We start from the raw sequence: 115,343 nt of genomic DNA, 5'->3' as shown, positions 1-115,343 counted from the left end.
GAGCACCTCCGGTAGCACGGAGGCGTGCGGGGCGGGGGTGTAGCCGAACATTTCGCGCTCGCAGGCATCCAGAATCGCCTGCTTCACCGGCGGGGCGGTGGGGAAGTCGCTCTCCGCGACGAACATGGGGATGACGTCACGGTCGAACTGGGTCCACTTCCGCGTGCCGCGGGCCTGAAGGGTCTGAAGATCTGGGAACTGCATGGGGCCCAAGGGTACTTAGCTGTCCTCGCTGCCGTCATGAAAACCAAAAGCCTTCAGGCGCTCACGGTCCGCGGCGGAGGAGGAGGCGGTGAGTTGCAGTAGCTCGGAATAAATGCCGCCGGAGGTTGCCAGCTGGGCGGGGGAGCCGATCTCGTCGATCTCGCCGTCGCGCAGGGTGATGATGGTGTCCACGTCCGCGATGGTGGACAGCCGGTGCGCGATCATGATCGTGGTCCTCTCCTTCATCAGCTCATCCAGCCCGGCCTGCACCGCGCGCTCCGCCTTGGTATCCAGGGCGGAGGTGGCCTCGTCCAGCACCAAAATCGGGGCATCCTTCAGCATTGCCCGCGCAACTGCAACGCGTTGGCGCTGGCCACCGGACAGCTTCAGGCCGCGCTCGCCGATCACCGTCTGGTACCCATCCGCGAACTGGGAGATGAACCCGTGGGCGTTTGCCCGCTTGGCCACGTCCACCACCTCCTCCAATGAGGCATCCGGCTTACCGTAGGCGATGTTCTCCGCGATAGTTCCGGAGAACAACGCTGGCTCCTGGAACACCACGCCAATCGACGCTCGAAGCTCTTCAACCCCAAGGTCAGCCACATCACGGCCGCATACGATAAGGCGCCCCTGGCTCAGCGGGTAGAGGCCAAGCAAGAGGTTCACGATGGTGGATTTGCCGCCGCCGGATTCGCCCACCAGCGCGACCTTCTCTCCCTTGGTGGCGGTAAAGGAGACGTCGTGAAGCACGGGCTCCCCGGGGACGTAAGCGAAGCTCACGTCGTCGAATGCGATGGCCGGCTCCGCTACCGGCAGCGGTATGGGGTTGCTTGCGGTGAGTGCTAGCTCCCCGTTCGTGCGAGTCGCGGCCACAAGCTGCGCGTTCGCGGTCGGCTCCACCGGCTCATCCATCACCTTGAAGTAGGACTTGGAACCGGCAACGGCTCGCTGGGCGGAGTCGACGATCCAGCTCATCATGGTCACCGGCTGGCGCACCATGGTCACCATCTGCAGCAGCATGACCATCTCGCCGATGGTGAAGTGCCCGCCGAGCGTGTGCAGAAAAAGAATGAGGTAAATGCCCAGGAAAAGCAGGTTCATCACCAGCCCGCGCAGCGTGTCCATGCTGTGCCACCAGCGCGACTGCGGGCGGGTGATGTTCACGGTGGATTGGTAGTGGCCGCCAAATTTGTCTAGCTCGCGCACCTCCGCGACGTAGGACTTGGTCACCTTGACCTGCCCCACCACCTCGGCGAAGCGGCCGTTGCCTTCGTCGATGTGCCGGTTCTTCTCTGTCTCAAACTTCTGCCAACGCTTGGATGTCAGCGCCGTGAGCCAGGTGTAGAGGGGGAAGAGCAGCGCCAGCAGGATGGACAGCGGCCAGTAGTACGTTGCGGTGATGACCAGGATCGCGCCCACCTGCAGCAGCATGGGCAGGAAGCTGTTCGCCATGGATTGGATGAACTGGGTGACGTTGGCGATGGAGCGGTCCAGCCGGGCGATGATCGTGCCGGTCACCTGGTCATCAAAGTAGCGCTGGGGCAGCGCGAGCAACTTGGCAAAGTAGCGGGTGGACAGGATCTGCCTGATCCGCGCCACCATCACGTCGCCCAAGTACCCGGAGACGTTGCGCAGCATCGACGCGGCGGCCTCCGCAGCGAACAGCGCCACCGCCAGCCAGGCGACGGTGCGCGCCGCGTTCCCGCCGCCGTCCGGTAGCGCCGCCACAATGGTGTCGGTGGCGTGGCGCACGATGAAGGGGGAGACAAGGCTCAGCCCCGCGACTAGCGACGAGACCGCAACTACTCCGAGGTAGTACGGCCAGAGGGAGGAGGCGCTGCGCAGGACACGGATCATCGGCTGCATGCCGGCTCACTCTACGCGGGCTGTAGGATGACCAGGTACTGCACAATCGTCGATGTTGGGGGTTCACCTTATGTCTAACCGCCTCAAACTTGCCGCCCTCGCGCTGATCTTCCCGCTCGCGGCGTGCTCGGGGCCGGTTGACGGCGATAACCCCGAGGGCATGCCCGCAACCCCAACCGAGGACGCGGAGGTCTCTCCCACCAGCACGATCGGCCGACCGGAGCAGACGTTCGCCGCCGAAGAGGTTGAACCGAGCGTGACCAACGAGATCAAGGGCGAGCGCGTGGAGGACCCAGCGATGGAGCTGACCTACAAGTGGCAGGGCACGTCCTACGCGCCGGGCGGCGGCACGGTGGTGGTGGTTGCCATCACTAACGAGTCGGACGCGCCAATGCCTGCCGATACCCTGCGCACCGAGCTGAAGTGGAACGCCGGCAACAAGGAGTACCGCACGGCGGACCCGATGACGGCGGAGGCCGCTGGCGTGGACATCGTCGGCCTGGACCTGCCGCTCGGCCCCGGCGCGACCGTGAACGCGAAATTCCCCTTCGACGTAGCCGCCGGCAATCTGTGGGACGCCAAATTCACCATCGGCAACGTCACGTTTGAGGGGAACCTGAACAACTAATGGAGCAGGTTGTGCTGCTTGACGCAGTTGCCAACCCCATCGGCACCGCCCCCAAGCTGGACATCCACACGGCGAACACCCCGCTCCACCTGGCCTTTTCCTGCTGGGTGCTGGACGCGCACGGCCAGCTTTTGCTCACCCGCCGCGCATTGAGCAAGCTCACGTGGCCCGGTGTGTGGACCAACTCTTTCTGCGGCCACCCCGCGCCGGGCGAGGCCGTGGAGGACGCGGTGTACCGCCGCGCCCAGACTGAGCTGGGTTTGGGCAGGGACTGCTTTTCGACGGTTGATTGCATCCTCCCCACCTTCCAGTACCGCGCCGTTGATTCTTCGGGCGTGGTGGAAAACGAGGTTTGCCCGGTCTTCGTCGCCCGCCTTGCACCTGGCGCGCAGCTGGACCCCAACCCGGATGAGGTGGACAGCGTCGCGTGGGCGGAGCCGGGCGAGCTTATCGCCGCCGCGGATGCCACCCCGTTCGCGTTCTCCCCGTGGCTGGTGGAGGAGCTGTCGGACCAGCGCCTCCGCGCCGCGATTACTCTCCCGAGCTAGCAGTAGTAAACGCCCCGCGCAGGTAGCCGAAGGGATCTTCGGCCAGCTCTACCTCGTTGAGCGTTCCGGCCACACCACCTGGGATCTCGCGCCGGGCGACCACCCTGCCTTCGCGGTACTCCGGCCACCCCACCTCGCCGGTGCGCACGAAGTCATCCAGCCACAGCGAGTGGAACATGGGAACAAGGTCCTCCGAGTGGCGCGCGCCAAGGTGCTCCGCAACCCACACCGGGCCCGGCGCGTGCTCCGCAACGTGGTCCACAAAGCGGCGGCACATCGAGTCGCTGAGCAGCTGCCCGCCAAGGTGGCCTGGCGCAATCTCTTTCACTGCCGCGAAGTAGCCCGCGGCAGCGTCGCGGCGCAGGTCGAAATGGCGGGCGGCCAGGCGGTACAACCCGGCGCGGTCCAAAGGTGCGCCGCTGTCGAAGAATTCGCGGTCCGTCGCCGTCACCACCACGGGCACCTCCGCCATTTCGGTGGCGTCGAGTGGGTGCGGCCCCAGCGCCATGTCGGTGGCGTATTGGGTGCGGAATCGCTGGTAGGCGCGTTCCAGCTTCGCCGGGTCACGCTGGAAGAGCTCGTTCATGCTCTCCCGCGTCAAAGGCTTGCCCACCGCACCGCGCGCGGCCCACTTGCGGGACTCGAAGCCGCGGCGCGGAAATGCCGGCGACATGGCCAGCGCACGGCGGAACTCGCCGCGGTAGTGGTCGCGCCGGCACAGCCACAACGCAATCGCGGCACCGGCGGATTGGCCCATCACGGTCACATTTGTCGGGTCGCCGCCGAAGGGCTTCGATGTTGCGCTGGGTCCAGGTCAGCGCCGCCGCGCAGTCCGCCACGGCGCGGAAATGCCCGGGTGGATCGGTGGGGAAGGGCAGTAACCCCGGGAACTTCAGCCGGTAGCCCACCTGCACCACAAGCATTCCGCGCCGCGCCACGGCATCGGGGTTGAAGAAGGTCTCTGTGTGGTCTCCCTCCTCGAAGCGGCCGCCGTGGATCCACACCAGCACCGGCAAATCGGTCAGCGTTTTCGCATCTGCCGGGGTGGTGATGGTCAGGGCTGGGATGCCGGGGCGCTTCGAAGTGGCGTCGATAAGCAAGCCCTGCTCAGCCCGCAGCGGGTCGTCGAAAGCGCGCGGAATGCGGGCGTACTCGATGGAGTGGAAGCGGCGCACGCCGCCATCGGCGGTGCCAACGATGGTGCCAGCGGGGCAGGTGACTTCGGTGTGCGGCATGGGGCGGATTCTATACAGTGTCCATATGTCTAACCCCTTGTTGAAGCCGTCCACCCTGCCGTACCAGCTGCCGGAGTTCGCAGAGATCCGCCTTGAGCACGTGGAGCCCGCGTTTGAGCAGGCGCTGCAGACTCACGCTGCGGAGATCTCCGGGATTCTCACGGAAGAGGCGCCGACGTGGGAGAACACCGTGGAGGCGTTTGAGCTGGCGGGCCAGGACCTGGATCGCGTGCTGTCCTGGTTCTTCAACCTGCAGGGCACGGACGCGACGGATGAGTTCGATGAGGTGGCGGACCGCATTGTGCCGAAGCTTTCCGCGCACGTGGACTCGATTTACCAGAATGAGGAGCTCTACCGGCGCCTGACCGAGGTCACGGCCCCGGAGGATGAGGAGTCCCGCCGCTTGCACGACCTGCTGCTGCGCCGCTTCACCCGCCGCGGCGCGCAGCTGGATGCGGCCGGCAAGACCCGCCTGCAGGAGATCAACCAGCGCCTGAGCGAGCTGTCGGAGCGTTTCGGCCGCAACCTGCTGGCGGACACGAAGGCGCAGGCGGTGACGTTCACGCGCGAAGAGATGGAGGGCCTGACCGACGCGCAGCTTGCCGCCTACGAGCAGGATGGCGCCTACGTGGTGCCCATTGAGCTGCCCACCACGCAGTCCCTCCAGTCCCAGCTTGCGCGGCATGAGTCGCGCCAGAAGCTTTTCGACGCTTCCCGCAAGCGCGGCCTGGAATCCAACCGGGACGTGATCCTGGAGTCGGTGAAGCTGCGCCAGGAGCGCGCCCGCCTGCTTGGCTTCAAAACGCACGCGGACTACGTGATCGCGGAGGAGACCGCCGGCACCGCCGAGGCCGCCCGCGCGCTGGTGGCGGACCTCGCCCCGGCAGCCGCCGCGAACGCTGAGGCGGAGCGCAAGCTTGCGGCCGAGATCGCCGGCCACGACATCGACGGCGCGGACTGGCCCTACTTCGAGGCCCGCCGCCGCGAGCGCGAGCTCAGCTTCAACGAGAACGAGCTGCGCAAGTACTTCCCGCTGGAGCAGGTGCTTGTGGACGGTGTTTTTCACGCCGCCAAGCTCCTCTACGGCATCGACATCATCCGCCGCGACGACCTTCAGGGCTACCGCGAGGACGTGGGCGTGTGGGAGGTCAAGGAAGAAGACGGCACTGGCATTGGTCTGCTTCTCACGGACTACTCCGCCCGCCCGTCAAAGCGCGGCGGCGCGTGGATGAACTCCTTTGTGGAGCAGTCCCGCCTGCGCGGCACCAAGCCGGTGATTGTGAACGTGATGAGCATCCCGGAGAACCTGCTCTCAGTGGACGATGTGACCACCATGTTCCACGAGTTCGGCCACGCGCTGCACGGCCTGCTCTCCAAGGTGCGCTACCCGTCGCTGGCCGGCACCAACGTGCCGCGCGACTGGGTGGAGTTCCCCTCCCAGATCAACGAGAACTACGCTTTCGCCCCGGAGATCGTGCGCAACTACGCCCGCCACGTGGACACCGGCGAGGTGATTCCGGACGAGCTGCTGGAGGCCGTGCGCGCCTCGCGCCAGTTCGGGCAAGGCTTTGCGACGGCTGAGTACCTCGCCGCCTCCGCCATCGACCTGGCCTGGCACTCCCTGACCGGCGAGGTGCCGGAGGACATCGAGGCGTTCGAGGCAGAGGCGCTGCGCGAGGTGGGCCTGGATGTGGACGGCCTGGAGCCGCGCTACCGCTCCAGCTGGTTCAACCACATCTTCGGCGGCGGCTACTCCGCCGGCTACTACTCCTACCTGTGGGCCGAGGCGCTGGACGCGGACGGCTACACCCTGGTCGAGGAGGAAGGCATCAACCGCGAGACCGGCCAGAAGTTCCGCGACACCATCCTCGCCGTGGGCGCGTCCCGCGATTACGCGGAGGCGTACAAGGCGTTCCGCGGCCGCGACAAGGACACCCGCCCGCTCCTGGTCCGCCGTGGCCTCGCGGGCTCCGAGCTCGCGGGTTAATCTTTCAATCATGCGCTCCCGCCTCGCCGCCGTGGCCGTCGCCTGCGCCACGGCCATCACCCCGTGCGTCATTGCGATCCCAGCCTCCGCAGCGCCCGCACCGGCGCTGGTCGCTCACCAGGGCGGCAAGGTGTTCATATCCAAGGATGTGACTCAGGCCGGCTCCGATTGCACCATCGGCTACAACGACGTGGCGGAGCGGAAGAGCTACACCGCGGCGCACTGCGGCGAGCCGGGCGACAAGGTGTACTTGACCAACGCCGCCGGCCAGGTCTATCCCACCCCCGCTGGCACGTTCTACCCGTCTGAGCGGCACGAGGGGGAGGAGCACTCGAACGACTGGGGCGAGATCGAGTGGAACGCCAACGTGAGCTTGGGCGGCAACCCCTACGGCGGCACCTACGTTGGACCGCAGGCGCTGGCCCCCGGCGATAAGGTCTGCTACCACGGCTTTACCACCCACGGATCCCGCGGTGTCGCATCGTGCGGCACGTACGTGGGCCGGGTGGGGTCCTCCTTTTTCTTCGATACCGCGAAGCCTTCGGACGAGGGTGACTCCGGCGGCCCGGTATACGTGCCCGGCAAGGGCGTGGTGGGCGTGCTCTCCGGCCTGAACTGGTTGCCGGATGAGTACGGCAATGAGCTGCTGAAGGTGGAGCGCGCCACCGGCCTGTATAACGGCCCGCAGCTGCGCAATTCCCAGGTCAGCGACTTGCTGGAGCGCCACCTGCGCCAGCGCTACGGCGTGAAGGTGGACGCAGGCGAGGCTGAAGCCGTGGTCCCCGGCGGGGAGATCAAAGACCTGCCGGTCCTGGCTACCCCGGCGAAGCAGGTGGGGGAGCGCCCAGGCGCTGCCGCAACCGGCATGGACACCACCACCATCATCGCAATCGTCGTCGGCGTGATCGCGGCGCTGGGGCTTCTGGCCGCGGTGCCTGTCATGCTCGGGGGTGGAGTACGGTAGCTAACCATGGCTAACCCGGAAGAGCTGCGCCGCCGCGATCAGGAGCTGCCCCGCCCGCAGCGCAAGTACCCCACCTCGCGCGTCACGCAGGTGATGTGGGCGCTGATCGCCCTGGTCATCATTGCCGCGATCGTCGGGGCGCTCTAGCGCCCGCGCTGGGAGGCTTCCGCCACGCGGTGGAACAGCTCCAAATCATCCAGGTGCTCGATGAGAACGGGCTGCCCGGAAGCGTCGGTAAGCGGGATGCACCAGTTGGAGTACTGCTCTGAGTTCGTGCCCGGCTGGTTCTGAATGCGCTCATCGCCCACCATGTCCACCAGGTTGGTGCAGGTCATCGCGGACGGGGTGGAGGCGATGAAGCGGGTCAGGCCCACCAGGAGCGCGTCAGTGTCCTCGTACTCGCCCAGGTCGCGGTCCAGGAAGTCCACGTGCTCCAGCGAGGTACCGCCGAACGCGCCCTCCGTCTGCGCGGCGCGCAGCACCTGGCTGATCCACACGGCGTCGTTCGCGTTGAGCTCCTCCAACGTCTCCTGCACTAGACCCAGCTCGTGGCGCAGCGCGTTGTGCGCGCCCTGGAGGTAGCCGGCGGTGGGGGGCAGGTCATGCGTGCCGACGGCAGTAAGGGACAAGTTGCGGTACTGTTCCGACGGCAACGGCGAGTTATCCCACGGGGTGGATTCAAACCACAGCACCGTGGTGCCCAGAATGCCCTTGTCCCGCAGCACGTCCTGCACCCACGGCTCGAAGGTGCCTAAGTCTTCGCCCACCACAACGGCCCCGGCGCGCTCCGCCTCGAGCACCAGCACGCCCACCATGGCCTCATAGTCGTAGTTCATGTACGCGCCGTCCATCGGCGTATCCATACGCGGTAGCCAGAAGAGGCGGAACAGGCCCAGCACGTGGTCCACGCGGATACCGCCGGAGTGGCGCAGCACGGTGCGCAGCAGGTCGCGCCACGGGCCGTAGCCGGCCTCCGCCAGCGCGCGCGGATCCCACGGCGGCTGGGACCAGTCCTGGCCCTGCTGGGAGTACTGGTCCGGCGGCGCGCCTACGGACGCGTCCGCAACCAGGACGTCCTTCATGGTGGTGGCGTCCGCGCCGTCCGGGTGGATGCCCACCGCCAGGTCCGTCATGATGCCGATGCTCATGCCGGCGGCCAGGGCCTTTTCCTGCGCGATGCGACGCTGCTCATCCGCGATGAACTGCAGCCACATGTAGAAGCGGGTGGCTTCCTCCAGCTCGCTGGCCACCCCGTGGCGGGAGGTTTCGGTTGCTACAGCCTGCTCGGCGCACCAGCGGGCGAATTCCTCCAGGCCCTCGCCCTCGTCCTGGATGAACAGCTCGAAGCCGCGGGTGCGCTCCTCGTCCTCGCCGGCGAGGTAGAACAGCTCCCGCAACACATCCAGCTTCACGGCGAACACAGTGTTGCGGTCCAGCGGCTCGGCCGAGTGGTTCATGGCCTTCAGCGGCTCCACCAGCCTGCCAATTTCGGCGCGGGTGGCGTCGTCCAAACGCAGGAACTCCGGCACCGCCTCCACGGAGATGTAGATCGGGTTCACAAACCTGCGCGAGGTGGGCAGGTACGGCGAATCCTCCACCGGCGGCACCGGCTGGGCGGCGTGGACCGGGTTGATCAGCAGGTAATCCGCGCCTTCGCGCGCCACCACTTCGGCAATGCGGCCGAGATCGTCGAAGTCGCCGATGCCCCAGGAACGCTCGGAGCGCACGGAGTAGAGCTGCGCCATGACGCCCCACACCGGGTTGTGGATGTACTGCTCGTTGGAGGAGAGCATCTGCGGCACCACGATCAGCGTGCAGGTCGCCTCAAAGTTGTCGGACTCCAGGTGCAGCTCGTGCCAGCCCGCCGGCAGGTCCCCCGGCACGTGGAACGTGGCCTTGCCCCACACAGTGCCGTCCTCCGCCGTCACCGGCGCGGCCCAGTTCTCGTCCTGGTAGGCATCGCGCGAGGAGCCGTCCTCCAGGCGGATCCAGCAGTGCGCCGGGTGCCCGTCGTGCACGTGCACGTTGAAGTGGCGCTCCTCGCCCTCCGTGGCAACCACCGTGGCGGGCAGCGGGCGCGTCGCCTGCTCCAGGCGGCGGGCTTGGAGGTGGAACTGGAGTTCCTCGTCCGAAGGATCGTCCCCAAGCGGGATGCCCATGGCTCGCAAGAGCTTGATGTAGGAGCGCTCCGGCGGGGCCGTGATCAGCCCGTTTGAGGCGCGGTAGCTGGTGCCAAAGCCGTACGCTTCGGCGAGCTGGAGCAAAATTTCCGCGTTCGTCACAGAACGCCACCTTAGCCAAACTCCGGGTGGCTGCGCGCGTTACCAGGGGTAAAGTGACGCATTATGCCGTCCCAGAGCTACTCCACCGAACTCGGTTTCACCCTGAAAGACACTGACCACTGCTTGAGCCGCCTTGTGGCGCTGTGCGAGGAGCAACCGCACATCGTGCTCTTCTCCCGGCCGCGGAACTACGAGTGGGTCAACGTCACCGCCGGCGAGTTTTTGGCCGAAGTGTATGAGGTGGCGAAGGGCTTGATCGCCAACGGGGTGGAGCCGGGGGACCGCGTGGCCATCCTCTCTAACACGCGCTACGAGTGGCAGCTGGTGGATTTCGCCATCTGGGCCGCCGGCGCCGCTTCCGTGCCCGTCTACCCATCCAGCTCACTGCACCAGATCCAGTGGATCCTGGAGGACTCCGGCTCCACTATTGCGTTCACCGAAACGCGCGACCACACCCAGCTGATGAGCCCCTTCCTGCTCGGCGAGGACGGCAAGCCGCAGTTCACCGACTCTCCCTCCCAGCTGCGCCGCATCTTCGAGTTCAACGCCGCCGGCGTGGAGACACTGAAGTTCGAGGGCAGGGACATTCCGCAGGCGCGTGTCGACGAAAGGGTGCAGGCCACCAAGCACGAGGACCTCGCCTCCATCGTCTACACCTCCGGCACCACCGGCCGGCCGAAGGGCGTGGAGATCAGCCACGCCAACTGGGCGTACCAGGCGTGGGCGCTGTTGGAGAACGAGATCGGCCGCGTGTCCTACCCGGGCCAGCGCATGGTGACGTTCCTGCCGCTCGCGCACGTGCTGCAGCGTGCTGTGACGTTGGCGTGGACCATCTCTGGCGCGACGCAGTCCCACTGGTCCGACACCTCCACCCTGACCGTGGAGCTGCAGCGCGTGCGCCCGCACCTGGTGCTGGGCGTGCCGCGCGTGTTTGAGAAGGTGCGCGACGGCGCGTACAACAAGGCCGCGGACGGCTCCGCCGTGGGCAAGCGCGTCTTCCTCGCGGCGGAGAAGGCCGCGATCGAGTACTCCCAGGCACTGGACACGCCGGAGGGGCCGTCGCGCGTGCAGAAGGCCAAAGTCAAGGTGTTTGAGAAGCTGGTGTACTCCAAGATCAAGGAGGCCATCGGCGGCTCGGTCTGGTACGGCATCACCGGTGGCAGCGCCATGAGCTCGGACCTGAGCCATTTCTACCGCGGCATGGGTGTGGCGATCTATGAGGGCTACGGCCTCACCGAAACCTGCGCCGCCTGCTGCGTGAACCACAAGGGCGCCCAGAAGATCGGCACCGTGGGCCAGCCGGTGAACGGCTACTCGGTGCGGATCAACGATGACGGCGAGATCGAGTTCGCCGGACCCGGCGTGTTCACGCGCTACTGGGGCAACCCGGAGGCCACCGAGGAGGCCTTTGACGGCGAGTGGTTCAATACCGGCGACTTGGGCGAGGTGGATGAGGAAGGTTACGTCCGCATCACCGGCCGCAAGAAGGACCTGATTGTCACCGCCGGCGGCAAGAACATCTCCCCGGGCCCGATGGAGGAGATCATCCGCCAGGATCCGCTGATCTCCAACGCGCTGGTGGTGGGCGACGGCAAGCCGTTCATCGGCGTGCTGGTCACCTTGGATGAGGAGGAGCTGAAGCGCTGGAAGGCCAACCACAACATCCCGGCCAACCGGAAGATGTCCGAGTTGGCGCAGGACCCGGCCCTGCGCGCGGAGGTGCAGGACGCGATCAACATGGCCAACGCCACCGTGTCCCGCGCCGAGGCAATCAAGAAGTTCCGCATCCTGGACCGCGACCTTTCGGAGCAGAACGACGAGATGACGCCGACCATGAAGGTCAAGCGCAACGTGGTGTTCCAGCGCTTCCAGGAGGACATCGACAAGCTGTACCAGCGCTAGTTGCCGCGCTCGTTCGTGCCCGCCCGTGCTATCGGCGTGGCTGCGAGGCCACTGCGCGCGGGTGCAATAGCATTGCGCCTCGGAGCTCTAATTCAGAGTTTGCTCACAGAATCCTGGGAAGGGGGACAACGCAGTGCATAAGACAGCAGCGATGTTGCGCCACCGCGAACTCACCCAGGAGATCTACAACATCGGCGACGAGGTTGCGGAATACACCGAGCACATCGCCGAAGCCATCGCGGACTACGACGGCGAGCTGGCGGACGACTGCCTGGCCGAGTTCTCCGAGATCGTGGACGATGCCCGCCAGGACGCCCGCCGCGTGGTCGGCGAGTTGATCGGCCTGCGCCAGGCGCTCACCTCCGGCATGCGCGCCGGCGTGCTCTCCGCCTCTGCGGGCCCCGAGGAGAAGATCCCGGAGCCCGAGCTTCTCGACGCCTCCGGCCTCGAGGACCTCTTCCCGCTGCAAGCGCCGTTCTCCGTGCAGACGATGCACGATGCGCTGACCGGCCGCACCGACCTTGTGGTCCAGCACTTGGGCGAGCTGGTGGAATACACCCTGGAGCAGACTGAGATGGTGGCCCGCGAGCTGGGTGCGGTGAGCCTGCCGCACCTCTACGCCAGCGTGGGCGAACTGGTGGAGGCCGCCGTGGACGGCTGGATTGAGACGGTGTGCGAGGACCACCCGGCGTTCACCCGCACTATGCGCGGCGGCAACCCGCCGGAGTTTCTCAAGGAACGCGCGCGCATCGACGCCGTGGTGGCCAAGGTGGCCGCGAAGCGCCGCCGTCGCGGCGCGTAACCTAGCCCCCGATGGATTCTTTCGGCGTTTACGTACACGTCCCGTTCTGCGCCACGCGCTGCGGCTACTGCGATTTCAACACCTACACGCCCACCGAGGTGGACACCTCCCACGCCGCGTACCTGGACGCGCTGGAGCGCGAGCTCGCCCTTGCAGCCCGAACGCACGAGCTCCCGCAGGCGGACACTGTATTTATCGGCGGCGGCACCCCCAGCCTGCTCGGCGCGGACGGCTTAGGCCGCATCCTGGGCGCCATCCGCGGCAGCATCGGCATCGCGCCGGGCGCGGAGATCACCACCGAATCCAACCCGGAATCCACCAGCCCGGAATACTTCGCGGGCCTGCTCGAGCACGGCTTCACCCGCGTGAGCTTGGGCATGCAGTCCGCGTCCGCGCCGGTGCTGAAAGTGCTGGACCGCCGCCACACGCCCGGCCGCGCCACCGCCGCCGCGCAGGAAGCGTTGCGCGCCGGTTTCGACCACGTGAACCTGGACATGATTTACGGCACGCCCACCGAGACGGACGATGACGTGCGAAAAACCCTGGACGCCATCCTCACCACCGGCGTGGACCACGTCAGCGCGTACTCGCTCATCGTGGAGGACGGCACCGCCATGTCCCGCAAGATCCGCCGCGGCGAGCTTCCCCCGCCGGAGGAGGAGGCGTACGCGCGGCGCTACGAGCTCATTGCAGACACCCTCGAGGCCGCAGGCTTCGGCTGGTACGAGGTCTCCAACTGGGCGCGCCCGGGCGGGGAGTGCCGCACAATCTCATCTACTGGCGCGGCGGGCGCTGGTGGGGCGCGGGCCCCGGCGCGCACAGCTACATCGGCACTTCCCGCTTCTTCAACGTCAAGCGTCCGGAGCGCTACAACGCCATGCTCGCTGAGGGCACCTTGCCTATCGACGGCACCGAGGAGATCACCCCCGACATCGACCACTTCGAGCAGGTCATGCTGCGCCTGCGCCTCAAGGAAGGCATCCCGGCTGGGATGGTCGAGGGCGTTGAAGGAATCGTCGAAAAGCATGTGCGCGCAGGGCTGCTCACCGCAGGCGAGCGGATTGCGGTGACGGACAAGGGGCGTTTGCTTATCGACGGCATCATTACCGATCTCCTCGCTGCCGAGTAACATCGATTAGCAGTCGACGGAAGGGAGTGCCAATGAGCGCGGCGGATGCCAGGCGCCGGGCGGTGCTGCGCGCGATTGTTGCGGACTATATCGCCAGCCAGGAACCGGTTGGCTCGAAAGCACTCGTCGAGAGGCATGGGCTCAAGGTGAGCCCGGCGACCATCCGGAATGACATGAGCGTGCTGGAGCAGCAGGGCTACATCGAGCAGACCCACGCGAGCTCCGGGCGCATACCCACCGAGGCGGGGTACCGCGCGTTCGTGGACGCGCTGCATGACGTGAAGCCGATTTCCGCCGCCGAGCGCCGCGCCATCCTGGAGTTTTTGGAGCACGGCGTGGACATGGAGGACGTACTGCGCCGCTCCGTGCAGCTGCTCGCACAACTGACCAACCAGGCGGCGGTGGTGCAGCTGCCCACGCTGAACGTGAGCCGGGTGAAGCACTGCGAGGTGGTGGCGCTGTCCCAGACGCGCCTGCTGTTGGTGCTGATCACGGACGCGGGACGCGTGGACCAGCGCAACGTGGAGCTGGCCGCCCCGATCTCGGACGACGGCGTGGCCCAGCTGCGCACCCTGCTCAACGACGTGCTGGTGGGCAAGACCATGCGGGAGGCTGCGGATTCGTTGAGCCTGCTCGCCTCCCGCGCACCGCTGCAGCTGGCGCCGGCTGTGGAGCGGGCGACGGCGGTGCTGATTGACACGCTGGTGGCCACCACCTCGGACCGGCTGCTGATCGCGGGCGCGGGCAACCTCACGCTGCACGGCGCGGGCGACCTGCAATCCGTGATCGCCGCGCTGGAGGAGCAGGTGGTGGTGCTGAAGCTTCTGGCCAGCGCGCAGGAGTTGGAGCACGTCTCTGTGCGCATCGGCCGGGAGAATGAGGACGAGGAATTATCGCGCGCCTCAATTGTTACTACTGCATATGGCGCAGGCGCGGAGGCCCTGGGAGGCCTTGGCGTTGTGGGGCCGACGCATATGGACTATCCGGGTACCATGCAAAAGGTTGCCACGGTGGCCAGGTACATCAGCCGCATCCTCAGGGGCGAATAGCGCGGCGGCCTGCAGGGTTTTCGTGCAGGGTTTAGCGCCGCCGAGATTAGAAGAAGTGTGAAAGGTAAGTAGTTGGCCAGGGATTACTACGGCATCCTCGGTGTGGACCGGGAGGCGACCGAACAGGACATTAAGAAGGCGTACCGCCGCTTGGCGCGCAAGTACCACCCGGACGTGAACCCGTCCGAGGAGGCCGCGGCGAAGTTCGCGGAGATTTCGCTGGCGCAGGAAGTGCTCTTGGACCCGCAGAAGCGCAGCATTGTGGACCGCGGCGGGGACCCGATGGAGCAGGGCGGCATGGGCGGCGCCGGCGGTTTCGGCGGCGGCCTGGGTGATATCTTCGAGGCGTTCTTCGGCGGCGGTGGCGGCGCGGCGCGTGAGCCGCGCTCCCGCGTCCAGCAGGGCAATGACGCGCTGCTGCGCACCTCCATCACGCTGCAGGAGGCGTACGAGGGCGTGAAGAAGCACGTCGCCGTTGATACCGCCGTGCTGTGCGAGAAGTGCCACGGCACCGGCTCCGAATCCGAATCCAAGCCGGTCACCTGCGACCACTGCCACGGATCCGGTGCCGTGCAGGAGGTGCAGCAGTCGTTCCTGGGCAACGTCATGATGTCGCGCGAGTGCCCGAAGTGCCGCGGGTACGGCGAGATCATCACCGACCCCTGCCGCCAGTGCGGCGGCGACGGTCGCGTGCGCGCCACTCGTGATCTGACCGTGAACATCCCGGCCGGCATTGCCACCGGCATGCGCATCCGCATGGCGGGCCAGGGCGAGGTAGGCCACGGCGGCGGCCCGGCGGGCGACCTGTACGTTGAGGTGACCACGGAGCCGCACCCGTACTTTGTGCGCGACGGGCACGACCTGCTGCTGCGCCTCAACGTCCCGATGTATGACGCAGCGCTGGGTTCCCAGATCACCGTGGACAACCTCGCAGGTGGTACAACCACCATCGTCGTGCCCGCCGGCACCCAGCCGGGCGACACGATCGTGCTTGAGGGCGAGGGCATGCCGCTGATCCGCACGGACCGCTTCGGTGACCTGATCGCCCACGTCCAGGTCACCGTGCCCACTGCGCTGAGCAACCAGGAGCGCGCCGCGTTGGAGGAGCTGCGCGACGGCTGCCCGGATAACACCGAGGTCCACACCGAGGACGCCGCTGCCAACGAGGGCTTCTTCTCCCGCATGCGCGACAGGTTCCGCCGCTAGTGTCCCTGCCGTACTTCCTCACCCCCGACCCGCTCGCAGGCGTGCTCACCGGCCCCGAAGCCGCGCACGCCCACGTCAAGCGCATCGAGCCGGGGGAGCACATCATGCTTACCGACGGCTCGGGGCTGACCGTGGAGGTTCGGGTCACGCGAACGTCGAAAAGCGAAGTGCGGGGAGACGTGGTGGGGCACGCGCAGGTGCCGGCGCCGAGCCCGCGCGTGACCGTGGTGCAGGCGATTCCGAAGTCGGAGCGCGCGGAGCTGGCCGTGGATCTGGCGGTGCAGGGCGGCGCGGATGCGATCGTGCCCTGGATCAGCCACCGCACCATCGCCCGCTGGCCGGAGGCGAAGCAAGCCAAGCAGGTGGAGAAGTGGAACAACCAGGCGGTGGCCAGCGCGAAGCAGTCGCGGCGCGCGTGGGTGCCACAGGTGCGCGAGCCGGTGACCACGAACCAGCTGGCGCAGCTGACCAAAGACGTGCAGGCGCTGGTGCTGCACGAGGACGCGACCACCCCGCTGCGGGACGTGGAATTCGCCGACGATATCTGGCTGATCATCGGGCCAGAGGGCGGCATCGGCGAAGATGAGCTGGAGCTGATCGGCGGCACCCCGGTGCGTCTGGGTCCGGAGGTGCTGCGCACGGCCAGCGCCGCGTTTGCGGGCCTCGCCGCGATCGGTGCGCTGAGTGGGCGCTGGTAGCCTTGGGTGCCATGGAAGAACTGGTCACCCGCAAAATCGAGCTGGATTCCGCGTACGCCCAGTCCGTGCTCGGGGTGCATGATGAAAACCTGCGTGTGCTGAACCAGCACCTGAACGCCGATATTCACGCCCGCGGCACCACGGTCACCGTGCGCGGCGCGGACCATGACGTGGCGTATGTGCTGCGCGTGCTGGATGAGCTGGAATCGATGGCGCGCCGCGGCGTGCCCATCACGGCGGACACGGTGGTGCACGCCACCCGCATCATGGAGACGGAGGCACCGGAATCCGTCGCCGAGATCCTGGGCGCGGAGATTGTGGCGCGCAAGGGCAAGGTGATCCGCCCGAAGACGGCCGGTCAGCGCCGCTACGTGGACGCGATCGATGAGAACACGATTACGTTCGGCATCGGCCCCGCAGGTTCCGGCAAGACCTACCTCGCGGTGGCCAAGGCTGTGCAGGCGCTGCAGAACAAAGAGGTCAAGCGCATCATCCTCACCCGCCCGGCCGTGGAGGCGGGGGAGAAGCTGGGCTTCCTTCCCGGCACGCTGTCCGACAAGATCGACCCGTACTTGCGCCCGCTTTACGACGCTCTCCGGGACATGCTGGACCCGGAGATGATCCCCAAACTCATCGAGGCCGGGATCATCGAGGTCGCACCCCTGGCGTACATGCGCGGCCGCACGTTGTCGGACGCGTTCGTGATTTTGGATGAGGCGCAGAACACCACCGGCGCGCAGATGAAGATGTTCCTCACCCGCCTGGGCTTCGGCTCCAAGATGGTGGTTACGGGCGACGTGAGCCAGGTCGACCTGCCGCGCGGCACCGTCTCCGGCCTGCGCGTGGCGCGCCGCATCCTAGGCGATATCGAAGGCATTGACTTCCAGGAGCTGCGCGCGGATGACGTGGTGCGCCACCACCTGATCTCCCGCATCGTCGCCGCGTACGACAAACACGATGCGCAGAACGCCGCGCGCTATGAGAAGCGCCAGCGCGAGATCGAGCGCGAGCGTGAGCAGGAGGCAGCGCAGTGAGCATCGAGGTTTTGAACGAGTCCGGGGAAGCGGACGTTAACGAGGAAATGCTTGTGGACGTCTGCTCATTCGCCCTCACGGCCATGGATGTCCACCCGGACACCGAGGCCACCATCACCCTGGTGGATGAGGCGACGATGGCGGACCTGCACGTGCGCTGGATGGACCTGGAGGGCCCCACGGACGTGATGAGCTTCCCCATGGATGAGCTCACCCCGGGCGGCGGCCGCCCGGATGCATCCCCGTTCGGTGCCGCGATGTTGGGGGACATCATTTTGTGCCCTGCCTATGACCGTCGCCAAGCAGAGATGGCCGGGCACGACCTCGCGCATGAGCTGGCGCTGCTGACGGTGCACGGCGTGCTCCACCTGCTGGGGTACGACCACATCGCGCCGGAGGATGAGCGCGAGATGTTTGCGCTGCAGAACGAGATTTTGGCGGATTGGTACGACTCGCTCGCAGCCCGCGGCGTGGCGTACCAGCCGAAACCGACCGGCCCGCATGCGTTCCCGTCCGCCGCGGACCGCGACGAGCTGGACAAGCGCATGCGCGCAAGCGAACCGGAGGCGGAGGACTAGGTGGAATTCACCTTCGCATACGCGGTGACCACCATCATCGCGCTGTTGCTTTCCGGCCTGCTCGGATCCATTGAATCCGCGCTGAGCCCGATTTCCCGGGCGCGCGTGGAGGGCATGGTCAAAGACGACGTTGCCGGCTCCCGCGCGCTGCTGAAGGTGGTGGACGCGCGCGCCAGCCACGTGAACACGCTGGTGATGCTGCGCACCATCCTGGACGTGGTGGCCGCGGTGTTTGCCGCGATGCTGGCGATGGACCTGATTGAATCCGACGCGTGGGCTATTACCGCCGCCGTCGCCTCCGTGACGCTGTTGCAATTTGGCATCATCGGCGTGTTCGCCCGCACCGCCGGCAAGCGCAACCCGTACACGATCTCGCTGCGCTCCGCGCAGTGGCTGGCCGCGTTCCACACCATCCTGGGGCCATTGTCCGGCCTGCTCATCCGCGTGGGCAACATCTTCCACCCGGGCGAGGATTTCCGGGACGGCCCCTACTCCACCGAGGTGGAGCTGCGCGAAATGGTGGACATCGCGCAGGAGCAGGGTGTGGTGGAGACCACCGAGGGCCGCATGATCCAGAACATCTTCGATCTCGCCTCCACCCACGCGCGCCAGGTGATGGTGCCGCGCCCGGAGATGATCTGGATCGAAGAGGACAAAACCGCCGGCCAGGCCACGCGCCTGATGGTGCGTTCCGGCCACTCCCGCGTGCCCGTCATCGGCGAGACGGTGGACGACATTATGGGCGTGGCGTACCTGAAGGACATGTTCGGGGAGACCGGCGCGCCGATCGACGCGTCCGCGCCAGTCACCGCCTCTATGCGCGAGCCGCTCTTCGTGCCCGACTCCAAGCCGCTGGACGTGTTGCTGAAGGAGATGCAGCGCGAGAACACCCACATCGCGATTGTGATCGACGAGTACGGCGGCGTTGCCGGCTTGCTGACCATGGAGGACCTGCTGGAGGAGATCGTCGGCGAGATCACCGACGAGTACGACGAGGACGAGGCTGCCCCCATCGAGCTGGTGGGCGAGCGCACCCTGCGTGTGCAGGCCCGCACCCCGCTGGATGACTTGGTGGATCACCTCGCCGACCACATGGACTTTGACCTGGCCTACGACGATGAGGTGGTCGATTCCGTGGACACCGTCGCCGGCCTGCTCTCCTACGAACTCGGCCGCGTACCCCTGCCCGGCGCGTCCATCACCATGAACGGGCTGACCTACACCGCCGAGGGCGGGCGCGACCGCCGCGGTCGCGTGAAAACCCGCACCGTGCTAGTCACCGTGCCCGAGGTGCTGGAACCCGCCCCAATTCCGGAGGCGTAGGCGCGCGGGGGCACAATAGCCCCCATGAAGAACATCCTCTCCATCCAGTCCGCCGTGGCGTACGGCCACGTGGGCAACTCCGCCGCCGTCTTCCCGCTGCAGCGCATCGGCCACGAAGTCTGGCCCGTCTACACCGTCAACTTCTCCAACCACACCGGCTACGGCGCGTGGAAAGGCCCGATGATCCCGGCCGCCGACGTGGCCCAGGTCATCGAGGGCATCGGGGAGCGCGGGGCTTTTGCGCGTATCGACGCCATCTTGTCCGGCTACCAAGGCGGAGACGACATCGCGGATGTGATCATCGACGCGGTTGCCAAGGTGAAGGCCGAAAACCCCGCCGCGATCTACGCGTGCGACCCGGTGATGGGCAACGCCAAGTCCGGCTGCCACGTTGCGGACACCATCCCGCCGCTGCTGCGCGACCGCGTGGTCCCCGTCGCCGACCTGATCACGCCCAACCAGTTCGAGCTGGGGTACCTGACCGAGCGCGACGTGACTGACCTGGATTCCACCCTGGCCGCCGTCGACGCCGCCCGCGACATGGGCCCCAAGGCCGTGCTTGTGACCTCCGTCGAGCGCCCGGATGCCCCGGAAGACACGATCGAGATGCTAGCCGTTGATAGCAAGGGCAAGTGGATCGTGCGCACCCCGTGCCTGCCGTTCAAGCGCAACGGCTCCGGCGACGTGACCGCGGCGCTGTTCACTGGCCACTACATCGAATCCGGCGACGCCGCCGACGCGCTGGCCCGCACCGCCAGCTCCGTCTACGACCTGCTCCGGTTGACCCACGAGGCCGATTCCCCCGAGCTCAAACTGGTCGAGGCTCAGGACTACTACGCCAACCCGCAGCTCCAGTTCGAGGTCGAGGCGCTGTAGGGGTTTCCGGGCGGCCGGCTGGCCACTTGGCCGCCCTGCCCGCCCTCCGCGTCGCTATCTGGTCCCCGGCCGCCCGGGAAAGCCCGGCCTCTCGACCTACCGGCCCCCGGTGCACCCCGTTCTGACCTGGACCTTTCCAGTTGCTCGGTCGCCCAATTCCGATCCTCCGTAGCGATCCCCCATAGGCGATCCTTTTGTGACGATCCAGAGGCTTAAATTCACCCGCATTGGAAGAATAAATCCCCTTGGATCGCCGCGACCGGATCGCCTACGGAGGATCGGAATAGAGGGGAGGAACGCAATGGAGGATCGGAACGCAGAGGGGCGAGACGCGGAGGGTTGGCCCGGACCTCGAACTGTCACCTCCGACCCGGCTTGTATCGTCGAAGCGTGAACATCATCTCCCTCCAGTCTGCAGTGGCGTACGGCCACGTGGGCAACTCCGCCGCCGTTTTCGCCATGCAGCGCCTGGGCTGCGAGGTCTGGCCGGTCTACACCGTCAATTTCTCCAACCACACCGAATACCCGTCGTGGCGCGGGCCGGTGATGACTCCGGAGCAGGTCGCGGATGTCCTCGACGGGATGTCCTTCGCGTTTGACCAGGTAGGTGTTATTTTGACCGGCTACCTCGGTTCGTCCGAACTCGCGGCCGTGGTGGAGGACGCCGTCCGTCGCGTCAAAGCGGCGAACCCCAACGCGCGCTACGTCTGCGACCCGGTGATCGGTAACGCGCAGGTCGGCTCCTTCGTGGCACCCGAGATTCCCGACGTGTTCCGGGAGCGCCTTATCCCGCTTGCCGACGCCATCACACCCAACCAATGGGAACTTTCCCTGCTTACGGGTACCGAGCTCACTACTCCGGAAGCAACCGCCGAGGCGGCCCGTAGCCTCAAGGACCACGCGCTGGTGACCTCGATTGGATCCCACGCGGATGCGACGCTGGGCATGCTGGACATCACCCCCGAGGAATCACTGCTGGTGGAAACACCGCGGCTTGGCGGCAACGTGGTCGGCGCAGGGGACTTAGCGACGGCACTTTACACCGCCCTCCAGCCCAAACCCGCCGGTGAGCGCCTCAGCCACATAGCCGGGACGATGTTCGACATGGTCAGTGAGGTGCGGGACCGCGACCTGGATGAGCTGCCGCTGATTGAGCAGCAAGAGCTGATCGTCGAACCGCGCTCGAAGTTCCAGCCTCGCAGGATCTAGCGGCGATATCGGCCCGGCCTGCCATCACCGGCCGCTTCTACAACCGCCGATGCTTCTTACAACCGCACCGTCGCGGTGTACCGGAAATCCTCCGCGGACGTGCCGATGTGCAGAGTGATGTCGCCCTCCGGCTCGACCCAATCCTGTGCCTCCTCGTCCCAGATGCTGAACGGGTGGTTGGGCCAATCCGCATCGATCCCGATGACGGCAACTTCGGTCTCGCCGGGTGCTGGCTCGACGCGTCGGAACCCGACCAGGCGGCGCAGCAGCTGCCCGTCGAACGGCAGGTCCGCGTACACCTGCGGCACCTCGCCACCAACGCGGTCACCCGTGTTGGTTACCGGCACGTTCACCTCAACAAAGCGGCCGTCTTGGGTTACTTCGGGGTCGCCGAGGGTGAACGTCGTAAAGCTCAGCCCGTAGCCGAACGGGAACGCGGGGTAGGTGGCAGGGAGTTTGCCGGAGGGGGTGACGTTGCCGAAGAGCGCGTCCGCTACGGCGTGGCCGTCCTCCTGACCTGGGGCGAAGCACTCGATGACGGTGTGGGCGCCGCCGATCGAGGGGACGTGCGACGGATCAGTGGTCTTGAGCACCACCAGTGTGCGTGGGTTGGCGGCCAGAACGTCCGAGATCAGCGCGTGTTGGGCATCCGCCTCAGCGCCCTCGAGTGACCCGGCGATGAGCACCACCGTGTCCGCCTCGCGCGCGGCGGCAACGGCGGCGGCAACGGCGGCATCCGCATTGGACACGTCGGACGCGTCGGCCAAAACCTCGAACACCTCGACCGGGCTATCCGCTCCCAGCTCCGCCAGCACGTCACGCATGCCCTCGGCGGGCGGAACCGTGTACGGCGCGGTTGCACCGCCCGGCACCGCGACAACGTCCGTGGCCAAGCGCCCCACGCCCATAACCACAATCTGCCCGGCAGCGGCGGGATCGAGGGGGAGCAGCGCGCGATCATTCTTCAGCAGCGTGATCGCGCGTCCCGCCAGCTCACGGGCAACCGCGCCGTGCGCCCCCGGAATCGCACCACCATCGCCCGCGCCCCGCGCAACCTCGTCGCTGGTGAGGAGCTGGCCGGTGAACCCCCAGTCGTCGCAAAGCACGGGCTCAATCTGCTCGTCGCTGACCACGGCCGCGACCTGGCCGTCCTTCACCACCATCTCGTAGGGAATCAGGTCACGTTCGCGCAGGTCACGCCCGCTGCCGACCGGGAACTCCACCGCCGCCGCTTTCGCGCCCGTGGCCTGGATGCCCATGATGATGTGCTTGCCAATCACGCCGGTTAGGAACGGATCTTGCGAAAAATCGCCCGGCACCCGCATCGCCGGCGCCCCAACCACGTCCTCGCCGCGCAGCTTCGACTCGGCCGCCAGCAGCTCGCCGTAGCGCTCCACCAGCACGAAATCGAACGTCGCGGCCATGCCCATCGCCGACGGCAGCACCGTTGCTTGCTTGCTTTTCGACGTTCCCTTGTCCACCTTTTCAGCCACCACCAGCGCTCCTGTCTGCTCGGAAAATTGGCACGGGATCTGCTCCCAAAGTCTATGCCGTGCCGCAGCGCAGCAAGGCGCGCGGTGCCCACCTGAGCAACCAGTAGAATCGCGCGGTATGAGCGACAACTTCCCCGACTTCCCAGATTTCGACGAAGCCGACCTGCCAGCGGACGCGAACGCCAACGCCAGCGCAGACGCCAACTACGCCGGCTTCACCGACACGCCCGAGGGCTTCCGCTCCGGGTTCGTGGGGTTTGTGGGGCGCCCGAACACCGGCAAGTCCACGCTGACGAACGCGCTGGTGGGGGAGAAGATTGCGATCATGGCGGACCAGCCGGAGACCACCCGCCACCCCATCCGCGGCATTGTTAATCGGGAGGATGCGCAGGTGATTGTCGTCGATACGCCTGGCATCCACCGCCCCCGCACCCTGCTCGGCGAGCGCCTAAACGACGTAGTGAAGGACACGTACGCGGACGTGGACGTCATCGGGTTCACCGTCCCGGCGGATGAGAAGCTGGGTCCGGGAGACCGCTTCATCTACGAGCAGATCCGCGCCGTGAAGCCGAATGCGCCCATCGTGGGCATTGTGACCAAGCTGGACAAGGTGCCGCGCGACGTGGTGGGGGAGCGCCTGATTGAGCTGCACGAGCTGCTCGGCGAGGACAGTGAGGTCGTGCCCGTCTCCGCCACCGCGCAGGTGCAGCTGGACGTGCTGCTAGACGTGCTGATTAGCCAGCTGCCGGAAGGCCCGCGCTTCTACCCGGAGGGCGACACGACGGATGAGGACATGGAGACCCGCATCGCGGAGCTGATCCGCGAGGAAGCGCTCCAGGGCCTGCGCGAGGAGCTGCCGCACTCCGTGGCCGTCCAGATTGATGAGATGCACCCGGATCCGGAGAACCCGGAGCGCATGATGATCTACGCCGTGATCTACCTGGAGCGCCCCGGCCAGAAGCGCATTCTGGAGGGCCCGGATGGCCGCCGCCTGAGCGGCATCACGCACCGCGCGCGCCGCCAGATCGTGGACTTGCTAGGCCAGAACGTGTACCTGGATCTGCGCATCAAGGTGCTGAAGAACTGGCAGTCCGACCCGAAGGCGCTTGGCCGCCTTGGCTTCTAGGCCCTCCTGGCGCGACCGCGCGCTAGTGGTCCGCACCTACGATTTCGGGGAGGCGGACCGCGTGATCGTCCTGCTCACCAGAAACCACGGCCTGGTCCGCGGCGTGGCCAAAGGCGTGCGCAAAGCAAAATCGCGCTTCGGCTCACGTCTCCAGCCGTTCGTGGACATTGACGTGCAGGTCTACCCGCCGCGCGACCCGTCCCGCGGCCTGGCAACCATCACTGGCGCGGACACCGTGACGTACTACGGCCACCAGATTGTGGACGATTTTGACCGCTACACCGCCGCCTGCGCGGTCATGGAAACCGCGGAAAAGCTCGCGTTCGATGAGGCGGATCCGCAGCTCTTCGACCTTGTCGGCGCGGCCCTGAACCGCCTGCGCGCCGGCGACCACCCCACGCTCGCGCTCGACGCCTTCATCCTCCAGGCCACGCACCACGCCGGCTGGGGATTGAGCCTGTTCAACTGCGCCAACTGCGCAGCTCCCGGCCCGCACAAGGCGTTCAACCCGGCCGTCGGCGGCGCGGTGTGCACCAACTGCCGCCCGCCCGGCTCCTTCGACATGGATCGTGAGGCGCTGCACACCATGTGGCTGCTGCAGCACGGGCACGCCGCCGGCGCGGACCACGTCGCGCAGGTGCACCGCGCTACCTCCGCTCACCTGCAGTTCAACCTGGAGACGGGCGTGAGCTCGCTGCGGGTGATGGAGCAGGCATAATAAGGCAATGACCCAGCCACCCGCCCAGCCTCCCGCGCAACCGCAGCATCCGCAACAACCGCAGCCTCCGCAGATCGATCCGGAATTCATCCCCCGCCACATCGCGCTGGTTATGGACGGCAACGGCCGCTGGGCGCAGGAACGCGGCCTGCCGCGCACGGAGGGCCACCGCCGCGGCGAGGCGGTGCTCATGGACTGCATCGATGCCTGCATCGCGCTCGGCGGGGTGGAATGGCTCTCCGCCTACGCATTCTCCACGGAAAACTGGCGCCGCTCCCACTCGGAGGTCCGCTTCCTCATGGGCTTCTCCCGCGACGTGCTGCGCCGCCACCGCGATGAGCTGCACGAGAAGAACGTCCGCATCGTCTGGGCCGGCCGTCGCCCGCGCCTGTGGCGCAGCGTCCTGCGCGAGCTCGAGGAAGCCGAAGCACTCACCAAAGACAACACCGGGGTCACCCTCGCGATGTGCATCAACTACGGCGGCAGGGCCGAGCTTATCGACGCTTCCCGGAAACTCGTCGCCGATGCCAACGCCGGCCTCATCCGCCCCGAGGACGTGACGGAGCAGACGATCAGCCGCTACCTCTACCGCCCGGACATGCCGGACGTGGACCTGTTCCTGCGGCCCTCGGGCGAGAAGCGCACCTCCAACTTCCTGCTCTGGCAGTCCGCATACGCGGAAATGGTGTACCAGGACACGCTGTTCCCGGATTTCACCCAGCAGCACATGTTCGACGCCGTGCTGGAATACGCCAAGCGCGACCGCCGTTTCGGCGGGGCCGTGGACAAGTTCGCGAAATAGCTACCTATCCCCGGCTACTCCGCAGCCTCGTTCTCAATCGCCGCCTGGCACGCGCGGCACACACCGTAAATTTCCGCGTCGTGCGCCACCAGCTTGTACCCGTAGCGCGCCGCCACCAGTTCAGCCCACTTCTCCACGGGCCCGCCCTCAACCTCTTCGCTTCGCCCGCAGCGGGTGCACACCAGGTGGTGATGGTGGTGGTCCGTCAGGCAATGGCGGTACAGCGTCTCCCCGTCCGGCGTTTGCAGCACGTCCACCGCGCCTATCTCCGCCAGCGACTGCAGCGTGCGATACACCGTGGTCAACCCCACCTTTTCGCCGCGCTGCTCCAGCGCCTCATGGATCGCCTTCGGCGATGCGAACCTGTCCACCGCCCGCAGCGTCTCCACCACGGCGGTGCGCTGCCGCGTCATCCGCGGGCCGAGCTTAGGAATGGGCTGGGTGCGGCGCTGCGGGGTGTTCTGGGACATACTCGCCCAGCGTAGTCACGCCCTAATCGTGCCGGGGCCGCGGTGTCTGCGGCGCGAGCCCCTGGTCCTCGTCCGGGCGGATGGCGGTGGTGGGGGAGATGATCGCCGCCCCGGACCCGGTGCGTACCGGGGGCACTTTTGCTTGCCGACGCACACTCAACTCATCCGCAGCCAACCCCGCAATCTGCTCGATGACGTCGACCACCGCGGGCTGGATCAGCGTGTACACCACTTCGCGCCCCTCGCGCCGCGACGCGACGAGCCCGGCGGACTTCAACACGCGCAGGTGCTGGGAGATGAGGGGCTGGGATTTCCCCAGCGCATCGACGAGCTGGTGGACGACATGCTCCCCGTCGGCAAGCAAGAGCACAATGCGCAGGCGCAGCTCGGAATCCAGGGCGCTGAGGATCTTGGCGGCGTGCGCGACATCCGCAGGCGTGAGTGCCTCTGCGTTGCGCATCCCGCGTCTCCCTTCAATCCGTGGGCGACTGTTACCCGCCAAAAACTGTAATGGACTCGCGCGCGCCGTGGCATCACTTTCTTAGACCCGTTACACGCGTTCGCTAGACTCATGCACGTTAGTGTTCTGCCCGCCGTTTCCCAGGGAGGCTCAATTCATGCCAGCCAACTCGATTGATACCGTCGTCAACCTTTGCAAGCGCCGCGGTCTGGTGTACCCGGCGGGTGAGATTTACGGCGGTACCCGTTCTGCGTGGGATTACGGCCCGCTGGGTGTAGAGCTGAAGGAGAACCTGAAGCGCCAGTGGTGGCGCCACATGGTGCAGTCCCGCCGCGACACGGTTGGTGTGGATACCTCCATCATCCTCCCGCGCCAGGTGTGGGTGGCGTCCGGCCACGTTGAGGTGTTCACGGACCCGCTGGTGGAGTCCCTGCACACCCACAAGCGCTACCGCGCGGACCACCTGCTGGAGGCGTACGAGGAGAAGCACGGCCACCCGCCGGCAAACGGCCTGGCCGATATTCCGGACCCGGAGACCGGCCAGCCGGGCAGCTGGACCGAGCCGAAGGCGTTCTCCGGCCTGATGAAGACCTACCTGGGCCCGGTGGATGATGAGGAAGGGCTGCACTACCTGCGCCCGGAGACCGCGCAGGGCATCTTCGTCAACTTCAAGAATGTGATGACGTCTGCGCGCATGAAGCCGCCGTTTGGCATCGCCAACATCGGCAAGTCCTTCCGCAACGAGATCACCCCGGGCAACTTCATCTTCCGCACCCGCGAGTTCGAGCAGATGGAGATGGAGTTCTTTGTCAAGCCGGGCGAGGACGAAGAGTGGCACCAGTACTGGATTGATAACCGCTTCCAGTGGTACGTGGACCTGGGCATTGACCCGGAAAACCTGCGCCTGTACGAGCACCCGAAGGAGAAGCTCAGCCACTACTCCAAGCGCACCGTGGACATTGAGTACGCGTTCGGCTTCACCGGCTCCAAGTGGGGCGAGCTGGAGGGCGTGGCCAACCGCACGGACTACGACCTGAAGACGCACGCCGAGGCCTCCGGCGAGGACCTGTCCTACTTTGACCAGGAGACCAACGAGCGCTGGATTCCGTACTGCATCGAGCCGGCCGCCGGCCTTGGCCGCGCGATGATGGCCTTCCTCATCGACGCGTACGACGAGGAAGAGGCGCCGAACGCCAAGGGCGGCACCGACACCCGCGTTGTCCTTCGTCTGGACCGCCGCCTGGCGCCGGTGAAGGTTGCCGTGCTGCCGCTGTCCAAGAAGCCTGAGCTTTCCGGCCCGGCAGAGGAGCTGGCCGCCACGCTGCGCCAGCACTGGAACGTTGATTACGACACGTCCGGTGCCATCGGCCGCCGTTACCGCCGCCAGGACGAGATTGGTACGCCGTTCTGCGTGACCTATGACTTTGACACGCTCGAGGACCAGGCCGTGACCGTGCGCGAGCGCGACACCATGGAGCAGGAGCGCGTGCCGCTGGCAGAGCTGGAGTCCTACCTGGCCGCGCGCCTGATCGGCTGCTAGGAGTTCGCTGCGATGCACTACGTCAGCTGGGACCGTTCGGACAAGGAAAACCTGAAGCTGCTCGCGGAGGCGGGCCCGGAGGTGCTGGGCGTGTTCCAGCATGACCGCGCGAGTGTGAACGGGGAGATCTGGGATCTCACCGCCTCGCCCGAGTCCGGCGCTGTGGCAACCCGCGGCGGCCAGGAGATCGTGCGCGCGCTGGATCCGCTGCGCCGCGGGGACCGCGTGCGCGTGGACATTGAGGGCCGCGGGTACACGATGGTGGGGGAGACCTCGAAGAACTGGATCATCGACGATGCGTACGGTAACAAAGTCGGCCAGTTCACCCGCGAGAACTCCGGCGTGCGCAAGGCCATCCTGGAGTTTGAGGGGGAGACGGACCTCCCGCCGACCGACATCGCCGGCCTAGCTTGGCTCTCCCGCGAGCTTCTGGAAGCCCGCCAAATCGCCTCGGCCACGCCGATCATCGCGCTGCTTGCGCTGTGCTCCGCCGTCGTCCTCCTGGTGTACCTGCTGTGATTTGGCAGGGGCCCGTGCTTGTCGACGCTCCCCGGGACACCTCCTACAACGAGCACACCGGGACGTTTAACTTCGGCGCGGAGACGCTGCGCGTGGTGTCCGATAACCCCGCGGATGTCCGCGCCGTGGCTTCGGACGGCCGCGTGTTCCGCCTGGTGAAGCGCAGCGTGACCGTGTCGCGCTACGAGGCGATCTGCGACGGCCGCCGCTACCTCGCCCGCCGCACCGGCCGCAACCTGCTGGAGAAGCGCCGCACGGTAACCGATGAGCGCGGCGCCCTCGTGGCAACCACCATCGGCCTGCCCAACGGAAACCTGCGGGTGGTGCCCGAAGGCGCAGAAGGCACGGAAGGCGAGATCACGCTGGACCTCGCCTTCATCTCTTGGGCGCTGACGCTGATCGACGCCCCCACCCGCCGAACGCTGTACTAGAACGTACCGCCGCGGCCGATCGGGCCACCGCCGGAGAACCCGCCGCCGCCAAAGCCGCCGCCTCCCATGGAGCCGCCGCGGTAGTTGCCGCCGCCGAAGCCGCCGCTGAGGATGGAGCCCCACAGCACCGCCTGCGCCATGGAATTCGCAGTCTGGCGGTTCTGGGCCGCGCGGTAGCGGTCAATGTCGTTGTTGGCGGCCTGCGCCGCGCGGCGGGCCGTATCCGTTGCTGCGCGGGCGTAATCGATCGCCGCGCGGGTGTCCCGGGTGCGCAGCTGGTGCGCCTGCGCGTACTGGCGTTTCGATTCCGCCAGCAAACCGCGTGCGTGCGAGCCGATGATGCGACCGCGCGAGCGGATCAAGTCCTCCGCGCCCTGGATCTGGGCCGCTGCCACCTGCATCTGCTGGTCAAAGAGCTGCAGCGCTCGGGACTGGTCGCCAGCTGCGCCCTTGGCGATGGCCAGCTGCTGGTCAATGCGCGCGTCCGCGTCCGCCAGCTCGGTGTAGAGCGCCAGCGGGTCGCGGTCCTTGCGCGCATCCATGGTTGCAAGCACCCGAAGTGCGTGCTCGGCGACGTCGTCGAGCGATTGGACATCAATACGCGCGCCCTGCTGCCGTGCACCCTTGACCTGCTCGATCTCGCGCAGCTCGTCCTGGATCTCCTTCACCAGCGCCGGGAGGTTGTTCTGGGCAGTGCGGATGTTGTCCTCCGCGTGCTCGATAGCGGCGAGGTTCTTGTCAGAGATGTCCACGGCGCGCGCGGCGTTGGCCAGGATGTCAATCAGCGAGCCCTGCCGGCCGGCGCCCTGCTTGGAAATGCGGCTGGCCTCGTCCAGGTGCTTCTCCGCCTCATCCAACGACTCGGAGGCGATCTCCACGTTCTCCGCGATGGATTGCAGCATGTCCTCGGAGTAGCGGGAGCGCAGGTCATCCAAAGTGCGCTGCGCGGGCTCCAGGCGGGCGCGGATGTCGATGGTGCGCTGACGCACCTTGTCCACCTCTTCGTCCGCGCGCATGAGCACGCCGCGCATGTCGTTGAACTCCTTCGTCTTGTCGCGCAACGCCTGCTCCGCCTGGCCGGAGGAGGAGATGATGTCCACCAGCATTGCGCGCTTCTCCGGCTCGGTCTCCGGGATTGCGTCGTACAGCTTCTGGTGCGTGTTGAAGGCGCGCTGCAGCGTGGAAGTGGCCGTATTCATCGCCGAGGTGAACGGGCGCACGCGGTCCGGGCCGAACTCAGCCGTGGCCAGGCGCAGCTCTTCCTTGCCCTGCGTGATGGACTCGTCGGCGGAGACCAGCGCGTCGCGCGCCACCTGCTCCAGCGTGGACGTTGGCAGGCGGCCCAAGGAATCCGTGTCCGCCGGGTCCAGCGCCTTCGCGGATTCCAGCTGCTTGGTCTGCTGCTTCTTCGTGTCGCGGCGCGTGGCGGCGTACAGGCCGCCACCGGCAAGCGCGGCAACGCCCAGGCCACCGGCCACCCAGCCGGCACCGGAACCGCCGTCGCCGGAGCCGCTATCCGTGCCACCAGCGCCACCAGCACCGCCAGCACCGCCGGCGCTCACCGCAGCCTCAGCCGCCGCAACCGCCGCGCCCGCAAAGTCTCGCTCAGTCAGGCGCCCGTACGCGGCGTCGCTCATCCGGTCCACCTCGGACTGGGTCCACTGCTCGCCCGCGTCCACGTAGTACGCGCTCTCGTTCGGCGAGACCACCAGCACCGCCGTGTTCGCGCCGTTCGCGTCCACGGCCTGCTGCGCCCACGCTTCCGGCGACAGGCCGCCGAACGAGTCGATGAACACCACGCGCAGGGACTTGCCCCGCTCAGCGCTTACCTGCTGAATCGCCGATTCAATCCTGGAGACGTCGCCGGGGGAGAGCACCCCGGCGTCATCCGTCACGGGCTGGGTAAACAGCCGCGGGCCGCTAAGCGTGGTCGCCTGGGCCACCACGTGCGCGTCCGGCGCGATAAAAGCCGTGGCCACGGGGGCCGCAGCGAGGGCCGCCGTGCCCGCAAAGAGCGGCGCGGCGAGAACTACACGGAGGTAACGTTTTTTCATGCCCACAAGGGTAGTCGCAACCCCGCCCGCACGGCCCGAAGCTTTACGCTGTGAGGCTGTGTATCCCTACAGTGCTGACGACGTAGCCCGGCTCGCCCCCGAGCACCCCAAGGGTGCCCAGCTCGCGCCCGCCACCGATACCCGCGGGGCCTTCGCCCGCGACCGGGCCCGCGTCCTGCACTCCGCCGCGCTGCGCCGCCTCGCCGACAAAACCCAGGTCGTGCGCCCCCAGGACGGCGACACCCCGCGCACGCGCCTCACGCACTCCCTCGAGGTCGCACAGATCGCGCGCAGCATCGGCGAGGGCCTGGGCCTCGACCCGGACCTCTGCGAGCTCGCCGGCCTCTCCCACGACATCGGCCACCCGCCCTACGGCCACAACGGCGAGCGCGCCCTCGACGCCGTCGCCGGTTGCGGCTTCGAAGGCAACGCGCAAACCTTGCGCATCCTGACCCGCCTCGAGCCGAAAGTGCTTATCGACGCTCATTCGTACGGCCTCAACCTCACCCGCGCCGCCCTGGATGCCGCGTGCAAGTACCCGCGCACGCGCACCAACCCGGACGGCACCGTGAACAAGAAGTACTCCGCCTACGACGAAGACGCGGAGCTTTTGGCCTGGATCCGCGCAGGCCACGACGACGACCGCCCGCCCATCGAGGCCCAAGTGATGGACTTCGCCGACGACATCGCCTACTCCGTCCACGATGTCGAAGACGGCATCATTTCCGGCCGCATCAGCCTCCGGGTGCTGTGGGATCTAGTGGAGCTCGCCGCGCTAGCGGAGAAAGGCGCCGCTGCCTTCGGCGGCACCATCGAGTCCCTCCTGGACGCCGCCAACGAGCTGCGCACGATGCCCTCCATCGGGGCCGCCAGCGAGTTCAACTACAGCCTGGCCTCTTGGGCCCAGCTGAAGCAGCTCACCTCCGAACTGGTGGGCCGCTACGTCGGGGCGGTGGTCGCCGCCACCCGCGAAGCGCACGCCAGCACCACCGCCTCCATTGCGCCCGCCGATGCTCGCTCCGCCACCCCCGCCACCTTCGCTGCTCCCGCTTCGGAGGCCCCCGCACTTGGCCGCATGCACGGCAACCTGGTGATCCCCGCAGACATTGAGGCCGAGGTCCGCCTCCTCAAAACCATCGCCGTGCTCTACGTGATGGACCTTCCCGCGCACATCGCGCGCCAAGACCGGCAGCGTGAGCGCATCTACCGCGTCTACGACTACTTGCTCGCCGGCGCCCCCGGCACCCTGGACACGATCTACCAGCAGTGGTGGATCGCCGCCGAGACCGACCTTGAGCGCGAGCGCGTGATCGTGGACCAGATCGCATCCATGACGGAATCCCGCCTCGAGCGCGCCGCAAAGAAGGCCGCCGGCCTCTCCGGCTTCCTCGGCTAGCACACGCAAAGATCAATAGCTCGGTTTACAGCCAAAAATGGCCGGTTCAAGGCCAAAAACCACCCAAATCGAGCTATCAAAAAAGTGCAAAGAGGCCGGCGGTTGCCTCATATGGCAGCCCTCCGGGTGCACGGCGTACCCTTCCGGGCACACCGTGCTTTCCGAAACCGTACGGATTTCTGCTCCCTGTTGCGTCGCCCGCTGCACTTAAGTGACCCTCGAAGCGCGCCTCTGACCAGCAAAAACGCCCTCCACCAGGGCTTTTCCCGCCGACGCATCTACGAGCGCAAATCCCTACAATTCCCGGGAGCACACATGCCACCCGAGGAGCTCTGCAGCCACCTAAGGAGCTCAGAGCCAGCCGACGAACCGCGCCTTGCAGCGTTGCTTAGAGCAGGGCCGCGATCTCGCTCAGCGCCTCCCGCGTGCCAATCTCTCGGGGGAGCCAGGGCAATTCCACGCGTTCAACGCCCGGCAGCAGCTCATCCAGCAGAGCCACCGCCCCGCGCTCGACCTCGCGGCGCGCAGCGGTGAACTCGCCGCCGTCATCGGGGCTGCGGCGATTAACCACCAGCCCGGCGACGCGGATCCCGCTGGCGGAGATGTCTCGGTACAGCTCCGCGGATTCCATCACGGGCAGGCGTTCCGGTGTGAGCACGATGTGGAACACGCACTCGCTGGGATCGGTGAGCACGCCGCGCAGAACCTCGAACTTTCGCCGGCGCTGGTACAACACGGAGCGGATCTGTTGGTTACGGCGCTCCACAGGGTCGTCCTTGCCCTCCACCACGCCACCGCCCATGCCGCGCGCAAGGCGAGAAAAGTTGTCGGATTTCTCCCGGCGCTCCAGCAGTCCGTCGGTGTACGCCGCCATGAGCTCCGGCAACGCCAACAGCCTCGAGGTGTGCCCGGACGGGGCGGTGTCGAAGATGATGTGGTCGTAACCGCCGTCAGCCACACCTGCGCCCACAATCTCGGCGATGCGCTCTAGCATCGCGGCTTCATGCATGCCCGGGGAGTTGCGGGAAAGCTCGAGGTGCTTGTCCACCTCGCGGTGCATGCGCTCCGGCATCATCGCGCGCATGGAGTCGCCAACCTGGCGCAGGTGCCGCTCCGTGGTCGCGGCCGGGTTAAGTTCCATGACGTCAAGGCCGGGCTCAAGTGGCGAGGGGGTATCGGAAAGCTTTACCGACCAAATGTGTCCCAGGTTGTGCGCCGGGTCCGTGGACACCAGCAACACCCGCGCGCCGCTCTCCGCGAGCCGCACCGCGGTCGCCGCGGAGACGGTCGTTTTACCCACGCCGCCCTTGCCGCCGAAGAACATCACAGGGGCAGTGGTTAGCAACACGAGATACCGTCCAGCGGGGAGCGTTCCATGCCCATGCGCGTGTGCCACGCGTGGAAATCTTCGTACAACAGCGGCATGAGCTCGAGGGTGTAAAAACTCGCCGGGTTGGGGATGCCCAACATCTCCGAGGCGACGAGCAGGTGAAACAGGTCATCCTCCTCGCGCGACGCTCGCTTGAACGCCGCGCGGTACGGGGCTTGGTAGTACTCGTTCAGCCCCGCGCCGAAGGATTTGAGGAAATCGCGCACGACACCAACGCTACGCGCGCGGGCCGGCCGGGTCCTGCGGCTCCACAGTCTTCACAACCGTCGACCCACCAGCCGCGCCAGCAGAACCAGCACCAGCACCCGCCGGCGCACCTGCCAGCTCGCGCTGGCGATCGCCCGGCCACATCTCATCGTCGGACCACTCCACCTGCGGCTCGCGGCTCGCCTTCTGGATGGCGGTGATTGCCTCGACGATGACCCAGATCGCGCAGAGGATGATGGCAACGTCGATGACAAGGAGCAGCCAGTTCTGCTTCTCCCACAGCGTGCGCAGCTGGATGAACGCTGCCCACATGGACATGACGGTGACAAAGAGCAGCGGGATGAGCACCGGCCACGTCGGGCGGCGGAGCTGCGCCAGGATGATCACCAGGATGGACATGGTCAGGCCGGCCATGAGCTGGTTGGTGGTGCCGAAGAGCGGCCAGATCAGCATGCCGCCGGAGCCGTCCACGCCGGTGGAGAAGGTGAGACCCAGGCCGAGCGCCACGGCGATGGTCGTTGCCACCAGTGCGGAGAGCTTGATGCCCATCAGTTCGGCGATCTCGCCCACCACCAGGCGCTGGAGGCGGACACCGGAGTCCATCGTCGTCGCCGCGAAGAGTACGGCCATGGTGGCCAGGACGGTTGCGGAAAGCGACGTCGGAAGCCCAAGGCCCTCGTTCATCAGCGCGCCGCCGCCCTTAACAAACGCGCCCACGCCGCCGGCGTTCCATTCCTTGTAGATCTCTTCCCAATCGGCGATGGTTTTGAAACCGGCCGTCGTAGCCACAATCGTGCCCAGCGCCAACAAGCCTTCGCCCACGGCGCCGAAGTAGCCGACGAAGCGCGCGTCCGTTTCCTTATCCAGCTGCTTCGAGCTGGTGCCGGAAGCGACGATGCCGTGGAAGCCGGACACCGCACCACACGCGATGGTGACAAACAGCAGCGGGAAGATGCTGGGGGTGCCGTCGGGCACGTTCTCGCGCAGCGCCGGGGCAACGACCTCCGGGCGCACGATGAGGAAGGAGCCGTACAGCAGTGCGAGGCCGATGAACAGCTGCAGGCCGTTGATGTAGTCGCGCGGCTGCAGCAGCACCCACACCGGCAGCAGGGACGCGACGAAGGCGTAGGTGAAGAGGATGATGATCCACCAGCCGCGCGCCGGGATGCCCAGCATCTCCTCCGGCAGCGCCACCGGGAATTTATCGCCCAGCACGATCAGGCTGTACAGCGCCACAACGCCCACGACGGACACGAGCGGCAGGTTCCAGTTCAGGCGGTAGATCGCCTGGCCCACCAAAAGCGCAACCAGGATCGCGCCCCAGGTCGGGATCACGGCGGTGGGGGTGGAAATCAGCAGGTTCGAGATCACCACGGCGAACGCCGCGTTGACCATCAGCAGCAGCAGGAAAATGACAACCAGGAACAGGTTGCGTCCGCGCGCGCCGATGTAGCGGCCGGACAGCGTGCCGATTGATTGGCCCTTGTGCCGCTGCGATGCCCACAGCGCACCAAAGTCGTGCATACCCGCGAAGAACACCGTGCCCAGCGTGACCCACAGGAACGCCGGGAACCAGCCCCAGATCACGGCCACAGCCGGTCCGACGATCGGCGCCGCACCCGCCACGGACGTGAAGTGGTGGCCCCACAGCACGTACTTGTTGGTGGGCACGTAGTCCACGCCGTCTTCCATCGTGTGCGCCGGCGTCGTGTACGCCTCAGACAGCTGGTACACCCGGCGGCCCAGGAACTTCGAATACAGCAAAAAGCCCAGCGCCATCATGGTCAGGCCGATTACAACGAGAACTACCGAGTTCACCGCTTCCTCCCTTGCGTGCTCTACATCACAGTCCTATGGATTATGACATAACTCACATCCAATCGCTAGGGTTCCCTACACTTCTCCCCAGCATCCTCGGGGTTTTAGCTCCCAGTTGCGTCGCCCGCCGCGCATAAGCCTCCCTCGAAGCACGCCTCCGACCAGCGAAAACGCTCCCCACCAGGGCTTTCCCGCCGACGCATCTAAGAGCACAAATCCCTACGGTTCCCGGGAGCACTGTGCTTATCGACGCCCAAATCCCACCTACCGGTACAACACCACGTCATTGTCCAGCAGCACCCGCTGCACGCGGCGCGTCTCCTCCGGGTCCAGCCGCCAGTCGGACGCGACCACGTGGGTCACGCGGGCCTCTCGAAGCATGTCAGCCAGCCCGTCCAAATTCGTCGGCGCCGTGCGTTCCACCCCGAACACCGCATGGGAAATCGCCGCAACAAACCCGGCGACGGAATCCACCGGCGCCGTGAGCAGCACCGGATTCCGTTTATCCACGTTGCCCCTCCCCAACAATCTCGCAGAACGATTCGTAGTGGTCCGCCGTGTAGAACCAGCTGTCCACCACACCGTCAGTACCGCCGCCCGTAATCACGCGCCGTGCCCCGCGGTGGCCTAGCCCCGGCGTTTCCACGGTGTATTCGCGGTAGTAGCCCAATTTCTCGTCCGGAAGTACGCCCTCGTAGTTGCCAAATCGCTTGTCATCGTTGTCCGGGTAGGGGAACGGCCCGCCGGCCTTCACTAACTCGATGGTGCTCGTAGCTTCCGCCGGCAAGCGCCCGCAAGCGGGGAGCCCGGACGGTGTCGACCCGGACGCCTCCAGAACCCCGCACCCGCCCAGCAGCAGGCACGCCGCCAGGATGCCAGTGCGCGCTTTCACGCCCCGGATTGTCCCACACTACGATTGCGGGCATGGCACGGGGAAGAATTCCGGATAGCGATATTGAGGCTATCCGCGAGCGCGCGGCAATCGAGGACATTGTCGGCGAATACGTGCAGCTCAAGCCCGCCGGGCACGACTCCTTGAAGGGCTTGAGCCCCTTCAAGGACGAAAAAACGCCCTCGTTCCACGTGCGCCCCGCGCGCGGCTATTTCCACTGCTTCTCCACCGGCAAGGGCGGGGACGTGTTCACGTTCCTCATGGAGATGGAGCAGCTCACGTTCCCCGAGGCGGTCGAGGCGGTCGCGGACCAAATCGGCTACCGCATCAACTACCAGGGCGGCTCCACCGGCGCCCGCGACGTCAAGCCCGGCACCCGCGCCCGCCTGCTCGCCGCCAACAAGGCCGCACACGAGTTCTACCGCCAGCAGCTGGAGACCCCGCAGGCGGAGCGCGGCCGCAATTTCCTGCTGGACCGCGGCTTCACGCGCGAGCACATCTACCACTTCGAGTGCGGCTACGCCCCGGACGGCTGGGACACGCTGACGAAGCACCTGCTGCGCAAAGGCTTCGACGTCCAGGAACTCCAGGACGCGGGCTTAAGCTCCATGGGCAAGCGCGGCCCCATCGACAAATTCCGCCGCCGCCTGCTGTGGCCCATCAAGGACGCGGCCGGCAACGTCATCGGCTTCGGGGCACGCAAGCTTTACGACGATGACCCGATGGGCAAATACATCAACACCCAGGACACGCTGCTGTACCACAAGTCCAAAGTCCTCTTCGGGCTGGATTTGGCGAAGAAGCACATCGCCACCAACCACCAGGCGGTGATCGTGGAGGGCTACACCGACGTGATGGCCATGCACGCCGCCGGTGTGAAAACCGCCGTGGCCTCCTGCGGTACCGCCTTCGGCACAGACCACCTGCAGACCATCCGCCGCCTCATGCTGGACGATAACTTCTTCCGCGGCGAGCTCATCTACACCTTCGACGGCGATGAGGCCGGCCAGAAAGCCGCCATGCGCGCCTTCGCGGGCGACCAGCAGTTCACCGGCCAGAGCTTCGTGTCCGTGGCCCCCGACGGCATGGACCCCTGCGATCTGCGCCTGGCCAAGGGCGACGCCGCCGTACGCGACCTGGTGGCGGACCGCGTGCCCATGCTCGAGTTCGTCCTCGAGTCCATCCTGGCCGATTACCCCCTCGATTCCGCCGAGGGCCGCCTCCAGGCTTTGCGACGCACCGTGCCCATCGTCGCCGAGGTCAACGATCCGGTTCTGCGCACCGAGTACGCCCGCCGCCTAGCCGGCTGGGTGGGCTGGGCCAACCCGGACGAGGTGGTGCAGCAGGTCCGCGAGGAGTCCAAGAAACCGAAGCAGGGCCCCCGCTTTTCGACGAAACCCCAGACCCAACCTTCCCGCAGCACCCAGTCACCGCAACCCGGCAGCGCCCCGGCACTTGTCGCGCCCAACCCGAACGACCCGATTCTCTGGCCCCAGCGCGAAGCTTTGAAGGCCGCACTGCAGTATCCGGGCAAGGCGGGCACCTACTTCGACGGCATCCACCCCGATGCCTTCACAAATCTCGCCTACCACCAGGTCCGCGAGGCAATCACCGCCGCCGGCGGCGTTGCCGCGGGTGCCACTGCCGCCGCATCCGGCAGCCAGACCCCACCCGGCAGCCACACCGCCCCGAACAACGACGGCGAAGCCGATCCCAACTGGATCGCCGCCGTGGCCGGGGAGATGCGAGACTTCGCCGGCCGCAACTTGGTTTCGGAGCTCGCCGTCGAGCCCGTCCACGCCGACAACATCGATGTCTACATCGATTCCGTGCTTTCCCGCCTCCAGGAGGTCCGCGTGGGCGACCAGATCGCCCAGCTCAAGGCGCAACTGCAGCGCATGCGCCCGTCAGACGACGAGCAGGCCTACAACGCGCTCTTCTCAGACCTCCTGGCCCTCGAGCAGGCCCGCCGCGACTTGAACACCCGCGCTCTGCGCTCCACCCCGCCCGGAACCTAAAGAAGGCAATAGCTCGGTTTGAGGGCTTTTCACCCCGAAATCCGGCCGGATTTCACGCAAACCGAGCTATTGAAAAAGTACGTCGCAGTTACTTTTCAGCGAACTCGCGGGCTGCGTACTCCACCGCGTCGAGCGGGAGGGAGGCATCGAACGCGTCGCGGGCTTCGCGCAGGCGGGAAAGGTACTCGCCGTACTTCTCTGCGGTCCACGCGCCGGACGGCTCAAGGCCGGCAACCTCGGCACGCTTGTTGCAAATGATCACGGGCTTGTCCGCCTCGCCATCCTCCTGCTCACCGGCCAAGAAGTAGGCCACGGAAGATGCGAACTTCGGCGGCAGGCCGGTCGCGGTCAGAGACTCGTAGGCCTCGACGGCGTTCTTGCCCTCGATCTGGCGGATCGCGTTGAGCAACTGCGCAGCCTTGCCCTTGTTGCGCAGGAACTGCTGCATTTCCATGACCTGGTTGGTCTGGCCAGCGCGGTACGCCAACGCTGCGCCCAGGAAGTCGATGATCTGGTCGCGGTTGTAGCCAGAATCGCGGACATCTGCGGCGAAGTCGAAGACCTCGCGGCGGGTGATGGACGCGCGGGCATCGTCGCGGAACGGCGGGACGCGGCGCAGGTGGTGCGGCCAGCCCGTCTTCCAGCGGATGGGGGAGAAGGTGACGGAGTGCTCGAGGACATCGCCGGTCGTCGGCTTCACGGCCTCGAGTGCTTCGGTGAGTTGGTTTGCCATGCGCGATATTGTCTCATGCATGACGGTCCTCGTGCTTGACCCCCGCTGGCCTGCGATGGTGCCGCTCGACGTGTCGCGGCAAATCCGTGGCCCCGTCACGTTCACGGACGACGTTCCTGCCGACGTAAGAGCACTGTTCGTCGACATCCCGGCGGGCGAGCCCTGGCTCATCACCACGGACCCCGATGCCGCCCGCGCACACGCAACCACCGCCGACCCCGACGTCCTCAAAGTCCCCTCCCTCGAAGACTCGGTCTTCCAGGCAGTCCAAGTGATGCACGCCGCGCGCACGCGAGGGGAGTGGGAACGGTCGATGACCCACACGTCGCTCATCCCGTTCCTCAAGGAAGAAACTCAAGAGCTCGCGGAAGCGATCGAGCAGCACGCCAGCGACCAACACCTCAAAAAAGAACTTTCCGACGTCCTCCTCCAAGTCCTCTTCCACGCGGAGATCGCCCAAGAGCGCAGCGCGTTTGATTTCGGCGACGTGGCGCAGGCGTTCGTGCAAAAGATGCAGTCCCGTGCCCCGTACTTGTTCGACGGGTCCACGGGACTTGTTGATGTGGCGACGCAGGATCGCCTCTGGGCCGAGGGGAAGGCCCGGGAGCGCTAAAAACTTGCCAGCGCTTACGAGCTAACGCTTACTTGCTGGACAGCGCCGCGATGGTGCGCAGCTCCGGCAGGCCGGCGTTGGAGGACAGTGCGGAGCTCATCTCGATGAGCTTGGATGCCGGGGTGACCGGGTCCGGCTTCACAATGCCGCAGGCAAGAGCGCGGTCGCCGATAGCGTTGATGGTCGGCGCGCCGATGAGCTTGAAGGTGGTGTTGCCTGCAACGGTGTTCAGGTTGGAAACCAGGCCGGAGCGTGTGGTCTCTGCGTTGACCATCTTGGTCGCCTGCAGGGAGGTGCGCAGCAGGCCGCAGTCCATGGTGGCGACGGTCTCGGTGCTCAGCTTGCTCAGCTGGGTCAGTGCACCGAGGGTGCCCAGATCCTGGGCCTGAGCGGTCGGGGCGACGAGGGCGGTAGCAGCGATTGCGGCTGCGGCGAGGGTGGCGGTAAAGCGGCGCATAGGGGTCCTTTACTTCAAGGGAATACAGAACAACCCCAGATGGTACTTGTTACGTAAGTGGTTTGTGTGACAAAAGGGAAAATTGTGACTAGCTCGCTCAAGTCCGCGCGAACCAACCCACCCAACCTGCACAATGCCCGCCCAAAACCAACCCGCCGGTAGGATCATGCGCCATGACAACCCGGCGCAGCCAACGTGTGGCCCGGGGCTGCGGCTGCGCCGGAGTCCTCGCGGCCACGCTGGCATTTGTGCTGGTAATCGCCCTCGTTGCGTGGGCGCTCTCGCTCGCCCAAGAGCCCGTCCAGCGCGAACCGCTGGAGCCCGTGCCGGTAGAAATCCCGCCTGCCGCCGCGCCCGCGCCCCCGTACATCGACGTGCACGCGCCGGGCCGCACCGCGGACGCGCTCACGGAGTGGTCCCTCCCCATCTCCAACAGCACGCGCATCTCCGGCCAGGCACTCCGTGCGTACGCCAACGCGGAACTCATCGCCGCGGAGGCGTGGCCGGGCTGCAACCTGCACTGGAACACGCTCGCCGGCATCGGCTGGGTGGAAACCCGCCACGGCACCTACACCGGCCGCAGCTTCGACCCCGCGCGCCTCAACGACTTCGGCATTCCGGAGCCGAACATCGTGGGCCCCGCGCTCAACGGCACGCAGGGCTTCGCGCGTATCGACGACACCGATAACGGCGCCCTCGACGGAGACACCGAATTCGACCGTGCGGTGGGCCCGATGCAGTTCATCCCCGAGTCTTGGGCGCGCTACGGCCGCGACGCGGACGGGGACGGCGTGCCCAACCCTCAGCAGATCGACGACGCCGCACTCTCCGCCGCGAACCTGCTCTGCGCTTACGGGCGCGACCTCTCAACGGAAGAAGGCTGGCGCCAGGCAGTGCTTTCGTATAACCATTCCAACGATTACCTGGTAAAAGTGCGTGATGCCGCTGCCAACTACGCCAGGATGCAACCCGCGCACCGCTGATTTCTGCAACAATTGGGTGTTGGACCAGCCATCGTATCCAAAGGAGATGCACATCAATGTCTGACATCATTCACGTTTACTCCCGTGAGATCATGGACTCCCGCGGTAACCCCACCGTTGAGGCGGAGGTCTTCCTCGACGACGGTGCCCACGGCATCGCCGCAGTGCCGTCCGGCGCTTCTACCGGTGAGCACGAGGCGCACGAGCTGCGTGATGGCGATGAGCGCTACGGCGGCAAGGGCGTGCGCAAGGCTGTAGAGAACGTCAACGAGGCTATCGCCGACGCGGTTGCGGGCCTCGAGGCGGATGACCAGCGCTTGGTGGATAACGCCATGATTGAGCTGGACGGCACCGACAACAAGAAGAACCTTGGCGCGAACGCGATCCTGGGTGTCTCCATGGCCAACGCGAAGGCTGCTGCGGAGTCCGCAGGCCTGCCGCTCTACCGCTACATCGGCGGCCCGAACGCGCACGTGCTGCCGGTGCCGATGATGAACATTCTTAACGGTGGCGCACACGCTGACTCTGGTGTGGACGTGCAGGAGTTCATGATCGCCCCGATCGGCGCTGACTCCTTCCACGAGGCACTGCGCATGGGCGCTGAGGTATACCACACCCTGAAGTCCGTGATCAAGGGCAAGAACCTCTCCACCGGCTTGGGCGATGAGGGCGGCTTCGCCCCGTCCGTCGAGTCCACCAAGGCTGCGCTGGATCTCATCGCAGAGGCGATTGAGAAGTCCGGCTACAAGCTGGGCGACGATGTCGCCCTAGCTCTCGACGTCGCTTCCTCCGAGTTCTACAACGATGGCGTGTACAACTTCGAGGGCGGCCAGCACTCCGCAGAGGAGATGGCGAAGGTCTACGCCGACCTGGTAGAGCAGTACCCGATCGTCTCCATCGAGGACCCGCTGGATGAGAATGACTGGGAGGGCTACACCAAGCTCACCGCTGATCTGGGCCAGAAGGTGCAGATCGTGGGCGATGACTTCTTCGTCACCAACCCGCAGCGCCTCGCCCGCGGCATCGAGGAGAAGGCTGCGAACGCCCTCCTGGTGAAGGTGAACCAGATCGGTACCCTCACCGAGACCTTCGACGCTGTGGAGCTCGCGCACCGCAACGGCTACCGCACCATGATGTCCCACCGCTCAGGCGAGACCGAGGACACCACCATCGCCGATCTCGCTGTGGCTCTCGGCTGCGGCCAGATCAAGACCGGTGCGCCGGCACGTTCGGAGCGCGTGGCCAAGTACAACCAGCTGCTGCGCATCGAGCAGGAGCTGGGCGACGCTGCTGCGTACGCTGGCCGCGCTGCCTTCCCGCGCTTCAAGTAAGCGCTCGCTGGTGCCGGGACTGTAGGCTCCGGGCACCTTGCTTTACGACGCTCAAACCCCGCGCCCCTGAACAAAAGGGAGCGCGGGGTTAAGTCTTGTCTTGCCGCAGTTGAATGCTGTTGCTAGAAGCTAGAACCCGTCGGCAGGATTGCGTTCACCTGCGCGCGCAGTGCGTCGATCTGCGCCTGCGGGTTGGAGGAGAGCTGGTTGACCTGCGCGGTCGCGTCTGCGATCGCGCGGTTGACATCCTCAACCACCTTGTCCACCTGGATACCGCCCGGCAGTGCCGGCAGCTGCGGCACCTGGATCTGCGGTGCCTGGATCGGGGCCGGGTTGCTAGCGGGTGCCGGGGCCGGCTTGTTAGCGGGTGCCGGGGCCGGAGCTGGCTTGGCCGGGTTGTTCGCCGGGGCCTTGGCGGGAGCCTGCTGCTTCGGCTGGGCCTGCTGCGCCGGAGCCGGGGCGGAAGCGTTGTTGGCCTTCACGATGCCGCAGGACACCGCGCGGTCCGCCACTTTGTTCACGGTGGGCGCGGCCATTGAACGCACCATCGGGGACTCCTTGGCCAGCTCCGCGTTGGCCATGGCGATCAAGTCGCCGCGGGTGGTGTTCGCGTTCACGCGACCGGTGTTCTTCAACTGGGTCTGCAGGTCGGAGCAGGAGATGGAGTCCGCCTGGGAGGCGACCTTCATCAGTGTTTCCATGTTGCGGGGCTGCGCCAGCGACGGCGCGGCGAAGATCAGGCCGGCGGACGCGATCAGCGCCGCGGCGGTGCCAGCGGTTTTAGCAGGGGAGAAGCGCATGGGTACGTCCTTTGAACGACAACGGAGGAATCGTGGGGCAGTGTATCACCAATGTGACGGATGGGGTATATGTTACGCAGGGGTTGCGGGCTTCAAATTAAAAAGCCTCGACCCGGACTGCATTGCCGGGGCGAGGCAGGCTTGAGGGTGCTAGTTAAGAGCTGGACCCCCGGGAGGAGCTTAGGGACGAGAAAGAATTCGAGGACAGGGAGCTCCCGGACTCCTCCTGGGCTGGCTGCGCGGGTTTGGGCTGCGCCTTGCCGGGCTGGGATGGGCCCGGCTTTGCTGGTGCCTTGCCGGGCTGAGATGGGCCCGGCTTTGCCGGTGCCTTGCTCGGTTGGGAGGGAGCCTTGCCCTGCCCGTTCTTGGATGGCCCGCCCGACTTGACCAGCTTGCACGCCAGCGCACGGTCAGCGACCTTGTTGATTGTCGGGCGCGCGGCCATTCGCAGCAGCGGCGTAGAGGCCAACTCGGCGTTGGCCATCGCTACAAGATCGCCCCGTGTGGTGTTGGAGTTCACGCGGCCAGTCCGGTTGAGGTGGGACTTGAGGTCCTTGCATGCGATTGTGTCGGCCTGGGTGGCCACTTTCATGAGGTTGGCCATGTTCCGCTCCTGAGCCTGGGCTGGAGCGGCGAAGGCCAGGCTGGAGGACACGATCAATGCTGCGGTAGCGGCAGCGGCTTTTCTCAGTGATGGGCGCATGATGTCATCCTTGGCGATTGGAAGTTTGAACGAATTGCAGCTTAATCAAAATTCTTCTGCGTGACCGGCTGTGTCATCGGGGCGAGCTCTAGCTGTGGTCTACACTCAACAACCACTATGACCACTCCAGTCACACCCTCCTCCGGGCCGGCGAAATCCCCGCGCCGCGGCCGCGCGCCGCGAAGCGTGCCGGTAGCCTCCCGCGAGCAGGCGCGGCAGGAGCAAAAGGAAGCGAAAAAGCGCCGCAGGAAGGCCAAGCCCTCCCTGTGGAGGCAGGACGTAGCATCGACCGGCATCCTCATCGCAGTGATCTTAATTGTGCTGGTGGCTATCGCTGTGCCGCTGCGCAACTACTACGAGGGCCGCGGCGAAATCGCACGCGCGCAAGCCTCAATCCAGGCGCTGGAGGCGCAGAAACGTCAGCTCGAATCCGATATCGCCCGCTACCAGGACCCGGAATACATCCGGCAGGAAGCCCGCCGCCGCCTCGGTGTGCTGGAGGAGGGTGAGACCGCATGGCGCATCATCGACCCGCGCATGACCCAGGCCCCCAACATCACCACAGACCAGATCCCAGACACCCGCCCGTGGCAGGAAGTGCTGTGGGATTCCCTGCGCGAGCTCCCAGAGGCCGAAGCTCCCGAATCCCCCACGCCAGCCGCAATCGATCTTTCAGAGGCACCCGAAAACCCCGCCGCGCCCGCGGAAGCTCCGCCGGAGCAGCCCGCAGTAGAGGATGCCCCGCCGGCACCCGAAGAAAATCCCGAAGCCCCCACGCCCGCACCCGCACCGCAGTAGGGCCCAATAAGCCACAATAAGCTCCGTGGCGAACAACGACGAAGCCCTCTATCTCGCGCGGATCATTCGCCTCAAACCGGCACAGATCGACCGCGAAAGGTTCCTGAGCAAAGAACTTCGCAAGCGCGGTATCCCGCAGGAGCAGATCGACCGCGCACTCGCCAGCGACGTCATCGCTGCAGGGATCCCCCGCGACATCCTCGACGACATCGCCAAAGCCACCATCGAGGCCGAAGTCACCCGCAGCTCAGCAGTCTCCTTCGGCCTGAGCTTCGGCGGCTTCTTCACCATGCTGGTCTCAATCCCCGGCGACATCGTCCAGTACTACGCCCACGCGCTCCGCCTCATTCAAAAACTCGCCTACCTCAACGGCTGGACCCGCCTCGACCTCAAATACCCCACCCAGACGGACCAGCTCGCCACCCTCCTGGCCACCATGCTCGGCGCCCAAGGCTCGCAACACATCCTCCGCAGCTATCTCACGCAAACCACAGCGACGGACCTCGGCGAGCGCGCCGCCCAACGCACCGCCAACCGGGTTGCTCGCCGCGCCGCCAGCCGCGCCATCGCCAACGTCGCCCGGCGCACCGCGCTCCGCTCCACAGCAAAGGCCATCCCCGTCCTCGGCGGCGTCGTCACCGGGGCGCTCACCTACACGTCGCTGCGCAGCCAGGCGAGACGCCTCGAGGCGGCGCTGCGTGACACAATCGAGGCTATGACCGTGTCCCCACAAGACATCGAAACAATCACGCAGCAGCTCGGCCGCGAGCCGCGCGGCGTCCTCGCTGTGGCCTACCGCACACCGGACGGCCAGCCCGCGGTGGTCAAGACGGCCCCGCGACTTGAGGACGGCACCCCGTTTCCCACCCTCTACTACCTCACCGACCCGCGCCTGACCGCGGAGGCCTCCCGCCTCGAGGTGGCGCAGGTGATGAAGTGGATGGAATCCCGCCTCGCCGAATCGGAGGAGCTCCAGGCCGATTACAAGGCCGCCCACGAGCACTACCTCGCCGAGCGCAACGCCATCGAGGACTTGGGCACGGACTTCTCCGGCGGCGGCATGCCGGACCGCGTGAAGTGCCTCCACGTGCTGATCGCCTACGCCCTCGCCGAGGGCCCCGGCCGCCTCCGCTTCGGCACCGAAGCCATCGCCCTCGCCGCCGAACACGCAGGCCTTCGCGGTTCCGCAATCCCGCAGGACTGGCCCACGCTGGAGCGCTTGGGCATTTCGCTTGCCGACGCCGGAGAGGACCTCGCATGACCCACACCCGCGTAGCCGCCGTCGACTGCGGCACAAACTCCATCCGCTTGCTGATCCAGGAGATCAACCAAGACGGCACCCTCGGCGCCGAGATCTGCCGCCGCAACACCATTGTCCGCCTCGGAGAGGGTGTGGACGAGACCGGGCGCTTCAACCCCGACGCAATCGAGCGCACCCGAAAAGCCCTCGCAGCGTACGTTGAGGAGATGGAGCGCGAGGGTGTTTCCAAGGTGCGCATGGTCGCCACCTCCGCCACCCGCGATGCCGCCAACCGCGAGGACTTCTTCGCCATGACCCGCGATCTCCTCGGCCGCATCCAGCCAGGTGCGGTCGCCGAGGTCATCTCAGGCGAGGAGGAGGCAGCGCTGTCGTTCGCTGGTGCAACCGTGGATTTGCCAGACGGAAGCGGCCCAGCCTGCGTCATCGACCTCGGCGGCGGCTCCACCGAGTTCGTCATGGAGGGTGCCGCGGTATCCACGCAAATGGGCTGCGTGCGCATCACCGAGCGCTTCATGCGCTCCGATCCGCCCACGGCCGAGGAGACCGAGGCCGCCCGCGCCTACATCCGCGAGCGCATCGCAGAGGCTCGCGCAGCCGTCCCCTTCGATCAAGCCAAGACCTTCGTGGGCTGTGCCGGCACCTTCACCACGCTCTCCGCCCTCGCCCAGAACCTCCCCGAATATGACCCGAACCGCATCCACATGTCGGAGATCCCGTTTTCCCGGATGCGGGAGGTTACCGAAGACCTAAGGGCCAAAACCTCCCAGCAGCGCGCCGAGAACCCCGTGGTTCACCCTGGCCGCGCGGACGTTATCGCCGCCGGCTCCACCGTGGTGGAGGAGCTGATGGATGCGTTCGAAACATCGGCCGGCGCCAGCCTGTTTTACATCAGCGAGAAAGACATCCTCGACGGGATTGTCGCGGGGCTTGCTTATTAGTCCTCGTCCGGCTCGAGAATCTGGTCGCGAGTATCAGCGTCACGCCCGTCCTGCTTGCCCTTGCCCCCACGGAGTGAGCGACCCTTCTTGCCGCTAACGTCCTTGAGCTCGCGCATCCGTGGTTCCGGATCGATCTTGTTCGCGAGCGCCTTCCTGGCAGAGCTGGTCACCTGCTTGGTCACCGGCGAGTTGATCACAGCCTGGGTCGCGTTGACGATCTGGTGGTAGCGCTTGCGGCCAGCCTTCGTGCCGAATACGTACCCGGCGGCGGCTCCGACAACGAATTGATACATGGGGTCAAGCCTACAGATCAGCTCTAGCTCGGAACGGATAGTCCACTTGGACTATCATCAACAAAAATGACGAACTTTCATGGTTCTGTCAGCCGAAGCACTACTGAGGAGCACGTTTGAGCCAGGATAAACCCAGCATCCTCGCCGTGTATGGCACTCGGCCGGAGGCAATCAAACTCGCCCCTGTTATCCGGGCATTGCGTGCCGACGACCGCTTCGACACTACTGTTGTCTCCACTGGCCAACATCGCGAGATGCTCCGCCAAGTGGTTGGACGCTTCGGTATCGAGCCTGATTTTGACTTGGACTTGATGGCGAACGGTCAACCTCTGAGCGTTTTCGTGGCGCGTGCACTTGAGGGCCTTCATCCAATTTGCGTCCTACACCGCCCCAACATCACCCTGGTGCAGGGTGACACTTCTACTGCTCTTGCCGGGGCGCTTGCCGGCTTTCATGTGGGCTCGCAGATTGCCCACTTAGAGGCGGGGCTGCGCACCGGTAATCTTCAATCGCCTTTTCCTGAGGAGGCGAACCGGCGGATGATTGCACAGATTTCAAGCTTGCACCTTGCACCTACTCCCGCCTCAGCCGAAAACCTCCGCGCGGAAAATATCCGATCGAAGCAGATCGCGGTCACCGGAAACACGGTCATCGACGCACTGAACATTGCAGCCCACTGGGACGTCGAAATCAGCGACAGTGCCCTTCGGGCGGTGATCGAATCAGGGCGACGAATTGTCCTGGTGACAGCGCACCGCCGCGAGAATCGTGCATTGCTACAGGGGATCGGCCAAGCTGTGCGCGATCTCGCCACCGAGCACCCGGACGACTATTTCGTGCTGCCGCTTCACCCCAATCCGCGGGTTCGCGAACCGCTTGGGGCCGAGGTCGCCGCACTCTCAAATGTCCTGATCACTGATCCGCTGCCGTACGACCAGTTCATCGCAGTGATGAACCGGGCTCACTTGGTGCTCACTGATTCTGGCGGTATTCAGGAAGAGGCGCCTTCTCTCGGCAAACCCGTCCTAGTTATGCGGGAAAATACGGAGCGCCCCGAGGCGGTCATCGCCGGCACCGTGAAACTGGTCGGCACCAAGCGGGACCTGATCGTGGCTGAGGTGTCCAACCTGCTTAATCAACCAGCGGCCTATGACGCGATGGCTAATGCAGTGAACCCCTACGGCGACGGCCACGCGACGGAACGCACGGTTGCGGCACTTGCCCAGCTCGTCGGGGCAGGGGAGCGGATCGATGATTTCGAGCCGGAATTTGGTGAGCATGCGGTTTAGAAAGCAAGGAGGTTTCTGCGTTGGCGCGAGAAACTGAGGCTCGGACAATATTTCTCACCCCCAACGGCAGAGAGATCCCTCAAGGGATGTTGGTTGATGGGTGCGTAGTTACATCTGACCTTGAGGCTTTTAATGCTTTACTCGAGCGCTTCCCGCAAGCTATCGGCTGTGTCAACGTGGTCGGTAACTACCGGATCGACCCGGCCGACGACCATCCCCGGGTCGAATTTTACGTACCAAGCCGGCGAATCGGTGAGCTGAGCGGACGCGAAACTGAATTCTCCGGCCTGCTTCTGGAGCTCGAAGGTGATGCGCTGTGGCTGCGGCGCGGAGATGCGTTCGAAAACTCCCGTCGTCTTGTGGATCTACTGGTGCAGTGGAGAGACGGTTACGAAGCACTTGAGCGTAGTGCCGGTGGCGGAGCGTCCACGCCAATTGGTTCACCGAAGACCCAGCCAACCCCAATCACGCAAACGCGTGCCTCCAAGATGTTGGGGCGAGTAAAGCCCCTAGGCAAGGCGATCTACCCGCACCTTCCTGGCCCAGTGAGGAAGCAAGCGCTCCGCACATGGGGTGCAATGATGAGGAGGACCCAATGAGCCGGCCGCTCGATCTACCACCAGTAGTCCAGCAACCACCTCGCCGCGCTGGGATCAGCGTGATCGTTCCTTCCTACAGAGGTGGAGAACAGCTGCGAACTGCACTGGAATCCGTGGTAGCCCAAACCATCGACCACAGTGACATCGAAGTGGTCGTTGTTGATAACGGCCCCGAAGCGCCGGCCCGGGACGTTGTAGAGGGCCTCCGCAACGGTGTGGATCAAGATGGAATCACTTGGGTGTACATCCGCTCCGAGACTCCCGGTGCGGGGCGTGCCCGCAACATCGGTCTCGCAGCTTGTACGCGCGAATACGTGACCTTCCTCGACGATGATGACCGCATCGAGCCCGAATACCTTTCACAACTCAAGCGCGCTGCAGAACCCCAGACCATTGCCATAACCGGCATCACCAACATGCATGAGAGTGGCGCGCAACCTTCCAATACGCTGGAGGACCGCATAGCTGCTCTGCCGCGCAAATCTACGGAGCTGGCTGACTCTCCTTGGGCCCTCGGGTTTGTTGCTTGCAAGCTGGTCCATTGGGGCTTGCTTGCCGACGCCGAGTTTCCCGAGAACCTCGCATCCGGCGAAGATGTTGTCTTCTTTGCTCAACTTTTGCGTCGCTCCAATCTGAAACTGCGGCCCGTGCAGGACGCGGATGGGGCTCGCTACCTCCGGACCATCACGGAAGGTTCGGTGTCGCGCCGCGATGACTTCGAGTTCTCGGTCGACGAGCGCCTCGATGCCATCGAACTCATCCGCGGTATGGAGGTGCCTGAGGCAAACCAAGTCGCTCAACAGGCTCTCGTCAAGGCGCAGGCGGGCTTCATCGCCCGCTTCCACGCGCAACATGCGGATTCGCCAATCGGGCGAAAGGCATTGGACGCTATCGCCTATAGAGGCTTCTCCGATTTCCCCTGGGACCTTTTTGATAAAGGAGAGGCTAAGACTCTCGTTTTCGCCTACTGCTTCCCGCCGGACGCAGACACCAGCTCCAACGTAATGGCCAAACGCATCATGAACGCGGGCGACGTTGTGGATGTCATCAGCAACGACATGCGCGCGGTCCGGGAGCAAGACGATCGCTTCTACGGTGTAATCCAACGTTGGGTGCGCAACCACATTGTGCTCGAAACCCCTACGTCGTTTGCCAATTGGGATGCAATCTCGAGTTGGGCAGCAGATGCAAACCGAGTAGCTGAGGAATCGGAAAACAACTACAAGTCCATTTACTCCCGAGCTCTTTGGATTGCCTCCCACGTCGCCGCGTTTGCATACAAGCAGCAACACCCCGAAGTCCGTTGGATCGCGGAGTTCTCGGACCCTCTCGCGCGTGGCATTGATGGGCAGCTTCGGCCAGGCCCGCTCGGTGACGACTCAATCGCCCGCTCAATGCTCCACGCCGCTGAATGGCAAATGGACAGCGAGTCGCACACCTTGTTTGAGGTTGTTGAGAAAGCGACGTTGGCCATGGCGGACGAGTTGGTCTTTACGAATGAAGCCCAGCGTGAGGTGATGTTGGAACTCTACGATGAATCCTTCGCTGCACTCGTCCGTGCGAAATCCACGATCGCCGGCCACCCTGTCCCACAGCCTGGTCTCTTCGGGGTCGAGCCTTGCGATTACCCACTGAACAAAAGCACCGTCGACATCGCTTACTTCGGTGCCTTCTACCCGAACAGGGGCATCGGAAACGTCCTCGATGCTGTCGCGTCGCTGCAGCCTCAGGATCGAGAGCGGATTCGCCTTCACATTTTCACCAATAGTCCGGTGGAACTCGATGCGCCGGTGGGCACTCCCGTGAGAGTGAACGGGTACCGGTCCTACCTAGAATTCCTGAGTCTTTCGCGAAAGATGGACATTTTACTGGTGACCGACACCACCACATCTGGCTTCTATGGTCGCAATCCGTTCCTTCCGTCGAAGTACGCGGACTACTTGGGGTCGGGCACGCCGATCTGGGGTGTTGTTGAGGCTGGATCGCCGCTATCCAGCTCCCAGCTGGCTTACGTCACGGCGGGAGACCACGTGGAGGAGATCAGCGAGACACTGATGACCGTGTTGCACGATTTTGCCCAGCACCAGGACGTTGTAGGGTAGCCACGTGGAAGACTCGAAAAACGCGACTGGAACATCAGGCGCGATATCGGAAGTTAGCCTGCGAGAGGCGCATTCCGGTACTGACGGTGCTCGAATTGTCGTGGATGACAGTAAACTCCGTGTGGTTCGACACACCCTTTCCTTTGGCGAATACATCAAAGAGCTGCGAAGGCGCCGTGACTTTATTTTCGCAGATGCGAAAGCGAAGGCATTTCGAACCACCCGCAACTACCGGTGGTGGCAATTTTGGCTCATAGCCAACCCGGTGTTGGAAGCTCTGATGTACGGGGCAATTTTCGGCCTTCTTCTCAAAACTAATCGGGGCATCGACAACTTCGTTGGGTATGTCATCATCGGCATGGCTGTCTTCAGCGCTACCAGCCGCATGCTTATGGGCGGTGTTGGGCTTCTCGAGGCCAACCGGAGCATGTTGCAGACGTTCTCGTTCCCTCGGGCAGCGGTGGTGCTCTCAAACGCATTACGCTACATCTACGACACTTTGCCCTCCATCGTCGTTGCGATCGTGGTCGCGCTAGCATTTCAAGCACCCGCGGTTCCCTCATGGACAGTCGTACTAACTGTTCCGTTGTTTTTCCTTGCCGTTACTTTCGGCACTGGTTTGATGTTCATCGCCGCTAGGATGACCGCCTTATTGCCAGAGACACGGGTGCTGCTCGATTTGTTTATGCGTGGCTGGATGTTCTCGTCGGGAATTTTCTATTCCATCGAACGTTTCGCCCAGGACCCTTTGATCTACCAGATTTTCAGCGCTAACCCTGCTTATCGCTTCATCCGGGCTTTCCGCGATGTGGTAATGTATGGAAATGTTCCCTCGTTGCAGGAGTGGTTGATTCTCACTGGATGGGCTTTGGGCACCTTCGTAGTAGGATTTGTATACTTCTGGGGGCCAGAAAAGCGTTATGCAAAGTCTTTCTCATAACACCTCGGGGCAGTCGCCTGAACCAATGGTGGTCATGCGAGAGGCGAACAAGACTTACGTTGTTACCGATTCCAAATCCAGGGATGCCGGTAAGAAATCCGGTGAGAGTCCAAAAGGTCGGCGCACCCGCTACGTACACTCGCTTCGACCTACCAATTTCCTTTCAACGCGCGGTGAATCAGTTGGCGTAATTGGCCAGAATGGCTCGGGTAAATCGACTTTCCTTAAACTCGTCGCCGGCGCGGAACCGCCTACCAAGGGTACAGTTCTTGTCCGCTCACAGCCATTATTGCTTGGGGTTGCGCCAGCGCTTCAGCCGTATCTTACGGGTAGACAAAATGTAATCTTGGGTTGTCTTGCGCTCGGGATGAGCAGAGATGAGGCTCTAGAGATTGAACCTGGCATTTCAGAGTGGGCTGACATTGGTGACGCAATAGATCGGCCGCTGCGCACCTATTCGGCAGGTCAAGGCGCCAGGTTGGGTTTCGCGATCTCGACTGCAGTAAAACCAGAAATTCTGCTTGTTGACGAAGCCCTTTCAACGGGCGATGCGGCTTTTGCAGATCGAGCCCGCGACAGGATGTCTAAACTTCTGGATGAGGCTGGAAACCTGTTCCTAGTCTCGCACTCGCCAGATCAGATCTTGAATAACTGCAATCGTTCTATTTGGATCCACCGAGGAGAAATCATCTCAGATGGTCCCTCAGATCGCGTTGTAGGTGAGTACAGGGAGTGGACTGGCAGAATCAAGCGCGGAGAGCAAGCTGGTTATATCGAATCTATTCGGGCCGAATATGTGAAACCCGAGATCGAGTTCACTTCAGAAGAGGGGTGACGTGCAGATGAACACCATTAGATTTAGCCCCCTGGAGTGGGATACCCGTACTCTCGAGCTGAATGTAGCCACAGAGAGCAAAACCGAGCGGCTGGTTTTTGAGTTCGAGGAACCGACTCTCATCGAGGAGGATTCCTTAGCTATTGCTCTTAGCACCTTGTGCGGCACTGTATTCGACGAGATCAACTTTGACTTCGCCGTCAGTGACGACGTCGCCAAGGGCATTGGTGATTGGACTCAATCTGAGGTTTTTGCTGAGTCCGGTGCTGAATCTACAAGTTATTCGCGCGATAACGGCAAAGCAGTCCTAAATTTCAGTGGCGGCTTGGACTCGCTAGCATCATACTTTCTGCTCGGTGACCCCGTCCTTGTGTCGCTGGATTTGGGCGGCCGGTTTTCAAGAGAGAAAGCGTTTTTCCAGAGGTTTGATACCCACACAATTAGAACCAACCTCATCGAAACAGACCTCCGATATAACAGCTGGTCTTTCATGGGTATAGGTCCGTTACTCCTTGCAGACCAGATCAAGGCGCAGTACTTCTCATTCGGTTCAATTCTTGAGGCTGGGCAGTTACATTTAAAGGAACCAGCTAAAGGAAACTTCACCTTCCCGCCCTTTAGGATGGCCGGATTCACAAACGCAGCGCCAGTCGCCGGGATTTCAGAAGCTGGGACAGTTCTCACCGTACTGGCGCATCGTCCGGACTTATTGGCGGAATCACTTTACTCGCTTGCCAACCCAGGCGAAGAGAAGTTCTTCCGAAAAATTGCGCTAGCGCGGGTAGTTGCCGAGAGGTCAGGCCTCGACTTAGAGTTGCCTGCGCTCCCGGTAGGCCAGCGCGTTCACTACACATTCGGCCAAAACTTCGCAGTCGACCTAACTGCCCTCTTCTTCAAGGCCTGCGGCCGTGGAGACCTCGCCGAGGGCATTGTCTCTGACAGCCCGTCTCTTGACCACCTAGGTTTGGTGGACGAGGACTTCGACTTCATGCTCAGGGCGGATCCGAACTACTACGCTGCGTATCCCCGCGAGTTGTTTGACCGCCTAGAGTCTGCTTTAGATCGCAGCGGCATCGAATGGTACGAAGACTCGCACTTCGAGTCGGTCGAGAAAGTAAGAGAAGCCCTCTCCGATCTCTACCAGTTCTAATTTCGGCTACCGGCTTAGCCTAGAGCGGTTTCCACATGCGTCCAAAATCGGGACAGTGCGATAGATCGATGACTCCGCGTTTCTAAACTCCTGGTGGTCAACAAGCCACACAACGAGCTGAAGCTCTTCGTCAGATGGCAATGCTGGGGTCCAAGAAATGTTGGGCGTATTGAATTGCGTAGGCGTGTCGCGAATGTTCGGCTCGACAGCGATGAAATTTGTCTCTGGATTACGAGACGCAAGATCGGAGGCAATCTGGAGGGCAGGCGACTGCCTCAGATCGTCAATGTCTGCTTTAAAGGACAAGCCCAAGATGGCGACCTTGCGCGGGTCCAGTCGGTCGATTATTGACTCTGCTTTCGCAATTACCCAGTCGGGTTTGCGGTCATTGACCTCCCGCGCAGTTCGAGTGATCTCAGCTTGTTGTGGCGCACTCTCAATTAGGAACCAGGGATCTACCGCGATGCAGTGGCCACCAACGCCTGGCCCTGGTTTCAAGATGTTCACTCGGGGATGCCTGTTGGCAAGTTCAATGACTTGCCATGGGTCGACGTCAAGCGTGTCGGCAATAAGCGAAAGTTCGTTGGCGAAAGCAATGTTGACGTCGCGGTAAGCGTTCTCGGCGAGTTTAACCATTTCGGCGGATGTGGCATCGGTGATCAAAAGCTCACCGTCGCAAAAAGACTTGTATAGATCGGCCGCGTGACGCGACGCCTGTTCCGTGGTTCCGCCAATCGTTCTGTCGTTAATTCTTAGTTCTTCGACGGCGTTTCCGGGCAGGATACGCTCAGGGCAATACGCGACATCTACTTAACCCTCTAGCTCCGGACGGGCGGCAACGATCTTTCTCTCGACTTTTACTGTGGTACCTGGAGGGCACGTCGACTCGATTGCGACTAGATTGCCTTCTGAGAGAACAGGAATGATCGACTCCACGGCCGCCCATACAAACTCCAAGTCCGCTGAGTGGTCCTCACAAGACGGAGTTGGAACCGCAATGACGAATGCTTTACTGCCGTGAGGTTTTGTGGAGACTTCGAGCTGGGCGGAGTCGACAACGGCCTGCAGAAGTGGTGCCAGCCCAGGCTCTGAAATCTCAAGGGACCCAGAAGCAATGGCTTGGATCCTATCGGTGTTGATATCGACACCGAGAGTCTTTTTGCCAGATTTAGCGAGGAGGATCGCCGTGGGGAGACCGATGTAGCCGAGCCCCACCACGCAGACATCGTATTGCATGGCTGAAGTGTATCTCTTGACTTTGCTAATTCCGAGTCTTGTAGGTGCTCGAATCTGCGGGGTGTCTGCTGCCGCGGCATCAGTTCGACTCAGCTAATATCAATTGGGTTGCGCAACTGTTGTAACTAGGGGCTATAGCTCAGTCGGTTAGAGCTGCGGACTCATAATCCGCTGGTCGCGGGTTCGAGCCCCGCTGGCCCCACTAAGGAACGCTTTTGAAGATCCTCGTGTTTTCGCAGAATTGGTACCCAGAAGACGGGGTTCCACAGAGACGATGGCGATGGTTGTCGGAGCTTTTGACGAAGCAGGGGCACGAAGTGGTCGCAGTAGTTCCAAAAACGTCAGCGCGTCACCTTTCGACCTCAGTCAGCGGGGAGCCGGAGGCGGCCCTCCGAGGTGAAGAGGTAGGACCCGGAGGAGAACTTATTCATAGAAGCCCATTTTCGGTTTCAGGGACTTCTATCAGGGTTAGGGCGTTGAATCAGCTCTTTGTAGCATTAGGAAGCGTCGTGACCGCTCTTCGCAAAGAGGTCTTCGACAGTGAGAGGCGCCCCGATGTAGTCATCGGCACCGTACCCGCGGTCCCTTCTCTATTCTCTGCCTATATTTTTTCGTGCTTCACTAAACGACGATTCATCATCGACCTCAGAGATGCTTGGCCCGAGATACTGGATGACATGGCGGATTGGAACCGTGAGACGACAGGCGATCGGACTTTGACGGTCCCAGAGCGCTCCTTCGTAGTCAGCTTTTTGAAGAAGGCAGCAAAGGGGTCAATCCTGTGGGTACTTAAACGTGCAGAAACCGTAATAGTCACCACCGAAGGCCACAAGGCCAAACTTGACAGTGATTTCCGACTTACCAAGAACCCACCAGACATTCACGTAGTTCGAAATGTGTTCCCGACACCCTGTCCTCCCGCCGCAGCTTCGAGACCCGGATCTGCGGATCCATTACTCACAAGGGATCTGACATCGTTGAAGGTTATCTACGCGGGGACAGTCGGTCGAGCACAACAACTCACAACTGCGATTGAAGCAGTTCGAATAGCGAGAAATGAGCTCGGAGTAGAGGTGACCTTGAGAATCATTGGAGATGGAGCAGCTTGGTCAACGTGCCGGGAGCGGGCTGATTCTCTCGGTGTGCCAGTCGAAATGCAGCACCGTGTATCTCCAGCTGAACTGGCGGAGAACTATCTATTGGCTGACACGGTGCTTGTCCAGTTAGCTCCCTGGAAATCTCTCAGTACCACGGTGCCGAGCAAAACCTACGAGTTAATGGCGAACGGACAGCACATCACCCTTGCTGCTTCAGGGGAAGTAGCAGATCTTATCCTCCAGTTAAAGGCTGGGGTCGTTGTGCCGCCCGGAGACGCGACTGCGCTTGCGGCCGCTTGGGCTGATCTAGCTCGAAATCGGGAGCAACTCGCTGTCTGTCCTGCAGGTGCGAATTGGGTACGGCAGGAGCAAAAAATCGAGGCGCCGAGAACTATTCAGGCGATATTCGGTACGGAGCACTCGTGTGAGCCTAAGTGAGATCACTCCGGTGGTGGGTCTCGAACAGAAGCAACGCGAAACCAATCAGCGCTCGCGCTGGTCTCTAGGTAGATAAGAAAATGAATGTCCGGGCGAAGACCATCAAGTGTTCTATAAAACTGACGCGAATTTCGCTGGTCAATGATACTATTTCGGCATGAGGAGGTTGAATCCATGGTTTTAAATCGGACTACTTTTGAGCTCCAGTTGGTGGATGGTATATACGCGTTCAGTGCAACTGCACCAATCCCCACACCGACGGTCTTTCATGTGCAGCTACCTGCGGGCCTGCAGCACAAGGATCTCGTATTTGGGGTATCGGGCGAGGATTTTGAAGACGTTTGTTCGAGGAACCCCAGCTTGGTTCCGAGCCTCGGCCTCGATGGCGCTTATGTTTATTCACCGGTAACTACCGAGCCTACGGTCTTCAAGGTTGGACCTGTTTCGCTCAGTAAACCTGGCGACTACTTCTTCATACGTAGCTGGGCGGCAGGGCCGGATGAAGATATCGATGCAAGAATTTTGGGTGTTGGCTTTGAAATACCTTTTCAGCATGGCTCTCTAGTAAGAAAACTGGTATAGGCAAATGGGTAATCCCGCACTTTCGGTAGTTGTATGTTTTAAGGATTGGGGCCTAGACCGACTCCTCGGTGTCACCAAGTCAATCCAACAGTCTGGTTTAGGTGAAAAAATTGAAGTTGTGATTGCGGATTACGGATCCGAATCGTCGACTGGTTTCAGGGAGAGACTCGAGGCCGAAGGGGCCCACTACCATTACTTTGAAACAGACGGTGTGTGGTCGCGTTCGCGTGCGCTTAACCTTGGTGTTAGTCGAAGCAGGGGGAGGTTCATCGTCACTACGGACGCTGACATGATCTTTAGCCCCACTACCTTTCCTCGGATTTTGGAAATGCTGGAATCTGATCCCTGGAGCTATTACATCGTTCAATGTCGGGATCTGCCAGAGGGCATCTCACACGCTGATGTTCTGGAAGGTTCAGTCAGCTTCGAGGAACTTGAATACAACTCCCAGTTGCGTCCTCGATGGGGAATGGGTGGGCTAATTGCATTCTCTCGCGAAGCATTCGATCGACTGCGTGGGCTTGATGAGCGTCTTGAAATCTACGGTGGCGAAGATATCGATCTAGCTAAGCGCCTCATGCGCTGCGGATTGCGTCGCGTCTGGGTAACTGATCCAGATGTTCGAATGTTTCATGTGTGGCACCCGTCATCGCTTAAAGCAGCTGAAAACACGAAGAGTGGTAAGCAAGCGGTTGAACGAAATCGGGAGGTCCACAAGAACGATGCATCTACGATTCGAAACTTATCAGAGTGGAACGGGAAGTCTGCGGTCAGCAACCCGTTAGTCACGGTGGCAATTTCGACCTTTAACCGTGCGGAGTTTCTGCCAGAATGCCTTGCCTCTGTTTTCGCTCAAACGTTCCGCGATTTTGAAGTCATCGTGGTCAATGATGGGTCGACGGATAACACCAAAGAGGTTCTCGAGTCGATTGATGACCCGCGCCTGCGGGTGATTCACCAAGAGAATAGGGGATTGGCCGCTGCTCGCAACCGAATCACGGCAGAGGCTAGAGGAACATATATTGCAGTCCACGATGATGACGACCTGATGCTTCCTACGAGGTTGGCGGATCAGCTTCGAGTTCTTGGTGCAGGAGTCAATGGAGCCTACGGGGGTTGGGTCGATTTTGACAACGAGACCGGAGACCTAATCTGGAATCGGGGTAAGGGCTTTTCGCTCGAATCTCTTGCGTTCAATTCCGGGATCTACCTACACCCAACCCTCTTGGTTGAACGACGATTGATGGAGCTCGTGCCATATACGGAAAGCATGCGCAGCGGGTCCGACTACAACTTAGCTGTTCGCCTCGCTCGCTCAGGGGCGAACCTTCAGCACTGCGGGAAATACGTTATTCTCCGACGTGGTCACGAGGGACAAATCACGAACCAATTTGGGCACTTCCAAAAGGCCTCCGGCCGGATTTCTGGTGCGTTGGCTCGTGCCTCCTTCGGGCCGCACGATCGCGAAGAAGCGAAGAAGGAAAGGCCCCGCAAGGACTGGGTTAAAGTCATCGACCAAAAAGATGCCGAGCCGACAATCCGGCCGTACCTGCCTGATCACCTAGTATCTAGAAGAGGTAGTGCTGTTCTCTCGGAGGACCAGTGGGTCGAGGTAGCCCATTTACCAGAGTTTCGAGGCTTTGAGCTGGCGGCCACGTACACCCATGATGCCGGAACTGTTCGCGCGTTTGAAGCCGAGGCTGTTTCGTTGGCAGACGCGTTTGCACTTCACGGTCATCTAGGATCGGCCATCCAGCTCAGCGAGGATGACGTGGATTCGTTTGCTGCTACAGCAGGCGATGGCGGGGAATTCGAGCCGATCGTTTCTACCGCTCTCGGTGAGCTGCCGGCTGGCGAATACATTGTTTATGAGTATCTCGATGTAGTTGATACGGAGGATATCCGCGAGTCCAGCGCGCCGTCTCTCTGGGTAGAGCTGAAAAGCGGCGACACGATGAAGATCTATGTAGTCCGCGACGCGGTTCGAGACGCGGGCGAAGCAAGTATTGCCGGTGCCGCTGCAACGTGGGAGTTCGTACGAAAGGGAGATCAATGAGAATTGTATGGGGAACTAGGGGCGGAGATGGCAGGTTGCGACTTGAAGCAACACCTGGTCCTTACGACGGGGTCCCCCCTGTAAATGCGTTGCTTTTGGAGTCGGAACCACTCTACGTTCACGATGACATCCTCGCGGTAGTTAGCACATTGTTGTTTGGCCAATACTGTGGGGGAGAGCTAAGGCTTCCCCGCCAAGTATCACCTGAGGTTGCGAGTGCCATTCAAAAATACTGCGAACCTGCTTGGGTCTCTGTTGGGCCAATCAACTTCGAACCTAGGGCGAACTTGACCGGTGACGGGTTGCTGTTTCTAGGTAAGGAACTGAATGAATACCGGCCCAGGTCATGCTGGGGTGAGCCGAGAGTCTCCACTCTCATTTCGCTGGACTCAGGTGATTTCGCCGGATCATTGGCGAGCTCCGATGGTCTAATCACAAACTCAAACGCCACGACGATTGGTCAGTATGCTGGGGCTGCCTCTGTGCTTGCCGCTCATATAGCGGTAGCTCTCCTGTATGCCGAGACTTACTTCGCGCGACGAATCGTCGTCTCGGATAGTTTCGTAAACGGCGTGCGAGACTCCGATTTCCACCGTATTCGATTCCTCCTCGAGAGCTGCAAAGTGTCCCTCACTACAGCCGCCACCTGGAATCCCTGAACTATCGAAAGTATCCTGAGTTAAGGACAGGAAGAACATGCTGGCAGCAGTCTTAAAGACAAACTCAATGGCGATACCATCAAACTACGATCTGGTACGAATGCCGCCGAGGCTGCCCGAAAAAGACCAGCAGCGCTACTTCTCGACGTATGATTTTCAATCTATCTTTTACGACGTTTTCGTCGATGGCGATCGGGTTCTGGCCATCGGGCCGCCTTATCGCAACTTGAAAGAGTGGTTGGGCGAAGCGGCGATCAAGCTGGATGGAAATACCATCGATGATTCCTCTCTAGTACGATGGTCCGAATTCGATCGGATGTCTCGGACTGCCATCACTCTCCAGGGCAACCTTGGTCAGCCGACGGACCTTCAGCTGTCGTTTCGCGACCTCGAGTTGCGGTCCGGCATTGGAAGTTCATACGTCACCGATTTCGAGGGAAGTAACCTCTTGGTGACAATGAACCGCAATAATCCGCTCGCCAATGTCCGCGACTGGTTGGAACTTAACGTCCAGATGAACGGCATCGACTCTGCCATCATCTTCGATAACCGATCAGATAATTACAGCAGTGCGGACTTGCTGAAGAACTTGAGATCGGTTCCGGGGCTCGAACGCCTGATTATTGTCGAATGGCCCCATCCGTATGGAGCTGTTTCTCCATACTGGGATTCGGACTATGGGCAGTACGCGGCATGGGAGGTTGCCCGCCAACGGTTTGGACGTCTGAGTCAGTCCTTGATGGTTTGTGATGTAGACGAGATTATCCTTTCTGAGGACGGCCGCCCCGCCTATCTGCATGCTCAAGAAAGTCCAAGTGGTGTCTGCTACTTCGACTCTAGGGAGCTATCGCCCGTCACTGACGATTGTGTAGTTCTTTCTGAAGGGGAGATACGACGCCATCACCACTTTGGGTACTATGACCCAGAGGCTAGGCTCGGCCTGCCAAAATATGTAGTCATTCCTGAGCGACTATCGGATAAACAACAGCTAAAAGTTCACGCGATTTCAGGCGCGACCTCCGTTCAGCGGGGGGTGGGCTTCGTGCGTCATTTCCGAGGCCTTCATCTAAACTGGCGAGCCGGAGATTTTAGCTATACGTATCCGCTTCGTGAACCTGATGGAAATTTTGTCGAGGATGAAGTCTGGGTGAAGGCTTTGGGTTTGGCAGAGACATCTTTTACGACCAGCAACTCGGCGTAAGGAATCGCTAGCGAGCTTCCTACCAGCTGACTGACGTGCGAGACCTCCGCCTTTCAAGTGTCTTAAAGAACCGTGGGCACTGAACCTCGTGGTGATCTTCTCTCAATATGTTGTTTCGTTAATTCCTTTTCTGGACCTTTTGTAAGACGTGCGGACCAACTATTGAGCATCGTCGAAACCAAATAGGTGGCCCAGTAAGGGGAAAGTATTAGGTCTGGAAAGCGCGATCATGGAAACCCAGATGCGCTAGAATACACATGCGCGCTTCGCCAGCAAACCCGACTTTGAATCAACTTTGGAGAATCATGCTCCCCGATAAGCTCCCTGTAGTTTCCATTACATTTGCCGACGACATCCGCCTAACGTTCCTTCAGATTCTGAGCTTCGATCGACTGTTTGAATGCGATCGTCTTGGGGCTTTCCGAGTGGTGGTGAATGACAGGACACCAGAGCAGGCTCAGGAGACGAAAGATACTCTGAACGAATGGATCTCTCTCCCCAACGTCCTGTCGGAGTCCATGCGCGACAAGGTCTCCATTATTGGGTGGTCGGACATTTTTCCCAGCGTAGGGAAAGTTGGGAAAAGGGATCAGCAGGCGATTAAGCTCGGCGCGTCCCGGATCATCGACGACGAATTTTATCTCATTCTTGACGGTAAGAACCACTTCGTTAGACCGAGTAGCGTTTTCGATTTCTTCCAGGAAGGGAAGCCGAAATTGCCTTTGTGGGGCACGGTTGCTGGTTTTTGGGAGCGTTGTTTGATCCCATCTGTCGAAGTGATGGAAGTAGATGACAAGTTCAAAACGACTATGTGGCCGTCGGTGACTCCGTATATTATGTACACAGAATACGCCCAAGAGGTTTGCCAGTTCCTCGAGAACAAGTACAGCCTTCCACTACCTGAGGTTTTTGAAGAAACTGGCGACGCGACCGAGTTCTTGATGTATTACGCTCATGTAGCTGGACGCCATGGAGTGGAGAACTACTACAACGCCGTTCAGCCAAATCGCACTTTGTTTACAGTGGGACCTCGCGAACCTGAGAAAGTAGTAGAACTGATCAACAAGGTCCGGGAGGACGAAGTCGCAATGTTCGGACTCCACCGCAACCGCGTACCGAATCTGCTACCAGATCAAATTGAGTTGATTAAAGATCTTTGGAGCCGTCACCTCCTCAGGCCGTGGGAATCGGCGGAATGGTTTATGGGCGCCGAAGGGTTATGACATATCAAGTTGGTGGGATGGCTTTGATACCATCTGAGTGCATCTCCCGTAAGGTCGCTAGGTTCGCGAACCTATGCCATGAGTAAAGGAACGAATGTCAAAACGGCGCGATAAGGCAGTTGAACCTTACCTAGCGAAAGGCGCTTGGTTCGAGTTTGCAGATCTTGAAGATCTTTCGGACAAGTACGACGGAAGCTGGGTGACTGGCAGCGTAAAGAGCCTCGGCGATCATTTGGATTTTTCAATTAAGGTGCGTAAGGGGTCTCGTCGCCTCGCCGTCATTTTTAACTCACAACAGAAGCCGGGGGGTGACTTAAAGTTATTTACTTGGGCAAACGTGGGTAAACTCTTAGACTGCTCGCGCTTGCATATAGCTGACCCGACATTGAATGTTTCAGAGAATGCGACTCTTGGCTGGTATACGGCAAACAAAAAGGGCAATTTCCAGAATGAGATCGCAAAGCTAATCAGCTTCTTTAGGGACTACCTTGAAATCACAGAACTGGTATTCCTTGGATCTAGCGGAGGTGGCTTTCCAGCAGTCTATTATTCTCAGGTCTTTGAAAACTCTACTGCGCTGCTGCTCGCGCCCGTTTTCAACGTGAAAGAATCCGTCCAAGATGTGCCGAGGAAGCTATTTGCGTCGGAATTGAATGATGCAGAAACATTTGAAGAGGCTATTTCAAAGCATCCTGACGTAGTGTTCGACTTGCGTGAGTTGATTCTGGACAAAGGGGGACTTGTGAACCCTGTGAATGTTTTACAGTCTCGAAAAGATAACCGGTTTTGGAGCTCACAGACAAAGCCTTTACTGGAAAATCTGGGGTGTATATTCTCCGCGCCCCCCACCTATTTAAAGCATGACAAACTATCGATGGTTCTGGGGGAGTGGTCCGATGGTCATGCGCCGCCTCCACTGCCGGTTATATCGGCGGCATGTCGCGGAATTGGCTTGTGCCCGCCGGGAAACCTGAACGGGTTCGATCTATTCAGAGCGCTTTACACCTCTAGTGAAGAGTAGAATCCAGAGTCCCTTGGGCTGATTGTTCTGCAAAAACTGCCTGCATTAATATATCGGCCACTCATCCGTGCAGGTCTAGGACAGAGATGGAGCGATAGACTTCTGTAGGTGACTGTTTCCTAATTTCGAAGAACTACACCCGAGCGTCATTCCGGCTGGCATATTTTGTGGTTATGCTTGTATGACCTCTGGGTGTTCGGCCTCAAAGTCGGCGATGATCTGAGTGATCGCGGTGTACAGGGCGGGCCCGTATTTCGGGTCACGCAAACCGAAATCCACATTCGCCGGGATATACCCACCCGGGTTACCCAAATCGTGGCGCTTGCCGTCATGCACCACCACATGCACAGGGTGGCCTTCCTGGATCATCAACTCAATCGCGTCCGTGAGCTGCAACTCCCCACCCTTACCCGGAGTGATACGACGCAGCGCATCAAACACCGCACGGTCCAGCAAGTAGCGCCCAGTAGCCACCAGCGTCGAGGGGGCTTCCTCCTTCGCGGGCTTTTCTACCATGCCGCGTACCTTCAACTCCTCGACGCCATCGACGGTGCCGTCGGCGGGTTCGACGTCGAACACGCCGTAGTTGAACACCTCATCGGGTGTCACATTGAACGCGCACAACACCGAACCCCCGAACGCCTCGCGGGCGGCAGCCATCTTCGCCATCACACCAGTCGGCAGCACCAGGTCATCCGGCAGCATCACAGCCACCACATCTTCTTCCGCATCCAGGGCGGCCTCCGCGCACCCCACCGCATGGCCCAACCCCAAAGGCTCATCCTGGGTGACTGCTACTGCGTGGATCAGCCCGTTGGCGCGGGAGACTTTTTCGGCCTGCTCGTCTTTGCCGCGCTCCAGGAGGCGGTTGCGCAAGGTGGCGAATTCCCCGAAGTGGCGCATGATTTCTTGCTTGTCGGGGGCGACCACGATCGCTAGGCGTTCGGCACCGAGTGCTGCGGCTTCTTCGGCGATGAGTTCGATGCCTGGGGTGTCTACTACCGGCAGGAGTTCCTTCGGCACCGTCTTGGTGGCCGGGAGGAACCTCGTGCCCATCCCCGCCGCCGGCACAACCACCGTGCGCACCGCCGCACCAGAAGGAACCCGAAACTGACCGATAGACTTCTGCATAAGAAGCAACCTTACCCGGATAATTAGCACCGGGCTGGAGAGTCAGTTACAGGCTGCGGCCGAGCGCGTGGATGTTCCAGCCGGCGTGTTGCCATTGGGTGACGGGCAGGACGTTGCGGCCGTCGATGATGAGTTGCTTCTCGACGAGGTTTGCGGCCCAGGTAGGATCCATCTGCTTGAACTCGTCCCACTCGGTAGCAAGGATCACCAGCTCCGCACCACGCAGCGCGTCCTCCAAGGAGGAGGCGTAGTCCAGGGTGGGGAACACGCGGCGCGCGTTGTCCATGCCCTGCGGGTCATACACACGCACACTCGCACCCGCCAAAGACAGCTGACCGGCGACAGCCAGGGCGGGCGAATCGCGCACATCGTCAGAGTTCGGCTTGAACGCCGCACCAAGCACCGTGACACGCTTACCGATCAAGCTGCCCAACACCTCACGCGAGAGGTCCACCACGCGCTGGCGGCGGCGCATGTTGATCGCATCCACCTCACGAAGGAAGGTGAGCGCCTGGTCCGCACCGACCTCGCCGGCGCGGGCCATGAACGCACGAATATCCTTCGGCAAACACCCACCACCGAAACCCAGACCAGCACCGAGGAACTTCCGCCCAATGCGGTCGTCGTGGCCAATCGCATCCGCAAGCTGGGTCACATCCGCACCCACAATCTCGCACACCTCGCTCACGGCGTTGATAAACGAGATCTTGGTGGCCAAAAACGCGTTCGCGGACACCTTCACAAGTTCCGCGGTTTGCAGGTCGGTGACGATGAACGGGGTGTTGTTCGCAAGCGGGGTGGCGTACACCTCGCGGGCAACCTCCTCCGCCCGGGTGGTTTCACCCGTGTGGGTGCCGCGCACACCGAGCACGATGCGGTCCGGGGTGATCGTGTCTTGCACCGCGTAGCCTTCACGCAAAAACTCCGGGTTCCACGCGATCTCCACGTGGGTGCCTTCCGGGGCCAACGCATCCGCGCGGACCTGCAACGCTGCCGCGGTGCCGACCGGCACGGTGGACTTGCCGAAGATCAGGTGATCACCCTTAAGCTTGGGCACCAGGTCCTCGATCACCGCTTCGACGTAGCGGGTGTCCGCCGCATACGAGCCGCGCTGCTGCGGGGTGCCCACACCGATGAAGTGGACGTTGGCGAACTCTGCTGCCTTGTCATAGTCAGTGGTAAACGCCAGGCGGCCGGCCTCGAGGTTGCGCTCCAGCACCTCGGGAAGACCCGGCTCAAAGAACGGCACCTCACCGTTTTGCAGGGAGTCAATCTTCGCCTGGTCCACGTCCACACCAAGGACTTCGTGGCCCAGCTCCGCCATGCAGGCCGCGTGGGTCGCACCCAAGTAGCCCGTACCAATCACCGTCATACGCATGCAGTCGATTATGCACACAAGTAGATAGGACGCAGGGCGATGGTGGTCAAAAGTGTGAGGTAGATCGAACCGCCCCAGTTTAGTGATCAGGCAAGTTCGGCAGTGCGCATCCATTCAGCGTGCTAGACAACAACCTTGGCATTGTCCGGCACCTCGAGAGAGCCGAATCGACCCAGTTCACAACAAAACCTCCGCTCGGCTCGATCGCGGCCGTTAGTTGTGTAGATCATTTGTGAGGCCCCAAAAACTGCTGCTTTCCAACAGTGGTGAGGGAGGGGATGCGAGCCTTCGTCCGATTCCAATCTACCCAAATTTTGGCCACCACTAGCGAGGTTGCAACCCCAGCCGCCAAAGCCAATGCAACAGTTGCGAATTTGAATGGCCATGCCCAACCGCAGGAAAGGTACCAGTTTGCCGCCAGGGTAGAAATGAATATCGTTGTCGTGATTGTAATCCCGGCGGCTAAGGGGTACACGTACCAACCCGCCATCAAGGCCCAGTTACCGAGCGACATGTTCTCGGTATATTTGCGGTAAAGAATGGCTATTTTTAGGGGGTCGGTTTCCCTGCTGGCCCGTTCTCTAAACCAGTCGGCTTTGTCGAAATAGGCATTAGCTCCGAAGCGCTTCTCTCCAGCATCCAAGGCCTTTAAGACCTTTGGAGTGAGAAAAATGAAGGTGGCCGTTATCGCCACAATCTGTGCGCCAATGTCCTCGGCTAGGGTCCCTCTGACTTCATTGAAAATAGTTCGAATGAAATCTGCGTATGTCGAATAAGTCATATTTTCATTCTAATATTCCGGCATAGAGGACCGCCAAGCCGCCGACTCGGTCCGACATTGTTTGGTTCGCTTCTGCTTGGGTCTCGTAAGAGTTGTTCACCCGAGGTTGATCGCGCGATAGGTAACGAATCTTCGTGTTGCGCGGGTTTATCTAGTAACACCGTGGTGGGTTTCGAGTAACGCGATGGTGAGTATCCAGTAACGCCTTGGGGGACGATGCTGGTGACCGCGCGACTACAGGGCGCGCGGCATTGCCAGAGGAGTCCAGTTGTGACTGATTACCGGGCGGTGATGGACCTTGTGCTCAAAGGTTGGTCCGTCCGCCAAATCCGTACCACCGTGGGGTGTTCGCACACCACAGTTCAAAAAGCCCGCGAGGCGCTCGAAGCTTCAGGGATCACTACCGAAGCCCAACTCGCGGGATTGAGCAGTGAATCATTAGCCGGGCTGTTTCATGATGGGCGCAGCACCGGCCAGGGCGATTTCGTCCCGATCGATTACGATGCCGTGGCCAAGGCCAGGACCGGCAGGCACAAAGTAACGCTGCAGGTTTTGTGGGGCCGCTACACTGCCACCCCGGCTGCTGATGGGCAGCGTTATTACAGTTACGAGCGTTTCCGCCAGCTCGTGGCGCAGCACGTTGATGCTACGGGGCTGACAGCCAGGATCACGCACGCCCCGGGACACACGATGCAGGTCGATTGGGCGGGCACTAAGATGCGCCTGTTCGACCCCACCGCAGGTCAGGGCCCGAAAGTCAGCGTGTTCGTCGCCTCGCTGCCGTATTCGGGGATGATCTTCGCCTGCGCCTGCCCCGATGAGCGCCAACAGTCCTGGCTTTCAGCTCATGTGCAGGCGTTTTCCTACTTCGGCGGGGTGGCAGAGGTTATCGTGCCGGATAATGCGTCGACGGCGTCGAATTCGATCAGTGCTGCTGATCGCAACCGGCGGGTCAATTCCACCTATGAGGAGTTTCTGGAGCACTACAACACCGCCGCTTTGCCGGCGCGGGCGAAAAGACCCAAAGACAAAGCCAGTGTGGAAGCCGCGGTGAAGATCGTCACCCAGAAGGTCATTCACGCACTCGATGGTCACCAGTGCGTTGACATCGATGAGCTCAACACCAGAATCCGTGCACTGGTCGATGCGATCAACACCGCCACTCCGTTTCGCAACCAGGACACAAGTCGCCGTGAGGTGTTCAACGAGTACGAACGCGACCAACTCGCCGCACTACCCGCCACCACGTGGCAGCGCACCGTGTGGAAACGGGCCAAAGTCGCACCGAACTTCCACATCACCGTCAACACCGCCCGGTATTCGGTTCCGTACCAGCTGGTAGGTCGCACTGTGGATGTGCGCATCACCGGTGACGTCCTCACCATCTTCGACGCCGGCGAGCATGTCGCAACCCACCAGGTCGCGCGTCAACGCGCAGTGTATGTCACCGACACCGACCACGTGCCCGCGAACATGGCTGACACCCGGGGGTTGTGGACGAGTGAGTACTTCCTACGCGAAGCCTCACGCATAGGCCCTGCCACCAAAGAAGTCATCGCGGAGATGATCGCCCAGAAAGCGATACCGGCCCAGGCGCACCAGTCGTGCCGCAACGTGCTGACCATGGGCAAGCGCGACAAGCTCGTCCTGGAAGAAGCCTGTCGTCGCCTCATAGATGCGGGCGGTGCTCGCCGGGCAGTGAGCTACACCGCGGTGAAGAACATGATGGCCGCGGTCCGCAAAGACCACACCACCCGCCCCACCGGCACGACACCCCCCGCCAGGGACACCACACCAGTACAAAGCACTACTCCGGCGCCGGCTCGTGACACGCGCGGCGCCTACCTCGGCGGTGCCGCCCAGTTCAGCTTGGAAAACCTCACGAAGAAAGGCCCCACCCAATGATCCCGCCACAACCAGCATCAGCCAACGCACGCTTCCTGGATGAATCCGTCCTGCCGGTCTTCACCAGCCTGCGCATGACCGCATTCGGCCAAAGCGTCATCGACATCGCCGCCGACCCCGAATTCGACGACTGGTCATTTTCCGACAAAGTGCTCTACGCACTCGATAAAGAGGTCGCGGCCAAGCGCGAACGGCGAGTCAACAAACTGCTCAAAGCATCCCGATCGCCAAATCCCGATGCTTGTATTGAAGAAATCACCTACGCGCCCAGCCGCACCATCAACAAAGAGCAAATCACCCGACTCGCTCACTGCCAATGGTGCCAAAGCGCGCAAAACATTGTCATCTAAGGCCAAATCCTCCGTCGGCAAAACCTACCTCGCACTCGCACTGCTCAACGCCGCCTGCCGAAAGGACTACACAGCCAAGTTCTTCCGCACCGACACCCTGGCCAACCACCTAGCAGTGCTCAAACACGGTGACCTAGAGCGGATGAAGTTCCTCGAGGAACTCCACACCGCGGATGTGCTCGTGCTTGATGATTTCCTCACCACCCCAATCGATGCCGCAACCGCCCACCAACTGCTGACCATCCTTGCCGAGCGAGAGCACCGAGGATCCACAATCGTGACATCCCAGTTCACACCAGATGAGTGGTACAAATCCATCCCCGACGCCGTCATCGCCGAATCCATCCTCAACCGCCTCGTCGCCGGCGCCGAAATCATCCCACTCGAAGGAGACAACATGCGACTGACAACCTAACCCCCAACCCCCACAGCACCCGGGTGTTACCCGAAACCCACCCGGGTGTTACCCGAAACCCACCACACCGTTACTAAACACGTGGTCTAAACATCTTCGGCCGGATCCTCGCCGACGACACGCCAAAGGAACACACATTGCTACTTATCCCGCTCTGGGCGTCTGTTTGGGGCACGACGACAATCCCACGACAAAACGGTCTGGAACTTTTGCAACGGCGGTGGGTAGCCAGAAACGCGAAAACCCCAACAGCCAGCAAGCTTGTGGCCGTCGGGGTTTTAATTGCTCCTCCAACTGGGCTCGAACCAGTGACCCTTCGATTAACAGTCGAATGCTCTGCCAACTGAGCTATGGAGGAATATGTAGTTTGTTGCGTTGTCGCTTGATTGCTCCCTGCAACGTGTTGTAACAGTAGTGCGATGGTGAGAAAAACCAAAATCGGCAGGTAGGGCATGAGATTCTTTCGAATTTTTGACTTTAACAAACGCCAGAATGAGCGCGCGTGGGCACTACTGGCGTTCGGGTTGGTGTTGCTCGTGACATCGACCAGAGAGGGGGATTGGAGGTCTCTCGTGCTCCTCGGTGTGGCGCTGATTATTCCGTCCGTCGTTTGGCTCGTGAGCTCGAAGCTCTTCGGCAAGCCGTCGGGGGCGTGGTGGTGGGTCATCGTCGGCGCTGCAATCATTGTCGGGTTGTGGGGGACGATGCTTGTGCCGGAGGGGACGCGGCCCGCATTCATAGACCGCAGGTGGGGATAATGCGATCCGGTCTATGGTTGGGGGTATGAAGAAACCAGCGCTTGCACTCAGCGCCGCTGCCGCGCTGACTCTTTCTGTTGTCGTCGCAACGCCTGCTCTTGCGGAGCAGGACCCTGCAGCGGGCGAAGCTGCGTCCTCGGAGTTCTCGTCGAGTGAAACCGAGTTGAGCGCGGGTGCGATCGTCGGGATTACGCTCGGCGTGCTCGCGCTCGTGGCGGGTGGATCGTTCTGGGCGGTTCAGCAGGGGATTGTGCAGTTGCCGCAGGGGATCGCCAAGCAATTCGGTTTGCCCGGGGCGAAGGCGCAGCGCGGGTCGTGCGAGGCCCAGGAGTTTGACAGCGCGGTGCCGGGCTGGCCGGGGCCGCTGGGCACCACGGTGATGTACTGCGACGGGCAGTTTGCGAAGGTGGGTGCCGCGCAGTCCGACTGGGTTGAGCACTTCCGCTTTGTGAACGGGGCGTGGTCCCGCATTCAGCCGGACGGGAAGAAGCAGCCGGCGGATTATGTGTGCTTCAACAGCTACAAGCTGCGGGACATGGGGGCGCCGGAGGAGTTCATCCGGGTGGCAACCATCTGCACGCCGGAGGAAATCGGGCGCTAGTTGATAGCGGGCGCTGACTACTTCTCCCAGTCGCGGCCGACGGCGGCGATGCCGTTGGCGAGGAGGGCCATGAAGAAGGGCACGGAGTCCGGGTAGATGAACTCGTGGCGGGCGTGGGCCCCGCCGCCATCCGCACCCAGGCCGCAGATGACGGGCGTGCCCTCGGCGGCGATGAAGTTCGCGTCGGAGCCGCCGCCTACGGCAACGCCTTCGAGGTCTTTGCCCATGGCCTCTGCCTCCTGTTTGAGGAGGGCGTAGAGGCGCTCGATGCCGTCGGTGGTGGGCATTGGCGGGCGGTTCCAGGTGCGGTCTTGGGTGATGCGGACGCGTGGGTCGGAAACTTGGATGGCGTCAAAGGAGGCGCTAATAAGCGAAGGCTCCTGCGGATCCCAGTGGCGGATGTCCAGCACCGCCTGGGCGCGGCCGGGGATGACGTTGGCGCCGGTGCCGCCCTCGATGAGGCCGACGTTGATGGTGGTGCCGCGCTCCGGGTCGGCGCACTGGGCGGCGGCGAGACACCACTCCGCGAGGGCGATGATGGCGGAGGCGCCCTTCTCGGGCTCCACGCCCGCGTGGGCCTCGATGCCTTCCGCGGTGACGACGACGTTGCCGATGCCCTTGCGGCCGATCTTCACGGCGCCGTTCAGGGGAGCTTCGAGGACGAAGCCGGCGTCGGCAGTGCGGGCGAGTTCGCGGATGGTGGGGCTGGAGGTGGGGGAGCCGATTTCTTCGTCCCCGTTGAAGATGAGGGTGACGTGGGGCCGGGGGATGCTGTGATCGTCGAGAAGCTTGAGTGCCCAGATGGCCTGGGCGAGCCCGGCCTTCATGTCGAAAAGGCCGGGGCCGGAAAGGCGCTCGCGCGGGTCCTCGTTGGCGGGCGGGTTCCATCCGGCGAGGGTGCCGACGGGCCAGACCGTGTCGTAGTGCCCGGCGATGAGGACGTGCTTGTTCAGGGTGCCGGGGTAGGTGAAGACGGCGATGTCCCCGTGGGTGCTGTCGGTCTCGATGCGCTGGAACTCGCCGGGCTCGCCGAGGCGGTCTGTGGTGAGTTGGATAAGCGCGTCGAGGGTGGTGTTGAGGTGGGGTTTGCTGGTGGAGGGGGATTCGTGCTCCACGAGCATCATCGCGTCCGCGAGGATCTGGTCGAGGTGTTGAGCTGCGGTGGAAATCTCGATGCGTTGCATAGTCCCATTGTCCACTGAAGTGGACGCGCAGGCTCTAGCCGTGGGGCGGGGGAGTCTGTGAAGGTTGGGGGCGAACTCGCACGCAACTTTTCTGGGGGAGACATCTATGGGTGTTCGGATGCTGGTGGATCAAACGTCGGTGGAGCAAGCGATTGCCTCGCTGCGCGCGGAGGCGGGGAGGCTGAACGCTGCGTCAGGCTGCCGCGGGACGTCGGCGCTGGGGGCGTTCTCGCTGGTTTCCGGCCTGCGGGAGGTGGGGCAGCGGCTGGGGCACGTCTCCGGCTTCTACGCGCCTGAGGCGGTGGGTGTGCTGGCGCGGCATATGCTGGATGCGGCTGAGGTTGCGGAGACGAACCTGCAGAACACGGTGCGAGCGGACGGGTCTTTGGCGCGGGCGCTCGATGTGGTGAACGCGCCGGGGACTGCGGCGTACCGGGCGGTGCCGGGGGACTTCAAGCCCAATGTGGGCGCGGCGAACCCGCGGGCTTCGCGGTTTACGCCGCCGACGCCGGCGGCGGGGTATGAGCCGAACTTGATGCTGCTGCACCACAAGCTCCTTGGCACCAACACGGCGGCTGTGGGTGCGGATGCGATGGCGTGGCACAAGGTGTCCATGCAGACGGCCGGGGCGACGGAGGCTCTGTTTCGGACAAAGAGCGCGTTGGCATCGTCGGCTGAGACGCAGTGGGTGCAGCGGGCGCAGCAGCGCGTCAACCAAATTCAGCGTGCGGCTGGGACGTTGGGCGCGCGGTCTCGGGCGATGGCGGGGCATGTGGAGGCGCTGGGTACCGTGGCGGCATCGGAGCAGGTGTTCGCCTCTGCGGTGATGGCCGCGTATGTTGCCGCGCCGCCGCCGGCGAAGCCGTTGATTGAGCAAAGCTACTTGGCATCGTTCGGGCCGCGCATGAGCGCGCAGCTGATGTCGACGGTGCCGGCGTTCACGCAACTGTTGCCGGACCTGGCGGTGATTACGGGGGATCCGTTCCGGATCGGGGAGATTGCGGAGCCGGCGGCACCTTCGTTTGAGGCGTCCCCGCTGCCGCAAGTGCTGCAGGAGGCGTTGACCGCGCGCGGGCATGGCGACTTGGCGCGTGCCACCACACCGACCGAGGTGGTGGGCGCGTACGGGAGGCCGAACCGGGACGTGCTGGAGGCAATCTCGGCCGGTGCGACTGCCACGCAGGCTGCAGCTGTGGCTTCGCCGTCCATGCCGCCGTCGCTGAATCCGGGGGCGTTGGTGGGTGGTGCTGGTGCGTCGGGGGGTGGTTCCGGCGCTGGTGCTGGTGCAGGTTCGCCGGGGGATCCGGGTGCGTCGCCGCTTAGTGGGCTGGGGAAGATCGCGTCCGGGATTGGTGGCGCGGTGGCCGGTCGGGGCGCTGGTGGTAGGTCGGCTGGTGTGCCGCGGATTGGTGAGAGCGTGCCGCCGGTAGTGCCGGGAGGTGAGAAGGGCGGGCGGCACCGACTGGAGGACAGGGAGCCGCTGCCGGAGATCACATGGACGGATCCGAACGCGTCGGTGCCGGGTGCTGGTGCGTCGGTTGGTTCCGGGGTTGGTCTTGGCGCGGGTGCGCGGCCCGTGCTGCCGAGCGTGGGGCTCGGTCTCGGTGCGGGTGCGTTGCTCGGTGGCGCTGGCGCTGCTGCGGGCGCGGCCCCGTTCTCGTTGCCCACGCTGGGTGGCGCGGGCGGATCGGGGAGCACCAAGTGGTCGCCGGCGTCGGCGGCTGGTCCTAGCGGTGTTGGTGGCGTTGGCCGCGCGAAGGGGGTTGGCGCTTCTGGGGTGAACGCGGCGCGTGATGGCGCAGCAGCTGCCGGAGGCATGCCGGCTGGATTCGCGGGGCCGGGTGCCGGTGCCGGGACCGGCCGCGGGTTTGCTAGTGCGGGTGTTACCCCTGGCATCAGTGGCGCGGGTGCTGGTCCCGGCGGGAATGCGGGTGTGATTGGCGGGACGGCGCGTCCGGGTGTCGGGGCCGGGACTGGAGCCGGTGGTATCGCTGGTGCGGGCTCGGGCGCAGGGCCTGGCAGCTTTGGAGCAGGCGGGAAGCACGCGCTGCCGGGGTCTACAACGCCGGCGGGGCTCGGCGGCATGACGCTGCCGCAGGGTGCCACGAACGTTCTCGGCGGGATGGACGGATTCGGCGGGATTGGCGCGCCGGGTGCTGCCGGTGTTCGCGGAAAGGCTGGCGGCGCGGGCATGGGCAGCGTGCCGGCGGGCGGTTTCAACGTGGGCAGTCTGAACCTGGGCGCGGGGTCTCCAGCGGGTGTCGGCGGGTTTGGCGGCTTCAACCCGGGCAGCTTCGGCGCGGGTGCAGTGGGTGGCGTTGGCGGTGCGGGTGCGGCTGGAGGCGTCGGTGCGGGGTTGCCGCAGGGGTCGCTGCCGGGTGGTGCCGGCGGGCCGTTGGGGTCGGCTGCGGGTGGTGTTAGCGGCGGCGTGAGCGGCGCGGGTGCCAGCGGGCAGGCGGGTTCTCCGGGGCAGGCGGGTGGCAGGCACGCGGCGCAGGCGGGTGCGGTGCCCATGGCCGCGGGCGCGGGCGCCGGTGGGGCTGGCCAGCAGGGCAAGAAGTCCAGCAAGGTGAAGGCCGTCACCAGCGCGGTGGAGCGCGACGGCAACCTAAAGGCGCTGCTGGGGGATGCTCCGCTGGTGCTGCCCAGCGTAATCGGGGAAAACACGCGCCGGTAGGGCCGGCCGGGCAGGGGCCCGGCAAGACCGGGAGGACCGACTAGACTGCGGCGCGTGGACCTGCGCAAAGACCTCGTGTGGCAGAGCATTGTCGGCTTCGTCGGATTCTTCACGGCACTCGCACTGATCCAAGCGGTGGTGAACGTCTTCCGGCCGGAGCCAGCGGTGTGGCCGGCGCTGTTCGCCGCTGTGATGATCACGCTCGAGGTGCTCCTGGTACGCCGTTGGCTGCGCTGGCGGCGGAGCCAAGAACCGGAGTCGCGCTAGGATTTTTCCTCATGAGCACCGCTGCCAAGATGCCCCGCCCCGTCCGTCGCGCTGGTTCGAGGGCTGTGGGGTGTCTGGGGGCGATCGCAATCACGCTTGGGCTCCTACTTGCGGCGGTGTTCCTGCGGCCATCGCTGTTCGGAATGGGGGAGGAGCGGATCACGGCGGAGTCGATCGGGGCGTCATTCAACGAGGTCGCGGAGCTGAGCGTGGAGGAGTACGTGTACTCCAACGTGGGCTCGTACGACAAAGAGGGGCTCTTGGTCCGCGGGTTTGAGGTGCCGTTCACGGGGCGCAACTTCCTGGTGACGTATGACGGCAAGGTAACCGCCGGTATCCGCAACGCGGAAGGGATCCGGGTGTCGGTGGATGACGTGGCAAAGGCCATCGAGATTCAGGTGCCACCGGTGGAGGTGCTGAGCTCTAACATCGATGCCTCGAGCGTGGTGGTGCACGACCAGTCGATGAACCCGCTGAACCAGGTGCGGGTGGACGACGTGACCCGGTTCATCGCCGAGCAGGAAAAACTTGCGGAGGATAAGGCGGTGGAGCAGGGTTTGCTCGAGCGGGCGTCGTCACGCGTGGGGGAGCTCCTGGAAGCGCACGCGCGCGCGATGGCTGCGGGAACGGCGCTGGAGGGGTATGAGGTGCGCGTTCGGCTGAGTAATTAGCGGGCGCGACTAGGATCGTGGCCCATGAGCGGGAACATCCTGGAAACGCAGCTTGCTGGTTGGCCGGCGGACAATGTGGCGGCGGTGATCGTCGGTAAGCGGGAAGAAGCCTACGGGGACGCGGAGCGCGTGTTTGCGCTGGCGAGCGTGACCAAGCTGCTCAGTGCGTACGGCGTGCTGCTGGCGGTGGAGGAGGGGGCGTTCGAGCTGGATAGCGCTTGCGGGCCGGCCGGGTCCACCGTGCGACACCTCCTGGCGCATGCGTCGGGCGTGGGATTTGATAGCCGTGAGCAGCAGAAACCGGCGGGGGAGCGGCGGATCTACTCGTCCGCGGGGTACGAGATCCTGGCCGATTTTGTGGAGGAGACGACGGGGATCGCGTTCCCGGAGTACCTGCGCGAGGGCGTGTTCCAGCCGCTTGGGATGGAGACTGCGCGGTTGGTGGGGAGTGCGGGGCATGGGGCGGAGGCGTCGATAAGCGATCTGGCGCAGTTCGCGCGGGAGCTGCTGTCGCCGAAACTGCTGGCGGAGGAGACGCTGCGCGAGGCGCGCACGAACCAGTTCGGGGACCTGCGCGGCGTGGTCCCGGGCTACGGGATGCAGAAGCCGTGCCCGTGGGGCCTGGGCTTTGAGCTGAAGGGCGAGAAAAGCCCGCATTGGACCGGTGACGGGATGCCGGCGGAGACCGCCGGGCACTTCGGCATGAGCGGCACGTACCTGTGGGTGGCGGGCGAGCACGCGATGGTGGCGCTGACGGACCGCGAGTTCGGTGATTGGGCCAAGCCGCTGTGGCAGGAGACCAACACGGCGATTTGGGCTGAGCTGGGCTGAGTTTGGCTCGGGTTTGGGTGTGGGATTGAGTTTGGACTGAGTTGGGTTAGACGCGCGTGGTGTACCTGCTTGTCGCCCTGATGATCGGGGCGATCATTCCGATTCAGACGGCCGCGAACTCGTCGCTCGCGCGGGGGAATCCGCTGCCGAGTTTTGATTCGCAGGTGGGTAACCCCTGGTGGATTTGGCTGGGCGGCTGCTTCGGCGTGCTGTTTGTGATTGGCAACATCCTGCTGTTTCCCAAGCTTGGCGCGGTGCAGACCGTGGTGCTGCCGATCCTGGGGCAGGTGACCATGGGGTTGGCGATTGACCAGTTCGGCCTGTTCGGGGCCAAGCAGGTCGATGTTGGGGTGTTGCGGTTGCTCGGTGCTGGGGTGGTGCTGGTGGGCATCGCGGTGGTGCTGGGCGTGGGGCGCGCTGGGGTTGGGGGTGCTGGTTCTGGCGGTTCTGGCGGCTCCGTGCTGGGCGGTGCTGCGGACGGCGCGGGCGTGTGGGCGTATCGCGCGCTGGGCGTGGGCATCGGCATGGGCTCCGCGATGCAGACCGCCATCAACGGCTACCTGGGCACCATCGCCGGGTCCGCGTTCCACGCCGCGGAAATCAACCTGACCGTGGGCGCGGTCCTGCTGCTGGCGGCGGTACTGGTGACCAGCCCGCGGCAACTGGTGCGGCGGCCGGAGCCGGGGCCGTGGTGGATGTGGCTGGGCGGCGTGATTGGTGCTGTGTTCGTGGCCGGGGGTGCCACGCTGGCTCCGATCCTGGGCACGGCCACCACCGTGATCGCGTTCAACGCCGGCACGATCGCGGGCGGCCAGGTGATGGAATCCGTCGGCGCGTTCGGGGCTCGCAAGCGGCCGCTGGATACCCGCCGGCTGGTGGGGCTGGCGCTTACGCTGGCGGGCGTGGTGGCGGTGCGGCTGCTCTAGGCGTCGGCCGCGGGGTGGAACACCCCGTCGCGGGGTGGCCGCGCTCCGCGGCCCCGCGGCCTAACGCTCAACCTCAGCTTCAGTGAATAGGGGGATCAAGCTGCGGTTGAGGGTTGCTGGGGTGATTCAAGTGACGCAAGATCGGTTGAGCTTACCGCTGAGTAACAAGAGGCCGTTGGGGAAGACGAACCTCTCGTCTCGCACTCCACCGCGCCCGGCTAGTCACCGGACGTGGCCCGCTTAGTCACCGGGGATCACCGAACGGAGTGCGCCGTTTTCAATCCATGAAGGTCCCCGCATGACAACTTCGCTGTTGCACTCTCCGTCGCGCCCGCTTCCGGCTGCCCGTCAGGCGACGTTGGTGATTGATTCGATGCCTCGGGGTGCTCGGATGAGCGTCGAAAAGCTTTTGCTCCAGCTGCCCGAGTCAACCGAGCCGGGCGAGGTGTGGTTTACCCGCTGGCGGCGCCGCGCGGATGGCACGTATGCGTGCCGCGAGCGCCTGCACGCGCCGGACGCTGCGTTGGACGCGTTCGAGGCGGATTTGCGCGAACTGGCTGCTAGCTGGGGGTTCGTGGCATTTGTCACGGCGCGTCCCTACCATGGGGCGCATGAATAATCCGTACCGCGTACAAAATCCCGCAACCAACGAAATTGTCGAGGAATTCGATTTCATCACCGACACCGCGCTCGAGGACGCGCTGGCTACCGCGCACGAGACGTTTGGCACGTGGCGCGAGCTGAGTTACGCCGAGCGCGGGGAGCGCCTCGCTGAGGCAGCCAAGCTTTTCGACGCTCGCAGGGAGACCCTCGCCAAACTCATCGCCGAAGAGATGGGCAAGTCCATCGAGGAGGGCGACGGCGAGGTAGATGATTGTGTGGAGATTCTGAACTACTACGCCGAAAACGGCGCGGAGTTCGGTGCTGATCAGCAGCTGCCGCACGATGGGGATGGCAGTGTGGTGATCCGCAAGGTGCCCCTTGGCGTGATCGTGGGAGTTATGCCGTGGAACTACCCGTACTACCAGGCAATTCGCTTCGCCGCGCCGGCGCTGATGGCCGGCAACGTGGTAATGGTGAAGCACGCGGAAATCTGCCCGCGCTCTTCCGAGGCGATCGAAGAGATTTTCACCGACGCTGGCCTGCCTGCCGGTGCGGTTACCAACATCTACGCCACGCACGATCAGATTGAGACGCTGATCGCTGACCCGCGCGTGCAGGGCGTGTCCCTGACGGGCTCGGAGCGTGCGGGCCGTGCGATTGGCAAGCTGGCCGGCGAGAACCTGAAGAAGTGCGTGCTGGAGCTCGGCGGCACCGATGCGTACGTGGTGCTGGACGCTGACGATGTGCCGGAGGCGGCCAAGACCGCGTGGAAGAAGCGCAGCGGCAACACCGGCCAGTCCTGCACTTCCAACAAGCGCATGATTGTGATGGAGGACATCTTCGACGACTTCGTGGCTGAGCTGGTCAAGCTTGCGGAGGCCACCGTTGCCGGCGACCCGATGAACCCGGGCGCAGCCGGCGAGCGCGAGTTCTTCCCGCTCTCCTCCCGCGATGCGGCCGAGAAGCTGGTGGGCCAGATCGAGGACGCCGTTGAGGCGGGCGCGAAGCTGCACACCGGTGGCGAGCTGACGGGCGAGGGTGCCTACTTCACCCCCGCCGTGATTACCGACATCGCCGTTGAGGCGGGCGCGAAGCTGCACACCGGTGGCGAGCTGACGGGCGAGGGTGCCTACTTCACCCCCGCCGTGATTACCGACATCCCTGTAGGTTCGGACATCTACTACGAGGAGTTCTTCGGCCCCGTCGCCGCCGTTTACCGCGTATCGACGGAAGAGGAAGCCATCGAGCTGGCTAACAACTCCCGCTACGGCCTTGGCGGCGCCGTGATGTCCACGGACACTCAGCGGGCGAAGCGCGTGGCCGACAAGATTGAGACCGGTATGATCCACGTGAACATCCCCCAGGCCCGCGGTGCCGAGCTGCCGTTCGGCGGCATCAAGAACTCCGGCCTTGGCCGCGAGCTTGGGCCGCTGGGCATGGACGAGTTCGTGAACATGCAGCGCTTTTACGTAGCCGACTAGGGGCGGCCCCTGCTTGTGGGGTGGCCATGTGACCGTCGTAAAGCGAGGGAACGGGAAGGAGCAGCCGTGACGGTCAGGCGCGAGTATGCCGCCGCCCACGGGCGTGTGGCGTACTGGGTGACGCGGGAGCCGGATCCGCGGCGGCCGTGGCTGGTGTTTCTGCACGGGATGCTTGTGGATCACCGGCTGTTCGCGCCGCAGCTGGAGCACTTCGGCGAGGCGTACAACGTGCTGGCGTGGGACAGCCCGGCGCACAGCGAGTCGCGTCCGTACTCGTTGGACGCGATTCGTAGTGGCGGAGTGCTCGGGGTCGCGGAGGTGCTGCTCGAGGTGCTCGCGGATGCTGGCGTGACCCGTCCCGTGCTGGTGGGGCAGTCCTTTGGCGGGATGGTGGCGCAGGCGTCGATGAGCTTGGAGCCGGGGCTGGCGCGCGGGTTTGTCGGCGTGGACACGATGCCGATGAGCCGCGCGTTGTGGCGGCCGTGGCAGATCCGCGCCATCCGCCACATGGAGCCGGTGCTGCGGATGCGGTCGTGGGAGCAGATCCTGGCGAAGGCGCCGGCGGAGACATCCGTGACCGAGGCCGCGCAGCAGGCCACCCGCGAGATGCTCAGCGTCTACGACCGCGAGGAGTACATCCAGCTCGCCGCCACCACCTTCCGCGCGATGTCCGACACCGTCGCCCTCGGCCTGCCCCTGCGCCTGCCGCCGACTTTGCTGCTCTGCGGCGAGCACGACGGCGCCGGCATGATCCGCGGGTTCAACAGGGCTTGGGCGCTTGACGACGCCCACCCCCTCACCTGGATCCCCAACGCCGGCCACAACGCCAACATGGACAATCCGGCTGCCGTGAACGCGGCCATCGAGGAGTTCGTGGCCGGGTTTGAGAGTTAGGGGTCGGGGTTGTGGGGTCTTGTGGGGTCGGGGTTGTGAGGTCGGGGTTGTGGGGTCGCCCCTTGACCGGGGTTCCGTCGCTCCCGTGACCAAGGTTCCGTCACCCCCGTGACCAAGGTTCCGTCACCCCCCTTGACCACCTTGCAAGGTTAGGCTAACCTGAATCAACGAAGGGTGCCCTGTGAAGCCCCTTCGCGGTAATCGCAGCGATGCACCTCCATGGTTACCAGCGGTCAATGCACGAAAGATCCCGCGAATGCCTCTTGCCTGGTCATTCGCGGGATCTTTCACGTTGCAGGCGGTGGCGCTGCTGCTCGGGCCGGGGTTGCCGGTGCCGCCAACACCGCCGGTGCGATCCAGTCCGCCGGCCCGCCCTCAGCCGGACAACCGCCCAATCAGACCGCCGCTCTGCCGGGCCGCCGCTCTGCCGGGCAACCGCTCGCCCGGGCAACCGCTCGCCCGGGCAACCGCTCGCCCGGGCAACCGCTCGCCCAGATGGTGAGACCCACTTGGTGAAGTAGGCCTCAAAACCGCCGGTGGGAGTTACCCAGTGGGTCTCACCATCTGGGTTTGCGCAGGTCGGCGGGCGGGTCGGGTGTAAAGTACCTGGTCAGACTGGTGTGGGGGGCTACGGGGCAGGGCGGGCGTAAAGTACCTGGTCAGAGGGCTGCGGGGTGGGCTGGCTGTGGGGCGGAGCGGCTGGGTGGCAAGGCGCCCGGGCGCGGCCGCGCTGGGCGTGGCCGGGCCCCAGCGCGACCTACTGGTAAAACCCGTCGCCAAAGGGGTCGCGGATCGTGTCCACCAGCGAGGCGACGGAATCGAGGACCTTGGTGGGGCGGTAGGGGTAGCGGGCGATTTCGGCGTCGTCGGCAATGCCGGTGCGCACGAGAATGGTGCGCATGCCGGCCTCGAGCCCGGCCTTGACGTCGGTGTCCATGCGGTCGCCGATCATCACGGTGTTTTCGGAGTGGGCGCCGATGTTGTTCAATGCGGAGCGCATCATCACCGGGTTGGGTTTGCCCACGTAGTAGGGCTCCTGGCCGGTCACTGCGGTGATCATGGCGGCGACGGACCCGGTCGCCGGGATCACGCCGTTGGGGCCCGGGCCGGTGAGGTCCGGGTTGGTGGCGATGAAGCGCGAGCCGCCGCGGATCAGGTTGCTCGCGGTGGTCAGCGCCTCAAAGGAATAGGTGCGGGTTTCGCCAAGGACAACGAAGTCTGGGTCAGCGTCGGTAAGAATCCAGCCCATTTCGTGCAGGGCGGTGGTGAGGCCGGCCTCGCCGATCACGTACGCGCTCGCCTCGCCGGCCTGCTGCGACAAGAACTTCGCGGTCGCGGTGGCGGATGTCCAGATGCGCTCCGGCTCAATGTCCAGGCCCATGCGCATGAGCTTCGCGGAGAGGTCGCGCGGCGTTTGGATCGAGTTGTTCGTCAACACCATGAACGGGATGTCCTCGCTGCGCAACGCACGGATGAACTCGTCCGCGCCGGGGATCACGTCGCCCTCGCGGTGGAGGACGCCGTCCATGTCAGTCAGGTAAGAAATGCTCATCAGTTGTCTCCCTCTTCAGCCAAATATTCGGCGAGAGCGCCGGCGGTGGAGTAATCGTCGTAAATAGCCTCCGTAATGCGCACGCCAAAGTGCTCCTCGATGCGAATCGCAAGCTCAATGCGGTCGAGCGAACTCAGGCCCGAATCGGCGAGGGCGGTTGTGGGGGAGATGGAGAGGTTGAAGGAGTCGTCGATAAGCTGGGCAAGCCGCGAGAACGCGTCGTCCGGCTCCACCTCGATCGCCTCCAGATTCAGGCGCTGAGAGAGTTCCATGCCCCACATAATAGGGTTAAGGCTATGCATGCACCCGCCGCCATCCTCCGCTCCCTCACGCCGGCAGGGCGCCGTTTGCTTGCCGACGTCCGCTCCAACCTCCGCAAAGCCGACACCACCATCGGATTGCGCGCCGACCGCGACGGAACCGTCGACTCCTGCGGCGTGTCCGTGCGGTGGTACGAGGTCGGCCCGGAGGATCCGGAGACGCCGACCGTGGTGTACGTGCACGGATTCAACATCTCTGCCGGCGAGTTTTACAAGCAGGTTGAGGGCCTGCGGCCGCTCGGCGTGCGGCAGGTGCTGGTGGATCTGCGCGGCCACGGGCAGACGGGCAAGTGCGACCCGGAGCTTTTGACCATCGACGCGGCTGCCGACGATGTCGCTTGTGCCTTACGGCATCGCGGCGTGAGGGGGCCGGTTGTGGTGGTGGGGCACTCGCTCGGCGGGCCCGTGTCCCTGTCGCTGATGCGGCGCTACAGCGAGGAGTTCAACTGGGCCGGGTCAGTGCAAATCTCGTCCGCGGTTGAGCCATTCACGGTGCAGGGGATGCCGCAGGTGCTCGCCGGGCCGATCGGCAGATTTCTAGAGTTCATGGTCGAGCACTGGCCGTATTTCGCGGAGGGCGTGCGCCGGGTGGTGACGGACACGCTCGCCCCAATCCTTGCGCTGGGGTTCTACTTCCGGCCGATGGATTACGACGTCATCCAGTTTCACGCCGCAATGATCCAGGAGACGCCGCTGGCCACCTACGCCGGGTATTTCGAGGACTTGCTGCACCATTCGGAGCTTTCGGCTGCTGGTGTGCTCGCGGATCTGCCGGGCTACATCCTGGTGGGCGACAAAGATCACGTGACGCCGGTGTCCCAGTCCTCGCGCCTGTGGTCCATCTGGCCGCGCGCGTACATGCAGGTACTTCCTGATTCCGGCCACATGCCGCCCCTAGACGCGCCCGGCGCGGTGACGGCAGCGATCGCGCGGGTGCTGGAGCGGGTTGTGTAGGTTCTGCGGTTGTCCGCCGGGGGGCTTGCGGGTCGGTGTTTTTGGGGTAGGTGTTCCCGGGCGGGTGTTCCGGGGCAGGTGTTTAGGTCGATACGTTCCGGGGCAGGTGTTCAGGTCGATAGGTTCCGGGGCAGGTGTTCAGGTCGATAGGTTCCGGGGCAGGTGTTCAGGTCGATAGGTTCCGGGGCAGGTGTTCCGGGGCATAACTGCTGGTAGCGGGTTTGTGGCAGATTTCGACGACAGGTGCCGTAAAAGCGTCTGGCCAGCTGATATGCCCCTGAATACATGCCCCTGAGTGTGACCTGCAGTTATGCCCCTTAGCGTCGGCCGGGACTTAGAGCCGGAAGCAACGACAAACCCCCAGGTCAACCACGGGGTGGTGGTCGATCTGGGGGTGTGTCGCGCCGCGCTCGCGCAGGACCGGCGCGGCGCAGGACTGGAGCGGCGCAGGACCGGCGCGGCGCGGCGCAGGACCGGCGCAGCGCTCGCGCAGGACCGCAGGGCCCGCGCACCGGCGCGGCGCCTACGCCTTACTCAACGGCGTTCTCTTCGCCCTCGTCGTCGGTCGGGGAGTTCGGGGTTGCAGCCGTCGGGTCGTCGATCTTCAGGTCCTTCGCTGCCTGGGCGGCGATGGACATGTCGATCTTGCCCTCGTTGGCCAGGCCCATGAGGGCGGCGACAACCATGGACTCGGCGTCGATGTTGAAGAAGCGGCGTGCGGACTCGCGGGTGTCGGCGAAGCCGAAGCCGTCTGCACCGAGGACGATGTACTGGCCCGGGACGTACGGGCGGATCTGCTCCTGCAGGTCCGTCGCAAAGTCGGAGGTCGCAATGTACGGGCCCTCAGTCTGCTTCAGCTGCGTGGTCACGAACGGGGTGCCCACGTCCTCGCCCGGGTGGAGCAGCTGCTCGGTGGCCAGGTGTGCACCGTCGCGGGCGCACTCAACCCAGGAGGTCACGGAGTAGATCGCGGCGCCGATGCCGTAGTCCTCCTGCAGCATGCGCTGCGCCTCGAGGGCCTGCACCATGCCAACACCGGAGGCCAGGAGGGAGACGTTGTGGTCTTTCTTCTCGCCTTCGTCGTAAAGGTAAATGCCCCTCTTGAGGCCCTCAACGTCCAGGTTCTCCGGGCGGGCCGGCTGGTGGATGGGCTGGTTGTAGACGGTGATGTAGTACATCACGTTCTCGCCCGGGTTGGAGCCGTACATGCGCTCGATACCGTCGGAAATGATGTACGGCATCTCGTACGCAAAGGCCGGGTCGTAGACCACCATGGCCGGGTTGGTGGAGGCCAGGATCGGGGAGTGGCCGTCCATGTGCTGCAGGCCCTCGCCGAAGAGGGTGGTGCGGCCGGCGGTGGCACCGATGATGAAGCCGCGGCCCATCTGGTCGCCGGCGGCCCAGAAGTTGTCGCCGGTGCGCTGGAAGCCGAACATGGAGTAGAAGATGTACATCGGGATCATCGGCTCGCCGTGCGTCGCGTACGACGTTGCCGCAGCCAGGAAGGATGCGGAGGAGCCGTCCTCGTTGATACCCTCGTGGAGGATCTGGCCGTCCTTCGCCTCGCGGTAGCTCAGCTGCAGGTCGTGGTCCACCGGCACGTAGTTCTGGCCGTTGGGGTTGTAGATCTTCAGCGTCGGGAACCAGGAGTCCAGGCCGAAGGTGCGGGCCTCATCCGGGATGATCGGCACAACGCGCTTGCCAATCTCCTTGTCGCGCATGAGCGCCTTGAAGGTACGTACCAGCGCCATGGTGGAGGCCACTTCGTTGTTACCGGAGTCCTTGAACAGGGCCTTGAAGGTCTTCTCGAAGTCCGGCTGCTCCAGCGGCGTGAAGTTCACGCGGCGCTCCGGCAGGGAGCCGCCGAGTTCCTTGCGGCGCTCCTTCAGGTACTTGATCTCGTCCGCCTCCTCGCCCGGGTGGTAGTACGGCGGCAGGTACGGGTCCTTCTCCAGCTCCTCGTCCGTAATCGGGATGCCCTGCTTGTCGCGGAAGAGCTTCAGGTCCTCCAGCGTCAGCTTCTTCATCTGGTGGGTAGCGTTGCGGCCCTCGAAATTGTGGCCCAGGCCGTAACCCTTCACGGTGTGGGCGAGGATGACCGTCGGCTTGCCCTTGTTCTCCAGGGCCTTCTTGTAGGCGGCGTAGACCTTGCGGTAGTCGTGGCCGCCGCGGCGCAGCGCCCAGATCTCCTCGTCGGACATGTCCTCGACCAGCTTGAGGGTGCGCTCGTCTCGGCCGAAGAAGTGCTCGCGGACGTACGCGCCGTCGTTGGCCTTGAACGTCTGGTAGTCACCGTCCGGGGTGGTGTTCATGATGTGGACCAGCGCGCCGTCCTTGTCGCGCTCCAGCAGCTCATCCCACTCGCGGCCCCAGACAACCTTGATCACGTTCCAGCCGGCACCGATGAAGAAGGTCTCCAGCTCCTGGATGATCTGGCCGTTGCCGCGCACCGGGCCGTCCAGGCGCTGCAGGTTGCAGTTGATCACAAAGGTCAGGTTGTCCAGGCCGTACAGCGCAGCCATCTGGAGGAGGCCGCGGGATTCCGGCTCATCCATCTCGCCGTCGCCAAGGAAAGCCCAGACGTGCTGCTTGTCGGTGTCCTTGATGCCGCGGTCCTGCAGGTACTTGTTAAAGCGTGCCTGGTAGATGGCGTTCATCGGGCCAAGGCCCATGGAGACAGTGGGAAACTCCCAGAACTCCGGCATGCCGTACGGGTGCGGGTAGGACGGGAGGCCGCCCTGCGGGCGGGAGTGCTCTTGGCGGAAGCCGTCCAAGTCGTCCTCGGTCAGGCGGCCCTCAAGGAACGCGCGGGCGTACATGCCCGGGGAGGCGTGGCCCTGGAAGAAGATCTGGTCGCCGCCCTGCTCTGCGTCCTTGCCGCGGAAGAAGTGGTTGAAACCGACCTCGTAGAGCGCCGCTGCGGACGCGTAGGTGGAGATGTGGCCGCCGACCTTGATGCCCGGGCGCTGTGCGCGGTGCACCATCACGGCAGCGTTCCAGCGCATCCAGCGGCGGTAGCGCTTCTCAATCTTCTCGTCGCCCGGGAACTCCGGCTCCAGGTTCGTCGGAATGGTGTTGACAAAGTCGGTGGAGGACAGCGCCGGCAGGTCCACGCGCTTGGCGTTGGCGCGCTCGATCAGGCGCAGCATGAGGTAGCGGGCGCGCTCCGGGTCGGACGCGTCCAGAAGGCCGTCGAGGGAGTCCATCCACTCCTGGGTCTCTTCTGGGTCGCTATCGTGCAGGTAGGACGCAACGCCCTCGCGCAGCATCGGGATGTTGGTTTCCTGCGGGTTGCCGTACACATCGACTTGGTCGAGGTTCGGCTTGTTATCGGTCGTGTCAGCCACGAGATTCCTCCCGGATTCATCAGGGCCAACCGGCGGGGTGCCGGCGCCCGCGTTGGTAACAGGGGTCGCCGATAATTCTAGTTCCTTTCCGATTCCCCGGACGCGCCCCATCCTTAAAGTGATATCTAGGGGTAGCGCGCGGGGGAGGAATGGCAGGTAAGCTCGACCTCATGGCAGCTACCGGTGAAGATACGTACGCCGCCCGCTTAGGGGTCAAACACGGAGACATCGTCCAGGAGATCGGTTGGGATGAGGACGCGGATTCCGCTATCTCCGAGGCGATCGAGGACGCGATCGGCGAGCCCCTGCTGGAGGAGGATTCGACCGAACTTTGCGACGTGATCCTCCTCTGGCACCGCGACGAGGACGGCGACCTGGTGGATTCCCTCGTGGACGCCATCCGCAACCTCGGCGAGGGCGGCCGCATCTGGCTGCTCACTCCCGCCGCCGGCACCGAGGGCGGCGTGCAGCCGGGCGTGATCTCGGAGTCCGCGCAGCTCGCCGGCCTCACCCAAACCAAGGCCGATCGCTTCGGCCAGTGGCAGGGCTCGCTGCTCACGGCTCCCACCGGCCGCAAGTAGGGGCTCCTGCTTGACGACGAACAATTGAAGGCCGCCTCCCTCCACGGGAAGCGGCCTTCTTACTTGTGCGCCATGACGGGCTCGAACCGCCGACCTACTGGGTGTAAACCAGTTGCTCTTCCAGCTGAGCTAACGGCGCGCGTTGGGCCATAGTAACAAACGCCTAGCGCTGGAACCAAACCCCGAGGGAAACCGTTGACACCTTGAGCTACGCCGGGGTACAACTAGCGAGTTCAACGCTGATCCTCCCCGAAAGGTCCCCACCATGCTTTCCAACCTGCTTCTCGGCCTCTCCGCCAACGCTGCCTGGCACTCCATCTCCTCCCTGTTCAGCGGCGTGTGGCAGGGCGTGTGGGACTTCGGTTACCAGCAGACCACCGAGTTCCTGAACTCCGTGTTCAAGCGCTAGGCGCTGAATTCCGGGAGCCCGTCGCCAGGCGGGCTTTCTTTATGCGCTGAATTCGGCCTCGATGGCCGCGAAGAGTTCGTCCACCGCGTCCTGGTCGGCCTCGGCCGGGATGAAGAGGGTGACGTCGCGGCCGTCCGGGGTGGGGAAGGTCGCAGCGGCCGCGTCGAGGGGGAGCGCCGCGGCGACAATATCCAGCTCGAAGTCGCGCGGGTCCGCGCCCTCGTCGAAGCTGTAGTTGATGTCCGCGACATCCCACAGGCCAAAGCGCACGCGCACAGAGCCGGTCGCGCCGCCGGTCTCCGGGTCGGGCATAACGGCCACGTCGGTGGCCTCCGCGCCCGCCGCGCCGGCGAAGCGCTCCACGATCTCCACGATCGCGTCGGCGCCGGCAAGGCCACCGGCAGTGGCAGCGCCGGCCGACACCTCCGCACCCGACACCACGGCACCCGCGAGCAGCGGCGCGCCGTCCGGATCATCCAGACCAGCCACCGTGGTCAGCGGGTAGGCGCGGAACAGCTCCAGCTCATCCGCAACCGCGTCCTCCACATCCGCCGGCTCCACATCCTGCGCCAGCGTCACGCCCGCCCGCGCGAGCAGCGCCAGGCAGTTCTCCAAAGTCTCAACGTCGCGGTCTGTCAGTTCGGCGTGCATGCAAAAGCCTCCACGGTCTAGCTGGTGCGGTCCTGCTCCTTATCGTAGGCCGTGGCCCACGGGTTGCGCCTGGCGTGCCCGTAGCGCGCGCGGGTTTCGGGCGGGGCTTGGTGCTTATCGACGTTCAAGGGAGCGTCGATAAGCAATTGCTCCTGTTCCTCGCGGAAGCGGCGGCGTTCGCGGGTTTCGGCGGCGATGAAGTAGATGAGCCCGGCGGGGGCGAGGATGCCGAAGGCGATCCACTGCAAGCCGTAGGAGAGATGGTTGCCGGTTTCCAGCTGGGGAAGTGGGATGGGGGTGAGCACGCCGGGTTCGCCCTCTAGGAGCTGGAGGTAGGGGCTGAGCATCTCGGTGCCGGTGAGCTCCGCGATTTGCGGCGGGCTGATGGAGTAGACCATCTGGTAGCCCTGGTCGTGCATGGGGGCGGTTGGGTGCGTGCCTTCGTCGACACGCAGCATGCCCGTGAGGGTGACCGTTTGGGTGGGCGCGGCGGCGATGTCCGGGACCTTCGTGGAGTCTTGCGCGGGCACCCAGCCGCGGTTGACCAGGAGGACCTCGCCGCTGTCCAACTGGAACGGGGTGAGCGCCTGGAACGCGGGGGTGCGGTCGACCGGGCGCAGGCGCAGGAGCACCTCCGGCTCGATGTAGCGGCCGGTGGCGGTGACGCGGGTCCATTCGTCTTCAGGCGAGAGGGTGCCGTCCGCGCGGAGGACGGAGCCGAGCGGCACCGGGTCCTGCTCAAACGCGGTGACGATGTGCTCGTTGCGCTGCTCCAGCCGCTCGTTCTTGTTCAGCTGCCAGGGTGCGAGCACGGTGAACGCGAAGTAGGAAAATGCGACGATCAAAAGCGCCGCGATGACCCAGCCGGGGGTGAGAAACGTCCGCCACCAGGGCTTTTCTTTCAGCTGGGTACTCACATCGGCCTAGCTTAGTCGGCTGCGCACCCAGGCGATAATGCCGTCCGCGGCGGCCTCGATTTGTTCGCGGGTGGTGGTGAAGCCTTCCGGGCCGCCGTAGTACGGGTCGGCGACGCCCGCGCCCTCCTCGGCCGCCGGGTCGAAGGAGCGCAGGAGGCGGATCTTCTCCTCCGGCACGCCGCGGGCCACCAGCTCGGAGACGTGGCCGGTATCAAGTGCCACGATCAGGTCCGCGGCCTGCTGCTCGGTACCGAACTGCTGGGCGATGTGGGCGGAGCCGTCGTAGCCGTGGGCGGCGAGTTCCGCGACGGCGCGGTTATCCGCCGAGTGGCCGACGTGCCAGCCGCCGATGCCGCTGGAGGTCACGCGGACCTGGTCCGTGAAGCCGGCCGCGGCGAGCCGCGGCGAGCTTGTCGCGCACGATGACCTCCGCCATCGGGGAGCGGCAGATGTTGCCGGTGCAGACAAAGTCGATGTGCAGTTGCGGGGTGCCCGCGTTCTCATTCGCCTGCGACATGGTGCTTCACAATCTCCTTAAGTGCTTCCGGGCTGCGCGCGATGTGGTTCGCCTGCGCCCACTCCTCCTCTGTGCCGTAGCCCCACGTTACCGCCACGGACGGGATGCCGAACTCGGCTGCGCCCTCGAAGTCGTGGATCCGGTCGCCCACCATGATCGGGTGCGGCGGGTCGACGGAATCCAGCACGTGGCGGATGACCTCGATCTTGGTCACGCGGCCAGCATCCGGGTTCGCGGCGCCCAAAAAGTCGATGTGCTGCATAATCCCTGCCTCTTCGAGCGCCAGGCGCGCGAAGCGTTCCGACTTGGACGTGGCGGTGACCACGCCCAACCCCTCCGCCTTCCACTCGGCGACCAGGTCCAGTACACCGTCGAACACGGTGAAATCGCGCCAGCCCTCGGTGGACATGAAGTCGGAATACACCCTCATGGCGCGGGCAACCTGCTCCGGGTCGAGTCCCGCCGCGGCCATGGATTCGCGCATGGGTGGTCCGGGGATACGGGCTAAAAATTGATCGTCGGGAAGCGGGTGCCCAATCGAGTCGAGCGCGCGGACGAAGCCCTCCCGGATGCCGGGGAAGGAGTCGATGAGCGTGCCGTCCACGTCGAGCATAACTGTTGAGGGGATCACCCGGCCCAGCGTGCCAAATTTGTAGGCTGGGTGCCATGACTGGTGCCAAGACTGCGCAAGGACCAACCACCGTCGGCGACGTTGTTGCCGCGCTCGAGGCCGCCTATCCGCCGCAGCTCGCGGAGAGCTGGGACCACGTGGGCCTGATCTGCGGCGACCCGGATACGGAGGTGACCAAGGTCGCGTTCGCGCTGGACTGTACGCAGGGGGTGGCGGAAGCGGCCGTCGATAGTGGGGCTCAGCTCCTGGTGGTACACCACCCGCTGTTGCTGCGCGGCGTGCACTCTGTGGCCGCGAACACGCCGAAGGGCAAGGTCATCCACACGCTGTTGACCGGCGGCTGCGCGCTGTTTGCGGCGCACACGAACGCGGATTCGGCGCGCCCGGGCGTGTCCGACCGCCTGGCTGAGCTTGTGGGCATTACCCCTGGTCGGCCGATCAAGCCGGTGTTTCTGGGCGGCATGGACGCGTGGGGCGTGCACATTCCGCCCGCGGACGTGGAGCGCGTGATGCGCGCGCTCTTCGACGCCGGTGCAGGCGAGATCGGCGACTACCGCGACTGCGCCTTCACCTGGGAGGGCGAGGGCAGCTTCACGCCGGTGGAGGGCGCGGACCCGACCGAGGGGACCGTGGGCGAGCACCACTCCGGGGCCGAGGTCCGCGCCGAGTTCGTCGCCCCCACCCGCCTGCGCCGCACGCTTATCGACGTTCTCCGTCACACCCACCCCTATGAAGAACCAGCCTTCGATGTGGTGCAGATGGAGGAGACGCGCGACTTGGAGATCGCGACCGGGCTGGGGCGCATCGGCGAGCTGCCGGAGGCGATGACGCTGCGGGAGTTCACGCAGCAGGTGGCGAACGCGCTGCCGGAGACCGCCTGGGGCGTGCGCGCTGCCGGCGACCCGGAGCAGATGGTGAAGAAGGTGGCCGTGTCCTCCGGCTCCGGCGACAGCTTCCTCGAGGACGTTGCACGCTTGGGCGTGGACGTGTACGTCACCTCCGACCTGCGCCACCACCCCGTGGACGAGCACCTGCGCGCCGGCGGCCCCGCCGTGATTGACACCGCGCACTGGGCCAGCGAGTTTCCGTGGACCGAGCAGGCCGCGGGTATCGTGGCACGCCTAGACGTGGACACCGAGATTCTGCACATCCGCACCGACCCGTGGACCGTGTCGGCACATCCTGAGTCGGCCGACCCCGGGCCCGGCGACCCGGTGTCTGCCGACCCCGAGCCCGGCAACCCCAAGCCCTAGGAGGACCCATTATGCACCTGAAGAAAGACCTGCAGCCCGTACTCCTCGAGTTGGCCCGCGCCGAGCGCGCCGCCGGGCAGCCGACGCAGACCCGTCCCGAGGAGAAGGAGCTGGCCAAGCTACTCGCGGAGCGCGAGCGCCTGCAGTCCGCCGCGTCCGCCGCCCAGATGGCCGTGGATGACATGGAGCTGGAGATCCTGCGCATCCAGGAGGACGAGCGCAAGCTCAAGCGCCGCGAACTCGACGACAAGCGCCAGCTCACCGCCGAGACCGACCCCGAGCGCCGCAAGGACCTCGAGCACGACCGCTACGCCGCGAAGTCCCGCATCGCCGACCTGCTGTACGAACTCAAGGAGGCGCACAACGAGATCGCGGCGCTTCGCAACAACCGCGACAACCACGGCGCGCGCCTGGACGAGCTGAACCGCAAGGTCGAAGCCGCCCAGCGCGCCGTGGACGCCCTCCCCACCGTGGAACAGGCTGATCCCGCCGCGTTGCGCTCCCAGCTTCCCGCCGAGGTGCTTTCGCTTTACGACGAAATCGGAGCAGCCTCCTTCAACACCCGCACCTGTGGCGGCTGCTACATCCAGCTGCCTCCGGCCGAGCGCGCAGAGGTACTGGCGGTGGACGAGGACGAACTGCCGACCTGCCCGAACTGCGGCACCCTGCTGGTCCGCGTCTCGCCGGTGGAGTAAGGCCGCCGCATGCACGTCCAGATGTTTTGCGACGGCGGCTCCCGCGGGAACCCCGGCGTCGCCGGTTCCGGCTCCGTCGTCTATGGCCCGGAGGGGGAGACCCTTGCCGAGGTCGCGTACGTGGTCGGGAAGAAGGCCTCCAACAACGTCGCCGAGTACCACGGCCTGATTAAGGGCCTGGAGGCCGCCGCCGAGCTCGGCGCCACCCGCGTGGACGTGTCGATGGACTCCAAGCTGGTCGTCGAGCAGATGACTGGGCGCTGGAAGATCAAACACCCCGACATGCAGCAGCTCGCGCGTGAGGCTCGCGACCTGGCAAAACAGTTTGAGAAGGTCACCTACTCCTGGGTCCCGCGCGCGAAGAACAAGAAGGCCGACGAACTTTCCAACGTCGCCATGGATGCCGCCGCCAAGGACGGCACCCCTCGCGTCCTCGGCGGCGATGCGCCAGGCGGTGGAGCCTCCGCTGGCGCGGGTGGCGCCGGCGGTGCCTCTGCCGACGCGGGTGGAGCCTCCGGTGGGGAGGCTGACAGCCGCACCCCCCAGAGCCAAAGTTTGTCCGATTCTGCACCGACCAGGGCCGATAAGGCCGCTGGAGCGGAAGGTGACAAACTTATGCGCGTCTCAGGTTCGGCTGGGGAGGCCGGGGAGGCAGGTAGGGCCGGAGGGGTAGTTGAGGCTGGTGGCGCCCCGGCCGGTGGGGCAGCTGAGGCCGGAGGGGTAGTTGAGGCTGGTGGGGAAGCCACTGCCGGCAAGGCTCACCAGACGGGCAACCCCGCCCACTGGTCGGGCAGCGACGCGCCGCGGACCCGGTTTGTGCTGCTGCGGCACGGGCAGACGCAACATTCCGCGGAACGTCGGTACTCGGGAACATCTGACCCGGAGCTGACGGACATCGGCCACGCCCAGGCCCAAAGGGCTGCAAAGGCGCTGGCCAACATGGGCCAGATCGACGCGATTATCAGCTCGCCGCAGAAGCGCGCCCGCCAGACGGCGGCCGTGTGCGCGGACGCCCTGGGCATCGACCCTGAAAATATCGAGGTCATCGACGATTTCAGGGAAATGAGCTTCGGAGTCTTCGAAGGGCTCACCCGCCAAGAGGCCATGGAGAGGTACTCGGAGGAGTTTGGTGGATGGGAGGCGTCGATAAGCGGGAAGCCCCCGGAAGGCGAATCGCTGACCCAGCTGCACCGGCGCGTAACGCGCGCGAGGCTGAAGGTGCAGGAGGCGCACGAGGGACAGACGGTGCTGGTGGTAACGCACATGACGCCGATCAAATCCGTGATCCGGCAGGCGCTGGGCGCGGGCGCGGAGACGTTCCGGCACATCTTCCTGGACCTGGCCAGTGTGTCCGTGGTGGAGTTCTACGGGGAGTTTGGCGTGGTGCGCACGTTCAATGACGTGGCGCATCACCGGCAGCCGCTTTCCTAAACGCGCGCGCCGGGCGTAGAATCGCTCGCGCGAATGAGTCGGCCGGGTAATCGCGGCCTGCCGTACCGCCACGCATGTGGGCTGGCGGCGGTCGAGGAAAGTCCGGACTCCACAGGGCGCGGTGGTTGCTAACGGCAACCCGGAGTGATCTGCGGGAAAGTGCAACAGAAAGTAGACCGCCTGGGTAACCAGGTAAGGGTGAAAGGGTGCGGTAAGAGCGCACCGGCGTTTGTGGTGACACAGGCGGCCAGGTAAACCCCACCGGGAGCAAGGCAAGAGCCTCTGCCTATTGGGCAGAGGTCGTCGGACGCGAAGAGGCTGCCCGCCCATGTCCGAAGGTAGCTGCTTGAGGCCCCCAGCAATGGGAGGTCCAGATGGATGATTACCACCCGTGGCACACGCCGCGGGGACAGAATCCGGCTCATAGGTCGGCTCATTCGCGCCCAGCCTGGGCCGCCAACTTCTGGCACGATGGCACACCATGAAGCTGTACGCCGCGCCGCTGAATTTCCGGGCCTTGGCCGAGGAGTTCGCCGTGCCCACCGACTTCGCCCCCGAGGTGGTGGAGGAGGCCGCGCGGCTTTCGGACCAGTACGCGGAGGCCCGCCGCGATGCGCGCGCGATTCCGCTGGTCACCATCGATCCGCCGGGGTCCAAGGACTTGGACCAGGCCGTGTACATTGAGCGCCGCGGCGACGGCTACCGCGTCCTCTACGCCATCGCGGACGTGGCCGCGTTCGTGGAGCCTGCGACGCTGGTCAAGCAGGAGTCCCTCATCCGCGGCCAAACCGTCTACCTGCCGGATGAGCCCGCGCGCCTGCACCCCGCGCCGCTGTCGGAGGGGTCCGCGTCCCTGCTGCCGGGCGTGGATCGGCCCGCCGTGCTGTGGAGGTTCGACCTCGACGCCGCGGGAGAGGTGGAGGACGCGCACGTGGAGCGCGCGCTGGTCCACTCCGTCGCCCGCTTGGATTACGACGGGGTGCAGGATGCTTTTCGACGTTCCCAGGAACACCCCTCCATCCACCTCCTGCCAGAAGTTGGGCGGTTGCGGCAGCAGTCGTCGCTACGTAGAGCTGCTATCAACCTGCGCGTGCCGTCCGTCCGCGTGGTGGAAGATGGCGGTGTGTACGAGCTGGTCATCGAGCCGCGGCACCCGGTGATGGACTACAACTCCGAGATCTCCCTGCTCACCGGCATGGTCGCGGGGCGGATGATGGAGGAGGCCGGCCAGGGGATTCTGCGCACGCTGGGCCCGGCGACGGCGGAAGCGGAAGCGGAGTTCCGCCGCGAGGCCGTGAACTTGGGGTATGACATTCCGGGGGACTGCGGCATCGGCGAGTTCCTTGCCGGCGTGGACGCGGACACCCCGCGCGGCATGGCCGTGATGCGCGAGGCGCAGAAACTCCTGCGCGGTGCAGGCTACGTGGACCTAAGTGAGAAAGCGCCGGAGGTGCACGCCGGGATCGGCGGGTACTACAGCCACGTGACCGCGCCGCTGCGCCGGCTGGTGGACAGGTACGCCACCGAGTATTGCCTGGCCATCTGCGGCGGCTATGAGGTTCCGGCCTGGGTGACCGAATCCACCGCCACCGTTTTACAGACCATGGCGCGCACCTCCCAACTGGCCAACACCGTGGACCGCGCGGCGCTGCACCTCACGGAGGCGACGGTGCTGGCCCCATGGGTGGGGCAGAACTTCAGCGGCGTGGTGCTCAAGCGCGGCGAGGAGGCGGAGGATCGCGCCCGCATTTTTGTCACCAACCCGCCGGTGCTGGGGCCGTCCATCGGCGCGCCGCCGGAGGGGACGGAGGCGATGTTTTCGCTGGTGCGCGCCGATCCCGCGGCGCGCGAAGTGGTGTTCGCCTGGCCGGCGGACTAGCGGACTAGCGGGGCAGCCGGCGCGCCACACGGCCCGCCCCGCCTCGCCGCTAAACCTCCACGCGGGCCGGCTCGCCGGCGGCGATCTCCAGGACCTCGAAGTCCTCGGCAAAACGATCCACGAACGCATCCGCGTCCTGCACCGGCACGAACGCCATGACGGCCTGGGAGGTGCCGGCAGCCGCCGGGCGCGCCGCAACCGCGCCGCCGTCCAGCACCTGGGCGACAAGGGCATCCGGAGTGTCGATGTCGTGCGCCTCAGAACGCGAGTTCAGCAGCGTGAACAGCTCATTGCCGCGCCGGGAGCGCAGCGCCTTCGCGGTGGCCAGGCTGCGCAGCGTCTCGGTTTCGCAGAACTGCACCCACTGGCGCGCGGTCGCCGGATCGGGGGCGTTGGCATCCCCGGCATCCCGGCGCGCCTCGACCCACGCGACTACGCGGTCGACGTTATCCGGCAGCTCCCGCAGCGAGGTCACGCCGAAGTTGCTCACCGCATCATCGATGAACCCGCGCCACTGCGCGATCTGCTCCGCCTGGGCACCGTGCGGCTGCCCCAGCTCCTTGGCCACGGAGAAAATCCGCACGCCCAGCTTCGCCGGGTGCGGGGCAGGAGTGACGGACCCGTCCGCGTAATCCACCACGTTGACTTGGCCTTCCGTGCCGCGCAGCGCCAGCGTGTGGCGCGCCCGCAACACGGCCAGGGTGGAGTGCGTCGCCACGGCGTGGGAGCAAATCTCCGCCAACCGCGCGCGCAGCGGCGGCTCATTCACCTCAGGGTGCTCCGCCGCCAGCGCCAGTGCCAGCGCTGCATCCGCCGCGTACAGCGCGCCAAGCCCAGCGCCCAGCGGGAAGTCCGACACAATCGTGATATCCATCCCCGACGTATCCCGCGAGATGATCTGCCGCTGAATCAGCGCCTGAATCAACCCGATGAAGCGGTTAGCCAAGGGGTTTTCAATGCTGCCGTCGGCAAGCATGGAAAGGCTCCCGCGCACCTCAAGTGGCTCGGCGAGCGGCCCCTCCGCCCGAATCACAATCTCCCCGTCCTCGCGCGGGCTCACCGCCGCGGCCGCGCGCACCCCCGCAAGCCCCAGAATGGTCACGCCGCCGAAGTGGTCAACGTTCTCCCCAATCAGCACCCACGTCCCCGGCGCCGAAGCCACGTGCGCCGGCGCGTGCCCCACCAGGGCTTTATGCTTTTCGACGGCGCGCCCAGCCGCCGCATCCTCCGGGCCAGTGTAAAAAGCCATGGGCCCCACAGTACCAACGGCGCGGGTAGGGTTGGAGAGACAAATCACACCCTCAACTGGAGCGTTAAGGAGCTACCGTGGCCGACGAGAAGTTCTACTACAACCCCGCAACCGGCGAAGTGACCCAGGGCAAGGTCGAATCCTGGGACAACCGCATGGGCCCGTACGACACCCGCGAGGAGGCGGAGCACGCCATCGCGATTGCCAAGGAGCGCACCAAGCGCGCCGACGCGATCGATGAGGCCGACGACAACTGGGGTGCCACCCCGTCTTGGGAGAAGGACGAGAAGTAGGCCGCGGCGCAGGGGCAGCGGCATGCATCCTGCAGGCGGGCGCCTGCGCAACACCACACGGCTTTCTCCGGCGACAGTTATCGCCGTCCTCTTGGCAACCGCGCTGGTCAGCTTCACCTTCCTGATCCAGCACGGCATTCGGGCCGAGATGGAGCGCGCCGTTCGCACGTCTATCGGCGACGCGTCTGTGGTTGTCACCTCAGCGAGCAGCGAGGTCGGGTTGCGGCCCTCGCTCGCCGAGGGCATCCGCGGCCTCCCGGGCGTCCGCGGCGTCACTGAGCAAGCGGCGGGCATCGCGGTCACCCGCACCGAGCCGCCGACCGCCGTCGGGGTGCAAGTGCTTATCGACGCTTCCCTGCTCACCATCACCGACGGGCACCTGCCCGCCGGTGAATCCGAGGCGCTGCTTGTGGAGGTCCCCGGCAAACCCACGCGCTATCCCGTCGGCGCCCAGATCGAAGTGGAGGGGTACGGCGGCGAGGCGGAGCACGTCACGATCGCTGGCATTGCGACCGCGGCTCTGGGTGCTACCGAAGAACCGAGCCTGCCCACGCTGCTGTCTGACCTGCCCACAGCCCAGCGCTTGCTTGGCGTTGAGGGGAGTACGACGCTGCTGGTGGCCGCGGAGGGCGACGCAGGGGAGGTCTTTGCCGCGGTTGATGAGCTCGTGGCAGCGTCTGGCGCGGGGGCGAGCGTTATGGCGAGCGAGGCATACGTTGCTGCGAACGCGTCGAACTATGCCGTCGGCACGCGGACCATCGCCCTAGCCCTCAAGCTGCTCAGCGCGGTGTCCCTGCTCGCGGCGTTTGTGGTGATCGGGAACAACTACCAGCTCCAGCTCGCGCGCAGCACCCGGGAGATCGCGCTGCTGCGCAGCATCGGTGCGTTGCGGCGCCAAGTCTTCTGGCTCCTGACCTCCAACGCGCTGCGCGCCGGGGTGATCGGCGCGCTCGGCGGCATCGCCCTCGGCGTTCTTGCGGGTGCAGCGGTGCTGCGGGGCCTGCCCGCCGGTGCCGCGCGACCGGGTTTTTGGGCCGGCCTTGTGGCGGTTGGCCTCGCGGCCGGGGTGGTGCCCAGCGTCCTTGCGGCCCTGCGCCCCGCCTACGCGGCCACACGAGTCTCGCCGCTCCAAGCGTTGCGAGCTGCCGATGTCGAAGCGACGGGTTCGGCTGCGGGGTCGGTGTTTACGTTCGTCGCAAAGCAGATGGCCCGAGTGAGCGGGCCGGAGGGGCGGCAGGCGGTCGCCCAGCTGGCGCGGCACCCGGGGCGTTCCGGGGCGACGGCGGCCGCGGTGTGGATCGGTGCCACGCTGACGGCGGCGTTGCTGGTGGGCGGCGCGTCCGCCCAGGCCACGTTGTCGGAGGCGGTGGAGGGCGCGACGCCGACGGATGTCGTGGTCACGCCGAACGGCGATGCGGGGGCGCTCGCTGCGACTATCGCCGAATTGCCGGAGGTGGAGGCGGCCGCGGCGGTGACGGATCTGGTGCTGGATGCGTCCTTCGCCGACACCGAAGGGCCGATGACCGTCGCGGCGTGGAATCCGCAGCTTGGCGGCGTGCTCCGCACCGACACCGCGATTGCCGAACCCACGCCGGGCACGATCATCCTGCCGCCGACTCCGCAAACGGCTGGGCGTGCGGCGTCGACAAGCGTTGCCCTCCACCAACCAGGGGTGACGCGCGTGTTTTCCATCCAGGTGGTTGAGGGCGCGCCGCTGATGGGCGTGCTGAACCGGAGCGATATTGCGCTTTTCGACGCTCCCTCCCAATCCGTCTGGGTCAAACTCGCCCCGGGGGTGAGTCCGAGCGTGGGCATGGACGCGCTGGCGCGGGTGCCGGGCATTGCCGCGCTGAGTAGTCCCGCGCTGCAGCGGGAGGGGACCAACGAGGAATTACAGGGGTACGTGCGTATTGGCGTGGCGTTTCTGCTGGTCTCACTGCTGATTGCGCTAGTCGGGTTGGCGAATAACGTGGCGCTTGCCGTCGTTGAACGGCGTCGGGAGATCGGCCTGCTGCGGGCGCTGGGTGCGACGAAGGTGCAGGTGATGCGCGGCATTCTTGCTGAGACGCAGTTGCTCGCCGCCAGCGGCGCGGCGATCGGCCTGGCGTGCGGGATTGTTGCTGGCGCGGCGGGCTCGCGCGCGCTGCTGGGTGGGGAGCAGCTGCACGTGGTCGTTCAGATTCCGTGGGCGCGCCTTGCGCTGCTGCTTATTGGGTTGCTGGCCGCCGCCGGCGCGGCAGCGATCGTGCCTGCGCGCCGGGCCGCGGCCATCCCGCCGATCGCGGCCCTGCGCAGCGCTTAGGCAGGCTGGGCCAGGTTGGCCCAGCCTCACCCGCGCGCCTGTGCTTAGGCCTTGACCTTCTTGAAGGCCTTCTTGAGCTCGCGCATGGCTTCGTCGTAACCCGCGAAAGCCTTGTTGCCGCGGTCAAGTTCGCGCTGGTAAAGCACGCCGTACGCAAAGGTGTCCTCGCCGCGCTCGCGGGCCTCGCCGGCAAGGCGCAGGATGCGGTCGCGTGAGGTGACGGCATCCTGGAAATCACCCAGTACGGTCTGCATGGCCTTGGCGGCCTTGGCCAGGCGGCCAGTCTTGATGCCGGCCTGCTGCGCGGCCGAGGTGGCGTAGCGCAGCTTCTTTACGGCCTTGCGTACGTCGTGGACGTATTCCTCGCGGTCGTGCAGCGGCAGGTCCGTGTCGTGGTAGTACTCGTCCACCAGCTTGTCGCGCTTGTTCACCTTCTTGAAGGCCTTCTCCAGGTGCTCAAGCATGATCTCGCGGGATTCCTTCTTGAGCTGCTTCGCGCTCTTCTCGGGCTTGGTGTCCTTGCCGTCCTTGGCGTCCTCGCCGTCCTCGGCCTCGCCGTCGCCCTCAGCATCTGCCTCGGCGGTCTCGCCGTCGCCGTCGCCGTCGCTGTCCTCGCCGAGCGCGACCGGCGGGTTCGCCAGCAGCTCGTCGATGTTGTCCAGCATGGTGAGGAAGCGCTCGGAGTTCAGCATCTCGACGATCTCCGCGTGCGCCGCTTCATAATCCGCGCGCATGTCGTTTTCGATGTGGCTCCGCGTGGTGTCGTCGATAAGCCCGCTCTCGTCGGTGTCGAGGAGCTCGAGGAAGCGCTCCTCGACGACCTCCGCATCGCGCGCGACGCCCAGCACCGCGGCGGTTTCCTTGAGTTCCTCCTCGAGGTGCTGCAGCTCATCGCCCTCGAGGATGCCCTCGAAGGTCTCCAGCAGGGAGCGCATCTCGCGGGTGGCTACGCGGAGCTGGTGGACGGAATCGAATTCGTCGGCACGCACGCGCGGGTCCCACTCCACGATCTGGTCGCGCTGCACGCGCAGGGCCTCCACCACGGCGGCGGCGGGGGAGTCCTCGTCGACGTTGTCGGACTGCATGTGCGGCGGCTTCGGCGCGGTGTGGATGCTGTCGCCCAGCGCGGTGGAGAGCTTGGACGGGGAGGAGGACTTGCGCGCGCCGGAGGCAATCAGGAACGAGGTTGCCTGGCGAATGATGCTCGCGCCTTCCTCGGTGCCGGCGACGGATTCATCGAGCTCCAGCTCCCACTCGCGCCAGGACGTGCGCTGGCCGCCGGGGAGGAGGGACCAGGCGGTGACGTGATCGTCGCAAAACTCCGCCACCGGCTCGCCGTTCTCGCCGGCCAGTTTGGATTCCACGCGGCGGTTGTCCACCTGCGCGATCGGCTCGAGCGGCTCCGTGCGCACGATGGCGCGGACCTGCTCCAGCAGCTCATTCGGCACCTGCGCCGGATCATCCAGTGGGACACGCAGCTCGCGGCGGCCGTCGCCTGCGGGGATCTTCATGTGCCAGCCGTCGTCGGACCCGCCGGTGCGGCGGCGCAAAGTGATCTTCTGGCGGGTGAGGCGCAGATCCTTGGTGTCGTAATAAATAGCAGACAGATTGTGCTGCTCGGTACCCAGCATGGAGGCGACGCCGGGCAGCTGCGCCAGGTCGGGGACGCTGGTCTGCTCATCGACGGCAAGCTTGAGCTCAACCTCGAGGTGCTTCTCTGGGGTGTTGGCCATGGGAAGTCTCCTTGTTCGTTTCGGGGTTCGTCAGGTTACGTGAATTTCGTTGGTCTACCTCAACCATAGCCGTGGGGGCGAAAGAATCGTCCTGGGATTGCACCGACCTGGCCCTATAGAGGCCCAGGCGTAGGAATCGTCCGATTCTTTCGCCGGGGTGCCCGCGCCAAAGTTGTTCACGTTTGGGCGCGAGCTGGGCCGATGGAGCCCCGCGCGCCATACCTTGCAAACTTTGGCTCCGGGGGGAGTGGAGGGCGCCCCGACCGCACCGACCCACCGACCCGGCCACGGGCCTAAACTTGACCACCATGAGCTCTCAAACCGACAACGTCCTGCGGCTGGTGGAGCAGCAGGACATCGCCTTCATCCGCCTCTGGTTCACGGACATCTCCGGCAGCTTGAAAACGGTGATGATGGCGCCGACGGAGCTGGAGTCCGCCTTCGAGGAGGGCGTGGGCTTTGACGGCAGCTCCATTGAGGGCTTTAGCCGCATCTCTGAGTCGGACACGCTGCTTAGGCCGGACCCGTCGACGTACCAGCCGCTGCCGTTTGACGAGGACGCCGGCCTGCAAACAGCCCGCCTGTTCTGCGACATCACCATGCCGGACGGGGACCCGCTCTACGCGGACCCGCGCCACGTGCTGCGCCGCCAGATGAACGCGGCGCGCGAGATGGGCTTCGAGTTCTTTGCCAGCCCGGAGATTGAGTTCTACGTGGTCAACCAGGATGGGGAGGGGATCAAACCGTCCGACAAGGGCGGCTATTTTGACCAGGCGAAGCGGAATGAGGCTCCGAAGTTGCGTCGGCAAGCAATTTCAGCCCTGGAGTATATGGGAATCACCACCGAGTTCTCGCACCACGAGGCGAGCCCGGGCCAGCAGGAGATTGACCTGCGGCACACGGACGCGCTGACGATGGCGGACAACGTGGTCACGTTCCGCTACATCGTGAAGACCGTCGCGGAGGCGACGGGCGTGCACGCCACGTTCATGCCCAAGCCGTTTCCAAACCTGGACGGTTCCGCGATGCACACGCACTTTTCCCTCTTCGAGGGGGAGACGAACGCGTTCCACGACCCGGACGATGAGATCAGCCTGTCCAAGGTGGGTCGCCAGTTCATTGCCGGCATCATCGAGCACGCGCCAGAGATTTCCGCGGTGACCAACCAGTGGGTGAATTCCTACAAGCGCCTGCAGTTCGGATCGGAGGCGCCAACGGCCGCGACGTGGGGCATTTCCAACCGTTCCGCGATGGTGCGCGTGCCCACGTACCGCCTGCACAAGGCGGAATCGCGCCGCATTGAGGTGCGCTCGCTGGACTCCGCCTGCAACCCCTACCTCGCGTTCGCGGCCGTCCTGGCAGCGGGCCTGAAGGGCATCGAGGGCGGCTACGAGCTGGATGATCCCGCGCGCGACGATGTTTTCGCGCTCACCCGCCGCGAACGCCGCGCGATGGGCTACCGCGACCTGCCGAACTCCCTGGACCAGGCGCTGCGCCACCTGGAGCAGTCCGAATTCATGGCGGAGGTCTTGGGCGAGCAGGTCTTCGAGTTCTACCTGCGCTCCAAGTGGGACGAGTGGCACGAGTACACCAGCCAGGTCACGCCGTGGGAGATTGAGACGGGGCTGGACCTGTGACGGCCCGCGCCCTGCCCAGCCCCGCCAAGCTCGGCCTCACGTCCCCGCGCGCCGCGCAGGATTTGGAGGACCTCGGCTTCGACGATGAGGCCGTGTTGTGGACCCTCGCCGGTGCCGGCGACCCGGATCTCGCGCTGAACACCACGCACCGTTTCATGGAGGCTTCCGGTTCGCAGTGGACCAAGGTCAGGGCTTTGCTTTTCGACGATCCCTTGTACCGCACCCGCTTCTTCGCCCTCGCCGGCGGTTCCACGGCCTTGGCGGATCACTTGGTGGCGCACCCGGAGTTGTGGCGCGAGCTGCAGGAAGACATCCCCACTGCTGAAGAGGCCCTAGAAACCATGATGGCCGCGGTGGACGGCGGCAACGAGGCCCTGCGCAACGCCCACCGGACACTGGTGATGCGCGTGGCCGCGGCGGATCTGGCGGGGACGTACGCCGCGGTGAAGGGCCACGGCGAGGGCCCGACCTTGGGCTACACCGCGGTCACCGAGGCGCTGACCGCCATCGCGGACGCGGCGCTCACGGCAGCACTCGCCGTGGCCATGCAGCGTGTGTACGGGGAAGAGGAACCGGATGCGCAGCTGGCCGTGATCGCCATGGGCAAGTGCGGCGCGCGGGAGCTGAACTACATCTCCGACGTGGACGTGATCTTTGTGGCGGAGCCCGCCACGCCCAAGATCACCCGCGCCGCGGCCGAGTTCATGCGGATCGGCTCCGCCTGCTTCTTCGAAGTGGACGCGAACCTGCGCCCCGAGGGCAAGTCCGGCGCACTCGTACGCACGCTGGATAGCCACGTGGCGTACTACAAGCGCTGGGCCGAAACCTGGGAGTTCCAGGCCCTGCTGAAAGCCCGTCCGATGACGGGGGATATGGGGTTGGGTCAGGCGTACGTCGATAAGCTTGCGCCCCTGGTGTGGGAAGCCAGCCAGCGCGAGAGCTTCGTGGAGGACGTGCAGGCCATGCGCCGGCGCGTGCTGGACAATGTGCCGGAGGCGATGCGGGCGCGCGAGCTGAAGCTGGGTTACGGGGGTTTGCGCGACGTGGAGTTCGCGGTGCAGCTGCTGCAGCTGGTGCACGGGCGTATCGACGATACTTTGCGCACCCCCAACACCATCGACGCGCTGAAGGCGCTCACGGACGGCGGCTACGTCGGCCGCGAGGACGCAAAGCAGCTCACCGAGGCCTACGCATTCCTGCGGCTGTTGGAGCACCGCCTGCAGCTCCAGCGCTTCCGCCGCACCCACCAGCTGCCGGAGGATGAGGATGAGCGGCGCACGCGCTGGCTCGCCCGCGCGAGCGGCTTCACGCCCGGCCGCGAGACCGCGATCGAGCAGATGCACGCGCGGCTGAAGCAGATCCGCGACGCCGTGTCCACGCTGCACGAGCGCCTGTTCTACCGCCCGCTGCTCAACGCGGTGGTGGACCTCTCCGTGGGCGAAGCGACGCTGACCCCGGACGCCGCGAAGGCCCGCCTGGCCGCGCTGGGCTACCGCCACCCGGCCCGCGCCTACGACCACCTCACCGCCCTGGCCACCGGCACCTCCCGCAAGGCGAAACTGCAGGCCATCCTGCTGCCTACGCTGATGTACTGGCTCGCCGGCACCGCCGACCCCGGCGCGGGCCTGCTGAATTACCGCAAGCTCTCCGAGGCCGCGGAGGACAAGAGCTGGTTCCTGCGCATGCTCCGCGACGAAGGCGTGGTGGGCCAGCGCCTCATGAAAATCCTGGGTAACTCGCCGTACACCTCCGACTTGATCATCGCCGCGCCCGAGGTGGTGAAGCTTTTGGGCGACGGCTCCAATGGGCCAAGGCTTCTCGACGCCGCCCCGGACCAAGTGCACAAAGCCATCATCGCCGCGTCGAAGCGCTACCAGGACGACGCGGACAAGGCCGTCAGCGTCGCGCGGTCGCTTCGCCGCGCGGAGCTGGCCCGCATTGCCAGCGCGGACCTGCTGGGATTCATGGAGGTCCGCCAGGTCTGCGAGGAGCTGACCATCGTCTGGGAGGCCGTGCTGCAGGCCGGCCTGCTCGCGGAGATCCGCACCGACCTCGCTGCCCGCGGGGTGGATCAGGCTCCGGCCCGCATCGCGATCATCGGCATGGGCCGCCTCGGCGGCGCGGAGCTGGGCTACGGTTCCGACGCGGACGTGATGGTGGTGGCGGAGCCGGTCCGCGGGGAGGACGCGGGCGCCGAGGCCGCTGACCGCGAGGCCGAGGCCCTGGCCTGGGCCGCCCGCATCATCGACCAGATGCGCACCCGCCTCGCGAAGCCCTCCGGTGACCCGCCGCTCGAGGTGGACCTGGGCCTGCGCCCGGAGGGCCGCTCCGGCGCCGTCGTCCGCACCATCGCTTCCTACGAGCGCTACTACCGCGAATGGGGCGAGGTCTGGGAGAAACAGGCCCTGCAGCGCGCCACCACCGTCGCCGGCGACGAGCTGGTGGGCGAGGCATTCCTCCGCATGATCGACGCCTTCCGCTACCCGGAGCAGGGGGCTTCGCTTGCCGACGTTCGCGAGATCCGCCGCATCAAAGCCCGGGTGGACAATGAGCGGCTGCCGCGCGGCGCGGACCGCAGCGTGCACACCAAGTTGGGCCGCGGCGCGCTTGCCGACGTGGAGTGGACGGTGCAGCTGCTGACCATGATGCACGCCCACACCCAGGAGGGCCTGCACACCACCTCCACACTCGAAGCGCTGGATTTCCTCGCCGAGCTGGATGACCCGGCGATCCTGCCCGCCAGCCAGGCCGTTGTGCTGCGCGAGGCGTGGCTCACCGCCACCCGCGCCCGCAACGCCCTGGTGCTGGTCTCCGGCAAGCGCACCGACCAGCTGCCCGCGCCGGGCCCGCAGCTGGCGCAGGTGGCGGGATCCGCCGGCTACGACCCGGACAACCAGCAGGAGTTCCTGGAGGAATACCTGCGTGTGACCCGCCGCGCCCACCGCGTGGTGGAGGAGGTGTTCTGGGGCGAGGTGCCCTCGCTGGAGTACGAGTAGCCGGGGTTGGTGCTTACAATTTCTCCATGGACCAACCAGTGGACTCGAGGTACATTGCACAGCTCGAGGCCGAGGCCAGAGCTGTGAGGCGGGGCGAGTTGCAAACGATCAGTCTTGAAGATTTAGCGATCGAGCTTGGCCTTGAGGAAGCAAAACGCCATAAGCTCTAGACCATGGCTGTGCACATGACCATTGACCTGGCGGATGCCACGTTCGCTGACCTTGTTGCCCTGGTGGAGGCGGCACGCGTGGCCGGTGTGGAACGCTCCACGCCGGTGACGTTAGAGGATTCCACGTTGACCGTCGCCGTCGAACCGGCACCACAACCGGCACCGCGCCCGGCCGAGCGCCCCGCTGAATCGGACGCGGCGCACCGCCCGTTGCCACAGCTGGGCGACGCGGCGATTCGCTCCGTCGTGGACATCCTCACCGGCCGCCAAGAGCCACCCCGGCGATAACAACATCCCGGGGCGGTCTGGGAGCGGGGCGGCGACCGCACCCAGTAGAATCTCCGGCGTGGATTACATCTCGACGCGCGACCCGCACGCCACCCCGCGGACCTTCACCGACATCCTGCTTGCTGGCCTCAGCCCTGACGGCGGCCTGTACATGCCGGCGGTGTATCCGCAGATCACACCGGAGCTCTTGGATTCGTGGCGCGAGCTGCTCGCCGCCGAGGGCTACGCGGCGCTGGCGGCAGAGGTAGTCAAGCTGTTTGTGGATGACATTCCTCCTGTGATCGTCGAAAAGCTGACTACCCAGGCGTACACCACGGAGAAGTTCGCGTCCGAGGAGATTGTGCCCGTGACCGAGCTGGAGGAGGGGCTGTGGATCGCCCACCTCTCCGAGGGACCGACGGCCGCGTTCAAGGACATGGCGATGCAGCTGCTCGGCGAGCTGTTCGAGTTCGAGCTGGGCCGCCGCGGCGAGGAGATCAACATCCTGGGCGCGACCTCGGGCGATACCGGCTCCAGCGCCGAGTACGCGATGCGCGGGCGCGACAACATCCGCGTGTTCATGCTCACCCCGGGCGGGCGCATGACCCCGTTCCAGCAGGCGCAGATGTTCGGCCTGGATGACCCGAACATCTTCAACATCGCGCTGGACGGCGTGTTCGACGACTGCCAGGACGTGGTCAAGGAAGTCAGCGGAGACGCGGCGTTCAAGGCCAAGTACTCCATCGGCGCAGTGAACTCCATTAACTGGGCGCGCTTGCTGGCGCAGACTGTGTACTACATCTCCTCTTACATCAAGGTCACCGAGAGCAACGATGAGCGCGTGAGCTTCTGCGTGCCAACCGGCAATTTCGGCGACATTTGCGCAGGCCATATCGCCAAGCAGATGGGCCTGCCGATTGACCGACTGATCGTGGCGACGAATGAGAACGACGTGCTGCACGAGTTCTTCACCACCGGCGAGTACCGCCCCCGCTCCGCCGCGGAGACCCACGCCACCTCGTCCCCGTCCATGGACATTTCCAAGGCGTCCAACTTTGAGCGCTTTATTTTCGACGTCACCGGGCGCGACGCCAAGGTCACCGCAGACCTCTTTGGCACGAAGGTGAAAGAGGGCGGCTTCAACCTCGATGATTTCGGGGGCACCGTCGGCGGCGAGGACGCGCGCGAGCGCATCGCGGGCGAGTTCGGCTTCCTCTCCGGGAAGTCCACCCACGCGGACCGCGTGGCCACCATCAAGGAGACGCACGAGCGCAACGGCGTGCTGATTGACCCGCACACTGCCGACGGCGTCTTTGTCGCCCGTTCGGTAGCAGACGGCGTGGACACCCCGATTGTGGTACTGGAGACCGCGCTGCCGGTGAAGTTCGCGGACACGATCGTGGAGGCGCTGGGCGAGGCCCCGGAGATTCCGGAGCGCTTCGCCGGCATCATGGATGCGGAGCGCCACGTGGCCGACCTGCCGAACGACGCGGAGGCGGTCAAGGCGTTTATCGTGGATGCCATCGAGAACACTGACGTTTAGACACCGTCGTCTAAGACGCGTAAAGGAGAAACCCGTGGCACAGGAACAATTCGCCGGTCCGGAGCACTACACCGAGTTTGATCCGGAAAAGTTCATCCGAGACATGAAGATCCAGGCAGAAGAGGCGGCCAAGATGAACGACAACTTGGCTGAGACGCACCCGGAGACCGCCGTCGAGGACGCGGACGACAAAGCCGGGGAGTAGGGCGCGCGAGTGCCCTATCCCGACCACCCCGCCGCCGGGCAGCCTGAGGTTCCGCAAACTGGCGTTCAACACACTGGCGCAGGCCAACCCGGCGTGAACGGGGAGCGCGGCAATGCCGCGCGGAAGTACCAGACCGCTCACGGGCAACCGCTTCGGTTTCCGGAGCCGGTGGTGTACGTGCGGCCGTCGATAAGCATGAGCCCCCCGCCGCGGCGTGCGAACACCGTCGGGTGGGTGTTTGCCGTGTTCGCGGTGGCGGCGCTGGTGGCCACCGTGGTGTGGGTGGGTTTGACCACGTCGCAGGTGCCCACGCGCACGGTGGAGGAGCAGCAGGCACACGAGGCGGTGCAGACGCCGCAGGACGCGCCGCCCGCTGAAGATCCTGCCGCGCCGGCACCCCCGCCGAACGAGATCCTGGTGCCCGAGTTCGCGCTGTGGGCGCCCGGCACCAAGATCCAGAGCACGGACCACGTGCCGCAGCCGGGCGAAAGCTTCACCGCGCAGTCCTGCACCGTGGCGTTTTCTTTCTCCAACAGCCAAGGCCGGAACTTCGCCGTCACGGCCGGGCACTGCGGCAAGGAAGGGGACTGGGTGTGGCCCACCAACGCCACCTTTGCCGCGGACTACATCCAGGCCGCCGGGCGAGTGGTGTATTCCGGCCTGTACAGCCCGGGCAACGAAAACGTGGACGTGGGCATTGTGGAAATCACGGACCCGGACCGCACGATGGAGCTGGTGGGGGACCCGATTCCCACCGGCATCGGGCAAGAGGTGCCGCCGATCGGCCACATCTGCAAAACCGGCGGCACCACCGGTTACACCTGCGGTGAGTTCCTGGAGACGCAGCGCGTGCAGATCGTGAACACCGACTTTGACAATGAGCGCCCCACCTTCGGCGACATCGGTGCCGTGTGCGCCGCGCCGGGCGACTCCGGCGGACCCGTATTCACGCACGTCAACGGGCGGGCGGTGATCATCGGCATCGTGTCCGGCACGGAGGCCGGGCGTTCCGACGACGCCTGCTGGGAAGGCATGGAAGACCCCAAGCGCATGAGCTACTCCAACGTGGAGCAATTCATGGGTGTGGTGCGGCAGGTTGTGCCGGACGCGGCGTTTATCACGCAGACTTGGTGACAGCCCGCGGGACGGTGTCGCCCGTCGGGTCGCGCCACAGCCTCGTGCGCGAGGCCTCGGGATTTTCGTAGAACGCCGCCTCGGTCTCGCCGTAGGCAGCGAAACGCAGGCGCTTGATCCCGGCCGGGCGGATCTGGTCACTTCGGCCTCGATGGCGGAGCTGGAGTGCGTATCCATGATGATCATGGCCTCCGCGTCCTGCTCATCCGCCAGGGTTGCTAGTTGGGAGATGGTGGTTTCTGGGATCGTCGAAAAGCAAAAGCCGTAAAAGCTTAAGCGGAGGTTGTCCGCGGTCTTGAGGGTGAGCGCGTCGATGCAGTTCTGCTCCAGCAAGCGGGAGATGTGGCCGCTGAGCTCCGGCAGCTGCGTCTCCAAGTCGCCCGCGATGGTGCCGCGCATGAGCACGCCGGTGTCCCCGGCGGAAGTCTGAACGTCCGTGATCAGGTGCCGGCGGATGCTGGCCAGCACGTTCGCCTCATCCGCGGGCGGCGGGTTGAAAGGTTGGCGCGGCTCCGGCAGGGGAGGCTCGGCGGGGGCTCCGGCGGTGGCCGAAGGGGTGGTCTCGGGGTCGGCCGCTTCGGCTTCAGCCTCCGTCGTCGCCCTGCTGGCGGCCTCTAGGCGCTGCGAAGGTGTCTCGCCGCCGCGCTGCGCGTAGCTGGCCAGCATCGCGCCGGCCACAATCACTGCCACCACCAGCACGCCGTAGACGGTGATGAACACCGGCGCGGGCACCCGCTGGACCAGCGTGCGCTTTGCCGGCGCGGGCTCTGGGGTCGCGTCCGCCGGCGGGTCTGCCGGTGCGTCGGCGCGGGGAATTGCAGTGCTCATGATGGTTGGAAAGTGTAGTCGAACTAGAGTGGGAAGCCGTCTACGCTACGCACCGAAACCGTACTCATGCACCGAAAGGACGCGCAGTGGCAATCCCAGAGTTCATTGTGGAGACCCGCAAGAAGATCGGCACCGACCCGATGTGGGTGCCGTCCGTGTGCGCGGTGGTGCTGCGCGATTCCACGGACAATTCGGATTGGGCCGTGCCGGAGGTGCTCCTGGTCCAGCGCGCGGATAACGGCGAGTGGACGCCAGTGACCGGCATCGCGGACCCGGGCGAGGAGGCGCACGATGCCGCCGTGCGCGAGGTCCTCGAGGAGACCGGCATCCGCGCCACCCCCGCCGCCATCCTGGGCGTCGGTTCCGTCGGCCCCGTCACGCACAGCAACGGCGATGTGGCTAGCTACATGTCGGTGCAGCTGCGCCTCGAGCCGGAGGACCCGTCCGCGGAGCCGGTGGTTGGGGACGATGAATCCACCGCCGTCGGCTGGTTCCCCATCTCCCAGATGCCGGTGGGTGGTTGGGGACGATGAATCCACCGCCGTCGGCTGGTTCCCCATCTCCCAGATGCCGGTGAAGGACCCGAAGTGGCGCCTAGTCATCGGCGACGCCGCCGCGCAGCGCAAGCACCCTTCAGGCTTCAGCCCCCGCATGGGTTTTTCCAAGCGCTGATGCGCCTCGGCGTCGACCTCTCCGAGCACCAAGCCGGCTTCACCGCCTTCGCAGGGCTCGACTTCGCCGTCCTGCGCACCACCGACGGCACCTACCGCGACCACGCTTTTTCGCACTTGCTTGCCGACGCCCTCTCCGCCAACCTCCCCATCTCCACCTACCATTACCTCCGCGCGCCTTCCGAGGGCACCAGCGTAAAGGAGCAGGTCGACGCAGCGCTGGAGGTCCTGGGGTCCACGCGCGTGCCCATGTGGCTCGACGTCGAGTCCCCCGCAGGGCTTTCGCTTGACGACGTCCATTCCGCCCACCACCACTTCACCACCGCCGGCGTGGAGGTTGCTGGGGTGTACACCACCGCCGCGTATTGGCGTAGGCACATGTTGTTGGCCAACCCGGCCCAGTTCGGGGCGCTGTGGCTGGCGGCGTGGGGCGACAATCCGGTTGTGGAGGTTGGTGGGGGAGAGGGTGCCAGCGTGCTTGGTGGCGGGGACGTTCCGTCGATAAGCAAAAGCCCCTGGCCCCTCGGCATGCCGGCGCCCCTGATGTGGCAGTTCACCTCGCGCGGACGCGTGCCCGGCTGGGACGGCGAGGTGGATCTGAACGTGGCGCTGTAACGCGGGCCCTGGAGCGTGCCACGCGGGCTCTGTGGCGCGCTACTTCACCGTGATCGTGAAGGTGATAGCCTCGCCCGTCTTCGGGTCGACGATCTGCGCGCCGGTCGTGCCCTTGCCCACGGCGGTGAAACCAGGGTTGGACTTGGTCTCGCCTGCGGACGTGCCGGGGACGAACTTGGCCACGGCTTCGTCGTCCACGGAGCCTTCGGACCACCGCGCTGGGTCGTCCTCACCCACCGGGATGACCAGCGAGCGGTCCGGGTGCAGCGTGATCTCCGCGCCGTCCAGGTTGTCCGAGGTGACGAACTCCGGTGCCGGCAGCTCGCTCGACCCGCCCGCGCAGGCGGTGAGGCCGGTGGTGAGGGCGACCGCGCACGCGACGGCGCTGGCGGTGGTGGCCAAGCGTTTGATCATGAGGCTGATTGTAGTGCCGATGGCGCGCTTGGCTGGGCGGGCAGGCCAGCCCGCCTGGCCCGCCCGGCCTGCCAGCCTCCTGGCTCGCCAGCCTCCTGGCCCGCCGGCGCCCGGCAGCCGCCCGGCCCTTCCAGCCGGACAACCGCTTTTCCAGATGGTGAGACCCACTTGGTGAAGTAGGCCTCAAAATCGACGAGTTCACCAAGTGGGAGTTACCCAGTAGGTCTCTCCATGAAGGTCTCACCATCTGGAGGACCCAGGGGCCGGCTGGCGGAGGATAGAGAACCACGGGGGATCGGCCGACCCCGACTACAGAGGCCCAGCGCCCATGCCAAACCACCGCCCCGGCGCCCGAGCCAAACCAGCGCCTCCAGCACCTCCAGCGCGTCCAGCCCCCGCCCCCTAATCCCCTCGAATGCCCCAGCCGCCCTTGGGCACGGTCCGGACGGCGTAGTCGGCGACAAGCACCGGCCCACGCTGATCCGCGCGGGCTTTGGCGGCCAGCACGCGGGCGACGCAATCCTCCTCATTGCGCAGAATCTCCGAGGGGTGGATGCGGATCACCTCGTAACCCTGCTCGCGCAGCCAGTTGTCGCGCTTGTTCTGGCGCATGACCACGTCGTGGGGCTTGTCGGCGAACTTGGAGTAGCCGTCGATCTCAATGATCAGCTGGCCCCACAGCATGTCCGCCCGGTACGGCCCGATCCACCGCTGCAGCGTGACTTCGATGCCTTTCTCACGCAGAATCATCCGGAACAGACTCTCAAAGGCGGACTCGGACAGGGTTGTGGACAGCTCGAACGCCTCGCGCGCTGCCGCGATGTGCTGCTTCCCCTCCATGCGTTTCAGTGCCTTCGTCACAGACTCCGAGATCGCGAGCTTATTGGCCTCGGTCTCGTCGCGGAACAGGCTGTCGAACGCCACCACCCCGTCGCGTTGCGTGTGAAACCGCGCCACGTCGATGGCCGTGCGCGCCCCGCGCGTGTACCTGAGCTCGCCGTGCTTTCCCGCGGTCACAATGTCCCCGGCCGGGACCGGCACCCGCCGGCACACAATCCCCTCCGGCCAGCTGCTCTTCGCGGGCGGTTTACCACTCGGCAGCGCTAGCTCCACCACCTCATCCTTGTGCTCCAGCACCCACATCCCCGCTATGCGCGCCGCGGACCGCCCGACCAGCACCGCCTTATGGGTAATCGCGGATGCCGCATAGCACCGCAAGAACTCGCGCTCGTGTGGCTTGAGCGTGGTCCAAACTGCCGTCGGCACGTAGTGCAGCGCAGACGCTCACATTCCACCTGCGCATTCACTGCACGCCCAACAATTTTCTCCAGCAAGAGCTCCCGCCCCAAATTTTCCCCCATAACTCCCGCAACCTAGCACCGCCGGGGCACTCTTGCTTATCGACGCTCCCTCCAACCCACCCCCTACACTGGGCCACGTGGAAGCGAATTTGTACAGGCAGAGTTTGAACGGGCCGATCCGCTGGATTGCGGTGGCTGCGGCGTTGCTCATCTGGGGGTCGATGCTTCCGCTAGCCATGAAGCCGGGCTGGGGCGGTACGGCGGCGTTCGTGATCGTCGGTCTGATCTTGGCGGCGCTGCTGAGCATGCGCGCGTCCATCCTCGTGGGCCCGGAGGACGTGACCATATCGGTGATGGGGATGACCGAGACCATCGAGTACTCGCAAATCAAGACCGTTGAGGTCGGTCCCGCGACCGGCGCGAAGGAAGGTGCCGGCGCTCGGTTTCTCAAGGGGCCGAACGGGATGGGCTATATCGTCGGCGGGCCGACGGTGCGCATCACAACCCGGACGACGGATTACTTAGTGTCCGCCCAGCGCCCCGACGAAGTGGTGCGGGACATCACATCACGTATGGCGACGGCCCGCTAGCCACCAGCTGACAAACCGGGAGGAGCACAGCGCCCAGTGCACCACCAGCAGCACTGGAATACTCAGCGCCACCACGTCCAGCCAGTGCGAATCGCTGACAATGGCGACTTGGTGGCCGCCCATACTGACGGTGCCCGGCGGGAAGGTGCAGGACCACCACGCGGGGGAGTACTCCACCCACCGCGCAACGTTGGGGTAGAAGGTGATCATGGCGTAGATGGCCAGCGGAATGGCGATGACCAGCATCACGCGCCCGTACACCACGGACGCGGTGCCGGGGGGGGTAGAAGGTGATCATGGCGTAGATGGCCAGCGGAATGGCGATGACCAGCATCACGCGCCCGTACACCACGGACGCGGTGCCGGGGTAGAGCACCTGCAAAGCGGTCGTCGATTGGCCCACAACGCCCAGCGGCACCCACGCCGTCGCGGACTTCGCGCCGGACAAGTCCACCTTGCCCTGCCACGCGGCCCAGTAGACGCGCACGAAGATCGGCACCGCAGTGGCCAGGGACATCACAAACAGCACCGTGCCCAGCACGTGGTAGAGCTGCCCGTATTCCCGCGCGCAAAACCCGGCCACTGACGCTGAAATCATCGGCCCGACCAGGGGGAGTCCCCAGGTGAACTTGGGGGAGCCGTCGAAACGCTTCAGCTGCACCGCCCACGTGACCACCGTCGGGGGAGCGCCGAGCCAAAACCCGACCAACCGGAAGATGCCGTTGCCGGTGAGGCCGGAGAGCGCGGCACCGAGCGCGAGGATGCCGATGAAGAACATCGACCATTCCGCCATCGTCGTTTGCTTAAACTCCGGATGGCGGTAGCGCACGAACCCGTCGGTGAGCACGACAAGGATCACGCCCGCGATGGCGGCGAAGATCGCGGAGGCAACGTAGAGGCCTTCCTCGACCAGCAGGCGCGCGACAATCGACGTACCCATAAGACTGCCGCCCCACGCCGGACCTGGCGGGGGCAGCTGGCGAAATTTATCAGTCACCCGACTGATGGTAATCCCATTCGGTGCAGGGCGGCTCGCCGGACCACCCTACGCTGGGGCGTGACACTACTTTGCGTCGGAGCCGCCGGTGTTCGGCTTCTGCTGGTTCCACGCCGTGGAGCCGGACTGGTTCGGGGCATCATTGCTTGCCGACGACTGCGTCCCAGCGCCATTGCTCACATTCGCACGAGTCTGGTTGATCTTGGCGTCGAACTT

General features: G+C 64.6%; 105 protein-coding genes, 3 tRNA genes, 1 other RNA gene and 5 pseudogenes (2 of these 114 only partly in view). 75 read left to right on the top strand and 39 right to left on the bottom strand.

Annotation, left to right across the window (positions count from 1 at the left end):
* Positions 1–204, bottom strand: partial view of a MalY/PatB family protein gene (locus tag JZY91_RS08255; protein ID WP_234947447.1) — the 5' end (the start) only. The gene continues 918 nt to the left of window position 1, outside the view; 204 of the gene's 1,122 nt are visible here — the first part of the coding sequence; it begins with the start codon at positions 202–204; its stop codon lies beyond the left edge, outside the window.
* A gap of 15 nt (positions 205–219) precedes the next feature.
* Positions 220–2,070: an ABC transporter ATP-binding protein gene (locus JZY91_RS08250; RefSeq protein WP_234947446.1), complete on the bottom strand. Its 1,851-nt coding sequence runs from the start codon at positions 2,068–2,070 to the stop codon at positions 220–222.
* Positions 2,071–2,140: 70 nt separating this feature from the next.
* Between JZY91_RS08250 and JZY91_RS08245 the strand changes: the two genes are divergently transcribed.
* On the top strand, positions 2,141–2,698 hold the full coding sequence (locus JZY91_RS08245) for a hypothetical protein (protein WP_234947445.1): 558 nt from the start codon (positions 2,141–2,143) through the stop codon (positions 2,696–2,698).
* The gene (idi, locus tag JZY91_RS08240; protein ID WP_234947444.1) at positions 2,698–3,246 is read left to right on the top strand and encodes an isopentenyl-diphosphate Delta-isomerase; all 549 of its coding nucleotides are present in this window, start codon (positions 2,698–2,700) and stop codon (positions 3,244–3,246) included. The genes JZY91_RS08245 and idi overlap by 1 nt, the downstream gene beginning before the upstream one ends.
* Here idi and JZY91_RS08235 read toward each other — a convergent pair.
* On the bottom strand, positions 3,230–3,832 hold the full coding sequence (locus tag JZY91_RS08235) for a hypothetical protein (protein ID WP_234949152.1): 603 nt from the start codon (positions 3,830–3,832) through the stop codon (positions 3,230–3,232). The genes idi and JZY91_RS08235 overlap by 17 nt on opposite strands.
* 265 nt (positions 3,833–4,097) lie before the next feature.
* Positions 4,098–4,481 (bottom strand): annotated as a pseudogene (locus JZY91_RS11720) (carboxylesterase family protein); the annotation flags it as partial.
* 25 nt (positions 4,482–4,506) lie between these two features.
* Here JZY91_RS11720 and JZY91_RS08225 point away from each other — a divergent pair.
* Genes JZY91_RS08225 through JZY91_RS08215 form a run of 3 tightly spaced genes read left to right on the top strand, consistent with a single transcriptional unit; the run spans position 4,507 to position 7,579 of the window.
* Positions 4,507–6,468: a M3 family metallopeptidase gene (locus tag JZY91_RS08225; RefSeq protein WP_234947443.1), complete on the top strand. Its 1,962-nt coding sequence runs from the start codon at positions 4,507–4,509 to the stop codon at positions 6,466–6,468.
* Between the two features lie 10 nt (positions 6,469–6,478).
* Positions 6,479–7,432, top strand: coding sequence for a S1 family peptidase (locus JZY91_RS08220; RefSeq protein WP_234947442.1), 954 nt, complete (start codon positions 6,479–6,481; stop codon positions 7,430–7,432).
* Between the two features lie 6 nt (positions 7,433–7,438).
* Entirely contained in the window at positions 7,439–7,579 is a 141-nt protein-coding gene (locus tag JZY91_RS08215) for a hypothetical protein (RefSeq protein WP_234947441.1), read from the top strand.
* Here the strand turns inward: JZY91_RS08215 and malQ are convergent.
* Positions 7,576–9,714, bottom strand: coding sequence for a 4-alpha-glucanotransferase (gene malQ, locus JZY91_RS08210; protein ID WP_234947440.1), 2,139 nt, complete (start codon positions 9,712–9,714; stop codon positions 7,576–7,578). The two genes, JZY91_RS08215 and malQ, sit on opposite strands and share 4 nt — an antisense overlap.
* A gap of 63 nt (positions 9,715–9,777) precedes the next feature.
* Between malQ and JZY91_RS08205 the strand changes: the two genes are divergently transcribed.
* The 11 genes and pseudogenes from JZY91_RS08205 to pdxY (JZY91_RS08155) all read left to right on the top strand — a co-directional run bounded on the left by JZY91_RS08205 (position 9,778) and on the right by pdxY (JZY91_RS08155) (position 21,520).
* Positions 9,778–11,616, top strand: a complete 1,839-nt coding sequence (locus JZY91_RS08205) for a long-chain fatty acid--CoA ligase (protein ID WP_234947439.1) — start codon at positions 9,778–9,780, stop codon at positions 11,614–11,616.
* A gap of 133 nt (positions 11,617–11,749) precedes the next feature.
* Positions 11,750–12,418, top strand: coding sequence for a hypothetical protein (locus tag JZY91_RS08200; RefSeq protein WP_234947438.1), 669 nt, complete (start codon positions 11,750–11,752; stop codon positions 12,416–12,418).
* Positions 12,419–12,429: 11 nt separating this feature from the next.
* Positions 12,430–13,547: pseudogene (gene hemW / locus JZY91_RS08195) on the top strand (radical SAM family heme chaperone HemW).
* 32 nt (positions 13,548–13,579) lie between these two features.
* Complete coding sequence (hrcA, locus tag JZY91_RS08190) at positions 13,580–14,596, top strand: heat-inducible transcriptional repressor HrcA (protein ID WP_234947437.1); 1,017 nt, start codon at positions 13,580–13,582, stop codon at positions 14,594–14,596.
* A 72-nt stretch (positions 14,597–14,668) separates the two neighbouring features.
* Positions 14,669–15,802, top strand: coding sequence for a molecular chaperone DnaJ (gene dnaJ / locus JZY91_RS08185; protein ID WP_234947436.1), 1,134 nt, complete (start codon positions 14,669–14,671; stop codon positions 15,800–15,802).
* The gene (locus tag JZY91_RS08180; protein ID WP_234947435.1) at positions 15,802–16,500 is read left to right on the top strand and encodes a 16S rRNA (uracil(1498)-N(3))-methyltransferase; all 699 of its coding nucleotides are present in this window, start codon (positions 15,802–15,804) and stop codon (positions 16,498–16,500) included. The genes dnaJ and JZY91_RS08180 overlap by 1 nt, the downstream gene beginning before the upstream one ends.
* Before the next feature lie 11 nt (positions 16,501–16,511).
* Entirely contained in the window at positions 16,512–17,534 is a 1,023-nt protein-coding gene (locus JZY91_RS08175) for a PhoH family protein (protein WP_234947434.1), read from the top strand.
* Positions 17,531–18,112 carry an rRNA maturation RNase YbeY gene (ybeY, locus tag JZY91_RS08170; RefSeq protein ID WP_234947433.1) on the top strand — a complete coding sequence of 194 codons (582 nt, stop codon included), beginning with the start codon at positions 17,531–17,533 and terminating at the stop codon, positions 18,110–18,112. The genes JZY91_RS08175 and ybeY overlap by 4 nt, the downstream gene beginning before the upstream one ends.
* Positions 18,113–19,435, top strand: a complete 1,323-nt coding sequence (locus JZY91_RS08165; RefSeq protein WP_234947432.1) for a hemolysin family protein — start codon at positions 18,113–18,115, stop codon at positions 19,433–19,435.
* A 24-nt stretch (positions 19,436–19,459) separates the two neighbouring features.
* The gene (gene pdxY, locus JZY91_RS08160; protein WP_234947431.1) at positions 19,460–20,311 is read left to right on the top strand and encodes a pyridoxal kinase PdxY; all 852 of its coding nucleotides are present in this window, start codon (positions 19,460–19,462) and stop codon (positions 20,309–20,311) included.
* A gap of 390 nt (positions 20,312–20,701) precedes the next feature.
* Complete coding sequence (pdxY, locus tag JZY91_RS08155) at positions 20,702–21,520, top strand: pyridoxal kinase (RefSeq protein ID WP_234947429.1); 819 nt, start codon at positions 20,702–20,704, stop codon at positions 21,518–21,520.
* Positions 21,521–21,576: 56 nt separating this feature from the next.
* Here the strand turns inward: pdxY (JZY91_RS08155) and JZY91_RS08150 are convergent, their stop codons facing one another.
* Positions 21,577–23,013 (bottom strand): glycoside hydrolase family 3 protein, encoded by a 1,437-nt coding sequence (locus JZY91_RS08150; RefSeq protein WP_234947428.1) that lies wholly within the window; start codon positions 23,011–23,013, stop codon positions 21,577–21,579.
* A 118-nt stretch (positions 23,014–23,131) separates the two neighbouring features.
* Between JZY91_RS08150 and era the strand changes: the two genes are divergently transcribed.
* Genes era through JZY91_RS08135 form a run of 3 tightly spaced genes read left to right on the top strand, consistent with a single transcriptional unit; the run spans position 23,132 to position 25,659 of the window.
* Entirely contained in the window at positions 23,132–24,139 is a 1,008-nt protein-coding gene (gene era, locus JZY91_RS08145) for a GTPase Era (RefSeq protein ID WP_234947426.1), read from the top strand.
* Positions 24,129–24,857 (top strand): DNA repair protein RecO, encoded by a 729-nt coding sequence (gene recO / locus JZY91_RS08140; RefSeq protein WP_234947424.1) that lies wholly within the window; start codon positions 24,129–24,131, stop codon positions 24,855–24,857. Before era ends, recO begins: the two co-directional genes overlap by 11 nt.
* Before the next feature lie 7 nt (positions 24,858–24,864).
* A complete protein-coding gene (locus JZY91_RS08135) occupies positions 24,865–25,659 on the top strand; it encodes an isoprenyl transferase (RefSeq protein WP_234947422.1) in 795 nt (264 codons plus the stop codon).
* Between the two features lie 14 nt (positions 25,660–25,673).
* On the opposite strand, the gene JZY91_RS08130 is transcribed toward JZY91_RS08135, so the two are convergent.
* Together JZY91_RS08130 and JZY91_RS08125 are read right to left on the bottom strand one after the other, a co-directional pair.
* Positions 25,674–26,129 carry a Fur family transcriptional regulator gene (locus JZY91_RS08130; protein ID WP_234947421.1) on the bottom strand — a complete coding sequence of 152 codons (456 nt, stop codon included), beginning with the start codon at positions 26,127–26,129 and terminating at the stop codon, positions 25,674–25,676.
* Positions 26,130–26,151: 22 nt separating this feature from the next.
* Positions 26,152–26,589, bottom strand: a complete 438-nt coding sequence (locus JZY91_RS08125; protein WP_234947419.1) for a helix-turn-helix transcriptional regulator — start codon at positions 26,587–26,589, stop codon at positions 26,152–26,154.
* 157 nt (positions 26,590–26,746) lie between these two features.
* Between JZY91_RS08125 and JZY91_RS08120 the strand changes: the two genes are divergently transcribed.
* From JZY91_RS08120 to JZY91_RS08110, 3 genes are read left to right on the top strand one after another with little or no spacing between them, the layout of a single operon-like run.
* The gene (locus JZY91_RS08120; protein ID WP_234947417.1) at positions 26,747–28,129 is read left to right on the top strand and encodes a glycine--tRNA ligase; all 1,383 of its coding nucleotides are present in this window, start codon (positions 26,747–26,749) and stop codon (positions 28,127–28,129) included.
* Between the two features lie 12 nt (positions 28,130–28,141).
* Positions 28,142–28,648 (top strand): hypothetical protein, encoded by a 507-nt coding sequence (locus tag JZY91_RS08115; protein ID WP_234947415.1) that lies wholly within the window; start codon positions 28,142–28,144, stop codon positions 28,646–28,648.
* A 14-nt stretch (positions 28,649–28,662) separates the two neighbouring features.
* Entirely contained in the window at positions 28,663–29,079 is a 417-nt protein-coding gene (locus JZY91_RS08110; protein WP_234949151.1) for a hypothetical protein, read from the top strand.
* Here the strand turns inward: JZY91_RS08110 and JZY91_RS11755 are convergent.
* A complete protein-coding gene (locus JZY91_RS11755; protein WP_304504127.1) occupies positions 29,076–31,133 on the bottom strand; it encodes a TPM domain-containing protein in 2,058 nt (685 codons plus the stop codon). The genes JZY91_RS08110 and JZY91_RS11755 overlap by 4 nt on opposite strands.
* On the opposite strand from JZY91_RS11755, the gene JZY91_RS08100 reads away from it, so the two are divergent.
* Positions 31,132–32,529: a deoxyguanosinetriphosphate triphosphohydrolase gene (locus tag JZY91_RS08100; RefSeq protein WP_234947413.1), complete on the top strand. Its 1,398-nt coding sequence runs from the start codon at positions 31,132–31,134 to the stop codon at positions 32,527–32,529. The two genes, JZY91_RS11755 and JZY91_RS08100, sit on opposite strands and share 2 nt — an antisense overlap.
* A 388-nt stretch (positions 32,530–32,917) precedes the next feature.
* Here JZY91_RS08100 and JZY91_RS08095 read toward each other — a convergent pair whose 3' ends face one another.
* The 5 genes from JZY91_RS08095 to JZY91_RS08075 all read right to left on the bottom strand — a co-directional run bounded on the left by JZY91_RS08095 (position 32,918) and on the right by JZY91_RS08075 (position 36,815).
* Entirely contained in the window at positions 32,918–33,877 is a 960-nt protein-coding gene (locus tag JZY91_RS08095) for an ArsA family ATPase (protein ID WP_234947411.1), read from the bottom strand.
* On the bottom strand, positions 33,868–34,125 hold the full coding sequence (locus tag JZY91_RS08090; protein ID WP_234947410.1) for a cory-CC-star protein: 258 nt from the start codon (positions 34,123–34,125) through the stop codon (positions 33,868–33,870). The genes JZY91_RS08095 and JZY91_RS08090 overlap by 10 nt, the downstream gene beginning before the upstream one ends.
* 10 nt (positions 34,126–34,135) lie before the next feature.
* Positions 34,136–35,944, bottom strand: coding sequence for a carbon starvation protein A (locus JZY91_RS08085; protein ID WP_234947408.1), 1,809 nt, complete (start codon positions 35,942–35,944; stop codon positions 34,136–34,138).
* Between the two features lie 264 nt (positions 35,945–36,208).
* Positions 36,209–36,454, bottom strand: coding sequence for a hypothetical protein (locus JZY91_RS08080; protein ID WP_234947406.1), 246 nt, complete (start codon positions 36,452–36,454; stop codon positions 36,209–36,211).
* Complete coding sequence (locus JZY91_RS08075) at positions 36,447–36,815, bottom strand: ribonuclease domain-containing protein (RefSeq protein WP_370639289.1); 369 nt, start codon at positions 36,813–36,815, stop codon at positions 36,447–36,449. Before JZY91_RS08075 ends, JZY91_RS08080 begins: the two co-directional genes overlap by 8 nt.
* A 53-nt stretch (positions 36,816–36,868) precedes the next feature.
* Here JZY91_RS08075 and dnaG point away from each other — a divergent pair, with 53 nt between their 5' ends.
* The gene (gene dnaG, locus JZY91_RS08070) at positions 36,869–38,854 is read left to right on the top strand and encodes a DNA primase (RefSeq protein WP_234947404.1); all 1,986 of its coding nucleotides are present in this window, start codon (positions 36,869–36,871) and stop codon (positions 38,852–38,854) included.
* 88 nt (positions 38,855–38,942) lie between these two features.
* Here dnaG and JZY91_RS08065 read toward each other — a convergent pair whose 3' ends face one another.
* On the bottom strand, positions 38,943–39,587 hold the full coding sequence (locus tag JZY91_RS08065; protein ID WP_234947402.1) for a hypothetical protein: 645 nt from the start codon (positions 39,585–39,587) through the stop codon (positions 38,943–38,945).
* A 19-nt stretch (positions 39,588–39,606) separates the two neighbouring features.
* Between JZY91_RS08065 and JZY91_RS08060 the strand changes: the two genes are divergently transcribed.
* Positions 39,607–40,200, top strand: a complete 594-nt coding sequence (locus tag JZY91_RS08060; RefSeq protein ID WP_234947400.1) for a MazG nucleotide pyrophosphohydrolase domain-containing protein — start codon at positions 39,607–39,609, stop codon at positions 40,198–40,200.
* A gap of 28 nt (positions 40,201–40,228) precedes the next feature.
* Here JZY91_RS08060 and JZY91_RS08055 read toward each other — a convergent pair whose 3' ends face one another.
* Positions 40,229–40,657 carry a hypothetical protein gene (locus JZY91_RS08055; protein ID WP_234947398.1) on the bottom strand — a complete coding sequence of 143 codons (429 nt, stop codon included), beginning with the start codon at positions 40,655–40,657 and terminating at the stop codon, positions 40,229–40,231.
* Positions 40,658–40,830: 173 nt separating this feature from the next.
* Between JZY91_RS08055 and JZY91_RS08050 the strand changes: the two genes are divergently transcribed.
* Both JZY91_RS08050 and eno read left to right on the top strand, forming a co-directional pair.
* Entirely contained in the window at positions 40,831–41,640 is an 810-nt protein-coding gene (locus JZY91_RS08050; protein ID WP_234947396.1) for a lytic transglycosylase domain-containing protein, read from the top strand.
* 56 nt (positions 41,641–41,696) lie between these two features.
* Entirely contained in the window at positions 41,697–42,971 is a 1,275-nt protein-coding gene (gene eno / locus JZY91_RS08045; RefSeq protein ID WP_234947395.1) for a phosphopyruvate hydratase, read from the top strand.
* A gap of 122 nt (positions 42,972–43,093) precedes the next feature.
* Here eno and JZY91_RS08040 read toward each other — a convergent pair whose 3' ends face one another.
* Together JZY91_RS08040 and JZY91_RS08035 are read right to left on the bottom strand one after the other, a co-directional pair.
* Positions 43,094–43,771 (bottom strand): hypothetical protein, encoded by a 678-nt coding sequence (locus JZY91_RS08040; RefSeq protein WP_234947393.1) that lies wholly within the window; start codon positions 43,769–43,771, stop codon positions 43,094–43,096.
* Positions 43,772–43,925: 154 nt separating this feature from the next.
* Entirely contained in the window at positions 43,926–44,474 is a 549-nt protein-coding gene (locus tag JZY91_RS08035) for a hypothetical protein (RefSeq protein ID WP_234947391.1), read from the bottom strand.
* A 117-nt stretch (positions 44,475–44,591) separates the two neighbouring features.
* On the opposite strand from JZY91_RS08035, the gene JZY91_RS08030 reads away from it, so the two are divergent.
* From JZY91_RS08030 to JZY91_RS08020, 3 genes are all read left to right on the top strand, one after another.
* Positions 44,592–45,272, top strand: coding sequence for a septum formation initiator family protein (locus tag JZY91_RS08030; protein ID WP_234947389.1), 681 nt, complete (start codon positions 44,592–44,594; stop codon positions 45,270–45,272).
* Positions 45,273–45,987: 715 nt separating this feature from the next.
* A complete protein-coding gene (locus JZY91_RS08025; protein ID WP_234949099.1) occupies positions 45,988–46,533 on the top strand; it encodes a DUF501 domain-containing protein in 546 nt (181 codons plus the stop codon).
* On the top strand, positions 46,530–47,471 hold the full coding sequence (locus JZY91_RS08020; RefSeq protein ID WP_234947387.1) for a Ppx/GppA phosphatase family protein: 942 nt from the start codon (positions 46,530–46,532) through the stop codon (positions 47,469–47,471). Before JZY91_RS08025 ends, JZY91_RS08020 begins: the two co-directional genes overlap by 4 nt.
* Here the strand turns inward: JZY91_RS08020 and JZY91_RS08015 are convergent.
* Positions 47,468–47,764: a hypothetical protein gene (locus tag JZY91_RS08015; protein ID WP_234947385.1), complete on the bottom strand. Its 297-nt coding sequence runs from the start codon at positions 47,762–47,764 to the stop codon at positions 47,468–47,470. The genes JZY91_RS08020 and JZY91_RS08015 overlap by 4 nt on opposite strands.
* A 116-nt stretch (positions 47,765–47,880) precedes the next feature.
* On the opposite strand from JZY91_RS08015, the gene wecB reads away from it, so the two are divergent.
* From wecB to JZY91_RS07990, 5 genes are all read left to right on the top strand, one after another.
* Entirely contained in the window at positions 47,881–49,053 is a 1,173-nt protein-coding gene (gene wecB, locus JZY91_RS08010) for a non-hydrolyzing UDP-N-acetylglucosamine 2-epimerase (protein WP_234947384.1), read from the top strand.
* Positions 49,054–49,648: 595 nt separating this feature from the next.
* On the top strand, positions 49,649–51,754 hold the full coding sequence (locus JZY91_RS08005) for a glycosyltransferase (RefSeq protein ID WP_234947382.1): 2,106 nt from the start codon (positions 49,649–49,651) through the stop codon (positions 51,752–51,754).
* Between the two features lie 4 nt (positions 51,755–51,758).
* Complete coding sequence (locus tag JZY91_RS08000; protein WP_234947380.1) at positions 51,759–52,694, top strand: ABC transporter permease; 936 nt, start codon at positions 51,759–51,761, stop codon at positions 52,692–52,694.
* A gap of 34 nt (positions 52,695–52,728) precedes the next feature.
* Positions 52,729–53,529, top strand: a complete 801-nt coding sequence (locus JZY91_RS07995; protein ID WP_234947378.1) for an ABC transporter ATP-binding protein — start codon at positions 52,729–52,731, stop codon at positions 53,527–53,529.
* Position 53,530: 1 nt separating this feature from the next.
* Positions 53,531–54,679 carry a hypothetical protein gene (locus JZY91_RS07990; RefSeq protein WP_234947376.1) on the top strand — a complete coding sequence of 383 codons (1,149 nt, stop codon included), beginning with the start codon at positions 53,531–53,533 and terminating at the stop codon, positions 54,677–54,679.
* 6 nt (positions 54,680–54,685) lie between these two features.
* Here the strand turns inward: JZY91_RS07990 and JZY91_RS11885 are convergent.
* Positions 54,686–55,915 (bottom strand): annotated as a pseudogene (locus tag JZY91_RS11885) (nucleotide sugar dehydrogenase).
* Between the two features lie 128 nt (positions 55,916–56,043).
* On the opposite strand from JZY91_RS11885, the gene JZY91_RS07975 reads away from it, so the two are divergent.
* The 7 genes from JZY91_RS07975 to JZY91_RS07945 all read left to right on the top strand — a co-directional run bounded on the left by JZY91_RS07975 (position 56,044) and on the right by JZY91_RS07945 (position 64,192).
* A tRNA-Ile gene (locus JZY91_RS07975) sits at positions 56,044–56,117 on the top strand.
* 13 nt (positions 56,118–56,130) lie between these two features.
* Entirely contained in the window at positions 56,131–57,450 is a 1,320-nt protein-coding gene (locus tag JZY91_RS07970) for a glycosyltransferase (RefSeq protein WP_234947374.1), read from the top strand.
* A 174-nt stretch (positions 57,451–57,624) separates the two neighbouring features.
* Positions 57,625–58,032: a hypothetical protein gene (locus JZY91_RS07965; protein WP_234947372.1), complete on the top strand. Its 408-nt coding sequence runs from the start codon at positions 57,625–57,627 to the stop codon at positions 58,030–58,032.
* Positions 58,033–58,036: 4 nt separating this feature from the next.
* Entirely contained in the window at positions 58,037–60,088 is a 2,052-nt protein-coding gene (locus tag JZY91_RS07960) for a glycosyltransferase (RefSeq protein ID WP_234947371.1), read from the top strand.
* A 696-nt stretch (positions 60,089–60,784) separates the two neighbouring features.
* Positions 60,785–61,948, top strand: coding sequence for a hypothetical protein (locus tag JZY91_RS07955; RefSeq protein WP_234947369.1), 1,164 nt, complete (start codon positions 60,785–60,787; stop codon positions 61,946–61,948).
* Between the two features lie 257 nt (positions 61,949–62,205).
* Entirely contained in the window at positions 62,206–63,171 is a 966-nt protein-coding gene (locus JZY91_RS07950) for a DUF6492 family protein (RefSeq protein ID WP_234947367.1), read from the top strand.
* A gap of 94 nt (positions 63,172–63,265) precedes the next feature.
* Complete coding sequence (locus tag JZY91_RS07945; RefSeq protein ID WP_234947366.1) at positions 63,266–64,192, top strand: hypothetical protein; 927 nt, start codon at positions 63,266–63,268, stop codon at positions 64,190–64,192.
* Between the two features lie 171 nt (positions 64,193–64,363).
* Here JZY91_RS07945 and JZY91_RS07940 read toward each other — a convergent pair whose 3' ends face one another.
* From JZY91_RS07940 to JZY91_RS07930, 3 genes are all read right to left on the bottom strand, one after another.
* Positions 64,364–65,323 (bottom strand): UTP--glucose-1-phosphate uridylyltransferase, encoded by a 960-nt coding sequence (locus JZY91_RS07940; protein ID WP_234947365.1) that lies wholly within the window; start codon positions 65,321–65,323, stop codon positions 64,364–64,366.
* Positions 65,324–65,369: 46 nt separating this feature from the next.
* Complete coding sequence (locus tag JZY91_RS07935) at positions 65,370–66,701, bottom strand: UDP-glucose/GDP-mannose dehydrogenase family protein (protein WP_234947364.1); 1,332 nt, start codon at positions 66,699–66,701, stop codon at positions 65,370–65,372.
* A gap of 226 nt (positions 66,702–66,927) precedes the next feature.
* Positions 66,928–67,482, bottom strand: coding sequence for a hypothetical protein (locus JZY91_RS07930; protein WP_234947363.1), 555 nt, complete (start codon positions 67,480–67,482; stop codon positions 66,928–66,930).
* A 270-nt stretch (positions 67,483–67,752) separates the two neighbouring features.
* Between JZY91_RS07930 and istA the strand changes: the two genes are divergently transcribed.
* Genes istA through JZY91_RS11710 form a run of 3 tightly spaced genes read left to right on the top strand, consistent with a single transcriptional unit; the run spans position 67,753 to position 70,152 of the window.
* Positions 67,753–69,387, top strand: coding sequence for an IS21 family transposase (gene istA / locus JZY91_RS07925; RefSeq protein WP_234947362.1), 1,635 nt, complete (start codon positions 67,753–67,755; stop codon positions 69,385–69,387).
* On the top strand, positions 69,384–69,737 hold the full coding sequence (locus JZY91_RS11715; protein WP_255695740.1) for an ATP-binding protein: 354 nt from the start codon (positions 69,384–69,386) through the stop codon (positions 69,735–69,737). The genes istA and JZY91_RS11715 overlap by 4 nt, the downstream gene beginning before the upstream one ends.
* Positions 69,727–70,152, top strand: coding sequence for an ATP-binding protein (locus JZY91_RS11710; RefSeq protein ID WP_255695739.1), 426 nt, complete (start codon positions 69,727–69,729; stop codon positions 70,150–70,152). The genes JZY91_RS11715 and JZY91_RS11710 overlap by 11 nt, the downstream gene beginning before the upstream one ends.
* 285 nt (positions 70,153–70,437) lie before the next feature.
* Here the strand turns inward: JZY91_RS11710 and JZY91_RS07915 are convergent.
* A tRNA-Asn gene (locus tag JZY91_RS07915) sits at positions 70,438–70,510 on the bottom strand.
* A gap of 178 nt (positions 70,511–70,688) precedes the next feature.
* Here JZY91_RS07915 and JZY91_RS07910 point away from each other — a divergent pair.
* Together JZY91_RS07910 and JZY91_RS07905 are read left to right on the top strand one after the other, a co-directional pair.
* Entirely contained in the window at positions 70,689–70,910 is a 222-nt protein-coding gene (locus JZY91_RS07910) for a hypothetical protein (protein WP_234947361.1), read from the top strand.
* Positions 70,911–70,935: 25 nt separating this feature from the next.
* Positions 70,936–71,511 (top strand): hypothetical protein, encoded by a 576-nt coding sequence (locus JZY91_RS07905; protein WP_234947360.1) that lies wholly within the window; start codon positions 70,936–70,938, stop codon positions 71,509–71,511.
* A 17-nt stretch (positions 71,512–71,528) separates the two neighbouring features.
* On the opposite strand, the gene JZY91_RS07900 is transcribed toward JZY91_RS07905, so the two are convergent.
* The gene (locus tag JZY91_RS07900) at positions 71,529–72,695 is read right to left on the bottom strand and encodes a M20 family metallopeptidase (RefSeq protein WP_234947359.1); all 1,167 of its coding nucleotides are present in this window, start codon (positions 72,693–72,695) and stop codon (positions 71,529–71,531) included.
* Between the two features lie 118 nt (positions 72,696–72,813).
* Between JZY91_RS07900 and JZY91_RS07895 the strand changes: the two genes are divergently transcribed.
* From JZY91_RS07895 to JZY91_RS07860, 8 genes are all read left to right on the top strand, one after another.
* Positions 72,814–75,372 (top strand): hypothetical protein, encoded by a 2,559-nt coding sequence (locus JZY91_RS07895; protein ID WP_234949150.1) that lies wholly within the window; start codon positions 72,814–72,816, stop codon positions 75,370–75,372.
* A gap of 54 nt (positions 75,373–75,426) precedes the next feature.
* Positions 75,427–75,639 (top strand): hypothetical protein, encoded by a 213-nt coding sequence (locus tag JZY91_RS07890; protein ID WP_370639207.1) that lies wholly within the window; start codon positions 75,427–75,429, stop codon positions 75,637–75,639.
* 11 nt (positions 75,640–75,650) lie between these two features.
* Entirely contained in the window at positions 75,651–76,310 is a 660-nt protein-coding gene (locus JZY91_RS07885; protein ID WP_234947357.1) for a DUF4230 domain-containing protein, read from the top strand.
* 24 nt (positions 76,311–76,334) lie between these two features.
* Complete coding sequence (locus JZY91_RS07880) at positions 76,335–77,141, top strand: serine hydrolase (RefSeq protein ID WP_234947355.1); 807 nt, start codon at positions 76,335–76,337, stop codon at positions 77,139–77,141.
* 56 nt (positions 77,142–77,197) lie between these two features.
* A complete protein-coding gene (locus JZY91_RS07875) occupies positions 77,198–78,067 on the top strand; it encodes a DMT family transporter (protein ID WP_234947353.1) in 870 nt (289 codons plus the stop codon).
* A 298-nt stretch (positions 78,068–78,365) separates the two neighbouring features.
* Complete coding sequence (locus JZY91_RS07870) at positions 78,366–78,686, top strand: hypothetical protein (RefSeq protein WP_234947352.1); 321 nt, start codon at positions 78,366–78,368, stop codon at positions 78,684–78,686.
* Positions 78,679–80,151 (top strand): NAD-dependent succinate-semialdehyde dehydrogenase, encoded by a 1,473-nt coding sequence (locus JZY91_RS07865; protein ID WP_234947350.1) that lies wholly within the window; start codon positions 78,679–78,681, stop codon positions 80,149–80,151. The genes JZY91_RS07870 and JZY91_RS07865 overlap by 8 nt, the downstream gene beginning before the upstream one ends.
* 66 nt (positions 80,152–80,217) lie before the next feature.
* Entirely contained in the window at positions 80,218–81,045 is an 828-nt protein-coding gene (locus tag JZY91_RS07860) for an alpha/beta fold hydrolase (RefSeq protein ID WP_234947348.1), read from the top strand.
* Between the two features lie 757 nt (positions 81,046–81,802).
* Here the strand turns inward: JZY91_RS07860 and JZY91_RS07855 are convergent.
* Positions 81,803–82,597 carry an HAD-IIA family hydrolase gene (locus JZY91_RS07855; RefSeq protein ID WP_234947346.1) on the bottom strand — a complete coding sequence of 265 codons (795 nt, stop codon included), beginning with the start codon at positions 82,595–82,597 and terminating at the stop codon, positions 81,803–81,805.
* Positions 82,597–82,869: an acyl carrier protein gene (locus JZY91_RS07850; protein WP_234947345.1), complete on the bottom strand. Its 273-nt coding sequence runs from the start codon at positions 82,867–82,869 to the stop codon at positions 82,597–82,599. Before JZY91_RS07850 ends, JZY91_RS07855 begins: the two co-directional genes overlap by 1 nt.
* A 24-nt stretch (positions 82,870–82,893) precedes the next feature.
* Between JZY91_RS07850 and JZY91_RS07845 the strand changes: the two genes are divergently transcribed.
* Complete coding sequence (locus JZY91_RS07845) at positions 82,894–83,871, top strand: alpha/beta fold hydrolase (RefSeq protein WP_234947343.1); 978 nt, start codon at positions 82,894–82,896, stop codon at positions 83,869–83,871.
* Between the two features lie 530 nt (positions 83,872–84,401).
* Here JZY91_RS07845 and aceE read toward each other — a convergent pair.
* The gene (aceE, locus tag JZY91_RS07840; RefSeq protein WP_234949096.1) at positions 84,402–87,140 is read right to left on the bottom strand and encodes a pyruvate dehydrogenase (acetyl-transferring), homodimeric type; all 2,739 of its coding nucleotides are present in this window, start codon (positions 87,138–87,140) and stop codon (positions 84,402–84,404) included.
* 248 nt (positions 87,141–87,388) lie between these two features.
* Between aceE and JZY91_RS07835 the strand changes: the two genes are divergently transcribed.
* Entirely contained in the window at positions 87,389–87,799 is a 411-nt protein-coding gene (locus JZY91_RS07835) for a DUF3052 domain-containing protein (protein ID WP_234947341.1), read from the top strand.
* 66 nt (positions 87,800–87,865) lie between these two features.
* Here the strand turns inward: JZY91_RS07835 and JZY91_RS07830 are convergent.
* A tRNA-Val gene (locus JZY91_RS07830) sits at positions 87,866–87,938 on the bottom strand.
* Between the two features lie 126 nt (positions 87,939–88,064).
* Here JZY91_RS07830 and JZY91_RS07825 point away from each other — a divergent pair.
* Positions 88,065–88,208, top strand: a complete 144-nt coding sequence (locus JZY91_RS07825; protein WP_234947339.1) for a hypothetical protein — start codon at positions 88,065–88,067, stop codon at positions 88,206–88,208.
* Positions 88,209–88,247: 39 nt separating this feature from the next.
* On the opposite strand, the gene JZY91_RS07820 is transcribed toward JZY91_RS07825, so the two are convergent.
* From JZY91_RS07820 to JZY91_RS07805, 4 genes and pseudogenes are all read right to left on the bottom strand, one after another.
* Positions 88,248–88,859 carry a hypothetical protein gene (locus tag JZY91_RS07820; protein ID WP_234947338.1) on the bottom strand — a complete coding sequence of 204 codons (612 nt, stop codon included), beginning with the start codon at positions 88,857–88,859 and terminating at the stop codon, positions 88,248–88,250.
* Positions 88,860–88,876: 17 nt separating this feature from the next.
* Entirely contained in the window at positions 88,877–89,776 is a 900-nt protein-coding gene (locus JZY91_RS07815; protein ID WP_234947336.1) for an SURF1 family protein, read from the bottom strand.
* Positions 89,777–89,782: 6 nt separating this feature from the next.
* A pseudogene (locus JZY91_RS07810) lies at positions 89,783–90,293 on the bottom strand (low molecular weight protein-tyrosine-phosphatase).
* Positions 90,277–90,906: an HAD-IA family hydrolase gene (locus JZY91_RS07805; RefSeq protein WP_234947333.1), complete on the bottom strand. Its 630-nt coding sequence runs from the start codon at positions 90,904–90,906 to the stop codon at positions 90,277–90,279. Before JZY91_RS07805 ends, JZY91_RS07810 begins: the two are co-directional and overlap by 17 nt.
* Before the next feature lie 53 nt (positions 90,907–90,959).
* Here JZY91_RS07805 and JZY91_RS07800 point away from each other — a divergent pair, with 53 nt between their 5' ends.
* The 5 genes from JZY91_RS07800 to JZY91_RS07780 all read left to right on the top strand — a co-directional run bounded on the left by JZY91_RS07800 (position 90,960) and on the right by JZY91_RS07780 (position 96,182).
* On the top strand, positions 90,960–92,177 hold the full coding sequence (locus JZY91_RS07800; protein WP_234947331.1) for a Nif3-like dinuclear metal center hexameric protein: 1,218 nt from the start codon (positions 90,960–90,962) through the stop codon (positions 92,175–92,177).
* Between the two features lie 11 nt (positions 92,178–92,188).
* Entirely contained in the window at positions 92,189–92,872 is a 684-nt protein-coding gene (locus JZY91_RS07795; RefSeq protein WP_234947329.1) for a zinc ribbon domain-containing protein, read from the top strand.
* A 9-nt stretch (positions 92,873–92,881) separates the two neighbouring features.
* Positions 92,882–94,303 (top strand): bifunctional RNase H/acid phosphatase, encoded by a 1,422-nt coding sequence (locus tag JZY91_RS07790; protein WP_234947327.1) that lies wholly within the window; start codon positions 92,882–92,884, stop codon positions 94,301–94,303.
* A 34-nt stretch (positions 94,304–94,337) separates the two neighbouring features.
* Positions 94,338–94,743, top strand: an RNA gene (gene rnpB / locus JZY91_RS07785) — RNase P RNA component class A.
* Between the two features lie 41 nt (positions 94,744–94,784).
* Positions 94,785–96,182 (top strand): RNB domain-containing ribonuclease, encoded by a 1,398-nt coding sequence (locus JZY91_RS07780; protein ID WP_234947325.1) that lies wholly within the window; start codon positions 94,785–94,787, stop codon positions 96,180–96,182.
* 49 nt (positions 96,183–96,231) lie between these two features.
* Here JZY91_RS07780 and JZY91_RS07775 read toward each other — a convergent pair whose 3' ends face one another.
* On the bottom strand, positions 96,232–97,431 hold the full coding sequence (locus tag JZY91_RS07775) for a galactokinase family protein (RefSeq protein ID WP_234947324.1): 1,200 nt from the start codon (positions 97,429–97,431) through the stop codon (positions 96,232–96,234).
* A gap of 77 nt (positions 97,432–97,508) precedes the next feature.
* Here JZY91_RS07775 and JZY91_RS07770 point away from each other — a divergent pair, with 77 nt between their 5' ends.
* Both JZY91_RS07770 and JZY91_RS07765 read left to right on the top strand, forming a co-directional pair.
* Positions 97,509–97,724, top strand: coding sequence for a hypothetical protein (locus tag JZY91_RS07770; RefSeq protein ID WP_234947323.1), 216 nt, complete (start codon positions 97,509–97,511; stop codon positions 97,722–97,724).
* 22 nt (positions 97,725–97,746) lie between these two features.
* On the top strand, positions 97,747–100,026 hold the full coding sequence (locus JZY91_RS07765) for an FtsX-like permease family protein (RefSeq protein ID WP_234947322.1): 2,280 nt from the start codon (positions 97,747–97,749) through the stop codon (positions 100,024–100,026).
* Positions 100,027–100,070: 44 nt separating this feature from the next.
* On the opposite strand, the gene JZY91_RS07760 is transcribed toward JZY91_RS07765, so the two are convergent.
* On the bottom strand, positions 100,071–101,759 hold the full coding sequence (locus JZY91_RS07760; protein ID WP_234947321.1) for a CYTH and CHAD domain-containing protein: 1,689 nt from the start codon (positions 101,757–101,759) through the stop codon (positions 100,071–100,073).
* Between the two features lie 308 nt (positions 101,760–102,067).
* Between JZY91_RS07760 and glnA the strand changes: the two genes are divergently transcribed.
* The 9 genes and pseudogenes from glnA to JZY91_RS07710 all read left to right on the top strand — a co-directional run bounded on the left by glnA (position 102,068) and on the right by JZY91_RS07710 (position 111,825).
* Positions 102,068–103,396 carry a type I glutamate--ammonia ligase gene (glnA, locus tag JZY91_RS07755; protein ID WP_234947320.1) on the top strand — a complete coding sequence of 443 codons (1,329 nt, stop codon included), beginning with the start codon at positions 102,068–102,070 and terminating at the stop codon, positions 103,394–103,396.
* Positions 103,393–106,392 carry a bifunctional [glutamine synthetase] adenylyltransferase/[glutamine synthetase]-adenylyl-L-tyrosine phosphorylase gene (locus JZY91_RS07750; protein ID WP_234947319.1) on the top strand — a complete coding sequence of 1,000 codons (3,000 nt, stop codon included), beginning with the start codon at positions 103,393–103,395 and terminating at the stop codon, positions 106,390–106,392. The genes glnA and JZY91_RS07750 overlap by 4 nt, the downstream gene beginning before the upstream one ends.
* Positions 106,393–106,418: 26 nt before the next feature.
* A complete protein-coding gene (locus JZY91_RS07745; RefSeq protein ID WP_234947318.1) occupies positions 106,419–106,562 on the top strand; it encodes a hypothetical protein in 144 nt (47 codons plus the stop codon).
* 3 nt (positions 106,563–106,565) lie between these two features.
* Positions 106,566–106,850 (top strand): hypothetical protein, encoded by a 285-nt coding sequence (locus tag JZY91_RS07740; protein WP_234947316.1) that lies wholly within the window; start codon positions 106,566–106,568, stop codon positions 106,848–106,850.
* Positions 106,851–106,908: 58 nt separating this feature from the next.
* The gene (thrC, locus tag JZY91_RS07735) at positions 106,909–108,372 is read left to right on the top strand and encodes a threonine synthase (RefSeq protein WP_234947314.1); all 1,464 of its coding nucleotides are present in this window, start codon (positions 106,909–106,911) and stop codon (positions 108,370–108,372) included.
* A gap of 34 nt (positions 108,373–108,406) precedes the next feature.
* Positions 108,407–108,577, top strand: coding sequence for a hypothetical protein (locus JZY91_RS07730; RefSeq protein ID WP_234947312.1), 171 nt, complete (start codon positions 108,407–108,409; stop codon positions 108,575–108,577).
* 9 nt (positions 108,578–108,586) lie between these two features.
* A complete protein-coding gene (locus JZY91_RS07725) occupies positions 108,587–109,711 on the top strand; it encodes a trypsin-like serine protease (RefSeq protein WP_234947310.1) in 1,125 nt (374 codons plus the stop codon).
* Positions 109,712–110,625: 914 nt separating this feature from the next.
* A pseudogene (locus tag JZY91_RS07720) lies at positions 110,626–111,211 on the top strand (NUDIX domain-containing protein).
* Positions 111,211–111,825, top strand: a complete 615-nt coding sequence (locus tag JZY91_RS07710) for a glycoside hydrolase family 25 protein (RefSeq protein ID WP_234947306.1) — start codon at positions 111,211–111,213, stop codon at positions 111,823–111,825. Before JZY91_RS07720 ends, JZY91_RS07710 begins: the two are co-directional and overlap by 1 nt.
* Before the next feature lie 39 nt (positions 111,826–111,864).
* On the opposite strand, the gene JZY91_RS07705 is transcribed toward JZY91_RS07710, so the two are convergent.
* Both JZY91_RS07705 and JZY91_RS07700 read right to left on the bottom strand, forming a co-directional pair.
* A complete protein-coding gene (locus tag JZY91_RS07705; RefSeq protein ID WP_234947304.1) occupies positions 111,865–112,239 on the bottom strand; it encodes a hypothetical protein in 375 nt (124 codons plus the stop codon).
* A 402-nt stretch (positions 112,240–112,641) separates the two neighbouring features.
* Entirely contained in the window at positions 112,642–113,505 is an 864-nt protein-coding gene (locus JZY91_RS07700; protein ID WP_234947302.1) for an endonuclease domain-containing protein, read from the bottom strand.
* Between the two features lie 172 nt (positions 113,506–113,677).
* Here JZY91_RS07700 and JZY91_RS07695 point away from each other — a divergent pair, with 172 nt between their 5' ends.
* Positions 113,678–114,130, top strand: a complete 453-nt coding sequence (locus tag JZY91_RS07695; RefSeq protein ID WP_234947300.1) for a hypothetical protein — start codon at positions 113,678–113,680, stop codon at positions 114,128–114,130.
* Here the strand turns inward: JZY91_RS07695 and JZY91_RS11880 are convergent.
* Entirely contained in the window at positions 114,107–114,340 is a 234-nt protein-coding gene (locus JZY91_RS11880) for a hypothetical protein (RefSeq protein WP_370639288.1), read from the bottom strand. The genes JZY91_RS07695 and JZY91_RS11880 overlap by 24 nt on opposite strands.
* Positions 114,341–115,193: 853 nt before the next feature.
* A protein-coding gene (locus JZY91_RS07685) for a hypothetical protein (RefSeq protein ID WP_234947298.1) crosses the window boundary here: on the bottom strand, positions 115,194–115,343 show its 3' end. Its footprint extends 1,176 nt past the window's final position; 150 of the gene's 1,326 nt are visible here — the last part of the coding sequence; the start codon falls outside the window, past its right edge — the gene reads right to left on this strand; it ends in the stop codon at positions 115,194–115,196.

It is taken from the genome of Corynebacterium sp. CNCTC7651 (assembly GCF_021496665.1).
In the GTDB taxonomy this organism is placed as follows: domain Bacteria; phylum Actinomycetota; class Actinomycetes; order Mycobacteriales; family Mycobacteriaceae; genus Corynebacterium.
This window is presented reverse-complemented; position numbering and strand designations above follow the sequence as displayed.

Coding starts and splice junctions, on each gene's coding strand:
- JZY91_RS08250 (WP_234947446.1), bottom strand. CDS start 2,070: ATGCAGCCGATGATCCGTGTCCTGCGCAGCGCCTCCTCCCTCTGGCCG.
- JZY91_RS08245 (WP_234947445.1), top strand. CDS start 2,141: ATGTCTAACCGCCTCAAACTTGCCGCCCTCGCGCTGATCTTCCCGCTC.
- idi (WP_234947444.1), top strand. CDS start 2,698: ATGGAGCAGGTTGTGCTGCTTGACGCAGTTGCCAACCCCATCGGCACC.
- JZY91_RS08235 (WP_234949152.1), bottom strand. CDS start 3,832: ATGAACGAGCTCTTCCAGCGTGACCCGGCGAAGCTGGAACGCGCCTAC.
- JZY91_RS08225 (WP_234947443.1), top strand. CDS start 4,507: ATGTCTAACCCCTTGTTGAAGCCGTCCACCCTGCCGTACCAGCTGCCG.
- JZY91_RS08220 (WP_234947442.1), top strand. CDS start 6,479: ATGCGCTCCCGCCTCGCCGCCGTGGCCGTCGCCTGCGCCACGGCCATC.
- JZY91_RS08215 (WP_234947441.1), top strand. CDS start 7,439: ATGGCTAACCCGGAAGAGCTGCGCCGCCGCGATCAGGAGCTGCCCCGC.
- JZY91_RS08205 (WP_234947439.1), top strand. CDS start 9,778: ATGCCGTCCCAGAGCTACTCCACCGAACTCGGTTTCACCCTGAAAGAC.
- hrcA (WP_234947437.1), top strand. CDS start 13,580: ATGAGCGCGGCGGATGCCAGGCGCCGGGCGGTGCTGCGCGCGATTGTT.
- JZY91_RS08175 (WP_234947434.1), top strand. CDS start 16,512: ATGGAAGAACTGGTCACCCGCAAAATCGAGCTGGATTCCGCGTACGCC.
- pdxY (WP_234947431.1), top strand. CDS start 19,460: ATGAAGAACATCCTCTCCATCCAGTCCGCCGTGGCGTACGGCCACGTG.
- era (WP_234947426.1), top strand. CDS start 23,132: ATGAGCGACAACTTCCCCGACTTCCCAGATTTCGACGAAGCCGACCTG.
- JZY91_RS08135 (WP_234947422.1), top strand. CDS start 24,865: ATGACCCAGCCACCCGCCCAGCCTCCCGCGCAACCGCAGCATCCGCAA.
- JZY91_RS08130 (WP_234947421.1), bottom strand. CDS start 26,129: ATGTCCCAGAACACCCCGCAGCGCCGCACCCAGCCCATTCCTAAGCTC.
- JZY91_RS08125 (WP_234947419.1), bottom strand. CDS start 26,589: ATGCGCAACGCAGAGGCACTCACGCCTGCGGATGTCGCGCACGCCGCC.
- JZY91_RS08120 (WP_234947417.1), top strand. CDS start 26,747: ATGCCAGCCAACTCGATTGATACCGTCGTCAACCTTTGCAAGCGCCGC.
- JZY91_RS08115 (WP_234947415.1), top strand. CDS start 28,142: ATGCACTACGTCAGCTGGGACCGTTCGGACAAGGAAAACCTGAAGCTG.
- JZY91_RS08100 (WP_234947413.1), top strand. CDS start 31,132: ATGCCCACAAGGGTAGTCGCAACCCCGCCCGCACGGCCCGAAGCTTTA.
- JZY91_RS11755 (WP_304504127.1), bottom strand. CDS start 31,133: ATGAAAAAACGTTACCTCCGTGTAGTTCTCGCCGCGCCGCTCTTTGCG.
- dnaG (WP_234947404.1), top strand. CDS start 36,869: ATGGCACGGGGAAGAATTCCGGATAGCGATATTGAGGCTATCCGCGAG.
- JZY91_RS08065 (WP_234947402.1), bottom strand. CDS start 39,587: ATGGCAAACCAACTCACCGAAGCACTCGAGGCCGTGAAGCCGACGACC.
- JZY91_RS08060 (WP_234947400.1), top strand. CDS start 39,607: ATGACGGTCCTCGTGCTTGACCCCCGCTGGCCTGCGATGGTGCCGCTC.
- JZY91_RS08055 (WP_234947398.1), bottom strand. CDS start 40,657: ATGCGCCGCTTTACCGCCACCCTCGCCGCAGCCGCAATCGCTGCTACC.
- JZY91_RS08050 (WP_234947396.1), top strand. CDS start 40,831: ATGACAACCCGGCGCAGCCAACGTGTGGCCCGGGGCTGCGGCTGCGCC.
- eno (WP_234947395.1), top strand. CDS start 41,697: ATGTCTGACATCATTCACGTTTACTCCCGTGAGATCATGGACTCCCGC.
- JZY91_RS08040 (WP_234947393.1), bottom strand. CDS start 43,771: ATGCGCTTCTCCCCTGCTAAAACCGCTGGCACCGCCGCGGCGCTGATC.
- JZY91_RS08035 (WP_234947391.1), bottom strand. CDS start 44,474: ATGCGCCCATCACTGAGAAAAGCCGCTGCCGCTACCGCAGCATTGATC.
- JZY91_RS08030 (WP_234947389.1), top strand. CDS start 44,592: ATGACCACTCCAGTCACACCCTCCTCCGGGCCGGCGAAATCCCCGCGC.
- JZY91_RS08025 (WP_234949099.1), top strand. CDS start 45,988: ATGACCGTGTCCCCACAAGACATCGAAACAATCACGCAGCAGCTCGGC.
- JZY91_RS08020 (WP_234947387.1), top strand. CDS start 46,530: ATGACCCACACCCGCGTAGCCGCCGTCGACTGCGGCACAAACTCCATC.
- JZY91_RS08015 (WP_234947385.1), bottom strand. CDS start 47,764: ATGTATCAATTCGTTGTCGGAGCCGCCGCCGGGTACGTATTCGGCACG.
- JZY91_RS08005 (WP_234947382.1), top strand. CDS start 49,649: ATGAGCCGGCCGCTCGATCTACCACCAGTAGTCCAGCAACCACCTCGC.
- JZY91_RS07995 (WP_234947378.1), top strand. CDS start 52,729: ATGCGAGAGGCGAACAAGACTTACGTTGTTACCGATTCCAAATCCAGG.
- JZY91_RS07965 (WP_234947372.1), top strand. CDS start 57,625: ATGGTTTTAAATCGGACTACTTTTGAGCTCCAGTTGGTGGATGGTATA.
- JZY91_RS07960 (WP_234947371.1), top strand. CDS start 58,037: ATGGGTAATCCCGCACTTTCGGTAGTTGTATGTTTTAAGGATTGGGGC.
- JZY91_RS07955 (WP_234947369.1), top strand. CDS start 60,785: ATGCTGGCAGCAGTCTTAAAGACAAACTCAATGGCGATACCATCAAAC.
- JZY91_RS07950 (WP_234947367.1), top strand. CDS start 62,206: ATGCGCGCTTCGCCAGCAAACCCGACTTTGAATCAACTTTGGAGAATC.
- JZY91_RS07945 (WP_234947366.1), top strand. CDS start 63,266: ATGTCAAAACGGCGCGATAAGGCAGTTGAACCTTACCTAGCGAAAGGC.
- JZY91_RS07940 (WP_234947365.1), bottom strand. CDS start 65,323: ATGCAGAAGTCTATCGGTCAGTTTCGGGTTCCTTCTGGTGCGGCGGTG.
- JZY91_RS07935 (WP_234947364.1), bottom strand. CDS start 66,701: ATGCGTATGACGGTGATTGGTACGGGCTACTTGGGTGCGACCCACGCG.
- JZY91_RS07930 (WP_234947363.1), bottom strand. CDS start 67,482: ATGACTTATTCGACATACGCAGATTTCATTCGAACTATTTTCAATGAA.
- JZY91_RS11715 (WP_255695740.1), top strand. CDS start 69,384: ATGATCCCGCCACAACCAGCATCAGCCAACGCACGCTTCCTGGATGAA.
- JZY91_RS07905 (WP_234947360.1), top strand. CDS start 70,936: ATGAAGAAACCAGCGCTTGCACTCAGCGCCGCTGCCGCGCTGACTCTT.
- JZY91_RS07900 (WP_234947359.1), bottom strand. CDS start 72,695: ATGCAACGCATCGAGATTTCCACCGCAGCTCAACACCTCGACCAGATC.
- JZY91_RS07895 (WP_234949150.1), top strand. CDS start 72,814: ATGCTGGTGGATCAAACGTCGGTGGAGCAAGCGATTGCCTCGCTGCGC.
- JZY91_RS07885 (WP_234947357.1), top strand. CDS start 75,651: ATGAGCACCGCTGCCAAGATGCCCCGCCCCGTCCGTCGCGCTGGTTCG.
- JZY91_RS07880 (WP_234947355.1), top strand. CDS start 76,335: ATGAGCGGGAACATCCTGGAAACGCAGCTTGCTGGTTGGCCGGCGGAC.
- JZY91_RS07870 (WP_234947352.1), top strand. CDS start 78,366: ATGACAACTTCGCTGTTGCACTCTCCGTCGCGCCCGCTTCCGGCTGCC.
- JZY91_RS07865 (WP_234947350.1), top strand. CDS start 78,679: ATGAATAATCCGTACCGCGTACAAAATCCCGCAACCAACGAAATTGTC.
- JZY91_RS07855 (WP_234947346.1), bottom strand. CDS start 82,597: ATGAGCATTTCTTACCTGACTGACATGGACGGCGTCCTCCACCGCGAG.
- JZY91_RS07850 (WP_234947345.1), bottom strand. CDS start 82,869: ATGGAACTCTCTCAGCGCCTGAATCTGGAGGCGATCGAGGTGGAGCCG.
- JZY91_RS07845 (WP_234947343.1), top strand. CDS start 82,894: ATGCATGCACCCGCCGCCATCCTCCGCTCCCTCACGCCGGCAGGGCGC.
- aceE (WP_234949096.1), bottom strand. CDS start 87,140: ATGCTGCGCGAGGGCGTTGCGTCCTACCTGCACGATAGCGACCCAGAA.
- JZY91_RS07835 (WP_234947341.1), top strand. CDS start 87,389: ATGGCAGCTACCGGTGAAGATACGTACGCCGCCCGCTTAGGGGTCAAA.
- JZY91_RS07825 (WP_234947339.1), top strand. CDS start 88,065: ATGCTTTCCAACCTGCTTCTCGGCCTCTCCGCCAACGCTGCCTGGCAC.
- JZY91_RS07820 (WP_234947338.1), bottom strand. CDS start 88,859: ATGCACGCCGAACTGACAGACCGCGACGTTGAGACTTTGGAGAACTGC.
- JZY91_RS07805 (WP_234947333.1), bottom strand. CDS start 90,906: ATGCTCGACGTGGACGGCACGCTCATCGACTCCTTCCCCGGCATCCGG.
- JZY91_RS07800 (WP_234947331.1), top strand. CDS start 90,960: ATGACTGGTGCCAAGACTGCGCAAGGACCAACCACCGTCGGCGACGTT.
- JZY91_RS07795 (WP_234947329.1), top strand. CDS start 92,189: ATGCACCTGAAGAAAGACCTGCAGCCCGTACTCCTCGAGTTGGCCCGC.
- JZY91_RS07790 (WP_234947327.1), top strand. CDS start 92,882: ATGCACGTCCAGATGTTTTGCGACGGCGGCTCCCGCGGGAACCCCGGC.
- JZY91_RS07780 (WP_234947325.1), top strand. CDS start 94,785: ATGAAGCTGTACGCCGCGCCGCTGAATTTCCGGGCCTTGGCCGAGGAG.
- JZY91_RS07775 (WP_234947324.1), bottom strand. CDS start 97,431: ATGGCTTTTTACACTGGCCCGGAGGATGCGGCGGCTGGGCGCGCCGTC.
- JZY91_RS07765 (WP_234947322.1), top strand. CDS start 97,747: ATGCATCCTGCAGGCGGGCGCCTGCGCAACACCACACGGCTTTCTCCG.
- JZY91_RS07760 (WP_234947321.1), bottom strand. CDS start 101,759: ATGGCCAACACCCCAGAGAAGCACCTCGAGGTTGAGCTCAAGCTTGCC.
- glnA (WP_234947320.1), top strand. CDS start 102,068: ATGAGCTCTCAAACCGACAACGTCCTGCGGCTGGTGGAGCAGCAGGAC.
- JZY91_RS07745 (WP_234947318.1), top strand. CDS start 106,419: ATGGACCAACCAGTGGACTCGAGGTACATTGCACAGCTCGAGGCCGAG.
- JZY91_RS07740 (WP_234947316.1), top strand. CDS start 106,566: ATGGCTGTGCACATGACCATTGACCTGGCGGATGCCACGTTCGCTGAC.
- JZY91_RS07710 (WP_234947306.1), top strand. CDS start 111,211: ATGCGCCTCGGCGTCGACCTCTCCGAGCACCAAGCCGGCTTCACCGCC.
- JZY91_RS07705 (WP_234947304.1), bottom strand. CDS start 112,239: ATGATCAAACGCTTGGCCACCACCGCCAGCGCCGTCGCGTGCGCGGTC.
- JZY91_RS11880 (WP_370639288.1), bottom strand. CDS start 114,340: ATGATCACCTTCTACCCCAACGTTGCGCGGTGGGTGGAGTACTCCCCC.